This is a genomic window from Variovorax sp. H27-G14, from assembly GCF_046156345.1.
Lineage (GTDB): Bacteria > Pseudomonadota > Gammaproteobacteria > Burkholderiales > Burkholderiaceae_C > Variovorax.
The window spans coordinates 1,009,472-1,122,257 of sequence record NZ_JAYLVN010000001.1; the positions used below are offsets into that span (position 1 = coordinate 1,009,472).

Sequence of the window (112,786 nt, forward strand, 5' to 3'; positions counted from 1 at the left end):
GAGTCGGAGCTGGCCCTTGGCGCCACGGCCCCGGCCTCCGCTGCCGCCGCGGCGCTCGCCCACTGATGGCGAAGCGTCCGTCCATCCGGGGCTCGTTCCAGCAGTTGCTGCTGTTCGCCTTTTTGCTGATCACCGCGCTGCTGGTCGGCGTGGCGTTGCGCTCGGTGCTGCAGTACGACGTGCTCATGACGCAAAGCCGCGACGCGGCCGCGCGCGCGCTGCGCCTGTCGGGCGCGGCGCAGTCGCTGGCCGAACGCAGCGCGGCCATGGAGCGCGCCGGGCGCCAGTCGCTGGTGCTGAACGACGCCGTGCTGCGCCGCCGTTTCGACGACGCCGCGCGCGAAGCGCACCAGGTGCTGGAGCGGCTGGAGAACAACGGCCTGGCGCCCGCCGGCATCGAGATGTGGCGCACCCAGCTCGGCGTGATCGAGGGCCTGATGAGCGGCAACGCCGACAGCGCGCTGGCCCGCGAAAGCACCATGGCCATGCAGTTCCGCGAACTCGACGCGCTGAACACCAACCTGGCGCAGCAGGCGCAGTTCCTCATCGAAACCCAGAACGACGCGCTGGCCAAGCGCATCGAAAACGCACGCCGCCGGCTGATGCGCGAAGTGGTGGCCGCCAGCGTGCTGGCCGTGTCGCTGGCGCTGGCCTTCGGCATCTGGCTGGCGCGGCCGTTCAAGCGGCTGGAGCACGCCATCGTGGGCCTGGGGCAGAACCGGCTGGACGAGCCCATCGACATTCGCGGCCCGGCCGACGTGCGGCGCGTGTCGCAGCAGCTCGAATGGCTGCGCCTGCGGCTCACTGAACTCGACGCCGACAAGGCGCGCTTTCTGCGCCACGTGTCGCACGAGCTGAAGACGCCGCTGGCCGCGCTGCGCGAAGGCGTGTCGCTGCTCGAAGACGGCGTGCCCGGCCCGATGAACCCCGCGCAGCTGGAGGTGGCGCAGATCCTGCAGCAGAACACCATTTCCTTGCAGGGCCAGATCGAGGCGCTGCTGCGCTTCAACGCCGCCGCCTTCGAGGCGCGCGAACTGCGCCGCGAACGCACCGAGCTGCTGCCGCTCATCGAGGAACAGATCGAGGCCCAGCGCCTGCAATGGCAGTCGCATGGCCTGCGCGTGCGCGCCGAGGGCCAGCCCATTGCCATCACGGTGGACCGCACCAAGCTCGGCACCGCCATTGCCAACTTGTTGAGCAACGCCATTCGCTTTTCGGTAACCGGCGGTGTCATCACCCTGGCCGTGTCGGGGACGCCCGAGGCCGTCTACATTGACGTGAACGACGCGGGGCCGGGCATTGCCGAAGGCGACCGCGACCGGATCTTCGAACCGTTCTTTCGCGGCGAGCGCCAGCCAGAGCACACGGTGAAGGGTACCGGCATCGGACTTTCCATCGTGCAGGAGTACATTGCAGCCCACGGGGGCCGCATCACCCTGCAGCCTGACGGTCCCGGTGCACGCTTTCGCATCGAACTGCCGCGCACGGCCTGACAACGCCGCTCCAGTCACCCCGCTTTCTGCTCCCCCATCGCAACACCGCCTCACCGCCTCGCGTCCTTTCTTCGACCCATGCTTTTTTCGTTCGTCCGCCGCCCCTTCCTTGCCGGGGCGATGACCGTGCCTTTCGTCCTGTTGCTGGCCGCCTGCGCCGTTCAGCCCAAGCCGCCCGCGGAAGCCGATGCGCTGCCGCCGCCGGTGGTGGTGCCGCGCGTGATGCCGGTCGAGGCCGAGCCCCGCGCGCCTGCCACGCAGCCCGCCTCGCTGTTCACGCTCATCACGCAGGGGCCGGTGGCGGCCATGCTGTCGTATGCCGACAAGATGCGCTCGCTCAACGGTGGCGACCTGAGTGCCGAAATCTCGCGCCTGGGCGACCCCGGCGATTCGCCCACCACCCAGATGCAGCTGGCGCTGCTGCTCTCGCAGACCCGCGTGCCGGCCGACCTGGCGCGCGCGCTGGGGCTGATGCAGCGCGTCGTTGCCAACCCCTCGCCCGAGGCGCAGCCGCTGCAGCCGCTCGCGCGCGCCCTGGCCGCGCGCTACGTGGAGCAGCGCCGCGTGGAAGACGACCGCGACAAGCAAGTGCAGCAGCTGCGCGACAGCCAGCGCCGCATCGACCAGCTGAACGACCGCATCGAAGCCCTGCGCGCCATCGAGCGCAGCTTTGCCCGGCCCAACATGGCGCCGGCCGCTCCGGCGGCGCCGAACGCAAGCAAACCGACCCCGTGAGCGCAGCGCCGGGCGGCCCCAAGCAACCAAGCGCGCACCGCGGTGCGACGCACGGAGGTTTTTGAATGAGCAACACCGGTGCCCGCCTTCTCGTGGTCGACGACGACCCGGACATGCTGCGGCTGCTCTCCATGCGGCTGAGCTCGGCGGGCTACCAGGTCACGGCCGTGACCTCGGCCGAAACCGCGCTCACGCAGCTTGAAATAGAACATCCGCAACTGGTGCTGAGCGACGTGCGCCTGCCCGGGCGCGACGGGCTGCAGCTTTTCGACGAAATTCGCAAGCGGCATCCGTCGCTGCCGGTCATTCTGCTGACCGCGCACGGCACCATCCCGGACGCGGTCGAGGCCACGGCGCGCGGTGTGTTCACCTACCTCACCAAGCCCTACGACGGGCGCGAGCTGCTCGAAAAGATTGCGCAGGCGCTGGCGCTGGGCGCACCCACCACCACGCCCAGCAAGACCGGCGACGACAGCTGGCGCTCCGAGATCGTGAGCCGCAGCAACCGCATGGCCGAGCTGCTGGCCGAGGCCCGCATGGTCGCCAAGTCGGACGCCTCGGTGCTGCTGCGCGGCGACTCCGGCGCGGGCAAGGAACTGCTGGCGCGCGCCATCCACAAAGCCAGCGCGCGCGCCGACAAGCCCTTCGTGGCGGTCAATTGCGGCGCCATTCCTGAAGCGCTGCTGGAGTCGGAGCTGTTCGGCCACATGAAGGGCGCCTTCACCGACGCCCATGCCAACCACAAGGGCCTGTTCCAGCAGGCCGACGGCGGCACCTTGCTGCTGGACGAAATCGGCGACATGCCGCCCGCCCTGCAGGTCAAGCTGCTGCGCGTGCTGCAGGAGCGCGCGGTGCGCCCGCTGGGGGCGAGCCAGTCGATCGAGGTGGACGTGCGCATCGTCTCGGCCACCCACCGCGACCTGGACGCCGCCATGGAAGCCGGCCAGTTCCGCGAAGACCTCTACTACCGCCTGAACGTGGTCACGCTCACGCTGCCGCCGCTGTCGGCGCGGCGCGAGGACATTCCGCTGCTGGCCAATCACTTTCTGCAGCGCCTGTCGACCAAGTACGGCAAGCGGCTGTCGGGTTTTGCGCCCGAGGCGCTGAAGGCGCTCACCACGGCCGCCTGGCCGGGCAATGTGCGACAGCTGTTCAACGTGGTGGAACAGGTGTGCGCGCTGTCGAGCTCGCCGCTGATTCCGCTGGCGCTGGTGCAGCGGGCGCTGCGCGTGCCCACGGTGGAGGTGCAGACCTATGCCGACGCCAAGCAGCGTTTCGAGCGCGATTACCTGGTCGGCCTGCTGAAACTGACCGACGGCAACGTGGCCGACGCGGCCCGCCTGGCGGACCGCAACCGCACCGAGTTCTACCGCCTGCTGCAAAAGCACGAGCTCACGCCGGGTCACTTCAAGGCCGACGCTGTCGCTAATGGCAGCGAGCCTGTCGCTGAGTAGCGACGTACCTAAGTCGTTGATTTATATAGCCATTCCCTCAGGGCCTCTCAGCCTTGTCGGGATTCGGCGACAAAAACAGGGGTTTGGCGCCCTTCCAGCGGCCTCCAACCCCGAAAAAAGCCTTCGCCTCGACGTAAGTCGTTGACCTGAAAGCGTTTTTCCAGCCTGGCACAGGGTTTGCCCCTGTACTGGCATGACAGCACTCACCAGCCCAACTTTCGCACTGCGCCAGCAGCGCGACGGCCTGCGTCAAAAGCAGTTTTCCCCCTCGCGGCCCCGTGCCGCGGGCTATTCGCTGGCCGCGCTCGCAAGCGCTGGCGGCGCCGAACCGGATTGCGTGATCAAGCGCTTTCCTGCCATTGGCGACACCCCTTCCCTCGACAAGCAACGTTGGTAAATCCCATGAAGCCAAACGACTTTTCGCAATTGAATGTTCTGGCCGACAGCGACTTTTCGCACCGCAGCGCGGTGCGTGAAGAGCGTCACCCCAACGCCGCGACCGCTCCTCCGGTCAACCGCGGCTCCATGACGCCGCGCCCCTGGCGCGGTTTCTGGAACAGCCTGGGCACCGCCGCCTTGGTGAAGCTGGGTGCCGGGCGCAACGCCGAAGCCGGCGTGCAGGCAACCACACCCACCACCCAAGCCAAGCAGCCCTGGCAACGTGCCGCGGCCCAACGCCGCCTGGCCTTCATGCTGCTCACCGTGCTGAGCACCGTGATCGCATCCACGCTGTTTGCCGGCGTGCAACCCGACTACGACAACGTCTGGCTCGAATACGGCCAGATCGGCCTGTACGGCCTGCTCTCGGGCTGGGTTGTCACCGGCTTCGTGACCGCGCTGATGGGCTTCTATGTTTCCGTGCGCGGCGACAAGCACGCCCTGTCGGTCAAGCAGGTGGCCAACCACCCGATGAACCCCGAGGCACGCACGGCCATCATCATGCCGATCTGCAACGAGGACGTGGCCACCGTGTTTGCCGGCCTGCGCGCCACCTGCGAATCGGTTGCGGCCACCGGCCATGCCAAGCAGTTCGACGTGTTCGTGCTGTCCGACAGCTACGCCCCCGCGACCGCCGCCGCCGAGCGCGCCGCCTGGGAAGACCTGCGCGCCGCGCTGGCCGAAAGCCCGAACCAGCCGCAAGTGGAGGTGTACTACCGCCTGCGCACCCGCCGCACGCACCGCAAGGCCGGCAACGTGGCCGACTTCTGCCGCCGCTGGGGCAAGGACTACCGCTACATGGTCGTGCTCGACGCCGACTCGGTGATGAGCGGCGACTGCCTGACCTCCATGGTCAAGCTGATGGAAGCCAACCCCACCGCCGGCATCATCCAGACCGCGACGCAGGCCATCGGCCACGTCACGCTGCATGCACGTGCCCAACAATTCGCCTCCCGCGTGACGGGCCGCCTGTTCACGCTGGGCATGCAGTTCTGGCAACTGGGCGAGTCGCACTACTGGGGCCACAACGCCATCATCCGCGTCGAGCCCTTCATGAAGCATTGCGCGCTGGCCCCCATCAAGGGCACCGGCGGCATGTCGGGCGGCATCATGTCGCACGACTTCGTGGAAGCCGCGCTGATGCGCCGTGCCGGCTACAACGTGTGGCTGGTGTCCGACCTGGTCGGCAGCTACGAACAGCAACCGCCGGACCTGCTGGCCGAGCTGCAACGCGACCGCCGCTGGTGCCAGGGCAACCTGCAGAACGCCCGCCTGATGATGGAGCCCGGCATTCACCCGGTGCACCGCGCCATGTTCGTGACCGGCACCATGGCTTATGTGTCCGCCCCCCTGTGGCTGGCTTTTCTGACGCTGGGCACCGCCCTGTGGCTGAGCGGCTCGAGCATCGGGTCCAGCTGGAATGTGCTGCCCGCCGAACTGGCCGGCCTGTGGGTGTGGACCCTGTGCCTGCTGTTCCTGCCGCGCGTGCTGGGCATCGCCGCCGTGCTGATGCGCGGCGAGCAACGCCAGTACGGTGGCCTGTGGGGCCTGGTGAAGAGCTCGGCGCTCGAAAGCGGCCTGGCCATCGTGCAAGCCCCGGTGCGCATGCTGGCTCACTCGCTGTTCGTGCTGGTCGCCCTCACCGGCATCAAGCTCGACTGGAAGTCGCCCCCGCGTGAAGCCGCTGCCGTGCCATGGAAGATTGCTGCCGCGCAACTGGCCCCCATGACCGTGGTGATCGCCATGCTGGCCGTGGGTGTCGCCATGATCGACCCGAGCGCGCTGATCTGGCTCATGCCTGTCGGCCTGCCGTTGCTGCTGGCGATTCCGCTGACCGTGCTGACCAGCCAGATCGCGCTGGGCACCACGCTGCGCGACCGCGGCTTCCTGCTGATTCCCGAGGAATCGCGCTCGCCGGCGGTGCTGCGCCGCGCCTGGATGCACGCTGTGCGCCTGGCCCGCCCGGCGGCCCTGGCCACCGCCTGAGGCTGCGCGCCGAGAAGGCGCTCCACCCTCCCCAAGAAGCCGGCCATTGCGCCGGCTTTTTTCATGGCGCAGACCTGTCCCCCCGCGTCAAAATAGCTGTGGCCTCCATAGGAGCGGGGCGGGAATAAAGGAGGAAAGTGGCTCAATACGGGACAAGCAACCGAACACAGTACCGTGGCGAGGTTGGCAATGCAGCAAAGCGCAGCGTTGGAATTGGTTGTGCGAGAACTTGCAATGGGCAAGGGACCCCGACTCAGCCACGCGCGATGGTTTTGCCCATCCATGCATACAGGCACAGGCAGGTCGACAGCCGGATCAACTTGAAGCGAACGCTCCACATCAACAACGTTTTGGGGTACCCGCAAGAGTCCCGCACAACGCCCGAGTCGCTGCGCTCCACTCATGACGTGCCTTGACCCCGTCCCTATCGCTGCCGGAGATATCCACCTCTGGTTCAGCTTCCACGGCGAGCATGGGGATGTCGCCTGGAGCAATCGCTGTAGCGCACTGCTCGAAGCACATGAACTTCGCAAACAGGCGGCGTTCCATTTCGCGCGCGACCGCCACCAGTACCTGCTGACACGCGCCTTGGTCCGCACGGTGTTGTCACGCTATGCGCCCGTAGCCCCGCAGGAGTGGCGCTTCACTGCCAATGCCAACGGGCGACCGCAACTGGTTGACCCGGGCACCGTGCAGACACAGGGGCTGGAATTCAACCTGTCGCACACCCGCGGGCTGGTGGTGATGGGGGTTACACGCCACGCCATGCTGGGGGTGGACGCGGAGTACCTGTCACGCCCCGCCCCGCTCAGCATCACTGATCGCGTCTTCTCGGCCGACGAGTCGTGCGCGCTGCAGTCGCTGCCGCCCGCGCGCCAGCCGCAACGCTTCTATGAGTTGTGGACGCTCAAGGAAAGCTACGTGAAGGCACGCGGCTTGGGCATGCAGATCCCGCTCGACCAAGTCGGCTTTTTGCTGGACCAAGAAGACCGCATTGAACTGAATGTGGATGCCGAACTATGCGACGCGCCAGAGCGATGGGACCTGTGGCAGTTGCGCCCCAGCGCAGATCACCTCGTCGCTGTATGTGCCGAAACACCCACATCGACATCTTCTCGCGTCACCTGCCGCGACATCTTTCCTATGCTCTGGGAAAAGGACTTTGCAGTGCCCGTCACACGCCGCACGATGCATGGAGTTGAAACTTGAGCCCGTCGAGGCGCACGACACGCTCTACGACGTGCAGACCTGAAAGCAAGAGGGCCCGCCGGTTCGCACCGGCGGACCCTCTTATATAGAGACGCGGCGTTCGCTCAGAACGGCAGCTTGGGGCCGCCGGGTCCACCCATGCCGCCCATGCCCTTCATGCCGCCCATCTTCTTCATCATCTTCATCAGGCCGCCGCCCTTCATCTTTTTCATCATTCCCTGCATCTGCTCGAACTCGTTGAGCAGGCGGTTCACTTCCTGAACCTGCACGCCCGCGCCGGCCGCAATGCGGCGCTTGCGCGTGGCCTTCAGCAGCTCGGGCTTGCGGCGCTCCAGCGGGGTCATGCTCTGGATGATCCCTTCCTTGCGGCGGATATCGCGCTCGGCGCGGTTCATGTCGACCTCGGTCGCCTTGGCGGCCATCTGCGCGGGCAGCTTGTCCATCAGGCTGGAGAGCCCGCCCATCTGCTTCATCTGCTGCAGCTGGCCCAGGAAGTCGTCCAGGTCGAAGCCCGCGCCGCTCTTGACCTTGGCCGCCAGCTTCTGCGCCGCCGCCACGTCGACACCGGCCGTTACCTGCTCGACCAGCGCCACGATGTCGCCCATGCCCAGGATGCGGCCCGCGTGGCGCTCGGCGTCGAACACCTCCAGGCCGTCGATCTTCTCGCTGGTGCCGGCAAACTTGATGGGCACGCCCGTTACCTGGCGCACCGACAGCGCCGCACCGCCGCGCGAGTCGCCGTCGGTCTTGGTCAGGATGATGCCGGTGAGCGGCAGCGCGTCCTTGAAGGCCTTGGCGGTGTTGATCGCGTCCTGGCCCTGCATGGCGTCGACCACGAACAGGGTTTCGACCGGATTGAGCTCGGCGTGCAGCTCCTTGATTTCGTTCATCAGCACTTCGTCGATGGCCAGGCGGCCGGCCGTGTCGACCAGCAGCACGTCGAAGTAGTGGCGCTTGGCGTGGTCGAGCGCGGCGCGCGCAATGTCCAGCGGCTTCTGGTCGGGCGTGCTCGGGAACCATTCGGCGCCGGCCTGCCTGGTGACGGTCTTCAGCTGCTCGATGGCGGCGGGGCGGTACACGTCGCCCGACACGGTGAGCACCTTCTTCTTGCGCTTCTCGATCAGGTGCTTGGCCAGCTTGGCCGTGGTGGTGGTCTTGCCCGCGCCCTGCAGGCCGGCCATGAGAATCACGGCGGGCGGCTGGGCCACGAGGTTGATGTCCGAGATGCCCTCGCCCATGGTGGCGGCAAGTTCGCGGTTGACGATGCCCACCAGCGCCTGGCCCGGCTTGAGCGAGCCCAGCACTTCCTGGCCGAGCGACTTTTCCTTCACGCGGGCGACAAAGTCGCGCACCACGGGCAGCGCCACGTCGGCTTCGAGCAGCGCCATGCGCACTTCGCGCAGCATGTCCTGCACGTTGCTTTCGGTGATGCGCGCCTGGCCGCTCATCGTCTTGACAAGGCGGGAGAATTTTTCTGTGAGGGCGGTGGCCATGAGCGGAATGCCTTGCTGCCCGCGGGAGCGGGTCATTGGAAAGTCGTGTACCTGAAATCGGCGGCTTGCTGCTCCTTCGCGAGACACCGAGGAACCGGCTTTGCCGGGCCTCGGGTGTCGCCCCCGGTGAGGGGGTTGGCGCTGCAACGCGAAGTGCGCAAGCCTGGGGGAGATAAACTCCAGCCGATGATTTTAGCGATCCCCTCTCCACTCGGCGTGGCGCTGGGCATCGCCACCGCGGTTGCCTATGGTTTTGTTGCCGCCGCCGGCGCCAGACTGAGCCGCCAATCGACCCAATGGGTTCTGGGCATTGCATGGCTTTTGCACGCCGCGGTGCTGGCCCATGGCCTGATCGGCAGCGAACCGCGCTTCGGTTTCGCGCCTGCCCTGTCGGTCACCGCGTGGCTGGTGCTCACTGTCTACGCCATCGAAAGCCGCATGTACCCTCAGCTGAAGGTGCGCCGCGCGCTGGCCTGGCTGGGCGCGGCGGCGGTGCTGCTGGCCATTCTGTTTCCCGGCACGCCGCTGCACGTCACGGCCTCGCCGTGGCTGCCGCTGCACCTGGCGCTGGGCATTGCCTCGTACGGGCTGTTCGGCGCGGCCGTGGTGCACGCCTGGCTGATTACCCGCGCGGAAAAGCAGATTCGCTTGGCCACCGCAGAACCGCAGGGCGGCGTGCCGCTGCTCACGCTGGAACGGCTCACCTTTCGTTTTGTCACCGCCGGCTTCGTGCTGCTGTCGGCCACGCTGCTGGCCGGCCTGCTGTTCAGCGAACAGCTGTACGGCGCCGCCGGTCGCATGTGGAAGTGGGACCACAAGACCACCTTCTCGGTGCTCGCCTGGCTCACCTTCGCGGTGCTGCTGATCGGTCGGGCCCGCTTCGGCTGGCGCGGGCGCACGGCGCGCCGCGTGCTGTATGCCGGCTCGGCGCTATTGCTGCTGGCCTATGTGGGCTCCCGCTTCGTGCTCGAAGTGGTGTTGGCGCGTCCTCCTGTATGAAGTACCTCCTCGTTTTCGCGGTCCTGTGGGTCGCCATCTGGCTCTGGCGCAAGAACCGCCGCGAAGAAATGCGCGACGCCCAGCGCGAACGCGCGGCCAAGGCCCAGGCCCAGCAACGCGCGCCCGCGAAGGTCGGCGCGCCGCAGGCCATGGTGCGCTGCGGCCACTGCGGGCTGCACCTGCCCGCCACCGACGCCATTGCCGGTCCGGCCGGCACGGTCTACTGCAGCACCGCGCACCGCGAAGCCGTCACGGCGAAATGAGCGCCCCCCTCTGGTCGCGCGGCGATCCGGTCACCGACTGGGACGTGCTCGACCTCGGCCCCGGCGAAAGCACCGCGCTCACGCGCCTGTGGCGCGGCTTCATGGGCGCGCGCTGCTTCGTTGCGCTGGTGCTGGTGGTGCTGCAGGGCGTGGCCTTTGCGCTCGGCCAGCCGATGCAGCCGGTGCCCATTGCCATTGCCGCGCTGTACGTGGTGGCCAGCTGGCTGGGCATGCGGTACACGCGCTTTCAGCCGCCGATTCGCGGCTTCACCGCGCTGTGGCTCTTGACCATCGGCATCGACCTGGGCGCCTTCACCGCCTTGCAGGTGATGCAGGGCGGCAGCGTCAACTACACGCCGCTGTTCGCGCTGCCGGTGCTCATGAGCGCGGTGCTCGGCACCATGAGCGTGAGCCTGGGCACCGCGGCCGGCGTCACCCTGCTGCTGCTGGCCGACGCCGGCTGGCACTGGCTGCAGCAGCCGGTCGACTCGTCGGGGCGCTTCGTGCAGGCCGCGCTCACCGGCACGGGCCTGTTCGTGGTGGCGCTGCTGGCGCATGAACTGGCCCGCCGGCTGGCGCGCGAGGAAGCCGTGGCGCAGCGCAGCCGCATCAGCGCGCAGATGCAGGCGCAGGTCAACAACCTGGTGATCGAGACGCTGAGCGAAGGCGTGCTGGTGATCGACACCGACGGCCTGGTGCATGCGGCCAACCCGGCGGCCGACGCCATTCTGGGCCAGGGCCTGGCCAAGCTGGCGCTGCCGTTCCCGCTGCATGCGCAGCCCGCGTGGCATGCGCTGGCCGCGCTGGCGCGCCAGACCTTCGCGCGCCGGGCGCCGCAGACAGAAGAAATTCCGGTGGCGCAGGCCCGCGGCGCGGCGCGCGAAGTGCGCGTGCGCACGCGCCTCACGCCCACCAGCGAGCAGCGCGTGGACAGCCTGTGCGTGATGTTCCTGCAGGACCTGCGCGAGCTAGAGGCGCGCATCCGCACCGAAAAGCTGGCCGCCATGGGCCGCATGTCGGCGGCGGTGGCGCATGAAATCCGCAACCCGCTGGCGGCCATCACGCAGGCCAGCGCGCTGCTCAACGAAGACCTGACCGACCCCGCGCACCGCAAGCTCACGAGCATGGTGCAGCACAACGCGCAGCGGCTCGCGCGCATCGTGGACGACGTGCTCGACGTGTCGCGCGCCCGCCAGCAGCGCGTGCTGTCGCTCGGCGAGCAGGTGGTGCTCGACCCCGCGGTGCAGGTGCTGGCCGAGGAGTGGGTGCGCCAGTCGCAGCGCAAGGGCGTGCGCATTGCGCTCGACGCGCCCGGCAGCGACGTGCGCTTCGACGCCGAGCACCTGCGCCGGCTGATCGTCAACCTGCTGGACAACGCGGCGCGCTATGCCGGGCAGCGCGAAGACTCGGTCCAGGTGCTGACCACGCTGCAGCGCGGCGGTACCGCGCGCCCCAGCCTCATGGTGTGGAGCGACGGTGCGCCGCTGGAGCCGGCGGTGCAGCGCCACCTGTTCGAGCCCTTCTTTTCTTCCGAAAGCCGATCGAGCGGGCTCGGCCTGTTCCTGTGCCGCGAGCTGTGCCGGCGGCATGGCGCCACCATCGGCTACGAGCGGCGCGCGCTGGTGCCGGGCGGCCCCGAGGGCAATGAATTCTTCGTCAGCTTCGCCGTCAGCGAAAACCGGCTGACACAATAGCGCCGTGAGCATTCCCCCCTCTTCCACACAGCGCCCGGCGCAGATCCTGGTCATCGACGACGAACCCGACCTGCGCACGCTCTACGAGCTGACGCTGCTGCGCGAGGGCTACCGCGTGGAGGCCGCGGGCAGCGTGTCGGAAGCCTGGCAGCACCTGGAGGCCGGCCGCTTCGATGCGGTGATCACCGACATGCGGCTGCCCGACGGACAGGGCATGGAGATCATCCACCGCATCCAGAGAGAGCAGCGCAGCGAGCGCTGCGTGGTGATGACGGCCTACGGCTCGGCCGAGAACGCGGTGGAGGCACTGAAGGCCGGCGCCTTCGACTATCTGACCAAGCCGGTCGACCTGAAGCAGTTCCGCGCCGTGGTGGCATCCGCGGTGCAGGCGCGCAACGCCATGCCGGCGGCGGTCAAGCCGGCGCAGGTGGCGTCTGTGGTCGGCAACGCCAACGAGGCTGAGTCCCTTGGTCTTGGTGCGGGAACAGGCACGACAACAGGGATCACCGCGCTCGATCGGCTCGTGGGCGAATCGGAGCCCATGCGCCTCGTCAAGTCGCGCATCGCCAAGGTCGCGCGCGGCATGGCGCCGGTGCTGGTGCGCGGCGAGTCCGGCACCGGCAAGGAACTGGTGGCGCGCGCGGTGCACGCCTGCAGCCAGCGCAGCGACGGCCCGTTCGTGGCGGTGAACTGCGGCGCGATTCCAGAGAACCTGCTGGAGGCCGAATTCTTCGGCGCAAAGAAGGGCTCGTACACCGGCTCGGCGCAAGACCGCGACGGCTACTTTCAGGCTGCGCGTGGCGGCACACTGTTTCTCGACGAAATAGGCGACCTGCCGCTGGCCATGCAATCGAAGCTGCTGCGCGCCATTCAGGAGCGCAGCGTGCGCTCGATCGGCTCGACGCAGGAAGAAGCGGTCGACGTGCGCATCGTCAGCGCCACCCACAAAGACTTGCACGCCGAAGTGCAGGCCGGGCGTTTTCGCCAGGACTTGTTCTACCGCCTCAACGTGATCGAGATCGCGGTGCCCGCGCTGCGCGAGCGCCGCGAAGACCTGCCCGCGCTGTGCGCCGCGCTGCTCGCGCGCATCGCCCAGGACGGCGGGCTGCCGGTGCCGCACCTGTCGCACGACCTGCTGCGCCGGCTGTCGCTGCATCCGCTGGACGGCAACGTGCGCGAACTCGAGAACCTGCTGCACCGCGCGGTGGCGCTGAACGACGGCGACGAACTGCACCTGGACCTGATGGGCGGCTTCACCGCCGCCGCCGAGGCCGCCGCGTCCGCGCCCGCGCCGCTGATGCCGGCCTTCGACATGCCGGCGCCGGGGCCTTCACTGTCGCCCGCGCCGCCAGCATTCGCCAAGGCGGCACCGCCGCCGCTGCCGTCCGACCTGCAGGCCTACCTCGACCAGCAGGAGCGCGAGATTCTGGTGCGCGCGCTGCACGAGAGCGGCTTCAACCGCACCGCGGCGGCCGCGCGCCTGGGCATGAGCCTGCGCCAGATTCGCTACCGCATCGCGCGGCTGGGCATCACCACACCCAACGGCGACGATGGCGCAAGCAGCCATGCCGACGACTGACGCCCCCTTCGAAGCGCCCGCCGACGACGGCCTCTGGCAAGCCGGCTGGTACCGCTTTGCAAAGGCGCTGCGCTCGCCCAACTTCGGCCCCCGCCCCGCCACCGCGCCCACCGACCTGGTGGTGCTGCATTCCATCAGCCTGCCGCCCGGCGTGTATGGCGGCGACGCCGTGCAGCAGCTCTTCACCAACCGCCTCGACTGGGACGCGCACCCCTACTTCGCATCGATCCGCGGGCTGGCGGTGTCCTCGCATTTCTACGTGCGGCGCAACGGCGAGCTCTGGCAGTTCGTGAGCTGCGACGACCGCGCCTGGCATGCCGGCGTGTCGTCTTGGCGCGGGCGCGGCAACTGCAACGACGACTCCATCGGCATCGAACTCGAAGGTCTCGAAGGCCAGCTGTTCGAGGAGCCGCAATACGAAACGCTTGCCAGCCTGTGCGCGGCGCTGGCGCAGCACTACCCGATTGCGTTCATCGCGGGCCACGAGCACATCGCGCCGGGCCGCAAACAGGACCCGGGCGCCGGCTTCGACTGGCGCCTGTTGCGCGAACAACTCGGCTGGAATCCACAGATGTTTCCGGCGCAGGTGGTGCAGCGCTAATTTTTTCAATCGCGTGACGTACCGCGATGCGATGCGCTTGGCGCGCATCCGCACCCGAATTGCAAACGTCACCGCCAGCAACCATGCGGGCTGCAAGCCCAAATCGGCCTGCAAGCCAAGCGCCATGCGGGTTGCGCCAACATAGGCCAGTGTTCACGCGGCATCTCTGGCCTCGGGCCTTGCCGAATGAAGTTTGTCCGGTGTGTGCTCCGGGGCAAAAACACTACCGGTAGTGGCTTGTGGGGTGTCCAGACCCTAGATATAGTGTCCTCCGTCCGGTCATCAGCACCGATGCGACACCCCGGCCCGGCCCAGCCCCGGCGTCGCCAACCAACAAGAATTGCCAACCGAGAGGAAGCGAATGCAAACAGCCCTGAACCCCCAATCGACTTCGCGCGCCATCCCGTCGTCGCCCGTGCAGCAGCAGCGAGACACCGCTGGATCGCCCGCCGGCCAGAACCTCGCGCACTACCAGATCATTCGCCGCAACGGCGCGGTCGTGCCCTTCGAGCCGAACAAGATCGCCATCGCGATGATGAAAGCCTTCCTGGCCGTACACGGCACCCAGGGCGCGGCCTCGGCCAGCGTGCGCGAAACGGTCGACGTGCTCACGCAAGGCGTGATCCGCGCCATGGTGCGTTCGCGTCCGGGCGGTGGCACCTTCCACATCGAAGACGTGCAGGACCAGGTCGAGCTCGGCCTGATGCGCGGCGGCCACCATGAAATTGCACGGGCCTACGTGCTGTACCGCGAACGCCGTACGCAGGAGCGTTCCAAGCAGGGCGAACACGAAATGCCCGCCGTGCAGACGCTGCATGTGCTGGACAACGGCGAGCGCGTGGAGCTCGACCTGAACGAGCTCAAGGGCCTGATCGAGTCGGCTTGCGAAAACCTGGGCGACAGCATCACCTCCGCGCCGATCGTCGCCGAGACCATGCGCAACCTGTACGACGGCGTGCCGCTCGACGAGGTCTACAAGGCGTCCATCCTCGCGGCCCGCACGCTGATCGAGAAAGACCCCGACTACACCTTTGCCACCGCGCGCCTGCTGCTGCACACGATCTTCAAGGAAATCGTCGGCCGCGAAGTGATGCCGGTTGACCGTGCCACCGCCTACGCCGACTACTTCCCGCAGTTCATCAAGAAGGGCGTGGAGAACGAGCTGCTCGACGAGAAGCTGCTGCAGTACGACCTGCCCCGCCTGGGCGCCGCCCTGAAGGCAGAGCGCGACAACCAGTTCGACTACCTGGGTCTGCAGACGCTGTACGACCGCTACTTTTTGCACGTGCGCAAGACCCGCATCGAGCTGCCGCAGGCGTTCTTCATGCGCGTGGCCATGGGCCTGTCGCTGAACGAAATCGACCGCGAAGCGCGCGCCATCGAGTTCTATGAAGTGCTGTCGTCGTTCGACTTCATGTCGAGCACGCCCACCCTGTTCAACGCCGGCACGCTGCGCTCGCAGCTGTCCAGCTGCTACCTGACCACCGTGCCCGACGACCTGGACGGCATCTACGAGTCGATCAAGGAAAACGCGCTGCTCTCCAAGTTCGCGGGCGGCCTGGGCAACGACTGGACCCGCGTGCGCGCACTCGGCAGCCACATCAAGGGCACCAACGGCGAATCGCAGGGCGTGGTGCCGTTCCTGAAGGTGGTGAACGACACGGCCGTGGCCGTGAACCAGGGCGGCAAGCGCAAGGGCGCGGTTTGCACGTACCTGGAAACCTGGCACCTCGACATCGAGGAGTTCCTGGAGCTGCGCAAGAACACCGGCGACGACCGCCGCCGCACGCACGACATGAACACCGCCAACTGGATCCCCGATCTGTTCATGCGCCGCGTGATGGAAAAGGGCACCTGGACGCTGTTCTCGCCCTCCAACGTGCCTGACCTGCACGACCTGTTCGGCGCCGACTTCGAAAAGGCCTACGTCGCCTACGAAGAGAAGGCCGCCCGCGGCGAGATCAAGCCCGCGCGCACCCTGCAGGCCACCGACATGTGGCGCAAGATGCTCACGATGCTGTTCGAGACCGGCCACCCCTGGATCACGTTCAAGGACGCCTGCAACGTGCGCTCGCCGCAGCAGCACGCCGGCGTGGTTCACTCGTCGAACCTGTGCACCGAGATCACGCTGAACACCAGCGACACCGAAACCGCCGTGTGCAACCTGGGTTCCGTGAACCTGCTGCAGCATCTGAAGGACGGCAAGGTCGACCAGGAAAAGCTCAAGCGCACGATTTCCACCGCGATGCGCATGCTCGACAACGTGATCGACATCAACTACTACGCCGTGAAGAAGGCGCGCGACTCCAACCTGCGTCACCGCCCGGTCGGCCTGGGCCTGATGGGCTTTCAGGACTCGCTGTACGAGCTGCGCATTCCGTACGCATCGCAAGAGGCCGTGCAGTTCGCCGACGAATCGATGGAAGCCATCTGCTACCACGCGTACTCGGCGTCGGCCGACCTGGCGCGCGAACGCGGCAAGTACTCGAGCTACAAGGGCTCGCTGTGGGACAAGGGCGTCCTGCCGATCGACACGCTCGACATGCTCGAAAAGGCACGCGGCGGCTACGTGGAGGTCGACCGTTCGTCCACGCTCGACTGGGACGCGCTGCGCTTGAAGATCAAGAACCAGGGCATGCGCAACTCCAACTGCGTGGCCATTGCTCCAACGGCAACCATCTCCAACATCATCGGCGTGGACGCCTCGATCGAACCTTGCTTCGGCAACCTGTCGGTCAAGTCGAACCTGTCGGGCGAATTCACGGTGATCAACCACTACCTGGTGCGCGACCTGAAGCGCCTGGGCCTGTGGGACGACGTGATGGTCATGGACCTGAAGCACTTCGACGGTTCGCTGCGTCCCATCGACCGCGTGCCGCAGGACATCAAGGCGCTCTACGCCACCGCGTTCGAAGTGGAAACCACGTGGCTGGTGGAAGCCGCCTCGCGTCGCCAGAAGTGGATCGACCAGGCGCAGTCGCTGAACATCTACATGGCCGGCGCATCGGGCAAGAAGCTCGACGACACGTACAAGCTCGCATGGCTGCGCGGCCTGAAGACCACCTACTACCTGCGCACGCAGAGCGCGACGCACGCCGAGAAGTCGACGGTGCAATCGGGCCGCCTGAACGCGGTGTCCTCGGGCAACGATGCACCTTCGGGCATGAGCGCACTCGACGTGGCGGCCGCTGCGGCGCAAGCGCAGATGAGTGCAATGCCTGCTACCGACATCGCGTTCTGCGGTGTGGACGATCCGACCTGCGAAGCCTGCCAGTGATGTGCAAATGAAGCGTTGCAGCGCATCCGAAAAATGCGCGCAACGCTTCAGCGAATCAGCGAGGTGCATGCGAAAGTCGCGCGACGTTCATTCAATGACGGCATTGACTGACATCGCGCGATGCATGCGAGCAACATAACAACCACATAAATGGCGTGCGATGTGAACGAGCACTTTGCAACTCACATCGTTACTCCGATAATTTGAGCATTGGATTTTTCTATGTTGACCTGGGACGAAGAAGTCAAGCCCTCCTTACCAAAGGACATGCAACAAGGATTGCAGCACCACAACGCATCGACCGTCGGCTCGCCCGCAGGTCGTTCGGTGGACGCTCCGACTTCGTCGATTGCACAACCCGCACTTCGCACGAACAGCGCGCTCAATGACGGCGCTGCCCCGCTGCGATCGGTTGCTGCCGCAGCAACGCCCGCTGCCGCCCAACGCGTCAAGGCTTCCGACAAGCGCATCATCAACGGCCAGACCGACGTCAACCAGCTGGTGCCGTTCAAGTACAAGTGGGCGTGGGAAAAATACCTCGCCACCTGCGCCAACCACTGGATGCCGCAAGAAGTGAACATGACGCGCGACATCGCGTTGTGGAAAGACCCGAACGGCCTGACCGAAGACGAGCGCCGCATCGTCAAGCGCAACCTCGGCTTCTTCGTGACCGCCGACTCGCTCGCCGCCAACAACATCGTGCTGGGCACCTACCGACACATCACGGCCCCCGAGTGCCGCCAGTTCCTGCTGCGCCAGGCCTTCGAGGAAGCGATCCACACGCACGCGTACCAGTACATCGTCGAGTCGCTCGGCCTGGACGAGAGCGAGATCTTCAACGCCTACAACGAAGTGCAGTCGATCCGCGAGAAGGACCAGTTCCTGCTCCCGTTCATCGACGCCATCAGCGACCCGCACTTCAAGACCGGCACGCACGAAACCGACCAGACGCTGCTCAAGTCGCTCATCGTGTTCGCCTGCCTGATGGAAGGCCTCTTCTTCTACGTCGGCTTCACGCAGATTCTTGCGCTGGGCCGCCAGAACAAGATGACCGGCGCCGCCGAGCAATACCAGTACATCCTGCGCGACGAGTCGATGCACTGCAATTTCGGCATCGACCTGATCAACCAGCTCAAGCTCGAGAACCCCGGCCTCTGGACGCCAGAGTTCAAGGCCGAGATCAAGGACCTTTTCATGAAGGCCGTCGAGCTCGAATACAAGTACGCCGAAGACACGATGCCGCGTGGCGTTCTCGGCATGAACGCCTCCATGTTCAAGGGCTACCTGCGCTACATCGCCAATCGGCGTGCACAGCAGATCGGCCTCGAAACGCTCTTCCCGAACGAGGAAAACCCGTTCCCCTGGATGAGCGAGATGATTGACCTGAAGAAAGAACGCAACTTTTTCGAGACCCGCGTGATCGAGTACCAATCGGGTGGCGCGCTGTCCTGGGACTGAATCTTTCGACACGAAATAATGATTTCAAGAATTGCCCTTGCCACCGACCGCGCCAAAGAGCGCGGCATGGACGAGGGCTCAGGTGTTCATGGTGCTGGAGCTCAGATTCCAACGCCATGAATCACTTCACGCTACCCAACGTGCGTGGAGTGCTTCAATAGGTTGATTTTTTCAACTTGATCAAGGAGAAATAGAAATGGCAACTGCAAAGAAAGCGCCGACCAAGAAGGTCGCTGCAAAGAAGGCTCCGGCAAAGAAGGTCGTGGCTGCTAAGAAGGCTCCGGCCAAGAAGGTAGCTGCAAAGAAGGCCGCTCCCGCCAAGAAGGTCGCTGCCAAGAAGGTAGCCGCCAAGAAGGCAGTGCCGGCAAAGAAGGTAGCCGCCAAGAAGGCAGCACCGGCCAAGAAGGCCGCTGCCAAGAAGGCTCCGGCGAAGAAGGTAGCCGCCAAGAAGGCAGCACCGGCCAAGAAGGCCGCTGCCAAGAAGGCTCCGGCGAAGAAGGCCGCCGCCAAGAAGGCGCCTGCGAAGAAGGCTGCTGCCAAGAAGGCGCCTGCGAAAAAGGCCGCGGCCAAGAAAGCCGCGAAAAAGCCCGCTGCCGCCAAGCCTGCCGCTGCTGCCAAGCCCGCTGCTGCTGCAAAGCCGGCTGCCGCTGCCAAGAAGCCTGCTGCAAAGAAGGCTCCCAAGGCAAAGGCCGCTGCACCTGCAAAGGCTGCCGCCGTAGCGCCCGCTCCCGCGGCGCAAACGACGCTGAACCCTCAGGCAGCCTGGCCGTTCCCCACGGCCAGCAAGCCCTGAGTTTTCTCAGCGGCCTTGAAGGCGCAAAAGCCCGACACCTCACGGTGTCGGGCTTTTTTCATGGGCGCTCGCTGGCCTGCACCAGGCAGATTCACCGGGCCAGTGAACCGCCCCGGTGCGACGACGATCAGAGCCCCAGGGCCTGGCGATCGATCTCGTAGTTCTGCGGACCGCGCTGCGCGATCTTGATGGCGCCGACCTTGTTGCCCAGCGCCGCGCACTGCGCGAGCGACCAGCCCTTTTCCAGACCGAACAACAGCGCACCGCGCCAGGCATCGCCGCAACCCGTAGGCTCGACCACCTCGGTCGCAACAACTCCGGGCACGTGTTCGCGTTCGCCGTCGACCCACACCTCGCAGCCCTCGGCCGCCAGCGTGACCACCAGGCCGCGCACGCGCTTGGAAATCTCGGCCAGGCTCCAGCCGGTGCGCTGCGAGAGCATCTTGCCCTCGTAGTCGTTCACCACCACCCAGCTGGCCAGGTCGACGAAGTGGCGCAGCGCCTCGCCGTCGAACATCGGCAGGCCCTGGCCCGGATCGAACACGAACGGAACGCCCGCGGCGGCAAACTGCTCCGCGTGCTGCAGCATGGCGTCGCGGCCGTCGGGCGCGATGATGCCCAGCTTGATGTCGTCGCGCGCAGCCACCTGGGTGATGTGCGCCTGCTGCATCGCGCCGGGGTGGAAGGCGGTGATCTGGTTGTTGTCGACGTCGCTCATGATCATCGCCTGCGCGGTGAAGGTGTCGTCGAGCTGGCGCACGAACTCGGTGTCGATGCCCAGCGTGCGCATGCGCTCCAGGTACGAGGCGCCGTCGCTGCCAAGGGTGGCCATCGGCAGCGCCGTGCCACCCAGGGCGTTGAGGCTGTACGCGATGTTGCCGGCGCAGCCGCCGAAGTCACGCCGCAGCGTGGGCACCAGGAACGACACATTGAGGATGTGCAACTGATCCGGAAGGATCTGGTCGGCGAACCGGCCCTCGAAAGTCATGATGGTGTCGAACGCGAGGGAACCGCAAATCACTGCTGCCATGGGTGAACCGTTGGTTGAAGGTGGATGAATGAGGAAACGAGAACGGGGCGCGTGCAGGCGCCCCGCTCAGGGATAGAAGGCTTCGACGCGGTAGCCCGCAATGGGCGGCAGCGCCGCGGCTTCCGAGGCCGACAAGGTCAGTGGCAGCGAGGCCGCACGGTCGGCGCGCCCCTGCAGCACAGTCGGCGCGCCGTAGTCGGCAGGCATCAGCACGCGGCGCACCACGGCACGCTCCTGCGTGTCGAGCAAGGAGAGTTCGACCGCCGGCATGGCGAGCGGCACCGTGGCACCGTTGCGCAAGGTGAAGCTCAAGCGGTAGTCGTTGCTCCCCCCCTTTTCGCGCGCGAAGGCCGCGCCCTCGATCACGATGTCGCCGATCTGGCGCAGGGCCGCAAGCTCGCAGCCGGTGTACTGGCACAACATGGCCAGCGCGGGGCGCAGATTGGGCTGCCGTGCGGCGATGCCGTTGCGCTCCTGGCGCAGCACCTGCACGGCGAGCAGCAGCACGGCCAACAGCACGAACAACGCCAGCACCAGGCGCACACCCTTGCGCTGCCAGAAGCTCGGCCGTGCATCGGCTGGCGCCTCTTCATTGGCGAACGGATGGCCCACCGGCGGCTCGAAGGCCGAGGAGAGCGAATAGTCGGGCTCGCTGGCCACCTGCACCACCGATGCACCAGCGGCCTTGGCTGCCGCGGCTTCATCGCGCGCCTTGGCGCCCGCGATCTTGGCCGACTTGGCGCGGGCGCGGCGCAGTGCCTTCTGCATCTGCACCTGGTCGTGGTCTTTGGCTTCCTGCTCTCGCTCCCCTTCCCCGTCGTCGCTCGCACGCTCGATCAATCCACGCGTCTTGATGCGCGAGGCCATCGGCAAGGGCGGCGCAGGCGGGCGCACCGAGGGCGGGGACGACGCCAGATTCAGATCGATGTTGGGGAACGGCGGCAGCGTGCTGGGCGGCGGGCGCCACGCGGGCTCGCTGACGTCGAGGTCGGACCAGGGCTCGTCCGCGGCGATGCCGTGGTCGGGCAGCTTGAGGGAGAAAGCAGGCTCCGCAGGCGCGGGCGCAGATGGCTTGGCAGCAGGAACCCCCAGTTGCGCCTGAAGCGGCAGCGGGCCGGTTTCTTCGTCGAAGAAGTCCGCGTCTTCCGACTGCGGCGCAAGCGGCGCAGCAGGTTCGGCCTGATCAAGCGAAGAAGATGAAGAAGGCGGCGGCAGTGCGATTTCGGGAGCTGTGGGTGCGGGTACCGTGGCCTCGCCCGAAGGCTCGACCAGCCCCGGCATGTAGCCCCCCTGCGTCGGCGATGGCGACGCGCCATCGGGTGCCTCTTGCAGGTCGAGCGTGGCATCGAACACATGGCTGCATCGACCGCAACGCACCCACCCGTCGGAGATGCGAAGCTGGTCGCGCACCACCTTGAAGGTAGTGGTGCAGGCTGGGCAGCGTGTGACGAGGCTCATGAACGGGCGATTGTAGGGTTGGACCCCTCGCCCTCCTCAGCCCTTGCGTGCAGCAGGCTCAGCAGCGCGCGGTCATGAGGATCCAGCCGTCCTCGGTGTCGCTGACTTCGAGCTTGGCATACGGCGCGTAGGCTTCCTTCAGCTCGTCGGCCTGGCGCGCGAGGATGCCGGCCAGCACCAGCGAGCCGCCGGCCTTCACATGGCTGCGCAGCAGCGGTGCAAGCACCTTGAGCGGCGTGGCAAGGATATTGGCCAGCACGGTGTCGTACTCGCCCTTGGCCGCCTCGGGCAGACCGGCCTTCAGTTGCACCGCATTGGCCTCGGCGTTGAGCACGGTCGAGGAGACCGCGGCTTCGTCGATGTCGACCGCGTCGATGTCGGTGGCGCCAAACTTGGCCGCGCCAATCGCGAGAATGCCGGAGCCGCAGCCGTAGTCGAGCACGCGCTGGTTGCCCAGCACGCCCTGCGTCGCAATCCAGCGCAGGCACATGCGCGTGGTGGGATGCGTGCCGGTGCCGAAAGCCAGGCCGGGGTCGAGCCGAATCACCTGCCGGGCCTGCGCGGGCGGCTCGTGCCAGGTGGGCACGATCCAGAACTCGGGCGTGATTTCGACCGGCGCGAACTGCGACTGCGTAAGGCGCACCCAGTCCTGCTCGGGCACCGACGCAATGCCCAGCACCTCACAGCCTTCGAAGAAGTCCTGCAGCGCGAGCACCGACGCGGCCTCTTTCGCAAGCGCCTCGTCGGGGAACAGCGCGATCACGCGCGAGCGCTGCCAGCCCTCCTTGGGCGGCGGCATGCCGGGCTCGCCGAACAGCGCCTGCTCGGCGTCGGTCTGCGCGTCGGCGTCTTCCACCGACACGCTCAGCGCATCGAGGGCGTCGAGCGCATCGCTGAGCGTTTCGACCCGGTCTTCCGGCGCCATCAGGCGAAGTTCAAACATGGCTTTGCGCGTCCGGTCAGCGCTTGTGCGCCGCCAGCCACTCTTCGAGGTAGTGGATGTTGGTGCCGCCGGTCATGAACTTGGAGTCGACCATCAGCTCGCGGTGAAGCGGAATATTGGTCGAGATGCCTTCGATCACCGTCTCGTTCAGCGCCGTGCGCATGCGGGCCATGGCCTGCTCGCGGGTGTCGCCGTACACAATGATCTTGCCGATCATCGAGTCGTAGTTCGGTGGCACGAAGTAGTTGGTGTACGCATGCGAATCCACACGAACACCAGGGCCGCCCGGCGGGTGCCACATGGTGATGCGGCCCGGCGATGGCGTGAACTTCCACGCGTCCTCGGCATTGATGCGCACCTCGATGGCATGGCCGCGCATCTCGATCTGGCGCTGCGTGAACGGCAGCTTCTCGCCGGCCGCAACCATGATCTGCGTCTTGACGATGTCGATGCCCGTGGTGAACTCCGTCACCGGGTGCTCCACCTGCACGCGCGTGTTCATCTCGATGAAATAGAACTCGCCGTTCTCGTAGAGAAACTCGAACGTGCCGGCGCCGCGGTAGCCGATCTTCTTGCAGGCGGCCGCGCAACGCTCGCCGATCTTTTCGATCAGCTTGCGCGGAATGCCGGGGGCCGGTGATTCCTCGATCACCTTCTGGTGGCGCCGCTGCATGGAGCAGTCGCGCTCGCCCAGGTAGACGGCGTTCTTGTGCTTGTCCGCGAGGATCTGGATCTCGATGTGGCGCGGGTTCTGGAGGTACTTCTCCATGTACACGGCCGGATTGCTGAAGGCCGCGCCAGCCTCCGCCTTGGTCATCTGGATCGCGTTGACCAGCGCTGCCTCGGTGTGCACCACGCGCATGCCGCGACCACCGCCGCCGCCAGCGGCCTTGATGATCACCGGGTAGCCGATGGCACGCGCAATGCGCTTGTTGGTGGCGGCGTCGTCCGACAGCTCGCCCTCGGAGCCAGGCACGCAAGGCACGCCGGCCTTGATCATGGCCTGCTTGGCCGCGACCTTGTCACCCATCGTGCGGATGTTGTCGGGCGTCGGGCCGATGAACTGAAAACCGCTCTGCTCCACGCGTTCGGCAAAGTTCGCGTTCTCGCTCAGGAAGCCGTAGCCGGGGTGGATGGCCTCGGCGTCCGTCACTTCGGCCGCCGAGATGATCGCCGGCATGTTGAGATAGCTCAGCGCCGACGGAGCCGGGCCGATGCACACGGCTTCTTCTGCAAGCTTGATGTACTTGGCGTCGCGGTCGGCCTCGGAATACACCATCACGGCCTTGATGCCGAGTTCGCTGCAGGCGCGCTGAATCCGCAGGGCGATTTCGCCGCGATTGGCGATCAGGATCTTCTTAAACATAGGCGCCCTCGCGGTTGCATCGCCCGCACGCTGCCCGTGCCAGTGCAATTTGACGGTCTGCGCCCGTCCGCGCCGAGGCGCGAGCCCCGCGGTTCGCAACCAGAATCTTCTTGAACATGGTCACTCGATGATGAACAGCGGCTGTCCGTATTCGACCGCCTGGCCGTTTTCGCCGAGGATCTGCGTGATGGTGCCGGACTTGTCGGCTTCGATCTCGTTGAGGATCTTCATCGCTTCGATGATGCAGACCGTATCGCCCTCGTTGACTTTGCTGCCGATCTCGACGAATGCGGCGGCGCCCGGGCTGGACGAACGGTAGAAGGTGCCGACCATCGGCGACTTCACGGCATGGCCGGCGGGTGCGGCTTCGACCGCTGGTGCAGCAGGTGCTGCGGCAGCGCCGGCGGGTGCGGCCTGAGGCGCGGCCAGCGTTTGAACATACTGCACGGGGGCGGCACCGCCGCCCTTGACGATGCGGACCTTGCCTTCGGTCTCAGTGATTTCCAGTTCGGAAATATTCGATTCGGACACCAAGTCGATCAGTGTCTTGAGTTTGCGCAGATCCATGGGACTCCAGTGCCGGCTTAGCCGGTCTTCAGGACATAACTTGTTCGAAAATCGTTGATTTTCGGCGTTTGGCGTTTAACGCCAGCGGAAGGGGGCCGATTCTAACCGTGAACAAGTTCACGCCGCCATGTGTCCAGGTCGGCGGGTTCGAGCTTGCCCATTTTACGAGCCGCCACGGAACCGCTCGCATTCAGCACCAGCGTGAAGGGCAACCCGCCCCCGGTGTTGCCCAGATTCTTGACCAGTTCGGTGCCCTGCAGACCGGCCAGGCCGGTCGGGTATGTCACCGGGGTGCGCTGCAGGAACTTGCGCACGGCACTGGGTTGATCGATAGCCAATCCAACCACTTGCCAGCCGTTGGCACCATGTTGCTTGAAAAAAGCGTCGATCATCGGCATTTCTTCGACGCAGGGCGGGCACCATGTGGCCCAGAAGTTCAGCAGCAGCGGCTTGCCGCGCAGACTCGACAGCGCGAGGTCCCCGCCTTCAGGGCGCTCGAAGCTCTGGGCCCAGAAAGCCGCGTCGAGCACCTCGCCGCCTGCTGCATTGCTGCGTTCCGTCCACCAGGCGCGACCGAGCCCGGCGGCCGCAGCCGCTGCCGCCACGCCGGCATAGAGCATGCCGCGACGGGTAGGCGAAGAAGTCATTCACTTGTCCTTTTCTCGTTCAATCAGGCGGCGCAAAGCTGGCAGGTCGCCCCGCGGTGTGCGCCCCTGGGCGTCGGGCCTCAGGGCACCGCGCAGGTCGTCGAGGTCGTACACCAGCAGGTGCACGCCAATTTCTTCGCCAAGCGCTCGGCTCGGGGCATGCACGCTCAAGGCCTCGACGTGCTCGCCATGGAAGCCGGTCACCATGCGCGGCTCGTAGTCCACATGGTGATCGATCAGGGCGATTTCGGCCGACTTGGAATCATCGCAGAACAATTGAATATAAATGTCTGACAAACGGGTGGCCGTTCCATGCCACACGGCGCCGCCAAGATGGGGGCGGAACACCGCCATGCGTTCCATCCATTCGAGCGCCAGCATGCGCAAGGCATGCAGCTCCACGGGCTGGGTGTCGGCGCAGAAGAGCTCGATGTACTCGCGCACCTCGGCCTCGACGTCGTCGTTGTTCGGCAGCGCGGTGCGCGCCGACAACCCCAGGTCGCGCAATGCCCGGCGCTTGGCCGGGCCGTATTCCAGTCCCTCCTCGACCACGAGGCGGGCTGCAGTGGCGGCAATTTCGCGCTTGGGCGTGTCCATCGGCGCATTTTGCCCGCGGAAGCCATCCCTCACATCAACATCAGTACGGCACGCAGGACAAACGCGGGGCCGCGCCCCGGGACGCGTGGGGCGCTTCCCTAGAATCGACCGATGCACATTCATATTCTGGGTATCTGCGGCACGTTCATGGGTGGCGTAGCCGCCCTGGCGCGCGAGGCAGGCCACCGGGTCACGGGCTGCGACGCCGGCGTGTACCCGCCAATGAGCGACCAGTTGCGCGCCCTCGGCATCGAACTGATCGAAGGCTTCGGCGCCGACCAGCTCGCCCTGTCCCCCGACATGTTCGTGGTCGGCAACGTGGTCTCGCGCGGGCGCCTGCCCGACGGCAGCCCCAAGTTCCCGCTGATGGAGGCCATCCTCGACGCGGGCAAGCCCTACACCAGCGGCCCGCAGTGGCTGGCCGAGCACGTGCTGTTCGGGCGCCACGTGTTGGCGGTGGCCGGTACGCACGGCAAGACCACCACCACGTCGATGCTGGCCTGGGCGCTGGAAAAAGGCGGCAAGGCGCCCGGCTTTCTGGTGGGCGGCGTGCCGCTCGACTTCGGTGTGTCGGCGCGACTGGGCGACGGCCCGGCATTCGTCATCGAGGCCGACGAGTACGACACGGCCTTCTTCGACAAGCGCAGCAAGTTCGTGCACTACCGGCCTCGCACCGCCGTGCTGAACAACCTGGAGTTCGATCACGCCGACATCTTCGACGATCTTGCCGCCATCGAGCGGCAATTCCATCACTTGGTGCGCACCGTGCCCAGCAGCGGACGGATTGTGGTCAACGCGACCGAAGACAGCCTGCAGCGCGTGCTGGCGCAAGGCTGCTGGAGCGAGCTGGCCCGCTTCGGCGCCGGCGGCCCGACCATCGAATGGCAGGCGCGCGGCTCGCACGACGCCTTCGACGTGCTCCAGCGCGGCGAGGTGGTTGGCCGGGTCGAATGGGAGCTGTCGGGCCTGCACAACCAGATGAACGCCCTGGCCGCCATCGCCGCGGCCGAGCACGTCGGTGTGCCGCCGGCCAAGGCAGCCCGGGCGCTGGGCAGCTTTCGCAACGTGCGCCGACGCATGGAACTGCGCGGCGCGGTCGAGCGCACGGGCGGCGCCATCACTGTCTATGACGATTTCGCCCACCATCCCACGGCCATCCGCACCACGCTCGACGGGCTGCGCCTCAAGCTGGACGCCGCAGGCAAGAAAAGTGAGCGCATCCTCGCAGCCTTCGAGCCGCGCAGCAACACCATGAAGCTCGGCGTGATGGCGGCCCAGTTGCCATGGAGCCTGGCGTCCGCCGACCTCGCGTTCTGCCACACGGCGGGCCTCGACTGGGACGCCGCCGCGGCGCTCGCGCCGATGGGCGATCGGGCGCAGGTGGCTGGCGCCATCGAACCGCTGTTGCAGCAACTGGTGGCCGCGGCCCGGCCGGGCGATCACATCGTCTGCATGAGCAACGGCGGTTTTGGCGGCGTGCACGACAAACTGCTTGCCGCGCTGCGCGAGACGCCCGCATCATGACCCCCATGGCCGTCCCGCGCGCACGCGAACTGATCGACACACTGAAGCTGCAGCCCCACCCTGAGGGTGGTTGGTACAGCGAGGTGTTTCGCTCGTCCGCGAGCGTCACGCCGGACGACGGCCGCGCGCCACGCAACGCACTGACCAGCATCTACTTCCTGCTGGAAGCCGGCCAGTGCTCGCGCTGGCACCGGGTGCTGTCGGACGAAGTCTGGGTTTACCTGGAAGGCGTGCCGCTGGCGCTGTGGACCTGCGACGCCGCGATGCGCACCGCGCCGGCCCACGCCCGCCTGGGCCCGGTCGACGCCCACGGCACCCGGCCCCAGCATGTGGTGCCCGCCGGCCATTGGCAGGCGGCCCGCCCGGTTCACGGCGACATCTCGGGCGACACCTCGGGCGAATTCACGCTGGTCGCCTGCATGGTCGGGCCGGGCTTTGTTTTTGCCGACTTCTCACTGGTGCCGCCCGACAGCGACGAGGCGGCGTCGATGCGGCACCACTGGCCCGACCTGGCCAGCATGCTCTAGGCCCCTGTCTCGAGGCCCTTTTTTCAGCCCCGGCGCTGCTTGACTGCCTGCGATAGCGTGTCCAGCACCTGCACCGAATCGTCCCAGCCGATGCATGCATCGGTGATGCTCTTGCCGTACTCGAGGTCCGCGAGCTGGTCCTTGCCCGGCGTGAACTTCTGCGCGCCCGGCTGCAGGTGGCTCTCGACCATCACGCCGAACACACGGTTGGAGCCGCCGGCAATCTGCGTGGCGATGTCCTTGGCCACGTCGATCTGCTTCTGGTGCTGCTTTGAGCTGTTGGCATGGCTGCAGTCGACCATCAGCGTGGGCGGCAGCTTGGCGGCCAGCAGGTCATTGCAGGCCGACTCGACACTTGCGGCGTCGTAGTTCGGGGCCTTGCCACCGCGCAGGATCACGTGGCAGTCGGGGTTGCCGTTGGTCTGCACGATCGCAACCTGGCCGTTCTTGTGCACCGACAGAAAGTGGTGGCCGCGCGCCGCCGCCTGGATGGCGTCGGTGGCGATGCGGATGTTGCCGTCGGTGCCGTTCTTGAAGCCGATCGGCGCCGACAGGCCCGAGGCCAGCTCGCGGTGCACCTGGCTTTCGGTGGTGCGCGCACCGATGGCGCCCCAGGAAATCAGGTCGCCGATGTATTGGGGCGAGATCACGTCCAGGAACTCGCTGCCCGCGGGCAGGCCCAGGCGGTTGATGTCGATCAGCAGCTGCCGCGCAATGCGCAGGCCTTCGTCGATGCGAAAGCTCTCGTCCAGGTACGGGTCGTTGATGAGGCCCTTCCAGCCGACCGTGGTGCGCGGCTTCTCGAAGTACACGCGCATCACGATCTCCAGCGTGCCCGCGTACTTTTCGCGCTCCACCTTCAGGCGGCGGGCGTAGTCGAGCGCCGCGGCCGGGTCGTGAATGGAGCACGGTCCCATGATCACCAGCAGCCGATCATCCTTGCCCGCCATGATGTTGTGGATGCTGCGGCGCGTGCCTTCGATCAGCGTTTCCACGGGCGTTCCGCGAATCGGGAAGAAGCGGATCAGATGTTCGGGAGGGGGAAGCACGTTGATGTCCTTGATGCGTTCGTCGTCGGTCTTGCTGGTTTTTTCGACGCTCGCATACCAGCTGTCGCTGGCGGGGGCAGTGTTCGTGCTCATGGGTGCTTCCTTGTTGGAGTGAATATCGTCAGGGCATGAAAAAACCGCCGGGGCTTGAGGCCGTCGGCGGTTCTGGGAGGGTGTTCGTGTGCGTTTTACGCGCTCGCCTCTCGTCCGCCGGAAACCGGGAACCAAAAGTAGGCAAAGAAATAAGCGCGGAGGGCGGACATGTGGGCGGAATGTAGCACGGAAAAAGAAAACCCGGCACAGGGGCCGGGCGTTCGTTGTGTTCAGCGGTAACCCGATTCGTTCGGGTTGTGAATGATCCAGATCAGGTTGCCGCTGGAGAAATCGCCCATGCCGCCACCCGCGAAGATCAGGCGGCCCTGGCCCTTGTAGGTCATCTCGAACCGATGGCGGTCGCTGCCGAAGTAGAAGGGAATGAAGGCCTTGCCCGTCATGTAGGCGCCCTGGTCGGTCGGCTGGCCGGCGAGGTCGGTGACCTGGCGGGTGCTCATGCCGATCTGCAGCCGCGCGAACTTGCTGTTGCGCCCGGGGTTGCCGGTGATCTCGCCTTCGTAGCCATTCAGGCCCTTGACGGTACGTCCGCTGCCGGCCTCGATCTTCGACGAGTCGACCACGTTGCCCTGGGCGTCCATGCCGGCCTTGGCGCCGCCACGGGCGGGCGCCGCCGGAGCGCCGGCGGGCACTGCCGCAGGCTGACCGCCATTGGATGCGCCACGCGACGCGCAACCCACGCTCGCCAGTGCCACGACAGCAGTCACAGCCAGCAAAGCGGCGGACGAATTGATCCTGATCCTCATCAAACGCTCCTAATCGTAAATAGCGAAGGAGCGCAGCTTAACAAGCTCTTACAGGCCTCAGGCCGTGCCGCCTACGGTCAGGCCGTCGATGCGCAACGTCGGCTGGCCCACGCCCACGGGCACGCTCTGGCCTTCCTTGCCGCAGGTGCCCACGCCCGAGTCGAGCGCCATGTCGTTGCCGATCATGGTCACGCGGGTGAGCGCGTCGGGGCCGTTGCCCACGATGGTGGCGCCCTTCACGGGGTACTGGATCTTGCCGTTCTCCACCCAGTAGGCCTCGCTGGCCGAAAACACGAACTTGCCGCTCGTGATATCCACCTGGCCGCCGCCGAAGTTGGTGGCGTACAGGCCCTTCTTGATGCTGGCGACGATTTCCTTGGGGTCCTTGTCGCCGCCAAGCATGTAGGTGTTGGTCATGCGCGGCATCGGCACATGCGCGTAGCTCTCGCGGCGGCCATTGCCAGTGGGCTTGACCTTCATGAGGCGCGCGTTCATCGAGTCCTGGATGTAGCCCTTCAGGATGCCGTCCTCGATCAGCACGTTGCGCTGGCTGGCGTTGCCTTCGTCGTCGACGTTGAGCGAGCCGCGGCGGTCGGCGATGGTGCCGTCGTCGAGCACGGTGACGCCCTTGGCGGCCACGCGCTCGCCGATGCGGCCGGCGAAAGCGCTCGAGCCTTTGCGATTGAAGTCGCCCTCCAAGCCGTGGCCGATGGCTTCGTGCAGCAGGATGCCGGGCCAGCCGGAGCCGAGCACCACGGTCATCTCGCCGGCCGGGGCCGGGCGGGCGTCGAGGTTGGTCAGGGCGGCCTGCACGGCATGGTCGACGTACTCGGCGATCTGCTCGTCGTCGAAATAGGCCAGGCCGAAGCGCCCGCCGCCGCCGCCCGAGCCGACTTCGCGACGACCGTTCTGCTCGGCAATGACGGTGACCGACAGGCGCACCAGCGGGCGCACGTCGGCGGCCAGCGTGCCGTCGGCACGCGCGACCAGCACCACGTCGTACTCACTGGCCAGACCGGCCATGACCTGCGCCACGCGCGGATCACGCGAGCGGGCCAGCTTCTCGACCTTTTCGAGCAGCTTCACCTTGGCGGTGCTGTCCAGCGTGGCAATGGGGTCGATACCGTCATAGAGCGAGCGGCTCGACGCAATCTTGCGGGTGGCCGTCTTCACGCGGGCGGTGCGCCCGGCGGAGGAAATCGAGCGCACGGTGCGCGCCGCGTCGAGCAGCGAGGCCTCCGAAATGTCGTCCGAATAGGCGAAAGCGGTTTTCTCGCCGCTGACGGCACGCACTCCCACACCCTGGTCGATGCTGAAACTGCCGGTCTTGACGATGCCTTCTTCCAGGCTCCAGCCTTCGCTGCGCGTGTACTGGAAGTACAGGTCGGCGTCGTCCACCCGGTATGCGGTGATCTCGGCCAGGGCCTTGCTCAGGTGCGATTCGTCGAGGCCGAAGGGCGTGAGAAGAAGCTGTTGCGCCGTGGCAAGGCGCTCGATGGTGGGTTCGCGAGAGATCATGACGGATTATTGCTCGCCCCCAGTCTCGGCGCACCGCGTGGCGCTTCTCCCCCCCTCTGCCGGGGGCAACACCCTAGGCCCGGCAACGCCGGTTCCTGGGTGTTTCCGGCATCGTCAGTTCTGCGCCAGCTTCCTCGCCCGGGCGATCGACATCAGAATGCCCAGCCCCAGCCCCAGCGTCACCATGGCCGTGCCGCCATAGCTGATGAACGGCAGCGGCACCCCCACCACCGGCAGGATGCCGCTGACCATGCCCATGTTCACGAAGGCGTAGGTGAAGAAGATCATGGTGACCGCCCCCGCCAACAGGCGGGAGAACAGCGTCGTGGCGTTGGCCGCGATGGTCAGACCGCGAAAGATCAGCAGGATGAACGAGGCAATCAGCGCCAGATTGCCCACCAGGCCGAATTCTTCGGAATAGGCGGCAAAGATGAAGTCGGTGGTGCGCTCGGGAATGAATTCAAGGTGCGTCTGCGTGCCCTGCATGAAGCCCTTGCCGCCCACGCCGCCCGAACCGATGGCGATCATCCCCTGGATGATGTGGAAGCCCTTGCCCAGCGGGTCCTTGGTGGGATCGAGCAGCGTGCACACGCGCTGCTTCTGGTAGTCGTGCAGCACGCGCCAGTCGACGCCGTCGGCGCACAGCTGCGACTCGAACCCCACGATCAGCGTGACGGCCACCGCGCCAAGCAGCACCGGCGGCACGATCAGCTTCCACGGCAGCCCGGCAAAGAAGATCACCGCCAGCCCGGCCGCCAGCACCAGCAGCGAAGTGCCCAGGTCGGGCTGTTTCATGATGAGGCCGACCGGCACCGCCAGCAGCACCGTCGCCACCACGAAATCGAGCGGGCGCAACTGGCCTTCACGCCGCTGGAACCACCACGCCAGCATCAGCGGCATGGCGATCTTCAGGATTTCGCTGGGCTGTATCACCAGGCCCACGTTGATCCAGCGCTGGGCGCCCTTCTTGGTGATGCCGAACAGCGCCACCGCCACCAGCAGCGCCACGCCCATCGTGTAGAGCGGCACGGCGGCCACCATCAGCCGCTGGGGCGGCACCTGCGCCACCACGAACATGATGAAGCCCGCCAGCAGCATGTTGCGGCCGTGGTCGATGAAGCGCGAGCCGTGGTCGTACCCCGACGAATACATGGTCAGCAACCCGGCAAAGGCGAGCAGCAGCACGGCGAAGGCCAGAAAGCCGTCGAAGCCCTGGAAGATGGGCGCGATGCGACGCGCCAGGGAGGGCTGATTGAACACGGCAGACATGGGGGCGGATTATCCCCGCCCTGGCGTCCGCCTCAGTCGAAAGAAAGCTGAACGACCGTGCGCCCAGGTCGGCTTTCCACCACCAGGCCCGCGCCGATGGCCCCCGCGCGCTCCGCCAGCGCCCGCGGCGCGCGCGTGGCGTCGAAGCCCTTGCCGTTGTCGATCACGCGCAACAGCAATGTGCCGCCCCGCATGTCGGCCTCCATGCGCAGCACGCTGGCCTGGGCGTGCTGCAGCACGTTGGATATCGCCTCGAACAACAGGAACTGAAGTTGCCGCATGGCCTGCGCGTCGAGCCGCGCCACCGGCGTCACTTCTTCCACCGCCCATTCGAGCGCAATGCCTGCCGCCGCCAGCCGGGGTTCCAGCCGGTAGCGCGCCGCCGCCAGCAAGGCGCCCACGTCGCCTGGCGGCAGGTGGATGGAATCGATCGACAGCTTGAGCTGGTCCAGCGAGTCGCGCAGCGTGCGCAGCAGGTCGCCCGAGCTGGTCTGGCCCGACTGCAGTTGCCGAATCGCCGAGCTGATGTGCGAGCCCACGCCGTCGTGCATGTCGCGCAGGATGCGCTCGCGCTCGTGAGTGCGCGCCTGGTCGCGCGCCGCCGCCTCAAGCTCGGCGTAGGTGGCCGCGAGTTCGCGCTCGCGCTGGGCCACGCGGTCGGCCAGCGCCGTGACCCATCCACGCGACTGCACGGTGGCGGCACGAAAGCGCCGCAGCACGATCAGCAGCAGCGCCACGCCGAAGAACACCGACGAATAGCGCACCCAGGTGGTTTCTCCATAAGCGTCGCTCAGGCGGATCACCAGCCAGTCGCGCACGCCGAATGCCAGCGACACCAGCGCCGCGCCGGCGACCAGCCACTGCTCGGTGCTCGGGCGGCGCACCGTGGCCACGAAGAAAGCACCCACGAAGCCAGCAACGAACACGATCTCCACGGCCAGCCAGCCAGTCAGCCACAGGGGCTGTTCGCGCTGCAGGGCCAGCGTGCTCGCGGCCGCGGTACCGACGACCACGGCGGCCAGCGGCCAGCGCAGCCACTGCAGGCGCGGGTTGCGCGCCCAGCCGGACAGATGAAAGCAGAACATCATGGCCGAGGCCGTCCAGCCCGCGTAACAGGTGGCCATGAGCACGCCCCAGGCGCCCCACGGCAGCGGCGGCTCCGCGAGCACCCCGTCGCCCACGCGCACGGCCCAGCAGAACTCGGCCAGCGCCACCCACAGGTAGATGCCGTCGCGCTGCGGCCCGCCCGCGCCTTGCACGCCGACCTGCGTCAGCCACAGCCCCAGCGCGACGCCGCCCACCACCAGGCTGAAGGCCGTCAGCAGCACCGAGCCGGTGAAGCGCCACGTGTAAGCGCTCTCGAACAGTTCGGTGCGCACCGGCGCCGCCGGCCCGATCACCACGCGCGACAGGCCCGCGCGCCGTGCGGTGTCGGCCCGCAGGCGTATCTGCAGGCGGTTGTCGCCCTGCTTCAGCAGCCGCCCAGGCACCGCCACATAGATGGGTGCCTTGGCATAGTCGGCGTCGTTGCCGCGGCCAAGGTCGCCGTAGACCTGCAGCAACGCGTCGTTGAGCTGCACCTCGAAGACATTGCCCACGCGCGGAATGAAGATGCCCCACGGGGTCTCGGGCGCCGCATCGAGGTGGAACGGCAGGTCGAAGCTCGCGAACCCGGAGCGCCCGTGCTGCTCGCGGTCCCAGTGATAAGAGAGATCGACCGGCGCCGTGCGCGCGACGCCGTCGACAGTGGTCGTCACGGTGCCGTGGCGCAACTCGATCGGCGCCTCCGACGCATGCGCCACCGACATCGCCGGCAGGCCGACCAGACTGGCCAGCAGCATCACCAGCCACAGCAACAGCAGCGACACCCGCCTCGGCCGCATCTGGCGTCAGCCCGGGTGGGACAGCAGGCCGAGCCGCGTCGCTTCAAAAACCGCTTCGCTCTTGGAATGCACCGCGAGCTTTCCGTAGAGGTTCTTGATGTGGGTCTGCACCGTGTGCACGCTCAGTCCCTTGAGCCGGGCAATCTCCGCATAGGAAAAGCCTCGCGCAATGAGCGTGAGCACCTCGTGCTCGCGTGCCGACAGCAGCCCGCGGTCGGACTCCTCGGTGGCCGCTTCGGGCATGGCGCCCGGCGCGAGGCCCGCAGAAATGCCGGCACCCATGCCCGCCGCAATGCCCGGGAGTGCCGCCGATTGCAGGCTGCGGTACTTGGCCAGCACACGCCGCGCGATCATGGGCGAGATCGGCGAGGCGCCGGCCTTCATCTCCACGATGGTCTGCGCAATGTCTTCGGGTGCGGCGTCCTTGTGGATGTAGCCGACGGCGCCGGCCTCGATGCTGGCGAGCACGTTCTCCTCGTCGCCGAACACCGACACCACCAGCGGCTCGCAACCGGGAAAACGCGCCACCGCGTCGCGAATCACGTCAAGCCCGGTGCCGTCGGGCATGCCCAGGTCGACCAGCAGCACGTCGGGAATGGTGGTGGTGCGGGCCAGCCAGGCCAGTGCTTCCTGCACCGTGCCCGCGCTGCCGAGCCAGTAGAGGCGCGGGCTGCGCTGCACGCTGGCCTCGAAGAAGGCGCGCGCGCGGCTGTCGTCCTCTACCACCAGCACGCCCCAGCGGCGTGGCGTCGCATCGTGCTGAGCCTCAGTGTTCATGGACGGAAGCATAAGCCGCGCGGTGTGCCGGAAATCCGGGCATGCCTCCCTCGTTCATGGGATGCACGCAACAGAACCGGGCCCGACACTTGCGCCGCTTTCAGCGGCATGAACAGCGCCATGGCCTACGGTTCATGACTGCCTTCACGCGGATGAAGTAGCCCGAACGTAGGCCATTCAAGCTTCCATGGCCACGCTCTGAATACTTTTGAATTCCTCGCATGCGACAACACCCGACAAGGGTGCATGCGGGAAGCCTCAGCACCCTGTCATCGGTAACTTCCGTCTTTACCGAAGAACCCCGCCCAGAGGGGTTTTTGTACGTTGGAAGCGGCCTCGCGAGAACAGACCTCATGCAAAATTACCTCGCCCCGACACCTGGGGTGCAACGTCAGTACCCGCCGTCTCTTCCTCGCATGGATCCGCAAACCACTCACCTGCTGTACCTGCATGGCTTTCGCTCCTCGCCTCGGTCGACCAAGGCGCGGTTCATGGCGCAGCGCGTGGCGCAACACCATCCGGACCTGCACTGGTGGTGCCCCCAGCTGCCGCCGTCGCCGCACGACGCCATCGACATGGTGATGAAGGGCATTGCGCACTGGCCGCGCAAGTCGATGGCGGTGGTCGGCTCTTCGCTCGGCGGCTTCTACGCCACCTACGTGGCCGGCATGACGCGCTGCCGCGCGGTGCTGCTCAACCCGGCGGTGCATCCGGCGCGCGACCTCACGCGCTACATCGGCGACCAGACCGTGTGGCACGACCCGTCCGAGCATTTCTACTTTCGCCCCGAATACATCCACGAGCTGCGCGCCATGGAAGTGGGCCAGCTCACGCGGCCGGAGCGCGTCTTCGCCATCATCGCCAAGGGCGACGAGGCGCTCGACTGGCACGAAATGTCCGCGCGCTACCCCGACAGCAACATCAAGCTGCTGGAGGGCAGCGACCACGCCCTGTCGGATTTCGAGACAGCGCACCTGGACGACGTCATGTCGTTCATCAACCCGGTCTGAACACGCCCGGGCCGGACGGGCCCCTGCTGCATGGGAGAATCCGGCCCATGTTTGTATTGTTTGAAGAAGCCGGCAAGTACCTCGGCGGCCGCGTGCTGTCGGAGGCCGAATCGTCGGCGCAAGTCGAGCTCGACACGGGCAAGCGCGTCAAGGTGAAGAGCGCTAACATCGTGTTGCGTTTCGAAAAGCCCTCCCCCGCCGACCTGATCGCCGAGGCGCGCACGCTGGCCGCCACCCTCGACCTCGACCTGGCCTGGGAATTCGCAACCGACGGTGAATTCGGCTTTGCCGAACTGGCCGCCGACTATTTCAGCGACAAGCCCTCGCTGGCGCAGCAGGCCGCGGCCTTGTTTGCGCTGTTCGAGGCACCGCACTACTTCCGCCGCGCGGGCAAGGGGCGCTTCAAGAAAGCGCCGGCCGAGATCGTGCAGCAGGCGCTGGCCGCCATCGAGAAGAAGAAAGCCGTGCAGGCGCAGATCACCGAGTGGGCCAGCCAATTGGCAGAGGGCGTGTGCCCCGCGCCCGTGCGCGAGCAGCTCTACAAGATACTGTTCCGCCCCGACAAGAACGCGCCCGAATACAAGGCCGTGGTCGACGCATCGCGCGCCACGCAGCGCGCGCCGCTCGACCTGCTGGAACGCGCCGGCGCCATCGATTCGCCCTACCAGTTCCACTGGCGGCGCTTTCTGTTCGAGAACTTCCCCAAGGGCACCGGCTTCCCGGCGCTCGCGGCACCCGCCATCGTGGACGACCTGCCGGTGGCGTCCGACGTGCAGGCCTTCTCGATCGACGATTCGCAAACGACCGAAATCGACGATGCGCTGTCGGTGCAGGGCCTGGGCACGGGCACCGTCACGGTCGGCATCCACATTGCGGCGCCGGCCCTGGCGCTCACGCCCGGCGGCGCCATCGACACCGTGGCGCGCGCGCGGATGTCCACCGTCTACATGCCCGGCTACAAGATCACGATGCTGCCCGACGAGGTGGTCAACACCTACACGCTGCTCGAAGGCGGCGACCGCCCGGCCGTGTCGCTCTATGCGCGCTTCGACGAAGCCACGCTGGAGCCGCAAGGCACCGAAACCAAACTGGAGCGCGTGCCCATCGTGGCCAACCTGCGCCACGACCAGCTCGACGCCGTCGTCACGCAGCCCTGGCTGGAAGACGCCGCGTTCCAGAGCGACAACACGCCCGACGCCGCGGCGCAACTGCGCGCCCCGCTCTCCTTCCTGTTCCGCCTGGCCAAGCAGCTGAAGGCGCAGCGCGAGGTGGTGCGCGGCAAGCCCGAAAACTTCAACCGGCCCGACTACAACTTTCGCCTCGTCGGCAACGACGGCAACGAGCCCGTAGGCAACGAGCAGGTGCAGATCAGCACGCGCCAACGCGGCGCGCCGCTCGACCTGATCGTGTCCGAGGCCATGATCCTGGCCAACAGCACCTGGGGCAGTTGGCTCGGCGAGCTGGGCGTGCCCGGCCTGTACCGCAGCCAGGCGAGCCTGGCGCCCGGCATCAAGGTGCGCATGGGCACGCGCGCGCTGCCGCACGCGGGCCTGGGCGTGAAAAGCTACGCTTGGAGCACGTCGCCCCTGCGCCGCTACACCGACCTGGTGAACCAGTGGCAAATCATTGCCGCCGCGCGCCACGGCAAGACCGCCGCGCTGGCCGCGCCGTTCAAGCCCAAGGACGCCGACCTGTTCTCCATTCTGTCGGGCTTCGACGCGGCCTATGCCACGTACAACGCCTACCAGGGCGGCATGGAGCGCTTCTGGACGCTGAAGTACCTGCAGCAGCAGGGCATCACCGAGCTGGAAGCCACCGTCATCAAGGACCTGCCCAACGGCGCGCTGGTGCGTGCCGAGACGCTGCCGCTGGTGTTCCCGGTGGCGGGCCAGCAGGAACGCGGCGCACGGCTGCGCGTGAAGCTCGGCGAGGTCGACGAGATTGCGCTCGACGTGACCGGCACGGTGCTCGAACGCCTCGACACGCCCAAGACCGATGCGGCCGATGCCGCCGGTGCGGAAGAAGAGAGCGACGAAGACGACGTGGTGGCCGGCCCGATCGCCATTGCCGTCGACCTGACAGACACCGAGGCCGCGCCCGAAAACACGCCTGCATGAACACCGGCAGGTCGTCCGGCGAAGTGCGCCCCCTGGAGGAATTTCGAGCATGAACTTCAAGGACCTCAGCACGCTGCAGATTGCCCTGGGCGTGTCGGTCATCGCGCATGTCGCGCTGCTTGCGGTGCGCTTTGTCGACCCCGAGTCGTTCAACAAGGTCTTCAGCGAAACGCCGCTCGAAGTGATCCTGGTCAACAGCAAGACCAACGACAAGCCCGATGCCAGCGCGCGCGTGATGGCGCAGACCTCGCTGGCCGGCGGCGGCGACCTCGACAAGGGCCGCGCCACCAGCCCGCTGCCGCCGTCGAGCTTTACCACCATGGGCGACTCTTTCGAGGACTCGCGCCGCCAGCTGGAGGCCATGCAGGCCCAGCAGATGCAGATGCTCGCGCAGCTCAAGCGCGAACTCGCCGCCATGCCGGTGCCCGACCCGCGCGCCGCCGGCGAGCCGACCGAGGTGGTCGCGCGCGAGGAAAAGCGGCGCCAGATGGTCGAGCTGCTCGCCGAAATAGAACGCCGCGTGAACGAAGAAAACGCGCGCCCCAAGAAGCGCTATCTGAGCCCCGCCACGCGCGAGGCCGCGTATGCCATCTACGTGGACACGCTGCGCCGGCGCATCGAGCTGAAGGGCACCGAAAACTTTCCCACGGCCGCCGGCAAGAAGCTGTACGGCGAACTGAAGATGACCATCACCGTCAACTTCGACGGCCGGGTGCTCGACACGTCGGTGGACGAAAGCTCCGGCGACGTCACGCTCGACCGGCGCGCGCAGGCCATCGTGCGCAGCGTGGGCAACTTCGGCAAGTTCACCGACGCCATGCGAAAGCAGACCGACCAGATCGTGCTGCAGTCGCGCTTCAAGTTCACGCGCGACGAGACCATCGAGCTCTCGTCCCAGTAACACCGACCACCAAGACCACGCCACCGGCGGCAGCGGAGACAAGGCCATGGACCTGTACTGTGTAATGGGCAACCCCGTCGAGCACAGCCGCTCGCCGCGCATCCATGCGCGCTTTGCCGAACTCTGCGGCCAGCAGATGGACTACAGCCGCCGGCTGGTGCCGCTGGGCGCCTTCGCCGAAGGCATTGCGGCCTTTCGCCGGGAAGCCGCCGAGCGCGGCGACACGGCACGCGGCTGCAACATCACCGTGCCCTTCAAGTTCGACGCGGCCGCGCTCGCGCAGCACACCACTGAACGCGCCACGCTCGCGCAGGCGGTGAACACGCTGCGCTTTGCCGACGACGGCAGCCTTCATGCGGACAACACCGACGGCATCGGCCTGGTGAACGACATCGTGCGCAACGCCGCGGTGCCGCTCCAGGGCAAGGCGCTGCTGCTGATCGGCGCGGGTGGCGCGGCGGCCGGCGTGCTCGGCCCGCTGCTCGACGCGGGCGCCGCGCGCGTGGTGGTGGCCAACCGCACCGTCGGCAAGGCCGTCGAACTGGTGCGCCGCCATGCGGCCATTGCGCTGCGCCACGGCGCCGCGCTGGAGGCCTGGGCGCTCGACGAAGTGCCGGGCAGCTTCGACGTGGTGGTCAACGCCACGGCCTCCAGCCTGGCGGGCGACGCGGTGCCGGTGCATGCCGCCGTGCTGCGCGAAGGCGGGCTTGCGGTCGACATGATGTACGGCCCCGCGGCCGCGGGCTTCATGGGCTGGGCGCGCGCGCATGGCGCGGTGGCGCGCGACGGGCTCGGCATGCTGGTGGAGCAGGCGGCCGAGGCGTTCGAGGTCTGGCGCGGCGTGCGCCCGCCGTCGGCGCAGGTGCTGGCCGAACTGCGTGACGAGTTGCGCGACCAGCTTCGCGCCGAACTGAAATGAAAGCCGTGCTGCGCCTGATCGCCTGCCTCTTGGTGGCGGGCGTGGCCCTGGAGCTGTTCTTCGTGGCGCGCATCGCGGCCATGGCCGTGGTCGATCCGCAGAGCACCGCGTTCCAGCGCTCAGAGGCCTGGCAGATCGCCATCCACCAGGGCAGCGAAGGCGGCTGGCGGCAGCAATGGGTGCCTTACGGACAGATCAACGACACGCTCAAGCGCGCCGTCATCGCGAGCGAGGACGCGGGCTTCGTCGACCACAACGGCGTGGAGTGGGAAGCCATCGAGCGCGCGCGCCAGCGCAACGCCAAGGCCGAGGAGCTCGCCACCAAACGCGCCGCGCGGGCCGTGGCGCGCGGCAAGCCGGTGCAGCCGGTGCGCCTGCGCGGCGGCTCGACCATCACGCAGCAGCTGGCCAAGAACCTGCTGCTCTCCGGCGAGCGCACCATGCTGCGCAAGGGCCAGGAGCTGGTGCTCGCCACCTTGCTGGAAGTGTTCCTCGACAAGCGGCGCATCCTGGAGCTGTACCTCAACAACGTGGAGTGGGGCGAAGGCGTGTTCGGCGCGGAGGCCGCATCGCAGTACTACTTCAAGAAGCCCGCGGCGCGCCTGAGCGCCAACGAGGCCGCGCGCCTGGCGGTGATGCTGCCCAGCCCCAAGTTCTTCGAGCGCCGGCCCGGCTCACCCTACCTGAGCGGCAGGGCCTCGACGGTCATGGCGCGGATGTCCTCGGCCGAACTGCCCTGAGCGCATCGCGCAGGTTTTCCAGGGTCAGCACGGCCGCGAAGCCGATCACGTAGGCCAGCACGTCCCACCAGTCGGCGGTGCTGCCGAGCACGATGCGCAGCGCGCGGTTCGAAATGCGCAGTTGCCACACCGACGCCAGGTACTGGCCCAGTTCCACCGCGCACCCCACGCCCAGCGCGGCCAGCGCCAGCGGCCACACGCGCGTGCCGATCGCCGTCTTGAACACGAAGTACACCCACACCACGGCCAGCACATCGCCGAAGAAACTGCGCACCCAGCCCCATCGCGCGCCGACGGTGGCCAGCAGCACGAGCAAGATGAAAAGGGCCACCGCCCATGCCAGAGAAAGAGGATCGAAACGCCATCGCATGGCCCGTATCATCGCGCCCATATGCTGGCAAAGCTCACGGGTTGGTTGTTGTTGGGAATCGTACGGTTGCTCACGGGCGCGCAAGCGCGTTGGTATGGCTGTCCGCCGAAAGCCGAGCAGCGCATCTATTTCGCCAACCACCAGAGCCATGCCGACCTGGTGATGATCTGGGCGGCCTTGCCCGAGGAGTTGCGCAGCATCACGCGGCCGATTGCGGCGCGCGATTACTGGGCCAACACACCGTTCAAGCGCTGGATCACCACAGAGGTGTTCAACGCTGTGTACGTGGAGCGTGCAGCCGCGGCGCCTGCGGCAGCGCCGTCCCCAGTTGCTCCCGCGCCGGCCGTACCCAACGTGGTGGTGTCGACACCACCGACCGAGCGCATCGAGCCCTCGATGGAACCCTTGCTGCCGCGAACGCCGGTGCCGCCGTTGATGCAGTTGATGCAGTTGACGCCTGTCGAGTCGACACCCGAGGCGCAAGGCCGGCTCGATCTTCCAGAGCCGCCCGCACCGCCGCCGCTGCCTGAGCCCGAGCCAGAACCTGCGCAGCCCGAAGCACCGGCCGTCGCGGAGGCTCCGCTCTCCGACCCGCTCGCCCCACTCATCGAGGCCCTGCGCAGCGGCGACTCGATCATCATCTTTCCCGAAGGCACGCGGGGTCACACCGGCGAGCCGCAGAAGTTCAAGTCGGGCCTCTATGCGCTGGCCACGATGTTCCCCGACGTGGTGCTGGTGCCGGCCTGGATCGACAACGTGCAGCGCGTGATGCCCAAGGGCGAAATCGTGCCGGTGCCTATTCTTTGCTCGGTGACTTTCGGTGCGCCCATACGTGTCGAAGAAGGCGAGGAACGGCGCACGTTTCTTGATCGCGCGCGTGCTGCGGTTGTCACTTTGCGCGATGTCTGAGATGACACCTGCGTTCTTTGTTCGATGCGCTCGTCATTCAGGGCGCGCACACGCCGACGAGGTACCTTGCTCCGCGAATGTCCCCCGGGGCTTCGCCCCTCCTCCTTTATTTCGCTGCGCAAGGCACCCCATCGGCGTGTGCGTGTTCAGAGCCGGAGTTGATCGGCGAGCACACAGAGCGTGCCCGGTGCACAGGGCGTCGGGTACTCCCCGCAGCGAAATAAAGGAGGAGCGAAGCGGGGGACATTCGCGGAGGGGAGTACCCGGCGGCCTGTGCACGCGCCCTGAACAAGAGCCCCGAACAAGCGCCCAGAACAACAGCACTCGCAAAAGCGCAGTGAAAACCTGAAATGAACCAGTTCCTGCGCAACCTCACCCCGACCCAACAGGTCGCGGCCCTGTTCCTCATCGTGTTCGGCGTGCTGGTCATCGTGAGCACCACAGCCTTCTTCCTGAGCTTCAGGGAACGCCGCAACCCCGTGCACGACGCCACATGGCAGGCCGAACTGGCGCACTTCCGCGGCCTGCTCGGCACCACCTGGGCCATGGTCGTGATCTTCTGGGTCGGCTGGGCGCTGGGCGAAACAGTCGCCATCGTGTTGTTCGCGTTGATCTCCTTCTTTGCGTTGCGCGAGTTCATCACCCTCTCGCCCACACGTCGCGGCGACCACCGCAGCCTGATCCTTGCCTTCTTCGTGGTGCTGCCCATTCAGTTCTGGCTCGTGGCCACCGCGCGCTTCGACCTGTTCACCGTGTTCATTCCGGTCTACGTGTTCCTCGCCATTCCGGTGGTCAGCGCGCTGTCGAACGACGCCAGCCACTTTCTGGAACGCAACGCCAAACTCCAGTGGGGCATCATGGTCTGCGTGTACGGCATGAGCCACGTGCCCGCGCTGCTGCTGCTGACCTTCCCCGGCTACGAAGGCAAGAGCGCCTTCCTCGTGTTCTTCCTGGTGTTCGTCGTGCAGACCTCGGTGCTGGTGCAACACCTCATCTCGCGCCGCATGCAACGCACACCCTTTGCGCCCAACGTGAGCCGCAGCTTCAACTGGACCAGCTGGGGCATCGGCATCGGGGTGGCCAGCCTGGTGGGCGCGCTGTTCTCGTTCATCACGCCGTTCAAATTTGGCCAGGCGCTCGCGGTGTCCGTCATCGCCTGTATCGCGGGGTCGATGGGGCACCTGGTGATGAAGGCGCTCAAGCGCGACCGGGGCATTCCCAACTGGGGCAAGAAGGGCGTGGGCGTGACCGGTGCCAACGGCCTGCTCGACCGCGTCGATGCCCTGTGCTTCGCCGCCCCCATCTTCTTTCACTCCATCCGCTGGTACTTCAACGCCTGAAGCGCCTCAGGCGCCTCAGGCGCCTGAAGCACCGCCAGGCCTTCAGGCCTTGCGGCGCACCACGCGGTCGAACACCTGCTTGGCCATGCGCCCCAGCGCCTTGGCCTTCACGGCCTGCAGCTCGCGCGCCATGCGCGTGCGCTGCGGCGCTGTCAGCGCGGTGCCGAACCGGCCCAGCGCCTGCTCCAGCGCCGCACGCTGCGACGCCACATTGCCCTGCCGGCCTTCGGCCTCGGCCAGCCATTCGCAGGCATTGGCCACACGCTCGCGCAAGGCCGCGTCGCCCGACTCGCCGAAGCGCGCAATGAGCACGCGATACGCCTCGGCCTGCCCGGCCGTGTCGCCGAGCTTTTCGAGCACCTTGGCCTTGTTCACCAGCGACTTGGCGGCCCAGAGCTGAAGCGCGCTTGCTCGGGCGGCGGCGGTGCGCGCAACCACCTCGTCGTAGCAGGCGATGGCCTCGGCCAGCCGCCCGGCCTGGCGCAGCGTGGCGCCCTTGCGGAACAACGCGCCGGCCACGCGCGCACGCAGCTCGGGCAGATCGGAGTTGCCCCAGCGCGCGACGATCTGGTCGTGCACCCGCATCTCTTCCTCGGGCTGGCCCAGGCGGTCGAGCGCGGTGCTCTTGTACTGCAGGCACAGCGCCACCTGCTCCTGCATGGCCGTCGATGCGTCGGCGCCGTAGCTCGCGTCCATCGCGTCGGCCGCCTCGGCAACTTCGGCGAAGCGCGCCAGCGCGATCAGGCAGAAGGCCTTGTGCACCAGCGCTCGCGCGCATTGGCGGCGCAGCTCGGGGTGCGTCGACGCGGCATGCGCGGCGAGCACCTCGTCGAACAGCGCGATGGCCTGCAGCGGCTCGCCCGCATCGCCGTGCTTGCGGCCGTCCCTGAGCTTGTCGCGCACCGCGTCGCGCGTGGCGACGGAGAGTTCGCCCGCATCGGACGGCCCTGCCCTGCGCAGCCGCTTCAGGCAGGCCAGGCGCCCCGACGTCGCCTTGGCCAGGGTCGCCTGCAGCTCGGGTGCCGTGGCATCGTGCAAGGCGGCCGTCAGCCGCTCGTACACCGCGAGTGCATCGTCGGCTCGGCCCAGCAACTCGAGCAGCACAAAGCCCTGGTTGAGCCGCGTGCTCGTCACCGTGCGCTGCACGGCGGCATCGGTGTCATAGGCGAAGGTGGCCAGCAGCCGCTCGCAGGCATCCAGCGCCGCCGTGCCGTCGCCCTGGTCGCGCAGCCCCACGGCCCAGTCATACGCGCGCACGACCGCCATGCGCCGCACCTGCGAGGAGGCATCGCGCCCATACCGCTCGAGCAGCCAGCCCACCAACTCGGCGCGGCGCGCCTGCTCGTCGAGCCCCAGCCCGTCGAAGAACAGCGTGAGCGCGCGCACGCCCTCCACGCGCAGCTCGGGCGCCGCATCTTCCAGGCCGGCCTCGATCTGGTCGGCCACCTGCAGGCACAGCACCTGGGCCTGGGTGTGCTGCGCCAGTTCGCGCAGGTTCAGCACTGAGGCGAGCCGTGCCCGCGCCACGCGCAGCACCACGCCGGGATCGGTGTCGGCATCGAAGCGCTCGATGGCCGCGTCGAGCGTGGCCAGGGCGCTCTGCGGCAGGCCGCGATGGTGTTCGATCTCGGCCTTCAGCAAGCGGGCGTCCATGCGCCATGCATCCAGCGCGGCATCGGCCTGCGCATCGAGCAGCGTGCTCATGAGGTCGCAGGCTGCGCAGCGGGCCTCGGGCTCGTCGATGAGCCAGGTGCGCTGCAACAGCGCGTGGGCCATCTGCGCGCGAATCTCTGGCTCGGCGCGCTGGCCATGCGCCGCCACCAAGCGGTCGAGCGTGGTCAATGCATCGCCGGAGCGGTGCAGCTGGCGCAGCATGTGCGCGATCAGTTGCAGCGCCTGGCAGCACGGCACCACCACGCCGGCCTCGGGCCGGTCCGCAAACGCCTCGAGCAGCCGGCTGCAAGCGGCCAGCGCATCGCCGTGGCGGCCCAGGTCGTTGAGCAACTCCGCATGGCGAAAGCTCGCGGCGGCCCGTTCGGCGGGATGCTGCAGGCGCACCATGTCGGCCTGTGCGTCATCCAGTTGCTGCAGCGCGGAGGACTCGACTACATTCACATTCGCTTCCTTGTGTGGCGCGCCCCGCACACGGAGCGGGGCTGGCTGTACGAAGGGGCGGATTCTGCCCGCGATCGCACGGCTTTTTCGCGGGCTTTCACACCCATTTCGACCCTCTTTACCCGGGCTTAGGCCTTTACGTTTCCTTTCATGCGCATTCTTGGCATCGACCCCGGCTTGCAGACCACCGGCTTCGGCGTGGTCGATGCGGACGGCCATGCGCTGCGCTACGTGGCCAGCGGCACCATCAGCACCCGGCACCTGGGCACAGGCAATCTGCCGGCGCGTCTGAAGGTGCTGTTCGACGGCATCGCGGAGATCACCGCGCGCTACCAGCCCGATGCGTCGGCGGTGGAAATCATCTTCGTCAACGTCAACCCGCAATCGACGCTGTTGCTCGGGCAAGCGCGCGGCGCCTGCGTGACGGCGCTGGTCACGCAGAACCTCTCGGTGGCGGAGTACACCGCGCTGCAGATGAAGAAGGCCGTGGCCGGCCACGGCGCTGCCGCCAAGGCGCAGGTGCAGGAGATGGTGAAGCGGCTGCTCGACCTGCCCGGCCTGCCGGGCGCCGACGCGGCGGACGCGCTGGGCATTGCCATCACGCACGCGCAGGTGGGGCGTTCGATGGCGCGGCTGGCGCAAGCGGCGGAGTTGTCGAAGACGCATGCCGGCACGTACCGGCAGGGACGATCGCGCTGAGGGGCGCGCGTTGAAGCGCCAGCGCGCCTCGTAAAACTCAGGCGACGCGCTCGGCGATCAGCACCGCGAAGAAGCCGAACGCCGCAAGCAGCGTCCACTTCAGCACGATCCAGCCGAAGCGCCGGTACTTGACCTGCCCGGTGCCCGCATAGAACGCGAAAGACACGCCCGCCACCAGCAACAGCAGCAGGATGGCCCAGCGGAACAGAAGCATGAGAGAAGCGCGGCCTTACCAGGCGCGCGCAACTTCGCCGAAACCGCGCGGTGCGCGCTTCTCGTCGTCGAAGGTCACGACTTCGTAGGCGTCGCTGTGCGAGAGCAGCTCGCGCAGCAGCTTGTTGTTAAGCGCATGGCCCGAGCGGAACGCCGTGTACGCGGCCAGCAGCGGCTTGCCGATGATGTACAGATCGCCCATGGCGTCGAGGATCTTGTGCTTCACGAACTCGTCGTCGTAGCGCAGGCCGCCGGCATTGAGCACCTTGGTGTCGTCCATCACGATGGCGTTGTCCAGCCCGCCGCCAAGCGCAAGGCCCTTGCTGCGCATGTACTCGACCTCCTTGGTGAAGCCGAAGGTGCGTGCGCGTGCGATGTCGCGGCTGTACGAGTCGGTGCCCAGGTTGAACTCCACGCGCTGGCCGGTGGAGTTGACGACGCGGTGGTCGAAGTCGATCTCGAAGCTCAGCTTGAAGCCGTGGTACGGCTCCAGGCTCGCCCACTTCTCGTTGGCGCCCTCGCCTTCGCGCACCTCGACCTTGCGGGTCACGCGAATGAAGCGGCGCGGCGCCTTCTGCAGCGCGATGCCCGCGCTTTGCAGCAGGAACACGAAGGACGAAGCCGACCCGTCGAGGATCGGCACTTCGTCCGCCGTGATGTCGATGTAGAGGTTGTCGATGCCCAGGCCAGCGCAGGCGGACATGATGTGCTCGACCGTCTGCACCTTTGCGCCACCTGTGGACACCGTGGACGCCAGGCGCGTGTCGGTGACCGACTCGGCGGTCATGCGGATCTCGACCGGCTCGGGCAGGTCGACACGGCGAAACACGATGCCCGTGTCGGCCGGTGCCGGTCGCAGCGTCAGCTCCACGCGTTGACCGCTGTGCAGCCCCACGCCCACGGCGCGGCTGATCGACTTGAGGGTTCGTTGTTGCAGCACGGCGGCGATTTTAGGCGCCCGATGCCCATGACGCCCTATGCCCTTGGCTATGTCACCGATAGACATGGGTTTTCTGAAAAGCTCCGGCGGTGGACGCAAGGGGCACGAAGCGAACGCAGTGCTCAGAGCCCAGCAGAAGTCCCTTTCAGGTCTTCCCTGTGCCCCTTGCGAACCTTCGTGCCCTCTGCGTTTGGTCAGTCGATTCGCGGAACACCGAGGAACCGGCTTTGCCGGGCCTCTGGTGTTGCCCCCGGTAGGGGGTTGGCGAAGCGACACGAAGTGCGCGAAGCCTGGGGGTGAGCCCAGTTCAGTCTGCCTGGCGACGCAGGAAGGCCGGAATCTCGAAGTCGTCCATGCCGCCCGAAGACAGCGCGTCGACCTTGGCGGCGGCCATCGTGCGGTTGGTGCGCCACACGCTGGGAACGGCCATGCCGTCGTAGTTCGGCTGGCTGCCATGGCCACCGCTGCTGGCGTGGCCCGTGCCGCCGAGCGTCGGCACGGTGAAGCCGATGTTGTCGGTGCCGGTGCGAATCACTTCCAGCGTCGGGGCCTGGCGGCGTGCGTCGACACGCGACAGGCCCGTGGCCACCACGGTCACGCGCATTTCGTCGCCCAGGCTGTCGTCGTAGGCTGCGCCGTAGATCACGTGCGCGTCCGGCGAGGCGTAGGCGCGGATGGTGTTCATCGCCAGCTTCGACTCGTTCAGCTTCAGCGAACCCTTCGATGCCGTCACCAGCACCAGCACGCCCTTGGCGCCCGACAGGTCGATGCCTTCGAGCAGCGGGCAGGCCACGGCCTGTTCGGCGGCGATGCGCGCGCGGTCCGGGCCCGCGGCCGCGGCCGTGCCCATCATGGCCTTGCCGGGTTCGCCCATGACGGTGCGCACGTCTTCGAAGTCGACGTTCACGCCGCCGTACTCGTTGATGATTTCCGAGATGCCGCCCACGGCGTTCTTCAGCACATCGTTGGCCTGCGCGAAGGCTTCGTCCTGCGTGACGTCTTCACCCAGCACGTCGAGCAGCTTCTCGTTGAGCACCACGATCAGCGAGTCGACATTGGCTTCGAGCTCGACCAGGCCGGCGTCGGCGTTGGTCATGCGGCGTCCGCCTTCCCAGTCGAAGGGCTTGGTCACCACACCCACGGTGAGGATGCCCATTTCCTTGGCCACGCGCGCAATCACGGGTGCCGCGCCGGTGCCCGTGCCGCCGCCCATGCCGGCCGTGATGAACAGCATGTGCGCGCCGTCGATGGCCGCGCGAATGTCGTCCACCGCGAGCTCGGCCGCCGCACGGCCCTTGTCGGGCTTGCTGCCCGCGCCCAGGCCGCTGGTGCCGAGCTGGATGATCTTGTGCGCATTGCTGCGTTGCAGTGCCTGTGCGTCGGTGTTCGCGCAGACGAACTGAACGCCCTGCACGCCACGCTCCATCATGTGGGCGACCGCATTGCCGCCGCCACCGCCAACACCGATCACCTTGATCTGCGTGCCCTGATTGAACTCTTCGACTTCGATCATTTCGATGGTCATTTTTAACTCCTTGAATCTTGCAGTTGCCGTTGTGTATCTGTGAATATTCTTCTGCCGTGACGAGATCAACGTTCGAGCGTCATGGCGGTGGACCTGTGCGTCGCCATCGCTCGTTGAAATGCAAGGGGGGGCTGCCGCGGGCAAGCCACAGTGGAGACTTGATCATGGCTAGAAATTCCCCACGATGAAGTCTTTGAAACGTCCGAATGCAGTCTTTACCGACCCATTCTTCTGTGCCACCTTGAAGCCACGCATGCGTGCGAAGCGTGCCTCTTCGAGAAGGCCCATGACTGTAGCTGCGCGAGGCTGCGCAACCATGTCGGACAAGGCGCTCGAATACTTCGGAATGCCGCGTCGCACGGGCTTCAGAAAGATGTCTTCGCCCAGCTCGACCATGCCCGGCATCACCGCGCTGCCGCCCGTGAGCACCACGCCCGACGACAGCACTTCTTCGTAGCCCGACTCGCGCACCACCTGCTGCACCAGCGAGAAAATTTCTTCGATGCGCGGCTCGATCACACCGGCCAGCGCCTGCTTGCTCAGCATGCGCGGACCGCGGTCGCCCAGGCCCGGCACTTCCACCTGCGACTCGGGGTCGGCCAGCAGTTGCTTGGCGTAGCCATGCTCCACCTTGATGTCTTCCGCGTCCTTGGTGGGCGTGCGCAGCGCCATCGCAATGTCGCTGGTGATGAGGTCGCCCGCAATCGGAATCACCGCCGTGTGGCGGATCGCGCCGTTGGTGAAGATCGCCACGTCGGTGGTGCCCGCGCCAATGTCCACCAGCACCACGCCCAGCTCGCGCTCGTCTTCGGTCAGCACCGCCTGGCTCGAGGCCAGCGGGTTCAGCATCAGCTGGTCGACCTCCAGGCCGCAGCGGCGCACGCACTTGATGATGTTCTCGGCCGCGCTCTGCGCGCCGGTCACGATGTGCACCTTGGCTTCAAGGCGCATGCCGCTCATGCCGATCGGCTCCTTCACATCCTGCCCGTCGATCACAAACTCCTGCGGCTCCACCAGCAGCAAGCGCTGGTCGCTGGAGATGTTGATGGCGCGCGCCGTCTCCACCACGCGGGCCACGTCGGCCGGCGTCACTTCCTTGTCCTTCACCGCCACCATGCCGCTGGAGTTGATGCCGCGGATGTGGCTGCCGGTGATGCCGGTGTACACGCGGCTGATCTTGCAGTCGGCCATCAGCTCGGCCTCCTTCAAGGCCTGCTGAATGCTCTGCACCGTGGCGTCGATGTTCACCACCACGCCGCGCTTCAGTCCGTTGCTGGGCGCAATGCCCAGGCCGGCCAGCTTGAGCTCGCCCCCGGGCAGCACCTCGGCCACCACCACCATGACCTTGGCGGTGCCGATGTCGAGTCCTACGACCAGGTCTTTGTATTCTTTGGGCATTGATATGTCCTCGATTCCTCGGTGTTCGCTACTTGATTTTTCTTGGGGTCTCTGGCGAGACCGTGGTGACGCCGCGCAGCCGCAATGCATACGCGTCGTTGTGGCGCAGATCAGCGCCTTCGACATCGGCGACCGAACGCCGGTACTGGGCCGCGACCTGGGTCACGGTCTTCAAAAAGCGCTGCAGCCGGGCCGTCACTTCCTCGCTCTGGCCGCGGCCGAGTTCGATCTGCGCGCCGCTGTCGAGCACCACCTTCCAGCTGCCGCGGCTCGACAGCGTGAGCTCGTCGATGCTCAGCTCGTAAGGCTCGAACTGCGGCTGCAGCACGCGGTACATGCCCAGCACCTGCCCGGCTTGCTCCACCGGGCCGTCCAGGCGCGGCAGGTTGTCGTCCACCTCCGCCACGTTGGCCTCGAACACATCGCCAAAGCCGTTGATGAGCTTGGAGCCCGCGTCGTCGCCCCAGGTGGCCACCGGCACCTGCTCGGTCAGCGTCACATGCAGCTTGTTGGGGAACTCGCGCCGCACCACCGCGCTGCGCACCCACGGCACCGACTCGAAGGCGGCACGCGCGCGCCCCAGGTCGATGGTGAAGAAGTTGCCGTTCAGCTGCGGTGCCACGTTGGCGCGCAGGGTCACCGCGTTGTTGTGCGTCACCTCGCCGTCCACCTTGATGCCGGCCAGCGGAAAGAAGGGTTGGCGCAGCACCCACCAGGCGCCCGCCGCCAGCAGCATGAGCGTGACCATCACGAAGGCGATGTTCGCGACGATGTTCATGAGCTTGACGTCGAAGGGCGCGGGGATGCTGTCGGCCATGGCTATTGCGAGCCTCCCGTAGCGTCCAGCGAAGCCGATGCCAGCACGCGCAGGCACAGGTCTTCGTAGGCAATGCCCGCGGCGCGCGCGGACATCGGCACCAGCGAATGGCTGGTCATGCCGGGCGAGGTGTTCATCTCCAGCAGAAAGGGCTTGCGGTCGCTGGCGCGAATCATCACGTCGGCGCGGCCCCAGCCGCGGCAGCCGAGCGTGCGGTACGCGGCCAGCGTGATGCGCTGGATCTCGTGCTCTTCGGCTTCGGGCAGGCCGCTCGGGCAGTGGTACTTCACGTCGTCGGTGAAGTACTTGTTCTGGTAGTCGTAGGCGCCCTCGGGCGCGGCGATGCGCACCACCGGCAGCGCGCGCGCGTCCAGGCCAAAGCCCAGCACGGCGCAGGTCACCTCTTCGCCTTGGATGAACTCTTCGCAGAGCACATCGGCGTCGTATCTGGCGGACAGCGTCACCGCGTCCTGCATCTGCGAGTAGCCCTCGACCTTGGTCACGCCGATGGACGAGCCCTCGCGCGGCGGCTTCACGATCAGCGGCAGGCCGAGCACGTCGGGCACGGCCATCACCTGCTCGCGGCTTTGCTGGTCGAAGGCCAGGCGCACGTACTTGGGCGTGGGCAGGTTGTCGGCCTGCCAGATGCGCTTGGTCATGACCTTGTCCATGGCCACGCTCGAGGCCATCACGCCAGAGCCGGTGTAGGGAATGCCAAGCAGCTCGAGCGCGCCCTGCACGGTGCCGTCTTCGCCGTGGCGGCCGTGCAGCGCGACGAAGCAGCGCGCGAAGCCTTCGCGCTTCAGGTCGGTGAGCTCGCGCTGCGACGGGTCGAAGGCATGGGCGTCCACGCCGCGCGAACGCAGGGCCTCGAGCACGCCGGTGCCCGACATCAAGGAGACTTCGCGTTCGGCGGAGCTGCCGCCGAACAGCACGGCGACCTTGCCGAAAAGCTGGGGGTTCTGAAGGCTCATTCGGCCCTCCCTGTGAGCGCGTCGCGCTGCGATGTTGAAGATGCGGCGGCCACCGAGCCAAGCTCGACCACCTTGCCCGGCACCGCGCCAATCGATCCGGCGCCCATGGAGAGCACCACGTCGCCCGCGCGGGCGTTGTCCAGAATGGCGCGCGGCATGGCGGCGATGTCGTCGACGAACACCGGCTCCACCTTGCCGGCCACGCGCAGTGCACGCGCCAGCGTGCGGCCGTCTGCCGCCACGATGGGCGACTCGCCGGCGGCATACACCTCGCCCAGCAGCACCGCGTCGGCCGTGCCGATGACCTTCACGAAATCTTCGAAGCAGTCGCGCGTGCGGGTGTAGCGGTGCGGCTGAAACGCCAGCACCAGCCGGCGGCCCGGGAAAGCGCCGCGTGCGGCGGCAATGGTGGCGGCCATTTCGACCGGGTGGTGCCCGTAGTCGTCGATGACGGTGAAGGTGCCCGTGGCACCCTCGCCCTGCACCGCCACTTCTCCATAGCTCTGAAAGCGCCGGCCCACACCCTTGAAACCGGCCAGCCCGCGCTGCACCGCCTCATCGGGAATGCCCAGCTCCACCGCCACGGCAATCACCGAAAGCGCATTCAGCACGTTGTGCTCGCCCGGCAGGTTCAGCACGATGGGCAGGTCGGGCAGCGTCACGCCATTGCGTCGCTGCGCGGTGAAATGCATCTGGGCGCCGACCGGGCGCACGTCGATGGCGCGCACCTGGGCGTCTGCGCCAAAGCCGTAGCTGGTGACGGGGCAGGTCACCTGCGACACGATCTCGCGCACCGCTGCGTCGTCGGTGCACAGAATGGCCACGCCGTAGAACGGCATGCGGTGCAGAAAGTCGACGAAGGCCTTCTTCAGGTTCGCGAAGTCGTGCCCGTAGGTCTCCATGTGGTCGGCGTCGATGTTCGTCACCACCGCCATCACCGGCAGCAGGTTCAAGAACGACGCGTCCGATTCGTCGGCCTCGACCACGATGTAGTCGCCGCTGCCCAGCTGCGCGTTGGCGCCGGCGCTGTTCAGGCGCCCGCCGATCACGAAGGTCGGGTCCAGGCCCGCGGCGTCGAGCACGCTCGCCACCAGGCTGGTGGTGGTGGTCTTGCCGTGCGTGCCGGCAATGGCAATGCCCTGCTTCAGGCGCATTAGCTCGGCCAGCATCACCGCGCGCGGCACCACCGGAATGCGCTTCTCGCGCGCGGCCAGCACCTCGGGGTTGTCCGACTGCACGGCGGTGGAGGTGACGACCGCGTCGGCGCCCTCGATGTTCGCGGCCGCATGGCCCACGAAGGTGCCGATGCCCAGGCCCGCCAGGCGGCGCAGCGTGACGCTGTCGGCCAGGTCGGAGCCGGTGATGCGGTAGCCCAGGTTCAGCAGCACTTCGGCAATGCCGCTCATGCCCGAGCCGCCGACGCCGACGAAATGGATGTGACGAATCGCGTGCTTCATTTGGCAAGCTCCTCGCAGGCGCGAACAACGGCGTCTACTGCTTCGGTCTTCTGCAGGGTCTTGGCCTTGGCGGCCCGTTCGATCAGCGCGGTGCGCCCGGTTTTCTGTAGCAAATCAGCCAGCAATTCAGGAGTGAGGTCGGCCTGCTGCACCAGCCATCCGCCGCCCGCGTCCACAAGGAAGCGTGCGTTGGTGGTCTGGTGGTCGTCGACCGCCGAAGGGAAAGGCACGAACAGCGCTGCTGCGCCGACGGCCGCGATTTCTGTGACGGTGCTGGCGCCGGCGCGCGCGACGATGATGTCGGCGTCCGCATAGGCCTGCGCGGTGTCTTCGATGAAGGGCGTGAGCTCGCCCTGCACGCCGGCCGCCGTGTAGTTGGCACGCAGCTCGTCGATCTGCTTGGCGCCGCTCTGGTGCAGCACCCGCGGGCGCGCCTCGGGCGCAATGCGCGCCAGCGCCTGCGGCACCACGGTGTTGAGGCCGCGCGCACCCAGGCTGCCGCCCACCACCAGCAACTTCAGCGGACCGGTGCGGCCCGCGAAACGCGTGGCCGGATCGGGCTGCGAGGTGAACGCGGCGCGCAACGGATTGCCCACCCACTGCGCCTTCTTCAGCACATCGGGGAACGCTGTGAACACACGGTCGGCCACGCCCGCCAGCACCTTGTTGGCGAGGCCGGCCACCGAATTCTGCTCGTGCAGCACCAGCGGCTTGCCCATGAGCACGCCCATCATGGCGCCCGGAAAGGTGATGTAGCCGCCCAGGCCCACCAGCACGTCGGGCTTCACGCGGCGCACCACGCCCAGGCTCTGCCAGAAGGCGCGCAGCAGGCGCAGCGGCAACAAAAACAGCGTGAGCGGGCCCTTGCCGCGCACGCCGCCGAACTGCACCGGCTCGAACGCGAAGCCGCGCGGCGGCACCAGTTTTTCTTCCATGCTGCCGGGCGCGCCCAGCCAGTGCACGCGCCAGCCGCGCTCGCGCAGGGCCTCCGCCACCGCGAGTCCGGGGAAGATGTGGCCGCCCGTGCCGCCGGCCATGACGAGTGCGGTGCGCCCGGTCATACGCGGCCCCCACGCATCAGCACGCGGTTTTCATAGTCGATGCGCAGCACGATGGCCAGCGCCACCATGTTCATCAAGATGGCCGAGCCGCCGAAGCTCATCAGCGGCAGGGTCAGGCCCTTGGTCGGCAGTGCGCCCAGGTTCACGCCCATGTTGATGAAGGCCTGAAAGCCGATCCACACACCCACGCCCTGGGCCACGAGGCCCGAGAACACGCGGTCGAGTGCAATGGCCTGGCGGCCGATGTGCATGATGCGGCGCGTGAGCCACAGGAACAGGCCGATGATCAGCAGCACGCCGACCAGGCCGAACTCTTCGCCGATCACCGCGAGCAGAAAGTCGGTGTGCGCCTCGGGCAGCCAGTGCAGCTTTTCAACGCTGCCACCCAGGCCCACGCCGAAGATCTCGCCGCGCCCGATGGCGATCAGCGAGTGCGACAGCTGGTAGCCCTTGCCCAGCGCGTGCTCCTCGCTCCACGGATCGAGGTACGCAAAGATGCGCTCACGCCGCCACGGGCTGCTTGCCACGATGCTGCCGAAGGCCACCACCACCAGCGCGGCAATCACGAAGAACATGCGCGCGTTCACGCCGCCCAGAAACAGGATGCCCATGGCGATCACCGCGATCACCATGAACGCGCCCATGTCGGGCTCGGCCATCACCAGCATGCCGACCACCACCACCGCAATGCCCATCGGCAGCACGGCGCGGAAGAAGCGCTCCTTGATCTCCATCTTGCGCACCATGTAGCTGGCGGCGTAGAGCACCATCGCCAGCTTGGCGAGCTCCGATGGCTGAAAGCGCATGAAGCCCATCGGCAGCCAGCGGCGCGCGCCGTTCACGTTGATGCCGACGTGCGGAATGAGCACCGCCACCAGCAGCAGCAGCGACGCCACGAAGAGCCAGGGCGCAATGCGCTCCCAGGTCTTCATGGGAATCTGAAAGGCCAGCAGCGCGGCGACGAACGCAATGGCCACCGACGCGGCATGCCGCGTGAGGAAGAACGAAGCGCTGTAGCCGGCGCGTGCAAAGCGCGGGTTGTCGGGCAGCGCGATGGAGGCCGAATACACCATGATCAGGCCCCAGGTCAGCAGCGCGACCGTGACCCACACCAGCGCCTGGTCGAAGCCGAGCACGCGCATTGGCGTGGCCTTGGTCTGCGCGATGCCAGCGCCGCCCAACCGCACGGGCAGGTGCACCGGCAGCGCGTCGATCCCGCTGCGGGCGCGCCTGAACCAGCCACCGAAGCGGCTGGTGCGGGTGTTGGGCGTGGCGCCCGCGGCGGCAGGGTTCAAAGCGGTTCCTCCGTCGAATCTGAAGCCTGGCCGTCGGCTTCCACCAGGCCGCGCGGGCTGTCCTCGTAGGCCTGCACGGCCCCGCGGAACACCTCGGCGCGGTGCGCGTAGTCCTTGAACATGTCGAAGCTCGCGCACGCGGGCGACAGCAGCACGGCATCGCCCGGGTTGGCGCGCGCGCCGGCCAGCTGCACGGCCTCGTGCATCGAGGCGGCATGCTTGATGGTGACGCCCGTTGGCGCCAGCGCGGCCTCGATGAGCGGCGCGTCGCGCCCGATGAGCACCACGGCGCGTGCGTACTGGCGCACCGGGTCGGCCAGCGGCCCGAAGTCTTGCCCCTTGCCTTCGCCGCCAAGGATCACGACCACGCGGCGCTCTTCACCCAGGCCGACGAGCGCGGCCACGGTGGCGCCCACGTTGGTGCCCTTGCTGTCGTCGAAGAACTCGACCTCGTCCACGATGGTGACGGCTTCCACGCGGTGCGGCTCGCCGCGGTATTCGCGCAGGCCGTAGAGCATGGGGCCGAGCGCACAGTCGGCGGCACTGGCCAGCGCCAGCGCGGCCAGTGCGTTCAGCGCGTTGTGGCGGCCGCGAATGCGCAGCGCGTCGGCGGGCATCAGGCGCTGCAGAAAAATTTCTTCTTCCACCACCGCGCCGCGCTTGCGCTTCTGCGTTTCGTCGGCTTCCAGCGCGCGCACCAGCCAGGTCATGCCGTTGACGCGCTCGATGCCGTAGTCCCCCGGGCGCAGCGGCATGGCCGAGCCGAAGGTGACGTGCGTGCGAATCTGCGGGCGCTGCAGCTTGGCGCGCACCGGCGGGGGCAGCAGGGCCATCACGCCGGCGTCGTCGCGGTTCAGCACCATGAGGCCGCGCGCGCCGAAGACGCGCGCCTTGGCCGCGGCATACGCCTTCATGTCGCCGTGCCAGTCGAGGTGGTCCTGCGTGAGGTTGAGCACGGTGGCGGCGGTGGGCTCGAAGCCCTGCACGCCGTCGAGCTGAAAGCTCGACAGCTCGAGCACCCACACGTCGGGCAGCGTGTGGGCGGCCATGTGTGCCCACAGCGTGTCGAGCAGCGTCGGGCCGATGTTGCCGGCCACGGCCACGCTCTTGCCCGCGCGCTCGACCAGCTGACCGGTGAGCGCGGTGACGGTCGTCTTGCCATTGGTGCCGGTGATGGCGAGCACGGCGGGCTTGTAGCCCTTGGGCGCTTCGGGCTCGACCGGGGGTGCCAGTTCGAGCTGAGGCGTTTCTTCTTCCACCGCGGCAGAAGCCGGGTTAGTGGCGGCGAGTTCGGCGATCTTGGCGACGAACTCCGCGGCTTCCCTGGCGGCCGTGGGCACGTAGGGCTTGCCGGTTGTGGGGAGGCGGGAGATGGTCGCGGGTGCGGGTGTCGCTTCAGGCGCTTCAGGCGCTTCGGGCGCTTCTGCTGCTTCTGCTGCTTCGGCCACTTCAGGCAGTTCACCTGCATCAACCGGCTCGCCCACGGGCACTTCAACCGCAGCCTCTTGCGAGACCACGTCGATGTCGCTCGCTGCGGGCACCGTCGGCTCGGTTGTTGCGTCGGCAGCGACAGGCTCGGCCGGCGCTTCTGGTGGAACGGGCACGGCCACGCTGATCGCCGGATCGCGCGGGATCGCTTCCGCCATGGCGGGAGCGGTCGGCTCTGCCTGGGCTTCAACAGGCTCTGCGGCTGGTGCGGCCTCCACCGGTTCCGCGGCAGGCACCACGGGTTCAACGGCCTCGCTCGCGTCGACCACTTCAGTTGGCTCGGCTTCGCCAGCCACTTCCGCTGCGGCTTGCACACCGGCTTCAGCTTCGGATTCGGGCTCAACCTCGGCCACCGGCACTTCGACCGTCTGCAGATCGAGCAAGGCGCGCGCGAACAGGTCGAGCTCGCCGCCGACCGGCAGGCCCATGGCCCGCGCCGCGTCGGCCACCGGCGCGATGGTCTCGGGCGAGAGGCCCGGCGAGCGGTACACCGCGCGAATCGGCGTGCCTTCGACCAGCGCGGCCGAGAACGGCCCGCCGACGAAGCTCACCTCCGGCAGTTCCGCCTTCAGCGTGGCCAGCGCCGCCGGCGCCTCGCGCGTGTCGGCCACGGTCACGACCGCGCCGTGGCGCGCGCACCAGCGCGCCATCGCCAGCCCGGACGCACCGAGGCCGAGGACGAGAACGGGGAGGTCTTTCAGATGCCGCATGTTGGCGTTACCGCAGCTTCAGCGTGGACAGGCCCACGAGGCACAGCAGCATCGTGATGATCCAGAAGCGCACCACAACCTGCGTCTCGCGCCAGCCGCTCTTCTCGAAGTGGTGGTGCAGCGGCGCCATCTTGAGCACGCGACGGCCTTCGCCGTAGCGCTTCTTGGTGTACTTGAAGTACATCACCTGCGCCATCACCGAGACGGCCTCGACCACAAAGATGCCGCCCATGATGAAGAACACGATTTCCTGGCGCACGATGACCGCGATGGTGCCCAGCGCGCCGCCCAGCGCCAGCGCGCCCACGTCGCCCATGAACACCTGCGCCGGGTGCGTGTTGAACCACAGAAACGCCAGGCCCGCGCCGGCCATGGCCGAGCAGAACACCAGCAGTTCGCCAGAGCCCGGAATGTTGGGGAACAGCAGGTACTTGGAATACACCGCGCTGCCCGCGACATAGGCGAACACGCCCAGCGCCGAGCCCACCATCACCACCGGCATGATCGCCAGGCCGTCCAGGCCGTCGGTCAGGTTCACCGCATTGCTCGAGCCCACGATCACCAGGTACGTGAGGATGACAAAGCCGATGCCGCCCAGCGGGTAGCTCACTTCCTTGAAGAAGGGCACCAGCAGGTTGATCTTGGGCGGAAAGTTGAGGTCGAAGCCCGACTGCACCCAGGCAAAGAACAGCTGCAGCACGCGCCAGTTGGAGCTTTCCGAGATGCTGAACAGCAGGTAGAAGCCCGCCAGCAGGCCCACCACCGATTGCCAGAAATACTTCTCGCGCGAGCGCATGCCTTCCGGGTCCTTGCGCACCACCTTGCGCCAGTCGTCCACCCAGCCAATGGCGCCAAAGCCCATGGTGACCCACAGCACGATCCACACGAACCGGTTCGACATATCGAACCACAGCAGCGTGGCAAAGGCGATGGCAAACAGCACCAGCACGCCGCCCATGGTGGGCGTGCCGCTTTTGGTCAGGTGCGTTTCCATGCCGTAGCCGCGCACCGGCTGACCGATCTTGAGCGCGGTGAGCCGGCGGATCACGAAGGGGCCGGCCACCAGGCCGACCACCAGCGCGGTCAGCGCGGCCATCAGCGCGCGGAAAGTGAGGTACTGAAAAACGCGCAGAAACCCGAATTCGGGCGACAGCGTTTGCAGCCATTGGGCAAGGGTCAGCAGCATGTGTTTTCGCGCGGCTCATGCGTCATGACCGGCCTCCTTTTGTTGTTGTGCCTCGATGGCTTTCACGACGCGCTCCATCTTCATGGAACGCGATCCCTTGACCAGCACGCTGCCGACGTGCGGCAGCCGCGCGAGCACGGCCGCGCCAAGCGCGTCGTACCCGTCGAAATGATGAGCGTCGCCTTCCTTGGCGGCTCCCTGAAAAGCAGCGACGGTGTGCGCCGTGGCGGCGCCCAGCGTGTACACGGACTCGATGCCGCACTGCCGTGCCCGGGCGCCGACTTCGGCGTGGAACTCCGGCGAGCGGTTGCCCACCTCGGCCATTTCGCCGAGCACCAGCAGGCGCGGCCCCGGCAGGGCGGCGAGCACGTCGATGGCGGCGATCACGGAATCGGGGTTGGCGTTGTAGCTGTCGTCGACCAGCGTGAGCGCATGGCCGTCGGCCAGCACGACCTCGTTGGCGCGCGAGCGGCCCTTGACCGGCTCGAAGGCATCCAGGCCCGCGGCAATGGTGTCGATCGACACGCCCGCCGCCAGCGCACAGGCAGTGGCGGCGAGCGCGTTGACGACGTTGTGGCGCCCGGCAATGTGCAGGCGCGTGCCGAAAGCGCCCAGCGGCGTGCGGATGCGCACGGCCCAGGCGCCCTGCGCCCACGTGGCGCTGTCGAGCGAAATGTCGGCCGCCTCGGCCTCGCCGAAGGTGATGCAGCGGCGCGCACCGCCCGCGCGGGCCATGTCGGTCCACAGCGCGGTGAAGGTGTCGCCGAAGGGGAACACGGCGGTGCCGTCGTCGGGCAGCACCGCGAACACGGCCGCGTTCTCCACGGCCACCGCCTCGACGGTGGCCATGAACTCCTGGTGCTCGCGCTGCGCGTTGTTGACCAGCGCGATGGTCGGGCGCGAAATGGCGGCCAGCCGCGCAATTTCGCCGGGGTGGTTCATGCCCAGCTCGATCACCGCGCGCCGGTGCGCCGCGCGCAGGCGCAACAGCGTGAGCGGCACGCCGATCTCGTTGTTGAAGTTGCCGGCCGTGGCCAGCGCCTGATGGGCGCGGTCCGCGAACAGCACGGCCGCAATCATCTGCGTGACCGTGGTCTTGCCGTTGCTGCCGGTGACGGCGATGAGCGGCAGCGCAAACTGCGCGCGCCAGCCGGCGCCCAGCGCACCGAGCGCGGCCAGCGAATCGAGCACCTCCAGACCGGCCAGGCCAGCGGCCTCCAGGCCGTGGTGCGCAATGGCGGCCACGGCGCCCTGGTTCCTGGCGTCGGCCAGGAAGTCGTTGGCGTCGAAGCGCTCGCCCTTGAGCGCGACGAACAGGTCGCCCACCGCGAGCGTGCGCGTGTCGGTGTGCACGCGGGCGATGACAGTGGCGCCGTCGCCGACCAGGCGCGAGCCTGGAATCCATTGCTGCACGTCGGCCAGCGTGAGGTCGAGCGGCGTCATGTCGATGGTGAGGGTGGTGTCGGTCATGCCTGACCTCGTCGGGCCAGCGCGTCCAGCGCGTGGGCCTTGTCTGAAAAGGCGATGCGCTCACCGCCAATGTCCTGCCAGGTCTCGTGGCCCTTGCCGGCGATGAGCACCACGTCCTGCGGGGCCGCCTGCGCCAGCACGTCGGCAATGGCGGCCGCGCGGTCGGGCTGCACCTGCGCGGCCTCGGGGCGCGAGAAGCCGCGCAACACCTGGGCAATGATGGCGTCGGGCTTTTCGCTGCGCGGGTTGTCGCTGGTGACGACCACGCGGTCGGCCTGACGCTCGGCCACGGCGGCCATCATCGGGCGCTTGATCGGGTCGCGGTCGCCGCCACAGCCGAACAGGCACCACAGCGCGCCGCCGCGTTGCTTTGCAAGCATGCGCAGCCCGATGAGGGCCTTGTCGAGTGCGTCTGGCGTGTGGGCATAGTCGACCACGGCCAGCGGCATGCCCTGGCCATTGCTTGAGTTGCTGACGCGGTCCATGCGGCCCGGCACGCTGGTGAGGTTGGCGCATGCCGCCACGGCGCGCGACAGCGTGAGGCCCAGCGCGCGCAGCGTGCCCAGCACGCCCAGCAGATTGGCCACGTTGTACTGGCCGATGAGGCCGGTCGACAGGCGCTCCACCGCTACGCTGCCGTGTTCGGCCACGGAGAACTGCAGGCCCTGCACGCCGTAGCCGATGTCGCGCGCCATCAGGCGAGCCGGCTTGCCGTCGGCAGACACGGTCCACACGTCGAGCGCGCCGATGCCGGCGTCGAGCAGGTTGGCGCACAGGCTGGCGCCGTGCGTGTCGTCGATGTTGATCACCGCCGCGCGCAGGCCGGGCCAGCGGAACAGCTCGGCCTTGGCTTGCCAATAAGCGTCCATGCTGCCGTGGTAGTCGAGGTGGTCCTGCGTGAAGTTGGTGAACACGGCCACCGCGATCCGCGTGCCGTCGAGCCGGCGCTCGGCAATGCCGATGGACGAGGCCTCGATGGCGCAGGCGCCGAAGCCGTTCGATACCAGCGCGCGCAGTTCGCGCTGCAGCATCACGGGGTCGGGCGTGGTGAGACCGGTGTAGGTGAGCGCGGGCGGCACGCCGATGCCCAGCGTGCCCATCACGGCGCAGGGCGACGGCGCATCGCGCTGCACCGTGCCGTCGAGCGTGAGGGCGCGAACGCCGCCCGCCGCGCGCAGCGTGGAAAGCGCCTCGGCCAGCCACCAGGCGGTGGAGGTCTTGCCGTTGGTGCCGGTCACGGCCAGCACGTCGAGCAGGGCCGAGGGGTTGTCGTAGAAGGCGGCGGCAATGGGGCCGGTGGCGGCCTTCAGGCCGGGGTAGCTCACGATGCGCTCGTCACCCTCGAAGCCGAAGGCTTCCACGCCCTCGTGCTCGACCAGGCACGCGGCGGCGCCCTGCGCCAGCGCGGCCCCCACATGCTTGCGCCCGTCGGTGGCGGCGCCGGGCCAGGCGACGAACACGTCGCCCGCACCCACGGCGCGGCTGTCGGCGTGCATGTGCGACTGCGGCGCATGCTCCTTGAGCCAGGCCGCTGCCACGAGGGGGGAAGTGAAGGTCAGCATGTTCAGAAGCTCTCGTCGACGCCCTGCGTCATCACAAGCGGTTTGACTGCCAGATCGGGCGCGACGTTCATCATGCGCAGCGTCTGCTGCACGACTTCGCTGAACACGGGGGCAGCGGCCACGCCGCCGAAGTACTGGCCGTCGCTGGGCTCGTCGATCATCACGGCCACGATGATTCGGGGCTTCTCGATGGGGGCCATGCCGGTGAACCAGGCGCGGTATTTGTTGCTTGCGTAGCCCTTGCCCACCTGCTTGTGCGCCGTGCCCGACTTGCCGCCGACCGAGTAGCCGATGGTTTGCGCGCGCGTGCCCGTGCCGCCGGGGCCGGCAGCCATCTGCAGCATCTTGCGCACGGCCAGCGCGTTGGACGGCGAGAACACCTGCACGCCGACCGGCGGCTCGGTGTTCTTCAGAATGGTGACCGGAATGAGCGCGCCGTCGTGCGCAAACGAGGTGTACGAATGCGCCATCTGGAACAGCGACGCCGACAGGCCGTAGCCGTAGGCCATGGTGGCTTGCTCGACCGGCTTCCAGGTCTTCCAGGGGCGCAGCCGGCCGGTAACGGCGCCGGGGAACTGAATCTGCGGCTTCTGGCCGTAGCCCAGCGCGGTGTAGGTGTCCCACATCTCGTGCGGGGTCATCTTCTGGGCGATCTTGAGCGCGCCGACGTTGCTCGACTTCTGGATCACGCCCTCGACCGTCAGCGTGCCGTAGTTGTGCGTGTCGCTGATGGTGAAGCCGCCGATCTGAAAGCGGCCGGGGCCGGTGTCGATCAGCGTGGAGGGCTTCACGCGGCCGGCTTCCAGCGCCATGGCCACGGTGATGGGCTTCATGGTGGAGCCGGGCTCGAAGGTGTCGGTGAGCGCGCGGTTACGCAGCTGCTCGCCGGTGAGGTTCTGGCGCTTGTCGGGCACGTAGCTCGGGTAGTTGGCCAGTGCCAGCACTTCGCCCGTGATGCTGTCGAGCACCACCACGCTGCCGGCCTTGGCCTTGCGGGCGGTCACGGCGTCGCGCAGCTTCTGGTAGGCGAAGAACTGCACCTTGCTGTCCACGCTGAGCTGAATGTCCTTGCCGTCCAGCGGCGGCACGGTGTCGCCCACGCCTTCGACCACGCGGCCCAGGCGGTCCTTGATGACGCGGCGCGACCCGGCCTTGCCGGCCAGGTCCTTGTTGAAGGCGAGCTCGATGCCCTCCTGCCCGCTGTCTTCCACGTTGGTGAAGCCCACCACATGCGCGGCGGCCTCGCCTTCGGGGTACTGGCGCTTGTATTCACGGCGCTGGTAGATGCCCTTGATGCCCAACGCGGCAATCTGCTTTGCAATGGGCTCGTCGACCTGGCGCTTGACCCACACGAAGGTCTTGTCCTCGTCCTCGAGCTTCTTGTCGAAGTCTTTCTGCGGCATCTCGAGCAGCTTGGCCACCTGCTTGAGCTTGGCGCGCACCTCGGGGTCTTCGCGCTCGATGTCTTCGGGAATGGCCCAGATGCTGGGTGCCACCACGCTGGACGCGAGGATCAGGCCATTGCGGTCCAGGATGCGGCCACGGTTGGCCGGCAGCTCCAGCGTGCGGGCAAAGCGCACTTCGCCCTGACGCTGGAAGAAGCTGTTGTTGAGCACCTGCACGTATGCGGCCCGGCCCGCCAGCATGACAAAGCCCAGCGCGATGCCGGCCACGATGAACTTGCTGCGCCACACCGGCGTCTTGCTCGCGAGCAAGGGGCTGGTGGTGTAGCGCACGCTGCGGCGGCTCATCGCGGGGCCCTCGTTGCGGTGACGGGCCTGGCCGGCTTGGCGCCAGTGGTGGCGGGCACTGTCGGCGCCACCGGGGCCACGGCCGGGATCACCGAGCCGTCGGGGCGCACGTACTGCGTGATGGCCGGCGAGGTGGTGCGCATCTGCAGCTGCTCCTTGGCGAGCTTTTCCACGCGCAGCGGTGTGGCCTGGGCACGCTTTTCAACCTGCAGGCGGTCGCCGTCCAGCTCCAGGCGGCGGGCGTCCTGCTGCACGCGGTCCAGCTCGGTATAGATCTGGCGCGACTGGTACTGCGTGTGCACCAGGAACAATGCCGTCGCAATGACGGCAAGCATCAGCAGCAGGTTCACGCGGGCCATGTCAGTCAGCCTCCGTGCGTTCGGCCACGCGAAGAATGGCGCTGCGCGAGCGCGGGTTGCCGCGCACTTCGTCTTCGGACGGCTTGATGCGCTCCAGCGCGCGCAGCTTCATCACCTTGGGCGCGGCAAAGGGCGCGCGGCGGTCGTAGACCTCCTTGGAGTGCTTGGCGATGAACTGCTTCACGATGCGGTCTTCCAGCGAGTGGAAGCTGATCACCGCGAGCCGCCCACCGGGCTGCAGCACCGACAGGCTGGCCTCTAGCGCCTGTTGCAGCTCTTCAAGCTCGGCGTTGATGAAAATCCGAAAAGCCTGAAATGTGCGCGTTGCAGGGTTCTGGCCCTGCTCGCGGGTTTTGACCGTGCCAGCCACGAGCTCGGCCAGTTCGGTGGTGGTTGAAATTGGGCCCCGTTCTTGTCGGCGAGCAACAATCGCCTTTGCAACCTGAACAGCAAACCGTTCTTCGCCATAGTCACGGATCACCTCTGCAATCTGCTGAAGTTCGGCTGTTGCCAGCCACTCGGCCACGCTCTCGCCGCGCGTGGTGTCCATGCGCATGTCGAGCGGGCCGTCGAAACGAAAACTGAAACCGCGCACCGGGTTGTCGATTTGCGGCGAACTCACGCCCAGGTCCATCAACAGGCCGTTGACGCTCGCGTCGGGCAGCTCGCCCAGCGAGCGGAAGCCTTGGTGCCGGATGGAAAAACGCGCATCGGAGATGCGCGCTGCTTCGGCCACTGCTTCCGCATCCTTGTCGAATGCGATCAGCCTGCCCTGCGGCCCCAGCCTGGAGAGAATTGCGCGCGCATGCCCTCCCCGTCCGAAGGTGGCGTCCACGTAGGTGCCGGCGGCCTCCGTGCTGCCTGAAAGAAGAGCTTCCACCGCTTCGTTCAGCAAGACGGTCGTATGGGTCCATGGGGTGTTCACGTGAGTCCTCAGAACGCGAAGTCCTGAAACACATCCGGCATCTCGCCCTGGGTGGCCTCGGCCTCCTTGGCCTCGTACGTGGCCTTGTCCCAGAGTTCGAAGTGGTTGCCCATGCCCAGGAGCAGTGTCTCGCGCGTGATGCCGGTGGCCGCACGCAGTTCGGGCGACACCAGGATGCGGCCGGTGCCGTCCATCTCGACGTCCATGGCATTGCCCAGGAAAACGCGCTTCCACCACTGTGCCGACATCGGCAGTGCGGCAATGCGCTCGCGAAATTTTTCCCATTCGGGACGGGGGAACACCATCAGGCATCCGTGCGGATGCTTGGTGACCGTGAGTTGGCCGCCTGCCGTGGCGCTCAGGACGTCGCGATGCCTGGTCGGCACTGATAGCCGCCCCTTGGCATCCAGACTGAGCGATGAAGCGCCTTGAAACACGACCACGAAACCCCTGTGTTGGGAGGTGCTGCAACGCCCAGAACAGGCACTACTCGCACTTTTTCCCACTTAACTGCACTTTTTTGCACTGTAGCAGGAAACACTTAGGAAGCAACTGGCCGTTGGTGGTATTTTTTGTAATGGAATCAACGACTTAGCGCCGATTCCAAATGCTTGGAATCGGCGAATGTCGTTGAGAGTGAACTACTTAGCTCACGCAGTGAAAGTGATGCGTGAAGCATTGCCCCGTAACAGAGGCAAGAGAAGCGGCTTCAGAGGATGAAGCGCGAAAGGTCTTCGTCGTGACTTAGTGCCGCAAGGCGCTGGTCGACGTAGGCAGCATCGATGCAGATCGATTGCCCTTCGAGGCGGGTCGCGTCGAAGCTTACCTCATCCAGCAGACGCTCCATCACGGTCGACAAACGGCGCGCGCCGATGTTCTCCGTGCGCTCGTTCACCTCGTACGCAATGGTGGCCAGGCGGTTCACGCCGTCGGGCGTGAATTCGAGCGTCACGCCTTCCGTGGCAAGCAACGCCTGGTACTGCTTCACGAGCGAGGCGCGTGTTTGCGTGAGGATGCTCTCGAAGTCCGACACCGAAAGCGACTGCAGCTCCACGCGAATCGGCATGCGCCCCTGCAGCTCCGGGATCAGGTCGCTCGGCTTGCTCAGGTGGAACGCGCCGCTCGCAATGAACAGCATGTGGTCGGTGCGCACCACGCCGTACTTGGTGGTGACCGCCGTGCCTTCCACCAGCGGCAGCAGGTCGCGCTGCACGCCCTGACGCGACACGTCGGAGCCCTGGGCATCGCTGCGCGTGGCAACCTTGTCGATCTCGTCGATGAAGACGATGCCGTTCTGCTCCGCGTTGTGGATGGCCTGCGCGCGAATCTCGTCTTCGTTGATCAGCTTGCCCGCTTCTTCGTCGATCAGCAGGCGCATGGCTTCGGAGATCTTGAGCTTGCGCGTCTTGCGCTTGCCGCCGCCCATCTGGCCGAACATGCCGCGCAGTTGCTCGGTCATTTCCTCCATGCCGGCCGGGCCCATGATCTCCAGCGGCGTGCGGGTCTCGGCAAGGTCGAGCTCGATCTCCTTGTCGTCGAGCTGGTGCTCGCGCAGCTTCTTGCGAAAGGCCTGGCGGGTGGGGTTGGGCGCGTCCAGGGCAGGCGTGCCGACGGTGCCGCCCGTGTTTTCGCTGCCGCGCGCGGGCGGCAACAGCACGTCGAGAATGCGCTCCTCGGCCGCGTCTTCGGCACGCGCGCGCACCTTGATGCTTTCCGATTCGCGCGTCTGCTTGACGGCAATTTCGGCCAGGTCGCGAATGATCGAATCGACGTCCTTGCCCACGTAGCCCACCTCGGTGAACTTGGTGGCCTCCACCTTGATGAAGGGCGCGTCGGCCAGCCGTGCAAGGCGGCGCGCAATTTCGGTCTTGCCCACGCCCGTGGGGCCGATCATGAGAATGTTCTTGGGCGTGATCTCGTGGCGCAGCGTTTCGTCGACCTGCTGGCGGCGCCAGCGGTTGCGCATGGCGATGGCCACGGCGCGCTTGGCCGCCGGCTGGCCGACGATGTGGTTGTCGAGCTCGGAGACGATTTCCTGGGGGGTCATGGACATGGTCAGAGCGCTTCCACGGTGTGGTTCATGTTCGTGTAAATGCAGATTTCTCCGGCGATCCCCAGCGATTTACGCACGATCTGCTCGGCCGAAAGCTCCGTGTTGTCGATCAGCGCCTTGGCCGCCGCCTGCGCATACGCGCCGCCCGAGCCAATGGCGATCACGCCGTCTTCAGGCTCCAGCACGTCGCCGTTGCCGGTGATGATGAGCGAGGTGGTGGCGTCGGCCACGGCCAGCATGGCCTCGAGCTTGCGCAGCACGCGGTCGGTGCGCCAGTCCTTGGTGAGTTCGACCGCCGCGCGGGTCAGGTGACCCTGGTGCTTTTCCAGCTTGGCCTCGAAACGCTCGAAGAGCGTGAAGGCGTCGGCTGTGGCGCCGGCAAAGCCAGCGAGCACCTTGCCGTGATACAGGCGGCGCACTTTGCGCGCAGTGCCTTTGATGACGATATTGCCGAGAGTGACCTGCCCGTCCCCGCCAATGGCGACCTGATCGCCTTGGGGGGTCTTGCGGCGCACGCTCACGATGGTGGTGCCGTGAAACTGTTCCATCGCAGCCACTTGGGGATGGCCGATGGCAATGCAACCCGCACAAGGGCGGGCCGGGGCTCTAGTTTTTTCTAACCGCCACCGTGGCGTGATCGGCAATGCCTACCAGGTTGAACAGCGCGGCAATCAGCCGGTGGGTGTCCACGAACTGCACCCGCTCGCCGTTGGCGTCGCGGGCGCGCACCCAGCTCAGCAGCGTGCCGGCGGCGGCCAGGTCCATGCGCAGCAGCGCCGCGCACGAAATGACCGGCGCGGTGGTGTGCCGCAGGTCGTGGTCCAGCCGCTGCCAGTTCGACAGCGACTCGCCCCGCAAATCGCCCGCCAGCGCGGCAAAGCCGCTGTCGGTGGACGGAAAGCTCTCGGAGTCGCCCCCGACCGACAGCAGCGACCACACCGAGCTGTTGCGGCTGGCCGGCGGCGCGGCCAGCGCGGTGCATTCGCCGCGCGGGTCTTGCCAAGGCGGCGGCGACACCTCGTAGGTGATGCAGTAGTTCAGCGCCACCAGCTCGAAGTCGTCGGGCAGGTGCATCAGCCGCAGCGCGGCCAGGTGCAGCTGCCACCACACGTCGTTCGTGTCGCGCTCGTTGTTGGGTGCCGCCTCGGACAGCACGGCCAGCAGCTGGGCCGAGCCCATGAAGCGCAGCTGCACCGGCGAGTCGGACCAGTGGTTGAACAGCACGCGCAGCGGCGCGGCGGCCTCCAGTTCGATGCCGCTCAGGCCGCGCCAGTCGAGCGTCCACACCGAGCCGGCCTTCGACAGCGCGCGCGTGAGCTCCACCAGCCCTTCGCGCGCCAGGCGCGACGCGCAGCTCCAGTCGGCCTGGGCACCGGCGTCGGCGGCGGCTTCGGCGGCCTCTTCGCTGGCGGTGACGGCCTTCACGCTGCGGGCCAGGTCTTCGAGCGACACCCAGTCGGGGCCCATGCGCCGCATGCGCTGGGCATAGCGCATGCGGGCGGCCGCGAACTTGGCGGCGGCACCCGTGGCGCGGTACAGGTCGAACAGGGCGCGCCAGCGGTCGTCGTCGCGCTCGGCCGCGGGGCCATGCTCGGCCTCGCCGGGCGGCGCGCTGTCGGAGGCCAGCGCCTGCAGCAGGATGGCCTCGGCGCCCGTGTCGTCGCCGTGCGCGAAGCGGATTACCGCCTCTTCGAGCGCGCCGTCGTGCGACAGGTGCGACGCGGTCAGCGGCGCGGCGGCGGCGGCTGCTGGGGCTGGCGTTGGTTCTGGTGCTTCGACCGGCGCCTGGGCCTGCGGCTCGGTCGGAGCGTGGGCGACGGGAGCGGGCGCGACGGAAGCAGGCGCATGAGCGGCTGCGGCCCGCGCTTCCTCGGGCACGTCGTCGTCCAGCACGGGCGGGAGCGTCTCGGCGCCGGCGTCAGGCGGCGGGCTGGCCAGCGGTTCGCCGTTCGGCCCGCGGCCCTTCCACCACTGCTGCGACATCTGCTCTTCGATCTCGTCGATCTTCTTGAGCGTGAGCGCGCGGCCCTCTTCCTTGCCGGAAGAGCTGTTGACGTTGAAGGACGACGGCGTGACCGTCGGATCGAGGGCGTGCGCGGCGGCCTCGCGCTGGCGCAGCTTGCGCAGCATGTCGAACTCGCGCCGGCGCACGAAGTCGTTGCGCTGGCGCCGCTCGATCATTTCCTTCAGCATCTCGCGGCTGTAGGTTTGATCGGGCAGCGAGGAATCGGACGCGGCCGGCGCGTCGAGCTCCGACCAATCCTTCAGGGGATTGCGAACAAACTTGGCCACCTTCGAAAAAAGGCGGCCCGATTCTTCCTTGGCCATGCGGTGAAGACTATCGAGCGAAAAGTGTCCCGGGCTTGTGCGCGCTCAATCCCCGAACATTTTTTGCTTGAGCTCGCGGCGTTGCTGCGCTTCGAGCGACAGCGTGGCCGTGGGGCGCGCCAGCAGGCGGCCCACGCCAATGGGCTCGCCCGTTTCGTCGCAGTAGCCGTAGTCGCCGGCGTCGATGCGCTGGATCGACTGCTCGATCTTCTTCAGCAGCTTGCGTTCGCGGTCGCGCGTGCGCAGCTCCAGGGCGTGCTCTTCCTCGATGGTGGCGCGGTCGGCCGGGTCGGGCACCACCACGGTGTCTTCACGCAGGTGCTCGGTGGTCTCGCCGGCGTTTTCCAGAATGCCGCGCTTGAGTTCCTGGAGCTTCAGGCGGAAGAACGCCATCTGCTTGTCGTTCATGTACTCCTCGTCGGGCATGGCGATGACTTCGGCATCGAGCAGCTCGGCGGGCGTCTTGGTCTTCCAGTTGTTGACCAGCTTCGGGTCTTTCTTCACGGCCAGGGGCGGCGGCGGCACCAGCGCGGTGGAGGGTGCCTGCGAGAAGCTGGATTTGGCGGCCGTGGATGCCACCGACTGCGGCATCGAGGGAACGGTCAATTGCGACAGCCGGGACACGCGGCCACCACGCGCGGGAGCGGGCGTGGCGGTTTGAGCGGGCATCGAGGGTGTCGCCGGGGCGGAAGTGGAGGCGGCAGCCGTTTTTTTCATGGGACTCGAGGGGACAGAAGGAACGGCAGCAGGGCGGCCGACAGGTTTGGATGACGAGGGACCCGCGCCTGCGGTCTTGGTCGCAGCAGTTGCAGGCTTGGCGGGCTTCTTTGTCACAGCGGTCTCGGCCTTGGCCGGTGGTGCTGCGGGCTTTTTGGATGCGCTTTTCTCCGTCGCGGGGGAGTCATGTGCAGCGGCTGAAACCTTTTTTGCCGCAGGTACAGCCTGCTTCGTCGGCGGCGCCTTCTTGGTGGCGGGCTTGGTTGCTGGCGTGGCCTTGGCGGCGGGTTTCTTCACGGTGACTGGCTCCTTTGACGAACTGGAACGCGCTTTCACTGGGTGTCTCCTCCCATCGAGAGCTCGGTGGCCTGTGGCCGCGCGGGATCTCTGTTGTCGGGGTGCTCGCCAGTGACGAACCCCGGGGTTATACCCCCGAAAGCCCGCCACAAACGTGCGGCGCCCCGTGCCGTAAGTCACATCCTGTCCATGTGGATGGGGTGTGGCTGGCGGAACAGGCGCGCGATTGTATAGAGAACTCGCCAGCGCGTGCGTTGTCCGCGTGTACAGGGCGACGCCCTCGGCAACTCCGTTAGCATCGCGCGGCGTTGTCGGCGAGGGCAGCGCGGGTCCGCGCGCACCTGGCTTTGTCCATTCGGCGGCGGGGGCCTATCCGATCATTCGACATAAAAGAGAGAAAAACCTTGAGCAAGAAAGCAGTTCTGGGAGTTTTGGCCGCGGCCATCGCGGTGGCTTACGGCGGCAGCACCTGGTGGGCCGGCACACAGATCAAGTCGCGCTACGACGCCGCACTAGACGAGTTGCCGAAGCAGACCGCGATGGTGCGCGTGACCGATCGCCAATACGAGCGCGGCTTCTTCGGTGCCGTCAGCACCGTGACGCTGGAAATCGGCTGTGCGCCCGACGCCACCGCCGCTGCCACGCCGGCCCCCGCCAAACCCGCCGAAGGCGAAGAAGCGGATGCCGACGACGAAGAAGAAGCCGCCGCGCCGGCCAAGCCGCTGCGCATCACCATTCGCGACACCATCCACCACGGCCCCATTGCCGGCGGCACGCTGGCGGGCGCCACCATCGACAGCGAGCTGGTGCTCGACGAGAAGACCCAGGCCAACGTGAAGAAGCTGTTCGGCGAGGCCAAGCCCGTGAGCGCGCACACCAAGGTCGGCTTTGGCGGTGCCTTCACCACCGACCTGACGGTGGCCCCGGCCAAGCTGGCCGAGGCCGGCAAGGGCCAGTTCGCCTGGCAAGGCGCGCAGGTGCGCATGGACGTGAACGCGGCGCGCACGCAGGCACGCTACGAGCTGACCATGCCCGGCATGGACTTCGACGACGCGCGCACCGGCGTGAACATGAAGATGGGCAAGCTCACGGCCAAGGCCGACATGGACAGCAGCGCCGGCTGGTTCCTGGCCACCGGCAAGACCGAAGGCAAGCTGGACGCGCTGTCGTTCACCGTCAAGAAGACCGGTGGCCCGCTGGGCGCCGAGGCCGTGCCGGCCGACACCCCGCCAAAAATCGTGACGACCGTGGTGCTGGAGAACATCGACCTGCTGGGCGACGCGAGCATCAAGGACGGCCTGTATGCATCGAGCGGCACGGTCAAGGGCGCCGGCAAGATCGGTGCGACCAAGATCGACAAGTTCGAGCTGACCAGCAGCGCACGCCACATTCACGCCGTCACCTACAAGAAGCTGGCCGATGCATGGATGCAGTCGAGCGCGGCCAATGGCTGCGGCAAGGGTGGCAGCAAGGCGGCGCGCGCCGCAATGCAGGCCATGGCCGACCAGCTGGCGCCTGACCTGAAGGCGATGGCCAAGTACAGCCCGGAGGCGGGCATCGACAAGATGGTGGTGGAGATCGACGGCAAGCGCGGCGAAATCAGCTACATGGCCGGCATGGCCGGTGTGACGGACGAAGACTTGCAGTTGCCGGGCACGGCCTTGCTGATGAAGCGCGGTGTGTTGAAGGCGAATGCGCGGCTGCCGATGAAGTGGCTGGAGAAGGTGGCCGAGACCGGCGCCGCCAGCGGCCAGACGCCACCGCCCGAAATGGTGGCGGGCCTGGTGGAACAAGGCGAGCAGCAGGGTTTCGTCAAGCGCGAAGGCGATGACGTGACGGGCCAGATCGAGTTCAGCGAAGGTACGTTGAAGATCAATGGCAAGCCGATGGGCGGCGGCATGGGCAAGTAAGCCTTACTGCCCTTGCAAAAAACGGCGCTGGCCTTGCGGTCAGCGCCGTTTTTTGCTTTGGGGTTCGGAGGGGTCAAGGGGCATTCAGGGCGTGTGCGAAGGCCACCGGGTGCTCCCCTCCGCGAATGTCCCCCGGCCTGCGGCCTCCTCCTTTATTTCGCTGCGGGGAGCACCCGATGCCCTTCGCACAAGAGGCGCGACTGTTGATCCGCTCGACCAACCTCGGCTCTGAACTCGCTCACGCCGATGGGGTGCCTTGCGCAGCGAAATAAAGGAGGAGCCGAAGGCGGGGGACATTCGCGGAGCAAGGCACCCCGTCGGCGTGAGCGTCGCCCTGAATGACCCCGGCAACTAGCCAACGCCCTAGAGACAACTCAAACCAGGCACTGCTCCAACCCCTGCTCCAGAATCTCGCGCGGCAGCTCGATGCCGATGAACACCATGCGGCTCTGACGCACCTCGTCAGCACCCCATTCCGGGCCCAGGTCGCTGCCCATCAGCTGGTGCACGCCCTGGAAAATGACCTTGCGCTCGGTGCCCTTCATGCTCAGCACGCCCTTGTAACGCAGCATGCGCGGGCCGTAGATGTTGACGATCGCACCCAAGAAGTCTTCCAGCTTGGCCGGGTCGAACGGACGGTCGGACTTGTAGACGAAGCTCTTCACGTCGTCGTCCGTGTGGTGATGGTGACCGTGGCCTTCGTCCTTGTGCGACGGATGGTCGCAGGCCTCGCCGGGGGCGTGGTCATGACCCGCATGGTCATGCCCGTGGTCGTGGTCGTCTTCCTTCAGAAAGTCGGGGTCGATGTCCAGCTTGGCATTCAGGTTGAAGCCGCGCAGGTCGAAGATGTCCTTCAGCGGCACATCGCCAAAGTGCGCCTTCTGCTGCGGCGCGCGCGGGTTCATGTGCTTCAGGCGGTGAATGAGCGCCTCGGTCTCTTCGGCCGACACCAGCTCGCTCTTGCTGATGAAGATCTGGTCGGCAAAACCCACCTGGCGGCGCGCTTCCTGGCGGTCGTTGAGCTGCTGCGGCGCGTGCTTGGCGTCCACCAGCGTCAGGATCGAGTCGAGCAAATAGCTCTCGGCAATCTCGTCGTCCATGAAGAAGGTCTGCGCCACCGGGCCGGGGTCGGCCAGGCCGGTGGTCTCGATCACCACGCGGTCGAAGTCCAGCAGGCCCTGGCGCTTCTTGGCGGCCAGCATCTGCAGCGCCTCGCGCAGGTCTTCACGGATGGTGCAGCACACACAGCCGTTGCTCATCTGCACGATCTGCTCCTTCGACTCCGTCACCAGAATGTCGCTGTCGATGTTCTCCTCGCCGAACTCGTTCTCGATGACCGCAATCTTCTGGCCGTGGGCTTCGGTCAGGATGCGTTTGAGCAAGGTCGTCTTGCCCGAGCCAAGGAAGCCGGTGAGGATGGTCGCGGGAATGAGGGCCATGAGGAAAGTGCTCCGGAAGCGGACAACAGGAAAAAAGGGGCGAAAGAGGCGAAAAAAGACTCGGGCCGAAGTTTAGCCAATGCCACTGAGTTGCGTTGGCGAAGGGGTCAAGGCCCCTGGCCTTCGCACGTTCGGCGGCCTCAGAGCGGCTTGCGCACCACCACCAGCCCCTTGAGGTACTCGCCCTCCGGAAACTCGATGGTCATCGGATGGTCCGGCGCGGCGCCCAGGCGTTCGCTGATGTAGCCGTCGACATGCGCGTCCAGCCCGGCCGAGGCCACGATCTTGTGGAACAGGTCGGCACCGATGCCGCCCGAGCACGAAAAAGTCAGCAGCACGCCGCCCGGCTCCAGCAGCTTGAGCGCCAGGCGGTTGATGTCCTTGTAGGCCCGCGCGGCGCGCTCGGCGTGCGCCACGGTGGGCGCGAACTTGGGCGGGTCGAGCACGATGGCGTCGAAGGTGCGGCCCTGGTCAATGAACTCGCGCAGCACCGTGTTGACGTTGGCGTCCATGTACTCCGTCTTCACGCCGGAGCCCTCGCCGCCGAAACCGTTGAGCGTGACGTTGGCGCGCGCCAGGTTCAGCGCCGGCAGCGACGAGTCGACCGACACCAGCTCCGCCCCCTCCAGCGCATCGGCCGCCTTCAGCCCGGCCAGCGCCGCCACGGTGAAGCCGCCCGTGTAGCAGAAGCAGTTCAGCACCCGCTTGAAGCGGCGTTGCTGCGCCAGCTCGGCAAAGCGCTGGCGGCTGTCGCGCTGGTCGAGGTAGAAGCCGGTCTTGTGGCCGGTGGCCACGTCGAGCGACAGCTTCCAGCCGTGCTCGCGGATGGTGATGGCGGTCGGGCCTTCGCCGCGCAGCCAGCCCGTGACGGGCTTCAGGCCCTCGCGCTCGCGCCCGCTGGCGTCGGAGCGCTCGTAGAGCTTGGTGAGGCCGGTGGCCGCGAGCAGCGCGTCGGCCAGCACGTCTTTCCAGCGCTCCACGCCGGCCGAAAGAAACTGCGCCACCAATGTGTCGCCATAGCGGTCGACGATGAGCCCCGGCAGGCCGTCGGCCTCGCCGTGAATCACGCGCACGCCGTCGCTCTGCAGGTCGAACAGGCCGCGCGCCTTCACCGCGCGCACGCACACCGACGTCAGAAAAGCCGCGTCGATGCGCTGCGTTTCCACAAAGCTCCAGGCCCGCGCGCGGATCTTGGAAATGGGGCTGAACGCCGCCCAGGCCAGAAAGGCGCCGTCGTGGGACTCCACGCGCACCGTTTCGCCGGAGTCGGCGGCACCGCGCGCAATGGCGGATTCGAAGATCCAGGGGTGGCGGCGCTGCAGCGAGCGCTCTTTGCCGGGTTTGAGGCGAAGGATTTTCATGTGTTCACTTGTCTTTGTCTGCCCGGGATTTGGCTCTCGGGTGGGCCTGGTCGTAGACCTTGGCCAAATGCTGGAAATCCAGCCGCGTGTAGACCTGCGTGGTCGAAATATTGGCGTGGCCCAGCAGCTCCTGCACCGCGCGCAGGTCGCTGCTGGACTGCAGCACGTGGCTGGCGAACGAATGGCGCAGCATGTGCGGATGCACCGGCGCGGCCAGGCCGGCCTTCAGGCTGCGCTCGCGCAGCAGCTTCCACACAGCCTGCGACGACATGCGCACGCCCTTGGCGCTGATGAACAGGGCCGCGGCCGCCTGCGGGTCGCGCAGCTGCGCCATGGTGACGGAGGGGCAGTCGCCGCGCACCGCGAGCCAGTCGCGCAGCGACTCCAGCGCCTTGCTGCCCACCGGCACGATGCGCCGCTTGCTGCCCTTGCCCAGCACGTTGGCCTCGGCCGCGTCCAGGTCGATCCAGCCGCGCGCCGTGTTGCTGGCCTGGGCATCGAGCCCCGTGAGCTCGCTCACGCGCAGGCCGCAGCCGTACAGCACCTCCACGATGGCGCCATCGCGCGCCTCGGTCCAGGGGTTGGCCTCGGGGTCGTACAGCTCGGCCAGGCGCACCGCGTCGTCCACGCCCAGGGCCTTGGGCAGCGGCTTGCCCGCCTTGGGGGCGTGCACGTCCTGCACCGGGTTGAAGCCGATCAGGCCTTCATGGCCCAGCCAGCGGTAAAAGCTGCGCCAGCACGACAGCACCAGCGCAATGCCGCGCGGCTCGCGCCCGGCGGAGTGCAACTGAGCCATCCAGCGGCGCACGTGGGCGGTCTGCACTCGGTCCAGAGGCAACTTGGCCTCGGCGGCGTTGTCGGTCAGCGACTGCAGGTGAAAGGCGTAGAGCTCCAGCGTGCGCGCCGCAAGACGGCGCTCCACGCGCACATGCGCGAGGTACTTGTCGATCCAGCCCGAATCGGCCGGAACCGCCAGCTCAGAAGAGGAATCCACGGAAGGCATTGTTCACGATGGCGGCCGGCTCGCGCAACGCGCCCTTCGAGAACGGCCCCAGCGCGGTCCAGCAAGAGGTGGGCGCCGCGGCGTACTGCACGTCGAAACTCTGGTCGAAACCACTCATCTTCACCAGCCGCGCCACGCGCCACAGATGAAAGGGCTCCGACACGATCACCACGCTGCGCACCCCCGCCGCCAGCAGCAGCGGGCGCGACAGCGACAAGTTAAGCCGCGTCGAGGTCGATGCAGGCTCCATCAGCATCGGCCCGGCAAAGCCCGTGGCCACGGCGCGCTCGCGCATCGCCACGGCCTCGGTGCGGCCATCTTCCGAATCGACGCCGCCCGTGAAGGCCAGCTGTTTGACAAGGCCGCTCCGGGCCAGCGCCACCGCCGTGTCGACCCGGCCTGCCAGGCACGGGTGCGGCTTGCCGTCCAGGTAGGCGCGGCTGCCGAGCACCAGGGCGGCATCGGCCGGGCGCTGCGGCGGGTTGGCCAGCAGCGCTTCGGCCTGCCACCACACGAACGCACCGATGCCCGCGTAGGCCAGCACGCCGGCCAGCGCCATGCCCGCCAGCGCGACTTGCCAGGGCCGCCGCAACCAGCGCAAACGGTTCAAGGACGCAGCCGCGACAGCCCGCCCGAGGCCAGCTCGGCGATGCGCTCCAGAAAGTCGGTGCCCATCTCGGCGTTGAAGCGCTGCGCGTCGGGCGACGCCAGCACCAGCATGCCGAAAGCCGGCGACTCAGGGTCGGCACGCAGCGGAATCAGCGCAATCGACATCGCGGCCGCCGGCTCCGGCAGCCACTTGGCCGCCTCGAAGCCCGAATTGAGCCCGCAGTAAGGCGAGCTCAGCGAGGTGGCCAGCGCCTTCACGTCGTCGCTCACCCACTGGGCGTAGGCCTCGTTCAGGTATTCGCTGCTGCAGTCCCACACCTTGATGGCCGTTTGCGGCACCAGAAACAGCGACTGCAGATCGACCGCAATGCGGTACGGCAGGCTGCGCGGGTCGCGCGTGGTCAGCAGGCCCTTGGTCCAGCGCTGCAGGCGGTCGGCAATGACCACGTTTTCGGTGCCGTGGCGCACCATGTCCATCAGGCGGTGCTCCAGCGCCTTGATTTTTTCGCGCAGCATCTCGGCCTGGCGCTCCTGCAGGCTCACGGCGCGGTTGCCGTGCGGGCTGGTGAGCTGAACCTGCGCCAGCAGCTGGGCATGGCGCTCGAAAAAGTCCGGGGTGTTCGCCAGGTAGTTGGCAATGTCGTCCTCGGTGATCGGGTTCATGGCGTGCGCGTCGTTGTTGTTGTTGGAAGAAGTCATGTCAGATCGGGAACCTCGATATCGCCTTCGAAAACCGTGGTGGCCGGGCCGGTCATCAGCACCGGCTGACCCTCGCCCTGCCACTCGATCGTGAGAATGCCGCCGTGCGTCTGCACGTCGACCTTGCGGTCCAGCAGGCCGAGCCTGATGCCCGCCACCACCGCCGCGCAGGCGCCCGTGCCGCACGCCAGCGTTTCGCCGGCGCCGCGCTCGAACACCCTGAGCTTGATGTGCGCGCGGTCCACCACCTGCATGAAGCCCGCGTTCACCCGCTGCGCAAAGCGCGGGTGATGCTCGATCTGCGGGCCCTGCTCGGCCACCGGCGCCGTGTCGACGTTGTCGACCACCTGCACCGCATGCGGGTTGCCCATGGACAGCACAGCCACCGCAACGATGGGGCTGCCCGCATGCGTGCCCAGCGCAAGGTGCCACTTTTCCCAAGCACCGTCGGGCTGCGCATCGAGCCCGGCGGGGTCGAAGGGCACGCGCGCGGGTTCGAACACCGGGGCGCCCATGTCCACCGTGACGCGGCCGTCGGCGCCCATGCGCGGCGCAATGACGCCGGCCAGGGTCTGCACGCGCACCTCGGTCTTGTCGGTGAGCTTGTGTTCGCTGACGAAGCGCATGAAGCAGCGCGCGCCGTTGCCGCACTGCTCCACCTCGCCGCCGTCGGCGTTGTGAATGACGTATTGAAAGTCGATGCCTTCGGCGGGCGAAGGACGCACCGTGAGGATCTGGTCGGCGCCGACGCCGAAATGGCGGTCGGCCAGAAAGCGGTACTGCGCGGCGCTGAGGCCCAGCGTGCCGCGTGTTTCGTCCAGCACGACGAAGTCGTTGCCGGCGCCCTGCATCTTGGTAAAGCGGATTCGCATTGGGCGATTATCCGCCGCGGGCTTGGCGCAGCCGGTCCAAAGCCCTGTCCAGAAACATCAGCCGGTCCTGCCCCCAGAAGCGCTCGCCGTTCAGGATGAAGGTCGGCGCGCCGAACACGCCGGCTTCCACCGCCTGGGCGCTGTAGGCCCGGTAGGCCGCCAGCGTTTCGGCCGACTGCTCCAGCGCCTGCAGCGAGGCGCCGTCGTAGCCGTTCTCGATGGCCACGGCAATGCGCACGTCCGCCTGCGAGGTGTCGCGCTCTTCGGCCCACAGCGCGCGCAGCAGCGCATGCGAGAGCGGTTGCGCGTCCAGCCCCTGAAGCTGCGCGGCAATGACCATCCAGCCGGGGTACTTGTTCCAGTTCGGGTCGCTGGGCGCGCCCTTGGGGTAGTGGGCGGGCGCCAGGTTCATTGGCATGCCCAGGTACTCGCTCCAGCGCGCCAGCTCCAGCGCGTGGTACGTGCGGCGCGGCTCCGGCCGGGTCTTCAGCGGAATGCCGCCGGTCTGCGGTACCACCGCCTGAAAGTCGTAGGGCTTGAGCGTGAGCCGCACCTGATGGCGGCGCACGATGTCTTGCAGTTGCGGGCCGCCAAGGTAGGCCCAGGGCGAGGAGAGGCTGTAGTAGCAGTCGAGGGCGATCATGGGCGGATTATCTGCAGTGCCCGAGGTTTTTGCCTGCCTCCCTCCCCTCCCGGGGGAGGGCCGGTGGGGGCACGACGGCCAGGGCCTCATCACAGCGCTCGTTGGGTGCTTGCCCCCATCCCAGCCTTCCCCCGGGAGGGGAAGGAGCCAGTCAGAACGCAGGAAGGCGTTCTGCTACAGCACCTTCACCGCGCGGCCGATGAACTGAATCGGCCCGGTCGGCCGGTCGGTCGGCGAGCCGTTCTCGGGCTCCAGCGTCAACTCGAACAGCTGGTTGGCCTGCAGCGGGGGCAGCTTGTCGATGGGAATGCGCAGCGACTGGCCCTGCTTGACCAGGCCCAGCGACACCGGCCCGCGCCACTGGTCGGCCTTGGTCCAGAACTGCAGTGTTTTCTGCGGCGGCACCTCGAAGGTGCCCAGCGGCACCAGGCTCAGCTGGCGCGACGAGCTGGTCTGAATGACCCAGCCCGGCGACTTGTCCTGCGGCGCCACCAGCACCACCATGTACTGCGGCGTGGGCAGCGGACGGGTGACCATCACGGCCACCATCAGCGCGGCAGCCGCAAAACCGCCGGCGGCCAGGCCGCGCCAGAGCTGCAGGTTGTTCCACCAGTTCGACAGCGCCGATGCAGGCGCAGCCTTGGAAGCCGAAGCACGAGCGGCACCCGCCACACCAGTCACAGGCCCCAGGCTGCGTTCGATGCGCGACCACAGCGTGGGCGACGGCTCCGCCGGCGCGGCCAGCGTGGTCAGCGGCAGCAGCCGGGCTTCCCAGGCGTGCACGGCATCGCGCAGCGCGGGCTCGGTGCGCATGCGCTCTTGCACCGACGCGCGCGCCACGGCCGACAGCGTGCCCAGCACGTACTCGCCGGCCAGCGCGTCGATGTCTTCGAAACTGTTGTTCGTATTGAAAGGGGTGGTGCTCATGCCATGCACTCCCGCAGCGTGCGCATGCCGCGTTGTATCCAGGACTTCACCGTGCCCAGCGGCGTGTTCAGCCGCTCGGCAATCTCGCCGTGGGAGCAGCCTTCCACGTAGGCATAGAGGATGCAGTCGCGCCGCGCGGGCTCCAGCCCGCCCAGGCAGCCTTCGAGCTTGCCCAGGTCGGCGCGCAGCTCGAACGGGTCGGTCGACGAGGCGTAGGCCGCCAGCGCGGCCTGGTCGTCGATGACGGCCGCTGTGTCTTCGCTCACATCCACCTGGCGCGCGCCGCTGCGCACCATGTTCAGCGCGGCATTGCGCACCACGCTGTAGACCCAGCCACGGCCTTCGCCGCGTGCGGGGTTGAAGGTTTCCGCGCGCTGCCAGATGCTGATGAAGGCGTCGTGCAGCACGTCTTCGGCCTGCTGGCGCTGGCGCACGATGCGCAGCGCCACGCCCATCAGGTAGCGGCTTTCGCGCTGGTACAGCTGCTGAAGAGCCAGGCGGTCGCCGCGGGCGCAGGCCATGAGAGCGGCGTCGTAGTCGAAGGGGTCGGCAGCGGGCAAGGTGGGCGGCGGCGTGTGGAGGGAGGCCCCGATGGTAGTCGGAGCCCGCCGCGCCGCCGCGCATTCACCCGCACATCAACGCGCCTTGGGACTGCTTAGGACGCCTTGTAGAAGATGTAGTCGGCCTGGTACTGCACCACTTGCTTCTGGCCCTTGGTGGCCGGCGTGCAGGGCATGGCCGCCGGAGCCACGCCGCCTTGCAGGGCCACGCGCTGGATGTAGGTAACGCCGGTCATGGCGCCGGAGCCCATGGCGGGGTTGGCCTTGACGAGCTGGTACGGCAGGCTGGTGGGGCCCGAGGGAGCAACGGCCAGTTGGGTGGCGGTCAGCTTGGAGCCGTCCATCGATTCCCAGGTGGCGGGCGGGCCGTAGTACTTGCCGACTTGTTTGCCGCTGCGGTCCATGAGTTTGGCGTCGGGGCCGACGAACACCCATTCGGTCTGGCCGGGCATGTTGGCCTTGTCGCGGCATTCGTAGGTGATGTCGCCCTTGCCGACGGTTTCCATGGCGACCTTGTTGCCGGCGGGCACCTGGATGGTGGGCGGCAGGCTGGACTGGTTGAAGCTGGGCGCCATGGCGCCGGACGACATCGAGCCACAGGCGGTCAGGAAGGCGGCGGCGGACACGGCGCCGAGCACGGCGATAGAGCGGGTGGTGTGCATGAAAGTACTCCTGGGGTTTGTAGAGGGTCAGCAGCTCCTCGCTGCTTTAGGGTCTACACGCAGGGGTGGCGTTTGGATGCAGTCGCGCTGAATAAATTTTCAGGGCGGGTGCACAGGCCGCCGGGTACTCCCCTCCGCGAATGTCCCCCGGCCTGCGGCCTCCTCCTTTATTTCGCTGCGGGGAGTACCCGACGCCCTGTGCACTTGGACGCGCTCTGGGTGCTCGCACGATCAACCCCCGGCTCTGAACTCGCTCACGCCGATGGTGGGCTTCTTTTCGCGAAATAAAGGAGGAGGCCGCAGGCCGGGGGACATTCGAGAAAAGAAGCACACCGTCGGCGTGAGCGTCGCCCTGAACAACGACGGCCCCCAAAATTCACCCCGCCAGATCAACAGGAAACAAAGCCTTCTTGATCACAGCATGCACCCCCCAATTGCCGTCGACAACCTGCGTCACAGCAAAGTCCACAGCCACGGAAATCAGCGACACCGCCTCGTCCTCGTCCAGCGCATGCGCCTGCATCAGATAACGACGCGTCTTGTTGAACGCATCCCGCATCGCTCCCTCAAGTGACGACTTCTTGTAGATCTGCGCCTGCGCATCCGCCCCCAACTCGGCCAAGTGGTTCGCAAAACTGAACCCCTGCACCACCCACTCGGTCTCGGTTTCCAGAAACGGACAGTTCAGCTCCGCCAAAAACCCACCCTCTATCTGCGAACGCTTGTGCAGCACCAGCTGGAACACCCCCGTCAACGAACACTCGATGGCCGTGCCGCACAACTCCGAGTCACCCTGCGACGCATGCGGATCACCGGCAGAGAACAACGCGCCCGGCACCGACACCGGCAAAAACAACTTGCTGCCCTTGCCCGCGCGCCAGTTGTCCAGGTTGCCGCCAAAGTAACCCGGCGGAATGGAGTCGACCAGGCCCGCCTCGCGCGGCGCCACAGCCAACAAGCCGAAGTGCGGACGCAACGGCACACGGGCCTTCTGCAGCACACCAAAGCGCTTGACGATCGTCTGCGGGTCCACCGGCACGCCCGGGTAATCGATGGTGTCGTGCCGCACGCCGAAAGGGTCGGTCTGCGGCGTCCAGCGAAAGTTGTAGACCGCGCGCGCCACCGGCACCTCAGGCACGCCGTGGTCTATCTCGTAGATCGTCACCACCTCGCGCTGCTTTGGCTCCGTGATCTGGTCGCGGTAATGAAAGCCCCACCACGCCGCCGCATTGCTGCCGAAGATGCGCCCATGAAACGCCGCGCTGCAGCTCGGCCGCGGCTGCACGTCGAGGATGCGAATCTCCAGCACGTCGCCCGGCTCCGCGTCGTGCACGTACACCGGGCCGGTGCAGATGTGCACGCCAAAGCCCTCGCCCGCGCCTCGCCCGAAGATCGATGCGTCCATCGGGCCCGCGCCGCGACGGTCGACGGCCTTCTTGTCGGCGGTCCAGTGGAAGACGCTCTCCGCGCCAGGGTCGCCGTCGATCATGCGTTCGCGGTCGTCGCTGGCGTGCTGCGTGAGCGTCTCGATGGTCACCACGTCCCCCGAGCGCACCGAAATCACCGGCTTCAGCGAACGGCTCAGGTAGCCCCAGTGCACCGTCTTGTCGGACACGGGCAGGTAGTAGTGGTTGGGCGCGGCGCCGTCCGCCGTTGAAGCGGAAGACGCCGAGCGCTTGGGCGTCAACGCCAGTGCCACGGCGTAGCGGGCGTGGTCGCGCAGCAGTGCCTGGAACGGGCTGTGCGGCTCGCGCGCCGGTGCTGCATCGGCGGCGGTGACAGCGGGCTTGCCCTCGCGCCCCTTCAACGGCCGGCCGCGCTGATCGTGCAGCGCATCGGCTTGCGACGCCGGCTGCGCGCGGTACGCCTTCGGCGACACGCCATAGCGCGCCGCAAACGCCCGGCTGAAATTGGCCGCATCGCCAAAGCCCCACCTAAAGCACAGCGCCGAAATGGTGAAGTGGTTCAGTGCGCGGTTGGCCAGGTCGAGCTTGCAGCGCTCCAGCCGGCGCTCTCGCAGGTACTCGCTGAAGCTGGTCGCGCCGACCTTGAAGAGCTTCTGCAAGTAGCGCGTAGACAACCCCTCGACGCGCGCGACGCTCTCGATGGACAGCTCCGCATCGCCCAGCCGCGCCTCGATGGTGCGGCAGATGCGGCGCAAGTGGCTCAGCTGCACCGAGGTCGGCTGGTCTGAAGGTTCTTCAACATCAGTGGACGCGTCGGTCTCGCGCGACAGGCAAGTGACCAGCAGATCGGTCAGCGTCGCCTCGACCGACAGCAGGTCGTCGCGCCCCAGGTGGTCGATCTGCTCGGCCAGCGATTCGGCCATCGTCAGGCACATCGCGCCCACACCGTGCGCGGGCGTGATGCGCCTCGCCTCGGCGCTGCAGGTGCGCACCAGCCGCAGCAGAAAGCTCGCGGATTCGAACTTGACCAGCAGCGCGCGGCAGTCGGTGCGCAGGTCGAGCCGCCACGGCTGCGCCGGGTCGAGCAGCACCGCCGCGCTGGCGGCCAGCGCAACCGACGCGCCCTGCTCTTCCAGCACGCCGCTGCCCTTCAGCAGCACGAACAGCAACACCGCGCGCCCCGAGTGCCGCGCGTTGCCGCCGTCAGGCACCAGCACCTGCGGCGACGACGCGAGCCGCACGAACACCGAGTCGAGCGTGGAGCTGCGCGAAGACACATGAGCTTCGATCGGAGGCAGCCCCTGCCCCGCTGCAACACAAGCAGAAGCAGAAGCACAAGCAGCCACAGCCTCGCTGCGCACCAGCGCCCGCGCCAGCACTTCGTCCAGCGCGGACTGGCGCAACGCCTCGGGAAAGGCGTCGGTGGAAAAGCGTCGAAGGTCGTCCAGCATCAGGGTTGCACTATGACTGCGCCGGTCGCGGGCGTGCAAGGCATTCGCCCCTCATTCACCCATTACTCACCCCGCTACAAGTTTTTGTGCGCCTGCCGACAAGGCCCGAACGCCGCACCGCTCGGAGACTGAAGGCGCACATCAACCGCCTTTCAAGGAGCGACCGAATGACCAACCCCAAGTACGACCACATCTGCACATCGACCTGCAGCCACGGCGCCTCGCCCGCTGAGCAAAAGCTCATCAAGGAAGAGTTTCAGGTCGCGCGCCGCTCCTTCCTGCGCGACGCCATGGTGGTCGGCGGCGGGGCCGTGTCGGCCGGCGCGCTCACCGGTGCCATGGCGCCGAGCAGCGCCTTCGCCCAGGGCGCCGCATCCAGCGCCAGGCCCGGCAGCAACATGGCCAGCCACTACTACATTCCGGCCGCGGCCAACACCGTGCTGTGGGGCTACTTCAGCAAGATTGCCAAGCCCGTGGTGGAGGTGGAATCTGGCGACTACGTGACCATCGAGACCCTGACCCACCACGCCAACGACGACGCAGAGCGCATGGTGCAGGGCGACGCGGGCGCGGAGAGCGTGTTCTTCTGGGACCAGCAGCGCAAGGGCGTGAACCGGCGCGGCGCCGGCCCCATGGACGCCAAGAACGGCGCGGGCGGCGGCCAGGGCGTGCACATCTGCACCGGCCCCGTGCGCGTGAAAGACGCCGAGCCGGGCGACATTCTGGAAGTGCGCATCATCGACGTGGTGCCGCGCCCTTCGGGCAACCCCAAGTACAAGGGCCGCGCCTTCGGCAGCAACGCCGCGGCCAATTGGGGCTTTCATTACGGCGACACGCTCACGGAGCCGAAGAAGCGCGAGGTGGTCACCATCTACGAGGTGGACGTGACGGGCGAGCGCAACTGGGCGCGCGCCGTCTACAACTTTCGCTGGACGCCGCAGACCGACCCCTTCGGCGTGGTGCACCCGACCATCGACTACCCCGGCGTGCCGGTGGACCACCGCACCATCAGCAAGAACGAGAACGTGCTGAAGAACATTCGCGTGCCGGTGCGCCCGCACTTCGGCACCATTGGCGTGGCGCCGGCGGAGGCGGACATGGTCAGCTCCATTCCGCCGAGCTACACGGGCGGCAACATCGACAACTGGCGCATCGGCAAGGGGGCGACCATGTACTTTCCGGTGGCGGCGCCGGGCGCGATGTTTACCGTGGGCGACCCGCATGCGTCGCAGGGGGACTCGGAGCTGTGCGGCACGGCCATCGAATGTTCGCTGACGGGCACGTTCCAGCTCATCCTGCACAAGAAGGCCAGCCTGCCGGGCACGCCGCTGGCCGAGCTGCGCTATCCGCTGCTGGAGACGCAGGACGAATGGCTGCTGCACGGTTTCAGCTATGCCAACTATCTGGCGGAGCTGGGGCCGGATGCGCAGAACCAGATCTTCAAGAAGTCGTCGGTCGACCTGGCGCTGAGGGACGCGTATCACAAGATGCGGCACTTTCTCATGACCACGCAAGGGCTGGGGGAGGACGAGGCGATTTCGCTGATGTCGATTGCGGTGGACTTTGGGATCACGCAGGTTGTGGATGGCAACTGGGGGGTGCATGCGCTGGTGAAGAAGAGCATCTTTCCTGCGCGTGGCTGAGTTTTTTTGGGGCGCGTGTTCGGGGCGCGTGTTCAGGGCGTGTGCACAGGCCGCCGGGTACTCCCCTCCGCGAATGTCCCCCGGGCTTCGCCCTCCTCCTTTATTTCGCTGCGGGGAGCACCCGACGCCCTGTGCACTTGGAGGCGCTGCTGGTATGCCGCACGTTTCGGGGCTCTGAGCAATGCTCGTTTCGCTGGAGCCTCTTCTGCGTGGGGAATTTCTGATCGGTTGGCACTGGGCGAGTGCCCATGCCAGATGGGCGACCCGCTCTACAAGCCACCGGCTCCACGCTGACAGAAAATCGACCGCCCCATCGCACGCGCACCCGACCGGACTTTCGCAAAGGCCCAATGACCCCCACACCGCAGCCCGCCAAAACCACCCAGGCCACCCACGCCACCCGGCATGCCACGCGCTTCGCGCTGCCGCCCGCGCTGACCATCGCCTGCGCGCTTGCACTGGCCCTGCTCTGCCCGGCTGCCTTTGCGGCAACTGCCGCGGCGGCACCCAAGGCCGCGCCTAAGTTCAGCGACTACCCGACCACCGCGCGCGACCTCCCCCGCACCGGCCCGCACCCGCCGCTGCGGCTGACGACCCGAACGGCCCGGCGCTTCACCACCGTGATCCACACCGAGTACAACCAGCCGCCGAACTTTGCCGGCCATCTGCGGGTGACGCAGTGGGGCTGCGGCACCGACTGCCGGAACATCGCGGTGCTGGACCAGAACACGGGCCAGGCCTACACGCTCCCCCACGTCGACGTGATCGCGGGCGTGATGGGCAACGACGACGAGCGGGTGGACTTTCGGCTCGACAGCCGCCTGCTGGTTATTTCAGGCAGCTTCAACGACAAGCCTCCGGGCGGCAAGTTTCACTACCTGTGGACCGGCCAGCGCCTGGAGCTGGTCTTCACCGCGCCGTTGGTCGTAGAGCTCGACGTGCCTCCTGTGGAGCCCCCCGCACCTGCGCGCTGAGAGGGCTGGGCGTGGCAGGTCGGCAATGGCTGCTGGGGGGAGAAGGGGCAGACCGGGCACGGGGCACCGGGCAGAAGAAAGCATCGACGATGCGATTTTTCTCGCGCAGCAGATGACACAGGCGTTCGGAACAAGCGTGCGCTTGGTCGAGTTCTGAGCGCAACTGCGTGAACGAAGGCGAAGGCGAAGGCCGCCGACCTTGCCGGCGGCCCCGGTCGTTACGTTGCCGAGGGCACGCTGCCTTGCAGCGCCCGGCGCAAGTCGCCAGCCGCCGCATTGACGGTGTCGATGCGCGCCATCAACGCTTCGTTGAGCAGGCGAAGCAAGGCGCTCAGCTCGGAGCGGTTGGTGGCAAGGTCCTCGCAGTCGTTCAGGGCGGCGGTGTCCACAAGCTTTTCCAGCGCGGTGTAGGCGCGCATGACCTCGTGGAGGTTGTCGGCGTCGTCGCAGGTTTGAAGGGCGAGGTCGTCGAGGGCGGACGACGCGGGTGTGGGACGGGCGCTGGGTTGCGCGGGGGCGGATGCAGATTCAGCCATGTGAGGCCTTTCAGAACTTCGATTTGCAACAACCGCCGCACCCGCTTCCAAACGGTGGCGGCAGCTCGAACGGGTTGGAAGACCGGGAAGCTCTGACGAGAACCGGCAAGGCTCGCGCCTTCCCGTTCGAGCCGCCAAAAACTGGAGGCGCAAACAGAAAAGCCGCAGACCATGTTGCGGTGACTGCGGCTTTCGTCGCAGAACTTCGACGGGCTTCCAAACCCGGTCGCGCTTTTTGCGCGACCCAGCAGTATATCGACGAGAGTGCAGGCTGTCAGACGGGCGCAGCATCGCGTAACAATGGCGGCGACACCCACTGACGCCGAGCCAAAATTAAAAATTAGTTCCTCAAAACTATCGAGGCACATCCCGCTCAGCACTAGATAAGCCAGAGATTTCATGAAAGAAAAAGGAATGCAACACCAAAATGGCCCTAGCGAATTCGTAGCATTTTTATTTGACGCAGATCACTCTTTTTTTGCTGCTCCAGAAGAATCTAATTATGCTCACTCTACCGAACAACGTTTTCTAGAGGCTATTGCCAAAAGTTCAAGCGAAAATGATTGCGCCGCCAAAATCCTTCGCGGTGACGTATTAATGCATGAAATCGCTTCAACGCTTCAACGATTTACCCGAAACATATCCAAGGGCGGCGAATCCAGAACTTATGGAACAAACAGGCGTAGGCTTGCAACTGCGATTGGAGACGTCACCGATTCTTTCACTGAGGCATGGTGTACTTTAGATCTTATCGACCTTCCAGCCCGCATGGGCTCCAGCAATATTTTTTGTCTTAGTGCTTTTCCCATTTCATTCGAGCTTGCAAAATCAATCGACGAATTATTGAATAGTTTTCCTCCTTATCTTGGAGCAATTCAACTCGACCCCGGAAACCCACTACACGTCACTCTTTTTCATGAACTATTAGATTGCGTTTTCTTTTTGGAAGGAACCATTTACACATCCGAGTACAGCACCGGCGAGGGTTACCACCAATTTGGCATTCACCCTGAGGATTTTTTCAAAATCAAAAATTTGAGTTATTTGGAGTTTCAGCGGCAAGCGCCAAAACTCGTCATACCATCTTCATTTTCAGAACGAGGATTCGCCACGGCCCAACGAGTGGGCCAAGTTTTAGCGCCAACTTATTTTGAAAATATCGCGGTGGCGCTCGAGCGCATTAGACCGGAAGGACAGAATCACTCCGATATCGACCTAGTTCTGATCCCTCCAGACGTCGATCAATTATTCATTCCAATAGACAAACTTCTTAAATACTCATTAAGCACGGAGCATGAAACCGGAAAGCACAAGGCACGTTTATTCTCGAATCTTCTTGCGATTTCTTCTGCCGAATGGCGGTATCTAGCCTATCAAATTTCCGCTGGATTGCCTTTCTCAAAAATTGAAAATGTGCGAAATACCGAGCACGGAATCAAGCACAGCGCTAGAATTAATGTTATAGGGTTAAATGGAAATTCATTAACCGTTCAAACGGGTTGGATTATTAGATTCGGCACTCCAACGCAGATGACCACTGCTTATCCAGCGGACAAATCCCAACATATTCCCGGCACTGGAATACCTCCGCCATGGGTCGACACTTCAATTCGTGGTGATTCTCGGTGGAAAGCGATTCACACTCTTGCAAAAATTGCGGGGGAACAGGCTTATAAGGAATGTATTCCAATTCCAATGAAGATTGAAGGTTGCCCGATAATCTTGGAAGGGAAATGCGGGAACTCCCGAGTCACACTTGATGGTCGCTCAGCTTTTGCTCGATGGCTAATTAAAAACAATTGCGCGTCCGCTGGATTCAGATCTGGAGTTCACGTATATGCAACTGGCTTAAGTCAGTCAATCGACCGCTCCACAGCCTATGCGAAAAAATATGCCTCCGTGCTGTGGCTCAATGGCATTGAGACCAAAATCGAATCAAATCTTTCCTAAGATTTAATATTCATGCGCTCCTCGATCCAAAAATTAAACATTTATTTTTGCATCCAGGTCAACTATCTTCTGCCCCACCCCCCTTAATCCGCAAAGGTAACCCCACCACACTCCTCCCATCCCAAGAAGGAGTGCCCCATGCCAATCGCCCTACTAGCGCTGACCCTCAGCGCCTTCGCCATCGGAACGACCGAGTTCGTCATCGTTGGCCTGCTCCCCACCGTCGCTGCCGATCTCGGCATCGGCCTTCCCTCCGCCGGCCTGCTGGTCAGCCTCTACGCACTGGGCGTCGCCATCGGCGCGCCGGTGCTCACCGCCCTCACGGGCAAGCTGCCGCGCAAGGCGCTGCTGCTGGGCTTGATGGCGCTCTTCACGGTCGGCAACTTGCTGGCGTGGAAGGCACCGAGCTATGAATCGCTGATTGCCGCCCGCGTGCTCACGGGCCTGGCGCACGGCGTGTTCTTCTCCATCGGCTCGACCATTGCCACCGGCCTGGTGCCGAAGGAAAAGGCCGCGAGCGCCATCGCCATCATGTTCACCGGCCTCACGGTGGCGCTGGTCACTGGCGTGCCGCTGGGCACATTCATCGGGCAGCACTTTGGCTGGCGCGAGACCTTTTTGGCCGTGTCGGCCCTGGGCGTGGTCGCGTTCATCGGCAGCTGGGTTTTTGTGCCGGGCAACATCCGCCACACGCCGCCGGCCTCGCTGGCGCAGCAAGCCAAGGTGCTGGCAGAGCCGCGCCTGCTGCTGGTGTATGCCAAAACGGCCATCGGCTATGGCGGCTCGTTCATTCCGTTCACGTTTCTGGCGCCGATCCTCACCGACGTGTCTGGCTTCAGCGCGGGCGCCGTGGGCTGGGTGATGCTGGTGTACGGCATCTCGGTGGCGGTGGGCAACATCTGGGGCGGCAAGCTGGCCGACCGGCTGGGCCCCATTCCGGCGCTGAAGATCATCTTTGCGCTGCTGGCCGCGGTGCTGCTGGTCTTCAACTTTGCAGCGCCGCACAAGTGGCTGGCCCTGGTGGCGGTGCTGATGTGGGGCGCGGTCGCTTTCGGCAACGTGCCGGGCCTGCAGGTGTACGTGGTGAAGCAGGCGGAGCGCTTCACGCCGCAGGCGGTGGACGTGGCTTCGGGCCTGAACATCGCGGCTTTCAACATCGGCATTGCCGGTGCAGCCTGGGCCGGCGGCCTGATCGTGACGCACCTGGGCCTGATGCACACGCCATGGATCGGCGCACTGGTGGTGCTGGTGTCGCTTGCCCTCACGCAGTGGAGCGGCGTGCTCGACCGCCGTGCCGGCATTCCGGTGCGCGCCCTGGGGCCGATGCCTGTCGGTCATTGATGCCGCCATTGCGCCCTCTTCTTATTTCCTTCTTTTTCCTTCTTTTCATCTTTCAACGCACAAGGACAACACCATGAACACGAACAACACCAGCAGCCCCATTCCCGCCTTCGGCCTCGGCACCTTTCGCCTGAAGGGCCAGGTGGTCATCGACTCGGTGAAGAACGCGCTGGCCGTGGGCTACCGCGTGATCGACACGGCGCAGATCTACGGCAACGAGGCCGAGGTGGGCCAGGCCATTGCAGAAAGCGGCGTGGCCCGCAAAGACCTGTTCATCACCACCAAGATCTGGACGGACAACTACGCCAAAGACAAGCTGGTGCCCAGCCTGAAAGAAAGCCTGGCCAAGCTGCGCACCGACCATGTGGACCTCACGCTCATCCATTGGCCCTCGCCCGGCAACGCGGTGCCGGTGGCGGAGTTCATGGGCGCGCTGGCCGAGGCCAAGGCGCAGGGGCTCACCAAGCACATTGGCGTGTCCAACTTCAACATCGCGCTCATGAAGGAAGCCATTGCGGCGGTGGGCGCGCAGAACATCGCCACCAACCAGGTCGAGCTGCACCCGTACCTGCAGAACCGCAAGGTGGCGGAGTTTGCGAAGAGCCAGGGCATTCGCATCACGTCTTACATGACGCTGGCGTACGGCAAGGTCATTGCCGACCCGGTGATCGAGGCCATTGCCAAGGCGCACGGCGCGACCACGGCGCAGGTGGTGCTGGCGTGGGCGATGCAGCTGGGCTATGCGGTGATTCCGTCGTCCACGAAGCGCGCGAACCTCGAAGGCAACCTGAAGGCGCAGCAGCTCAAGCTGACGGACGCCGACATGGCGCAGATGGCCGCGCTGGAGCGCAACGAGCGCCTGACCGACCCGGCCGGCCTGTCGCCGGCCTGGGACTGAGCGGCATGGCCATGGAGAACGACATGGCTACCGCCGTGACTGCATCGGCCCTGCCTGCAACAGCTTCGCCCGCGCCTGCATTGCCATTCGTGGGCCGCACATTCGAAGTGCACTACGGCGACAAGATGACCGCGCTGAACATCTACGCGCCCGACGGCCAAACGATGCGCTATCGCGTCACCGCCGGCCCCTTCAAGGGCGCGACGGCCGAGGTGCGCTACCAGGCCGAGGCGCTGGGCGCCGGGCTCTACGCCATCTCCTGGCAAGAGGCCGACAAGGGCACGGTGGTGCACGTCGATCACTTCGACAACGGCCATTCGTGCTCGTACTACACCACCGCCCAGCTCGACTTCGTTTGCATGGCCGGCACCTTGCGTGAAGTGCAAGGGGCGCTGTTATGAACGGCGCATTGCAGGCGCATTCATAGGTGGACATGGCTCTTTGTTCTGCTCGGTGCAAAACACGTGAACCCGCAAAAGCGCAATGCAGGAGTAGGACAGTTGCGCATGTCAGTTTGAAGTCCCGCGGTGTCGCAGGGGTGCAGGCCGGCCGCTTCCTTCGCGCCGGCCGTTACCGATCCAACATATCTGCGGAGACGTTACGTCGCGTGACTCACTCGGCGGTGAGTTCGTCTTGCAGCTCCAGCGGAATGCTGGAGGGTTGCTGCGGCAGCAGTCGCTTGGCATCGCATGCGGCCTGCAGCGCAACGGCCACGTCGTGCGGTGCGTGGCGCAGTTCGTTCACGTCGCGTTCACCCACGCAGTAGCCGTCGAGGCGCACGTAGATGCGGCTGAAGTCGCCGCCCAGGGCCTGGGCCACGTCGCTGAGGCCGTCGGCCAGCGTTTCGAAGCCGCCTGCGTGGTAGGAGCAAGGGGGAATCACGCCCTTGGAGCGCGGCGCCCGAACGGAATACCCATAGCCCGTGGCTTCGTGTCGAAGCTCGATCACGGGCTGCAGGCTGCGTTGAACTTCCCCTGGGCTTTGCATCGCGGCAGTTTAAGTGCCGCCCCAAAAATCACTGCACGCGGTGCAGCCTTCCAGCAACAAGGTCTGTAAGCAGCGCCAGCACCAGCGCCACGCCGCCCACCGCAAACAGCAAGGCGTAGTGCCCGCCCGAGTGCCCCAGCAGCCAAGACATGCCGTAAGCCGCGCTGGCCTGGAACACCGCAAAGCCTGTGGTGGCCCGGCTCCATGCGGCCTTCTGCAACGACGGGTGGTGCGCCAGCAGCTCCTGCACGCGGCCCAGCACCAGCGGCACGATGCCGGGCGTGAACGCACCGATCACCACGCTCGACACGATGAGCCCGCCATGCCCGATGACCCCGAGCGCCGGCAGCGCCAACGCCAGCGCCTGCACGCCGAAGGCAATGCGCAGCGCGGTGCCGAAGCCCAGGCGGTCGGCCATGTAGCCGCTCAACACCGGCCCCACGATGGCACCCAGGCCGAACACCACCCAGTACTGCGCGCCCACAGCCAGCCCCTGCCCCAGCCCATTGGCAACGAACACCACCAGAAAGATCATGTGCGGCACCAACCCCACCGCGTTCAATGCGTACGACACGGTGAGCGCGCGCAATGCGCCCTTGGCCACGGGCCGCGCTGCGGCAGCGTGTGCGTTGCCCGCGGCATGCACCGGTGCGGCACTGGGCCAGCCGTTCCACGCCAGTGCGGTGAGCAGCAGCGACACCACCGCCAGCCCCACCCACGCGGCACCCACGCCCTGGCGCAGCAGCAAAGGCACCAGCGTGCCCGACGCGGCAATGCCCAGGCCAATGCCGGCAAAGATCATTCCGCTGACCAGCCCGCGCTGCTGCGGCGTCACATGCGCCAGCACGGTGGGCGCGGCCAGCACCATGAGCGCGCCACCGGCCACGCCGGAGACCACGCGCCAGCCGAAGAACCACGCAAAGTCGACCGGCCATGCGCAGGCGAGCAGTGATATGGCCGTGGCCAGCATCAGCCCACGCAGCAGCGCGCGCACCGGCCAGCGCGCCGACAGCGGCCCGCCCAGCAAGGCACCCGCCAGATAGCCCACCAGGTTGGCCGCGCCCAGGTAGGTGGCGGCGGAGGCGCTGAACCAGTGCGCATCGATGAGCGCCGGCAGCAGGGGCGTGTACGCAAAGCGCGCCAGGCCAATGCCGACCAGCGTGGCGCACAGCCCCGCGAACACGGCGCGCCAGGGCGGCGCGGCGCGGTGAGAAACAGCCGCCTTGTTGGCGGCAACGCATGAGGTCGCGTGCATTCGAGCTCTCCAACCGTTCAAAGAAACGATGCTACGGATTGCCGCTGCGCGAGTGAATCCCTATGCTTGGGCATTCAGTATTTCGCAACAAGGAAGAATCAATCGTGGACCGCATCGATGCCATGAAGGTTTTTGTGGCGGCCCTGGACGAAGGCAGCCTGGCCGGCGCGGGCCGCAAGCTGGGCAAGTCGCCCGCCGCCGTGAGCCGCGCCATCGCGTTTCTTGAAGCGCATGTGGGCGCGGAGCTGTTGCACCGCACCACGCGCTCCATTCGCCTGAGCGATGCCGGGGAGCGCTATGTGGTGGCGTGCCGGCGCATCCTCACCGACCTGGAAGAAGCCGACATTGCCGCGGCCGGCGAGCGCTCCGCGCCGCGCGGCCGGCTCACGGTGACCGCGGCGGTGGCCGTGGGCGAGAGCCTGCTGAGGCCCATCCTCGACGAGTTCATGAACGCGCACCCCACCGTGTCGGTGCGCCTGCACCTGCTCGACCGGCCTGCCAACCTGATCGACGAAGGCATCGACGTGGCGCTGCGCATTGCGCACCTGCCCGACTCCACGCTGGTGGCGCTGCCGGTGGGCGAGGTGCGCCGCGTGGTGACGGCGTCGCCGCGCTACCTGGCGCGGCACCCGCGCATCGTGCAGCCGGCGGACATTGCGCAGCACCAGGTGGTGGCGATGACGCACTTCGGCATCGACTCGTGGAGCTTTCCGCCGGAGGTGGGGTCGGGTGCATCGGCGATGCCGCGCACCGTGCAGTTCACCCCGCGCTTCGTGGTGAACAGCCTGCGCGCGGCCATTGCGTCGGCGGTCGACGGGCGCGGCGTGCTGCGATCTTTCTCGTACCACGTGGCCGACGAGGTGGCCGACGGGCGGCTGCGCATCATTCTGGCGAGCGACGAGGCCGCGCCACTGCCCGCGCACCTGGTGTCGCCGCACGGGCGGCTGTCGGTGCCGAAGGTGCGGGCGTTTGTCGACTTCGCGTTGCCAAGGTTGCACGCGGGCTTTGCGGCTTGGTCGGAGGCTTGTGCGCCCAAGGCCAAGGGCAGCGCCAAAACCAAGTCGGTAGCCAAGACGGTAGCCAAGCCCAAGCCCAAACCGAAGGCCTCGCGCCGCTGATTCGCTCGCGCCGAGGAAGAGTGTTCGCCTGTTCGCGGCTATTCACTCTTTTGTCGTCGGAATCCACACTTCCTTCCACGACGGCGCTGCATGTTGCGGCCCGCTCAACCCGAAGGAAATCACCATGACCGAGCAGACCCTCCCCAGCGGCAAGACCGCCATCGTCACCGGTGCCAGCAGCGGCATCGGCCTTGCCATCGCACGGCGCTTTCTTGCGCAAGGCTGGAACGTGGTCGGCAACGCGCGCAGCGACGCACGCCTGAAAGAAGCCGCCACCCAGTTCGGCGCCGGCGACCGTTTTGCAGGCGTGGCAGGCGACATTGCCGACCCGCGCGTTGCGCAGGCGCTGGTCGAGCAGGCCGTGTCGCGCTTTGGCGGCGTCGATGCGCTGGTCAACAACGCGGGCATCTTCTTGCCCAAGCCATTCATCGAGTTCACGCCTGAAGAAATCGAGCAGCAGATTGCCACCAACGTGAAGGGCACCATCTTCGCGTCGCAGGCTGCGGCGCGCCACATGATCGGGCGCGGTGCAGGGGCCATCGTGAACATCACCGCATCGATCGCGCTGCAGCCGCGCAGCAATGTGCCGGCGTTCATGGCGGTATTGTTGAAGGGCGGGCTCAATGCGGCCACGCGGGCACTGGCGCTGGAGCTGGCGCCGCTTGGGGTGCGTGTGAACGCGGTGGCGCCCGGCATCATCGACAGCCCGATGCATTCGCCCGAATCTCACGGCTTTTTGAAGACGCTGCAACCGACCGGGCGACTGGGCACGGTCGACGAAGTGGCCGATGCGGTGATCTACCTGGTGGGCGCGGGGTTTACCAGCGGCGTGGTGCTGCCGGTGGACGGCGCGGCTGCGGCTGGCAACTTCTGACGCGAACGGGAGCGGACATGCCTTACGTCAACGTACGCATCACGCGCGACGGCGTCACGCGCGAACAAAAAGCCACCGTCATCGCGGAGATCACCGACACGCTGCAGCGCGTGCTGGGCAAGAAGCCTGGGCTCACGCATGTGGTGATCGATGAGGTGGACACCGACAACTGGGGTGTCGGTGGGGAGACGACGACGACGGCGCGGGCGCGCGAGGCCGCCTCCAAGTCGCTGGCTTAGCCTGCGTTCTTCAGCGACTGCTTGGCCTTGTCAGCCGACGCCTTCGAGCGGTTCTTGTGGTAGCCCGACTTGACGTTGTTCACGGCCTTGCCCACGGGGCCGCTCTTCTTGGCCTTGCTGTCGGCCTGCTTCTCGTCGATCTTGTGCTGCGCGGCGTCGGTTGCCTCGGAGGCAGCCTTGCCGATCTGGGCGCTGGCGGTGCCTGCCGCGAGCAGGGTGAGCGACGTGGCGATGGCGATCAGGGCTTTGTTCATTGAGCGGTCCTCCAATTGTTGAAATCAGCCTTGATGGTTGCACCGCTTGCAGGGCCGCCGTGTCAGCCGTTGCCGCGCATGGCTTGGCGACAAACACTACAGGTGCGACGACTCGCGCCGGCGCGCTGCGAGGGACGAAAGCGCATGCGAAGGTGAGCCCGATGGTGGCTGCATTGGCTCCGCTTTGACACGCACGCAATATATTGCGCCAGCGACAAGGCGATGAGCTGTCGTTTCTCAGCGTTAGACCCGTCATCACGGCGCGTCCCAGTGCACGGCGTATTCCCTATCGGCGGGATTACCCCAAAGAAGTCTCTGCAAGGCGCAGGCAAAGTACTTCATGCATCCAGGTGCAGAGTTGAAATGAAGCACTAAATTGCATGTTTTGAGAAGCAACGCCCGCCCTAATCGGGCCCTCCCCCCTGAAGCCCAACCCGAGATACGTATGACGAGAGAAAACCATTCAAGCCGCTGGATCGGCGCAGCTGGCCTTGTCGCCTGCTCGACGCTGCTTGCTGCATGCGGCGCAGGCGGCTGGGTCGGCAAGCCCGCAACCCTGGCGGTACCGGACAAGACCTCGCTCGCCCGGGCTTGCGCCGGCATGGCCGGCAAAACGGTCTCGTCGGGGCAGATCGGGCTGACGAGCGGCAGAGCCACTGTGTCGTCGGCCGTGCTCGTACCCGCCGTCACTACCGCGCCGGCTTTCGCCGAATATTGCAGGGTGCAGGGCTCGATTGCGCCCCTTGCGGCGGGTGCCGATCCGATACGCTTTCAACTCAATCTGCCGACCACGTGGAACGAAAAGGCCGTCATGGTGGGTGGCGGCGGTTTCAACGGCACGGTCGTCGATGCCGTCGCCGCGCTTCGTGACGCGGCGCCCGGTCAAGCGCAACCAATCACTCAAGGTTTCGCGACCTTCGGCACCGACTCTGGCCACGACGGCACGAGCTACGGCGCTACCGATCCCGCCAAGTTTGCGTTGAACGACGAGATGTTCCTTAACTTCGCGCATCAGTCATACAAGAAGGTCAAGGACGTCGCGCACGTGTTGATGCAGCAGTACTACCTGCGCACGCCGCGCAAACAGTATTTCTATGGCGGGTCCGAGGGCGGGCGCGAAGGCCTCGTCATGGCGCAGCGCTACCCGCAAGATTTCGACGGCATCGTGTCCGTCGTGCCAGTGATCAACTGGACGGGGCTCTTCAATGGCTTCGTCAACTACCAGTTGCCGCAGTTCTCGGGCGGCGCAATCAACGCCAACAAGGTGCGCGTGCTCGCCAACTATGTGAACACCACATGCGACGCGCTGGACAACAGCGCAGATGGCGTGGTGAGCAACTATCTCGCTTGTCCGTCTCGTATCAACCTGCAGAGCCTGCGCTGCGCTGGAGGCAGCGACACGGGGGACACTTGCCTGTCCGACGCGCAACTCGCCGTGCTCAAGGCGTCGTACGGGCCGACAGTGCTGCCTTTCCCGCTTGCCAACGGTCTCACTGCCTACCCAGGCCGCCTGTACGGCGGAGAGATTCAACTGGGGGGTGAAGGCGTGAATCGCTGGGTGACGACGGGCCTTGTTCCCAACCTGCCACCGACTGCGGCAGACGCGCGCGGTGTGATCTACGGCAGCAGCTACGCCCGTTATGTGATCGCGAAGAACGCCGCCTTCGACATCCGCACATGGAGCGCTTTGAACTTTCAGGCGCGCATTCAGGAGGTGTCGGCGCTGATGGACTCGACCAACCCTGATCTTGCGGCCTTCCGCGCGCGGGGCGGCAAGCTTGTCATTCGCGAAAACTCTGGCGACTGGGCGCAAAGCCCGGTGGCTGGCATCCAGTACTACCAGAGCGTTGTCGACAAGCTGACGCAGCCGGTCGTCGACGAGTTTGTGCGCCTCTACGTGTCACCCGCGTCGAATCACGGTGGCACGGCGGCAAGCCTCAAGACAGGTGAAGAAATTCCCACCAATCACGATTTGCTCACGACGCTGGACAAATGGGTGACAAGTGGCGGCGCGCCAGCCGATGCACTCGTGCAGGTGCGCAACTCGCCTGCACCCCCCTTCGGCACTCTTGCGTCGCGCCCCATGTGCCGCTACCCGAACTACCCGGCGTACGCGTCAGGCGATGTGACGAAGGCTGAAAGCTATCGTTGTGTTGCGTCGTTGCCCTGACTCGTTGTGCCCTGCACGTAATCAGGGGTCGGTTGCCGGATGCTGCCCAGCATGGCGCGGCAAGCGGGAATCAATTGATGATCGGTCCCATGCCTGCGCGCACGCGCTCTTTGAGCTGCACTATGTACGCCACATCGAACAGTTCCCAGGTCTCCAGTTCGCCGATGACTCGAAGCGGCTCCAGGCTGCGGTACGAGCGTGTGGGATTGCCCGGAAACTTCTTGTCCGTGACGAGGGAAGGCTCCGCTTGGGAACCCAATGGTGCGTCGACGCAGGTGCAATGACGTTGCGCAGCGGGCGCAAGGCTCAACCCGCGCGTCGCGTGGCGGCCCAGTCCGTCAATATCCCCACCGCCTCGCGGTCCATCTTCTGTTCGGCCGGCAGGCTGCGCTGCGCCAGCGTGGCACCGGCCTCGATGCGCAGCACTTCCACATCGATAGGGTGGCGCGCCACCACACTCACACCGCTGAAAGCCTCACCCGATTGCGCAAGCGTCGCCGCGTAGTACAGCTTCGCAATGCCCGCAATGTGCATGGCCGCCACGCACATGGCGCAGGGCTCGCACGACGTGTATAGCTCGCAGCCCGCGAGGCTCACAGTGCCCAGCTTGCGGCACGCGTCGCGAATGGCTTCGACCTCGCCATGCGACGTCGGGTCCGAATGCGCGACGGAGTGGTTGAAACCTTCGCCGACGACTACGCCGTCTTTCACGACGACGGCGCCAAAGGGCTCGGTGCCGGGCGTGTGCAGCGCTTGCGCCGAAAGGGCCAGCGCACGTTGCATGAATTCTTGTCGGTACATGGGGTCAGGCCTTTCTTGCGGTGTCGGGCATGACGTGAGGTTGCGCGGCGCGAGGCACGGTCGTCGGTGCTGCGAACAGACCCGCCATCGCCTTGCCATAGCGCTTCGGGTCGAAGCACAGCATCAGCGGCAGCAGCACCACGACCACCGCCGCCAGGTAGGCCCACGCGAGCGTGAAGCCGCCAGTGTGCTCGCGCACCCAGCCGGTGACGAAGGGCGCCAGCGCCGCAATCATGAAGCCCACGCCTTGCATGAAGCCGGCCAGCGCGCCGGCCTGGGCGGGGTCGCTCAGGTGGTCGAGCGCCAGCACCATGCACAGCGCAAAGGCACCGCCCAGGCCGAAGCCCAGCACGATGGCCGTGGCCACGGCCGGCACCGGCAGCGCGAAGGTCAGCGTGCCGAAGCCCGCGAGTTGCGCCAGCAGCGTGAGCACCAGCCAGGGCCGCATGTCGCGCCCCCGGCTGCGCGCGAGCGCGGGCATGGCCAGCGCGGCCACCACCTGCGCCAGCGTCATCAGCGCGAGCATCGAGCCGCCCTGCTGCGCGCTCCAGCCCTGCTGCGCATAGAAGTGCGGCAGCCACGCGACCAGGCTGGTGTAGCCGCCGTTGATGAGGCCGAAGCACGCGGCCAGCAACCATGCGCGGCGGTTGCCGAAGCAGCGCCGCCATGAGAGGTTCTGGCGCGGTGCATCCGCGGTGAATGTCATGCGCCGCATGTTCAGCCAGTAGAGCAGCGCGAAGGTGGCCAGCAGCGACCAGATGGCCAGGCCCGCGTGCCAGTCGGGCTGCGCGCCGCCGAGCGCATGCGCCACCCACGGGCTGGCCATGGCGCCCAGGCCGCCGCCGCCCATGATGGCGGCCGAGTACAGCCCCGTCATCACGCCGATGCGCGTGGGGTACGCCTGCTTCACCACGCCGGACATCAGCGCCTGCACCAGGCCTACGCCCGCACCCGCGAGCGCGGCGCTCCACAGCAAGGCCGCCGCGCCACCCGCCACGTAGCGGCTGGCGCACGCGACGGCGATGGCTGCCAGGCCGCAGGCGATGCCGGCGCGCGCACCGATGCGCTGGCCGATGGCGGCGCCGAACAGCGACAGCGCGCCCATCGCAAACATCGGCAGCACGGTGAGCAAGGCCACTGCATGAAAGCCGATGCCCGTGGCCTGCCGGATGGCCGCCAGCAGCGGGCTGCTCGACGTGAGAAAGGCGCGCAGGTTCAGCGCCACCAGCACGATGACGACCGCAAAGGCCATGCCCGCGTCGCGGTGCGGGCGCGGCTGCGCCAGCGTCACAAGGCGGCCACGTCGGCCACGTCGGCCACATCGGCCACATCGGCCTCTAGCACGCCGTTGCGCGCCACGATGCGCCCGCCCGACACCACCAGTTGCCGCACCGGGCGCGACACCACGGCCTGCGCCACGGTCTGCGCGTTCAGCAGCACCAGGTCGGCGCGGTTGCCGGGAACCAGGCCATAGGCCTCGAAGCCGCAGCCGCGTGCGCCGGAGTGGGTGACAGTGTCCAGCGCCACGGCAATTTCGTCGTCGCGGCGCAGGTTGTAGCGCATGCCGATGAGCATGGCGCGCTCCAGCATGTCGGGGTTGCCGTAGGGCGACCAGGTGTCGCGAATGCCGTCGTTGCCGCCCAGCACGGTCACGCCCGCTTGCCGGCAGGCCATGAGCGGCGGCACGCTGCGCGAAGGGGGCGCGCTGGTGATGAGCACCACGCCCAGTTTGGCCATGCGTGCGAGCAGGGCTTCGCGTTCGCGTTCGGTAACACCCGCACCCACATCTCCGAGACAGAAGCCATGGCTGATCGCCACCTTGCCCTGCATGCCCAGCGCCTCGGTGCGCTGCAGGATGAGGTCGAGCGAAAACGCGCCCATCGCGCCGGGCTCGTGCAGGTGAATGTCGAGCGGGCGCTGGTGCTTGTGCGCAATGGCGAAGAGCACGTCGAGCGACTTCACCGGGTCGCCGTCGATGGCGCAGGGGTCGAGGCCGCCGAGCACGTCGGCGCCCATCGCCAGAGATTGGTCGAGCAGCTCGGCCGTGCCGGCGCGGCCCAGCAGGCCCGACTGCGGGAACGCGACGATCTGAATCTGCTGCACCTCGCGCAAGGCTTCGCGCGTGCGCAGCGTGCCTTCGAGGTGGCGCAGCCCGGCCTGGGTGTCGACGTCGACATGCGTGCGCAGGCGCGTGGTGCCCAGCGCGAGAAAGGCCTTGGCCAGCACCAGCGACTGCGCCGCGGCGTCGTGCCCGCTGGCGTGGCGAAAGGCGCGCTCGTTGTCGATCTTGTCGGTAAGGTTGCTGCCGACCTCGTTGCAGTACCAGTCCATGCCCCACATCGTCTTGTCGAGGTGGGTGTGGCCTTCGACCAGGCCGGGCAGCAGCAAGGCGCCCTGCCCGTCTTCGACGAGTGCGCCGGGCGGGGCGGGCAGCGCGGTGCCCAGCTCGGCGATGCGGCCGTCCTGCACGCGCACGTCGGTGGTGGCGCCGCCCATGGGGCGCACGTTGCGGATCAGGAGCGATGAGGACATGGGGTTCCGTTCTTTGAATACATCGAGCAGGTCTCAGGCAGGCTGTGCTGCCAGGTTGCGCGGCACGATGCGCGGCGTGAACAGCGCCACCGCCACGAACACCAGCGCATTGGTCGCCAGCGCCACCAGCCCGGTGTTGAGCGACTTGAACACCACCGGCGCCGCGGGAAACAGCGTACCCAGGTTCGAGCCCGTGGTCATCATGAAACCCAGCACCGCGCCGCCCGCCAGAATGCCCGCGAAGGCCGCATGCTTGTTGCCGAAGGGCTTCTTCATGAGGCTGAACAGCAGCGAGGGCAGCAACTGCGTGAGCAGGCTCGACGCAAAGATGGCCACCGACACAATGGTGCTGCCGCCGCGCAGCACAAAGTACACCGCCACCAGCGCAAACACCGGCAGCACGCCGCGCGCCACGCGCGACACCTGCTTGTCGGTGGCGTGGTGGGCAAAGCCTTCCTTGTAGACGTTCTTGCCGATCACGGTGGAGGCGGTGAGCAAGATCATCGAGCCCGGCACCAGCGCGGTGAGCACGCCCGTGCCGCCGATGACGCCCACGAACCATGGGTCGAAGGTGTGCTTCACCAGGCCGAACAGCGCCAAGTCGACCTCCGCGCCCTTCAGGCCCGGCACCTGCAGGATGGCCGCGAAGCCCACCAGAAACAGAAAGGCGATGACCACCTGGTACAGCGGCATCAGGATGGTGTTGCGCCGCACCGCGCTCGCGCTCTTGGCGGCATACACCGACGTCAGGTTGAACGGGTACAGGTAGTAGCCCAGCGCGGTGAGCAGAATGGTCGAGTTGTACCAGGTGAGGTTCAGGCCCTCTTTCGGGAACTCGAAGAAGGTGGGGTTGGCCGCGTGGATGGCGGTGAACATGGGCGTGACGCCGCCGTAGTAGTGCCACGGCAGGTAGATGCCCAGGAACACGGCCAGCGCCAGGATGAGCACGTCTTTCACAATGGCGATGCTGGCCGAGCCGTGAATGCCCGAGAACAGGATGTAGCTGACCATCAGCACGGTGCCGATCCAGATGGCCACCTGCGGCGCGATGGTGCCGTACGACGCCTCCGACACGATGATGCCCAGGCCGCGCAACTGAATGGTGAGCAGCGCCACCATGCCCATGAGCGCCACCACCGACACCAGCACGCCGAGCGGGCGGCTGTCGTACTTGTGGGCGAAGAAGTCGGAGAACGACACCAGCTTGTGCCTGGTGGCGTAGCGCCAGATGGCCGGCAGCATCCAGAAGGCCATGAGATAGGCCAGCCCGCCGTAGGCCAGGATGTAGAAGGCCGGCGTGCCCTTGCTGTAAGACCAGCCGCTGGCGCCCAGAAACGTGAAGGTGGAAAACGACTCCCCCGCCATCAGCAGGAACACCATGAGCGCGCCCAGCCCGCGCCCGCCCAGTGCCCATTGCTCCAGGCTCATGGTGCGCCCGCGCCGCGCGAGCACCGCCAGGCCCAGCGCGCCGATGACGAACAGCAAGATCACGCCGAGTGCGGCGTTCATCGCGCGGCTCCTTTTGCTGCATTGGCTGCGTTGGCGGCTTCAGCTGCGTCGGCTGCATCGAGGTCGCCTTCGGCGCGGTCGATGACCACCATGATCAGCGAGGTCAGCACCAGCCAGCTGACGTTCCACACCATCAGAAAAGGCATGCCCAGCACGAACGTGGGCGCGACGGACGACAGCCATCCCCCGCTGAAGAAAGCGGCGACCGGCAACGCGGCCAGCCATCTGGCGGATTTCATGGGGAGCCTCGATTCCTGCTTTGGTTGAAATTCAGATCTTATTTTGGTTAACCATGCTTATTTATTTTGGTTAACCAAACGGGGCGAATGGTACGGAGCGAGAGGGGCCGAGTCAATCCGGGGGATTTCCCGGAGGCGGCGGGGCGCGGGCAATAATCCCCACGCTCATTGCCAAGCCCATGCCTTCCACCGCACGCAAACCCCCTGCCCCAGCCACCGCACCCGAACCCACCGACGACGACGCGAACGTCGACGAGCGCGTGTACGCGGCCGTCTCCAAGGCCCTGCTGAGCGGCAAGCTGCGCCCTGGCACGCCGCTGCGCGAGCGCGCGCTGGCCGAGGCGCTGGGCTGCACGCGCGGCGCGGTGCGCAAGGTGCTGTCGCGGCTGGGTTCTGAAAAGCGCCTGGTGCTGGAGCACAACCGCGGCGCCTTCGTGCCCAACCCGTCGATCGACGACATGCGCGGCACCTACCGCGCGCGCCGCATCGTGGAGGCCGGGCTGGTGAGCACGCTGTTCGGCCGGCTGCAACGCGAGCAGGTGGCCGCGCTGCGCAAGCACGTGCAGGCGGAGCAGAAGGCGTTCAAGGAAGGCCGCCGCGAAGACGCGATACGGCTGGCCGGCGAGTTCCACATGCTGCTGGCGCAAATGGCGGGCAGCGACGAACTCATCTCCTACCTGCAGCGGCTGATTTCGCACACCGAGCTCTACAAGGCCCTGTACGACTCCGCCGAGGCCGCAAGCTGCGCGCCGCGCGAGCATGAGCAGATCATCGAAGCGCTGACGGGGAAGTCGCTGAGCGCGGCGCTGGCCGTGGCGCTGGAACACCTCGACGAGCTGGAGCAGCGCGTGATTGCGGGTGCGGCCGCGGAGCAGGAGGTGGATTTGGCGACGCTGCTGAATGGCGGGGCGGCTGCGGCGGCGCAGGGGCACGGGCACAGCCACTGAGGCGGTGCCGCTTTCACACTTCGCCCGCGGGCGAAACTTCCACACTTCGCCCACCAGCGAAGTGTCCGTGTGCCGGTCTCGCGAAGATCGGCGAACCATGCACAACACCCCTCTCGCCGCTTCAGGCCACTCCCGCGCTCTCGTCTTCGAATGGGTGCTGCTCGCGGTGCTCGCCACCTGCTGGGGCGCTTCGTACACCTTCATCAAGATCGGCGTGGAGACCCTTCCGCCGGTCACGCTGATTGCGGCGCGCACCTTCATTGCCGGCCTGCTGTTGCTCGCGGTGCTGCGCATGCGCGGCGTGCGGCTGCCCACGGAGCCGGCGATGTGGCGGCGCTTCTTGCTGCAGGCCTGCCTGAACAGCGTGCTGCCTTTCACGCTCATTGCGTGGGCCGAGCGCAGCGTGAGCGCCGGGCTGGCGACCATCCTGAACTCGACCTCGCCGATCTTCATTTTTTTGCTGGGTCTGCGCCTGGCGGGCGCCGAGAAGCCCACGCTGCGCCGCCTGTTCGGCGTGGGCGCGGGGCTGGCGGGCATCTGCCTGATCGTCGGCTTCGAGGCGCTGCACGAGCTCGGGGCTTCGCTGCTCGCGCAGCTCGCCCTGGTGGCTGCCGCCGTGTGCTACGGGTGCGCCGCGATGTTCGGTCGCGTGTTCAAGGGCCTGGACCCGATGGTGCCCGCGGCCGGCTCGCTGCTGAGCGGCGCGGCCCTGCTGCTGCCCGCGAGCCTGGCCATCGACAGGCCGTGGACGCTCGCGCCGTCCATGGCGTCGATGCTGGCGGTGCTGGCGCTCGCGGTGCTGTCGACCGCGTTGGCCTTCACCATCTACTTCCGCCTCATCAAGACGCTGGGCCCGATGTCGACCGCCGCGCAGGCTTACTTGCGCGTGCCCATCGGCGTGGCGATTGGCGTGGTGTTTCTGGGCGAGGCGCTGGCGCCCACGGCGTGGATGGGGCTGGCGTGCGTGATGGCCGGCGTCATTGCGATGACGATGCCCCAGTCACAACTTTTGCGCCGCGGCCTGCAATTTTTACGCGGCTTTTAGACGCTCGCTTCTACGCTGCCGGCTTCTCCATCCGTTAGCGAATTCCTTCGATGAAACACCTCCTTCGCATTGCCTTGCCGATGCTCGTTCTCCCCACTCTGGCAGCCCTTCCGATGGTTGCGAGCGCGCAGTTGTCGGGCAACGTGGCGCTCACCAGCAACTACAAGTTTCGTGGGCAGGACCAGGACATGCTGGGCAAGAACGACTATGCCAAGACCTCCGCCTTCAAGCCCGCCATTCAGGGCGGCCTGGACTACGCCTTTGGCGACAGCGGCTTCTACGTGGGCAACTGGAATTCGAGCGTCAACTGGCTGAAGGGCAACAGCATCGAGAGCGACCTTTACGGCGGCTACAAGTTCAAGGCAGGTCCGTTCGACATGGACGTGGGCGCGCTCACGTACCTGTACCCGGGCAATTCGTCGGGCAACACGACGGAGCTGTACGGCAGCGCGGGTTACACGAGCGAGGCCATCGGTTCGTTCACGCTGAAGTACTCGCACACGGTGTCGAAGGACTATTTCGGTTATGCGGGCAACAAGGCGGGATCGGGGCTGAAGGGCACGAATACCGGCTATCTGAACCTGGCCTACAGCAAGGAGATTGGTCCCAAGGTCACGTTGAAGGCGGCGGTGGGTTACACGAACATGTCGAGCGACATTCGCAGCCTGGGCTACAAGAGTTATGTGGACTACAACGTGGGCGCGTCTTACGACTTCGGCAATGGGTTGTCGTTGGCGGGGTCTGTGCAGGGTGCCAACAAGCAGAGTGCCTATCTTGCTGTGAGCAATCCGGGTGTCGACTTGGGCTTTGGTAGCTTCGGTCGGCAGACCTACTCGCCCAACAAGGCCCGGTTCATCCTTACGTTGACGAAGACGCTGTAGCGCTTCGTTGTTCAGGGCTGCTGTTCAGGGCGACGCTCACGCCGACGGGGTACCTTGCTCCGCGAATGTCCCCCGGCCTGCGGCCTCCTCCTTTATTTCGCTGCGCAAGGCACCCCGTCGACGTGAGCGTTTTCAGAGCCGGGGTTGATCAGCGGAACACCAGCGGCGTGCACTGGTGCGAAGGGCATCGGGTGCTCCCCGCAGCGAAATAAAGGAGGAGCGAAGCGGGGGACATTCGCGGAGGGGAGCACCCGGTGGCCTTCGCACGCGCCCTGAATGCCCCCGAATTCACTACGGCCACACAAGCCTAGTCAATGCTGATATTCGCAGCCTTGGCAACCTCGGCCCACTTCACGCGGTTCTCATGCACCGTCTTCTTGAACTGTGCCGGCGTCTCGATACGCACCGTATTGCCCTGACTCTCGAAACGCTCACGAATCTCCGGCGTCTCCAACACCGCCTTCACCGCGGCATTGAGCTTGTCGACGATCTGCGGGTCCGTGCCCTTGGGCGCGAAGATGCCGAACCAGATCGAGCTGTCGAAACCCTTCGTGCCCGGCAACCCGCTCGATGCAATCGTCGGCACCTCTTTCACCGCCGGCACCGCCGTGGCCGTCGTCACCCCCAGCAAACGTACCTTGCCCGCCTTGTAGTGCGGCAACACCGTCTGCACCTGATTCATGATGCAGCACGTCTCACCGCGCACCACCGACGTGATCGCCTCCGGCCCGCCCTTGTACGGCACATGCACCATCGTCAAACCCAGGCGCGAATTGAACTCCGCAAACGCCATGTGCGTGCCCGCGCCATTGCCTGTAGACGCATAGTTGTACTTGCCCGGGTTGGCCTTGACCAGCTCCACGAATTCCTTCAAGGTCTTGACGTTGATCACGTCGGGGTTGATGGTCAGCACGTTCGATACATCCAGCACCGGCGCCACCGCAATGAAGTCCGCCTCCACGTCGAACGGCAACTTCTTGTAGAGCGCCGCATTGCTGCCGTGCGTGGCCGCAGTGCCGAAAGCGAGCGTGTAGCCGTCGGGCTTGGCGTGGGCCACGTAGTCGCTGGCGATGTTGCCCGCGGCGCCGGACTTGTAATCGATGATGACCGGGCGGCCCAGCTGCTTGGCCAGCGGCTCCTGGATGGTGCGGGCGACCACGTCGACGCCCGAGCCGGCCGGAAAGCCCATGATCAATGTCACGGGCTGCTGGGGCCAGTCTTGCTGCGCGAAAGCAGCGGGAGCGGCCAGCGATGCGGCGGCCAGAACGAGGGCGCCGAGAGCGGTACGGCGGACAACAAAACGGCAGAGGGGAGAATGGACCATGACAGCCTTTCAGTCTTTCTTCAGGGCAAACAATGCAGGCGAGCGCGAATTGTGGCGCGCGGCTGATGCCCGAATCCATATGAGCTTATGCAACCGGTGCGCCGTGACAAGCACTTACCGCGCCCGCTCCCGATAATCCCCCCATGGTCCGCCCCTCCCAACAACTCCACCCCTACCGCGAACCCGCCGCGGTGCGCGCCGCCGCCACCGTGCTGCTGCTGCGCGACACCCCAGCCGGTTTCGAGGTGCTCATGACGCGCCGCTCGGCCACCGCCAGCTTTGCGCCCGGCGCCTATGTGTTTCCCGGCGGTCACATCGACGCGGCCGACGAAGCCGCCAAGCGCATCGCCACGCGCCGCCCCACGCAAAGCCGCGTGCAACGCACGCAGGCCATCGCGGCCATTCGCGAGGCCTTCGAAGAACTGGGCATTCTGCTGGCGCACCACGCCGACGGCCGCCCGGTGACCGACGCCGACATCGCATCGATGGACCGCAAGGACACCGCAGGCGCCGCCTTTGCCGACCAGTGCGCGGCACGCGGGCTGGTGCTCGACTCCGACCAGGTGTTCACCCTTGCGCACTGGATCACCGACCGCGACCTGCCCAGGCGCTTCGACGTGCCGTTTCTGGTGGCGCGCATGCCGGATGGGCAAACACCCTCGGCCGACGAAAGCGAGCAGTTCGAGCCCAGCTGGGTGCGCCCCGCCGACGCGCTCGCGCGGCATGCGCAGGGCAGCTTCTTCATGATTTTTCCGACCGTGCGCACGCTGCAGCGCATGGCCGCGTACACCACGGTCGACTCTGTGCTCGCGGCCTGCGCACCGGCCGGTGCCGGCGAGGCGCCGCTGTGGACCAGTTGCCCGCGCGGCGGCCTGCTCAAGGGCGAAGACGTGCGCTACATGGAGCACGAGCAGCCCTTCGGCGAGCTGGCGCTGGTGTGCCCCGACGGCCAGATGCTGCATGCGCTCGACTGGCGCAGCGAGCAGCCCGTGGCGCTGCTGAAGAACGTGATGCGCCTGACCGCGCCCAACCCCAGCGCCATGACCGGCCCGGGCACCAACAGCTACATCGTGGGCGACGCGGCCACCGGCTACACCGTGATCGACCCGGGCCCGAACGACTTCGACCACATCGGGCGGCTGTGGCGCCTCACGCAGGGCGACGTGCGCATGATCGTGTGCACGCATTCGCATGCCGACCATTCGCCGGGCGCGGCGCCGCTGCAGGCGCTGTGCAAGGGCACGAAACCGCCGATTCTGGGCCTGTCTTCCGCGCCCACCGCGCGCTCGTCCGCGCGCTTCACGGCCGAGCGCGAGCTGGCCGACGGCGAGCGGCTGGTGCTGAGCGGCACCACTGCCGAGGGCGACGCACTCGCCCACACGCTGCGCGTGATCCACACGCCCGGCCATGCGGCCAACCACCTGTGCCTGGTGCTGGAAGAAGACGGCCTGCTGTTCTCGGGCGACCACATCCTGAACGGCAGCACCACGGTGGTCGACCCGCCCGACGGCGACATGACGGCCTACCTCGACTCGCTGGACGCGCTGGACGCGGCCTGCGAGGCAGGCGGCGTTGAATTCATCCTGCCCGCGCACGGCTACGTGATCGGCTTTGCCCGCACCGCCATCGGCATGCTGAAGGCGCACCGCCTGAAGCGCGAGGCCAAGATTGCCGCCGCCATGCACGCGCTGCCCGACGGCACCCCCGAACAATGGCTGCCCATTGCCTACGACGACGTGCCAGAGCGCATGTGGCCGGTGGCGGCACGCTCGCTGGCCGCGCATGTGGCGCGCATCCGGCAACTGACTGCAACCCGATGAACAAGAACGACAAGAACACCCCTCAAGACGAAGGCATTCGCCTGGCCAAGCGCGTGGCCGCGCTGGCCGGCGTGTCGCGCCGCGAAGCCGAGCTGCTGATTGAAAACGGCTCGGTGCGCGTGGACGGCGTGCAGCAGATGCTGCCGCAGTCGCGCGTGCTGGCGCACCAGCAGGTGGAGATTGCCGCGGGCGCCAAGCCCGAGCCGATCGTGCCCGTCACCCTGCTGCTGTACAAGCCCGCGGGCGTGCCGACCGACAAGGCGCACCGCCTGCTGGTGGCCGCGAACCACCATGAGCCCGAGCGCGCCGGCCAGAAGTTTCTGGCGGTGCATGTGAAGGGCCAGCAGTGCATGACGCCGCTGGAAACCGGCGCCAGCGGCCTGGTCGCGTACACGCAGGAGTTCCGCATCGAACGCAAGCTGCAGGAAGACGCCGGCATCCTCGAGCACGAGGTGATGGTCGACGTGGCCGGCCAGGTGAGCCCCGAGGTGCTTGCGCGGCTGGAGCGCTCGCCCGCGCGCGTGAGCATCGGGCGCCAGAGCGACGAGCAGACCGGCCTGCGCTTTGCGCTGAAGGGCGCGCAGCCGGGGCAGATCGCGCACATTTGCGACCATGTGGAGCTGCGCATTCTTGCGATGCGCCGCATCCGCATCGGCCGCGTGCCGCTGGCGGGGCTGCAGCCCGGCCAGTGGCGCTACCTCGCTCCCCACGAGCGTTTTTGAGGCGCGAGCACAACGACAGGAGCCACCGGCTCCGCACAGCGCCCCCGACGATGCACCGCATGTTCGCGGACTGCAATTTTCAGCCTGCGGCATTCGCATGCCGCCGACAGGAGACTCAGCCATGAAGTTCGGCACACCGAGCAAAGCCCTGGCCTGCACCTTGCCCCTGGCACTGGTGACGGGCTGCAGTTTTTTCACACCCGCACCCTCCGCGCCGTCCGCGGTGCGCCCTGCCCCGCCACCGGCGGTGATCACGCGGGATGGGCTGGCGCCCATCACCGAGGCGCAGGTGGAACGCATCCGCGAGGCACTGGACGCCAAGCCTTCCACGCCAGCCATAGGCAATGTGCTGCGCAGCGCGTCGCCCACCATCGAGTCGTTCGTGCGCACCGAAGGCTGCATCACCGCGCGCAACGGCACGGTGCTCGGCCCCTTCGCGGCGCCGAGCACGCTGTTCGACGGCAAGGGCTTCCAGGGCGGCCCGATGGCCGAGATGCAGTTCCATGACAAGACCGCCTGCGCGACGGTGCAGCGCATGCAGAACTGGAAAATGGTCACGCCGAAGCTGCTGCGCTTCGAGATCGTCTACGTGGGCGACGACGGCGAAGAACGCGCCGTGAAGCGCCACGAGCTCACACGCCAGCCGAAGGGCGGCTGGCTCTTTACGCGTTGAGCCAGCCGAAGGGCGGCTGGCTGTTTACGCGTTGAGCCAGCCCAAAGGCGGCTGGCTGTTCACGCGCTGAGCTTCGCTTCCGCCGTGCGCCGTTGCGCGCGCAGCGCCACCGCAAACGACAGCTGCGCCACGATGCCCGCCCCCGCCAGCACGATGGCCGAGGCCAGCGCGGGGTTGCGGTGCCCCATGCCCGCGAGCGCAGTGCACAGCGCACCCACGGCCATCTGCGTGAAGCCGTACAGGCCCGATGCCGAGCCGATGACCTGCGGGTTCACGCTGATCGCCTGCGTGAGCGCGGCCGGCGAGGCCATGCCGGCGCCCACCGTGTACAGAAACATGCAGCTGACGATGAGCGGCACCGACAGGTGCTCGCTCAGCGCCGCGCCAAGCAGCACGAAGGCCGCGAGCATGCTCAGCAAATTGGCGCGCGTCATGAGCCGGTCGACGCGCACGCGCGAGATCAGGTGGCTGGTGAGAAAGCTGCCGAGCCAAACGCCCGACACCAATATCGCCAGGTAGATGCCCGCCTCGTGCGCGGGCCGGTGCAACTGGTCCACGAAGATGAAAGGCGCCGACGCAATGAAGGCATACATCGACGTGGTGGCGCAACCGCCGCCCACGGAAAAACCCAGAAAGGCCGGCGAGGCCAGCAGCTTCCTGTAGTTGCGCGCCAGGTCGCGCGCGTTCACTGCCGCACCGGGCGCGCCGGTCTCGGGCAGCAGGCGCCAGGTGGCCACGAAGCCGATGGCGCCGAGCGCAAACAGCGCATAGAAGATCGAGCGCCAGCCCAGCGCGGTGGCCAGCGCGCCGCCAATCAGCGGTGCAAGGCTGGGGCCGACGGTGACCATCAGGTTCATCAGCGCAAGGCGCTGCGTGGCCTCCTGCGGCCCGGCGGTGTCGCGCACGATGCTGCGCCCCAGCACCAGCCCGGCGCAGCCGCCCACGGCCTGGAACAGGCGCGCGGCAATCAGCGCATGCACATCGGGCGCCACTGCCGCCGCCAGGCCGGCCACGCAGTACAGGCCGAGCCCCAGCAGCAGCACCGGGCGCCGCCCATAGCGGTCGGCCAGCGGGCCGTACACCAGCTGCCCCACGGCCAGGCCGAAGATGTAGAGGCTCACCGTCATCTGCATGGCGCCCATGCCGGCCCCCAGGCTCTGCGCGGCAATGGGCAGCGCGGGCACGAAGATGTGCATGGCCAGCGTGCCGCTGAAGGTGACCAGCGCAAGCAGCCACAGCGGCGCGTGTGCGCGGCGCTGTGGCTCGGCGGGGGCGGGCTCTGTCATTGCCGGATGGTGGTCGCTTCAGCCGGCACGGCGCCCTGCGCCAGGTTGGCGTCAGCGGGTTCCCAGCCGCCGCCCAGTGCCATGAACAGCACGACC

Annotated in this window: 103 protein-coding genes (2 of these 103 cut by a window edge); 42 read left to right on the forward strand and 61 right to left on the reverse strand. The window is 66.8% G+C overall.

From position 1 onward, the window contains the following. From miaB to VLK31_RS04710, 7 genes are all read left to right on the forward strand, one after another. Window positions 1-66 carry the final stretch of a tRNA (N6-isopentenyl adenosine(37)-C2)-methylthiotransferase MiaB gene (gene miaB, locus VLK31_RS04680; protein WP_409167194.1) on the forward strand. Its footprint begins 1,320 nt before the window's first position, so only the last 66 of its 1,386 coding nucleotides appear in the window; its start codon lies beyond the left edge, outside the window; it ends in the stop codon at window positions 64-66. Beyond that, window positions 66-1,493: a sensor histidine kinase gene (locus VLK31_RS04685; RefSeq protein WP_409167195.1), complete on the forward strand. Its 1,428-nt coding sequence runs from the start codon at window positions 66-68 to the stop codon at window positions 1,491-1,493. The genes miaB and VLK31_RS04685 overlap by 1 nt, the downstream gene beginning before the upstream one ends. Window positions 1,494-1,613: 120 nt before the next feature. Beyond that, window positions 1,614-2,228, forward strand: coding sequence for a hypothetical protein (locus VLK31_RS04690; protein ID WP_409167196.1), 615 nt, complete (start codon window positions 1,614-1,616; stop codon window positions 2,226-2,228). A 65-nt stretch (window positions 2,229-2,293) separates the two neighbouring features. Further along, window positions 2,294-3,682 carry a sigma 54-interacting transcriptional regulator gene (locus VLK31_RS04695; protein ID WP_409167197.1) on the forward strand — a complete coding sequence of 463 codons (1,389 nt, stop codon included), beginning with the start codon at window positions 2,294-2,296 and terminating at the stop codon, window positions 3,680-3,682. Window positions 3,683-3,875: 193 nt separating this feature from the next. Beyond that, on the forward strand, window positions 3,876-4,079 hold the full coding sequence (locus VLK31_RS04700; protein WP_409167198.1) for a hypothetical protein: 204 nt from the start codon (window positions 3,876-3,878) through the stop codon (window positions 4,077-4,079). Window positions 4,080-4,084: 5 nt separating this feature from the next. Beyond that, window positions 4,085-6,106 (forward strand): glucans biosynthesis glucosyltransferase MdoH, encoded by a 2,022-nt coding sequence (gene mdoH, locus VLK31_RS04705; protein WP_409167199.1) that lies wholly within the window; start codon window positions 4,085-4,087, stop codon window positions 6,104-6,106. Between the two features lie 402 nt (window positions 6,107-6,508). Further along, complete coding sequence (locus tag VLK31_RS04710) at window positions 6,509-7,315, forward strand: 4'-phosphopantetheinyl transferase family protein (RefSeq protein WP_409167200.1); 807 nt, start codon at window positions 6,509-6,511, stop codon at window positions 7,313-7,315. A gap of 104 nt (window positions 7,316-7,419) precedes the next feature. Here the strand turns inward: VLK31_RS04710 and ffh are convergent, their stop codons facing one another. Then, window positions 7,420-8,808: a signal recognition particle protein gene (gene ffh, locus VLK31_RS04715; RefSeq protein ID WP_409167366.1), complete on the reverse strand. Its 1,389-nt coding sequence runs from the start codon at window positions 8,806-8,808 to the stop codon at window positions 7,420-7,422. A gap of 186 nt (window positions 8,809-8,994) precedes the next feature. On the opposite strand from ffh, the gene VLK31_RS04720 reads away from it, so the two are divergent. The 8 genes from VLK31_RS04720 (at window position 8,995) to VLK31_RS04755 (ending at window position 19,472) form a co-directional block, all read left to right on the forward strand. Beyond that, window positions 8,995-9,807 (forward strand): inner membrane protein YpjD, encoded by an 813-nt coding sequence (locus VLK31_RS04720; RefSeq protein ID WP_409167201.1) that lies wholly within the window; start codon window positions 8,995-8,997, stop codon window positions 9,805-9,807. Continuing rightward, complete coding sequence (locus VLK31_RS04725) at window positions 9,804-10,070, forward strand: PP0621 family protein (protein WP_409167202.1); 267 nt, start codon at window positions 9,804-9,806, stop codon at window positions 10,068-10,070. The genes VLK31_RS04720 and VLK31_RS04725 overlap by 4 nt, the downstream gene beginning before the upstream one ends. Then, the gene (locus VLK31_RS04730; protein WP_409167203.1) at window positions 10,067-11,764 is read left to right on the forward strand and encodes a two-component system sensor histidine kinase NtrB; all 1,698 of its coding nucleotides are present in this window, start codon (window positions 10,067-10,069) and stop codon (window positions 11,762-11,764) included. Before VLK31_RS04725 ends, VLK31_RS04730 begins: the two co-directional genes overlap by 4 nt. 4 nt (window positions 11,765-11,768) lie before the next feature. After that, window positions 11,769-13,343: a sigma-54-dependent transcriptional regulator gene (locus VLK31_RS04735; protein ID WP_409167204.1), complete on the forward strand. Its 1,575-nt coding sequence runs from the start codon at window positions 11,769-11,771 to the stop codon at window positions 13,341-13,343. Continuing rightward, window positions 13,330-13,944 (forward strand): 1,6-anhydro-N-acetylmuramyl-L-alanine amidase AmpD, encoded by a 615-nt coding sequence (ampD, locus tag VLK31_RS04740; protein ID WP_409167205.1) that lies wholly within the window; start codon window positions 13,330-13,332, stop codon window positions 13,942-13,944. The genes VLK31_RS04735 and ampD overlap by 14 nt, the downstream gene beginning before the upstream one ends. A gap of 361 nt (window positions 13,945-14,305) precedes the next feature. Next, on the forward strand, window positions 14,306-17,221 hold the full coding sequence (locus VLK31_RS04745; protein ID WP_409167206.1) for a ribonucleoside-diphosphate reductase subunit alpha: 2,916 nt from the start codon (window positions 14,306-14,308) through the stop codon (window positions 17,219-17,221). 222 nt (window positions 17,222-17,443) lie between these two features. Next, window positions 17,444-18,679, forward strand: a complete 1,236-nt coding sequence (locus VLK31_RS04750; protein ID WP_409167207.1) for a ribonucleotide-diphosphate reductase subunit beta — start codon at window positions 17,444-17,446, stop codon at window positions 18,677-18,679. Window positions 18,680-18,875: 196 nt separating this feature from the next. After that, window positions 18,876-19,472, forward strand: a complete 597-nt coding sequence (locus VLK31_RS04755) for a histone H1-like DNA-binding protein (protein WP_409167208.1) — start codon at window positions 18,876-18,878, stop codon at window positions 19,470-19,472. 127 nt (window positions 19,473-19,599) lie between these two features. On the opposite strand, the gene VLK31_RS04760 is transcribed toward VLK31_RS04755, so the two are convergent. The 7 genes from VLK31_RS04760 to VLK31_RS04790 form a co-directional block, all read right to left on the reverse strand. Further along, on the reverse strand, window positions 19,600-20,502 hold the full coding sequence (locus VLK31_RS04760; protein ID WP_409167209.1) for a carbohydrate kinase family protein: 903 nt from the start codon (window positions 20,500-20,502) through the stop codon (window positions 19,600-19,602). Window positions 20,503-20,568: 66 nt separating this feature from the next. Beyond that, window positions 20,569-21,960, reverse strand: a complete 1,392-nt coding sequence (locus tag VLK31_RS04765) for a zinc-ribbon and DUF3426 domain-containing protein (RefSeq protein ID WP_409167210.1) — start codon at window positions 21,958-21,960, stop codon at window positions 20,569-20,571. Between the two features lie 58 nt (window positions 21,961-22,018). Beyond that, entirely contained in the window at window positions 22,019-22,903 is an 885-nt protein-coding gene (gene prmA / locus VLK31_RS04770; protein WP_409167211.1) for a 50S ribosomal protein L11 methyltransferase, read from the reverse strand. A gap of 16 nt (window positions 22,904-22,919) precedes the next feature. Then, window positions 22,920-24,269, reverse strand: coding sequence for an acetyl-CoA carboxylase biotin carboxylase subunit (gene accC, locus VLK31_RS04775; RefSeq protein WP_409167212.1), 1,350 nt, complete (start codon window positions 24,267-24,269; stop codon window positions 22,920-22,922). A gap of 120 nt (window positions 24,270-24,389) precedes the next feature. Further along, the gene (gene accB / locus VLK31_RS04780) at window positions 24,390-24,836 is read right to left on the reverse strand and encodes an acetyl-CoA carboxylase biotin carboxyl carrier protein (RefSeq protein ID WP_409167213.1); all 447 of its coding nucleotides are present in this window, start codon (window positions 24,834-24,836) and stop codon (window positions 24,390-24,392) included. Window positions 24,837-24,937: 101 nt separating this feature from the next. Then, complete coding sequence (locus VLK31_RS04785) at window positions 24,938-25,483, reverse strand: TlpA family protein disulfide reductase (protein WP_409167214.1); 546 nt, start codon at window positions 25,481-25,483, stop codon at window positions 24,938-24,940. Next, entirely contained in the window at window positions 25,484-26,080 is a 597-nt protein-coding gene (locus VLK31_RS04790) for a hypothetical protein (RefSeq protein WP_409167215.1), read from the reverse strand. A gap of 111 nt (window positions 26,081-26,191) precedes the next feature. On the opposite strand from VLK31_RS04790, the gene mpl reads away from it, so the two are divergent. Both mpl and VLK31_RS04800 read left to right on the forward strand, forming a co-directional pair. Beyond that, a complete protein-coding gene (gene mpl / locus VLK31_RS04795; protein ID WP_409167216.1) occupies window positions 26,192-27,604 on the forward strand; it encodes a UDP-N-acetylmuramate:L-alanyl-gamma-D-glutamyl-meso-diaminopimelate ligase in 1,413 nt (470 codons plus the stop codon). Between the two features lie 5 nt (window positions 27,605-27,609). Continuing rightward, a complete protein-coding gene (locus VLK31_RS04800) occupies window positions 27,610-28,131 on the forward strand; it encodes a cupin domain-containing protein (protein ID WP_409167367.1) in 522 nt (173 codons plus the stop codon). 23 nt (window positions 28,132-28,154) lie between these two features. Here VLK31_RS04800 and VLK31_RS04805 read toward each other — a convergent pair whose 3' ends face one another. The 6 genes from VLK31_RS04805 to VLK31_RS04830 form a co-directional block, all read right to left on the reverse strand. Next, entirely contained in the window at window positions 28,155-29,273 is a 1,119-nt protein-coding gene (locus VLK31_RS04805) for a 3-deoxy-7-phosphoheptulonate synthase (protein ID WP_409167217.1), read from the reverse strand. A gap of 230 nt (window positions 29,274-29,503) precedes the next feature. Next, window positions 29,504-30,037, reverse strand: coding sequence for a hypothetical protein (locus tag VLK31_RS04810; RefSeq protein ID WP_409167218.1), 534 nt, complete (start codon window positions 30,035-30,037; stop codon window positions 29,504-29,506). 57 nt (window positions 30,038-30,094) lie between these two features. Beyond that, window positions 30,095-31,555, reverse strand: a complete 1,461-nt coding sequence (gene tldD, locus VLK31_RS04815) for a metalloprotease TldD (protein ID WP_409167219.1) — start codon at window positions 31,553-31,555, stop codon at window positions 30,095-30,097. A 114-nt stretch (window positions 31,556-31,669) separates the two neighbouring features. After that, window positions 31,670-32,824 carry a rod shape-determining protein RodA gene (gene rodA, locus VLK31_RS04820; RefSeq protein WP_409167220.1) on the reverse strand — a complete coding sequence of 385 codons (1,155 nt, stop codon included), beginning with the start codon at window positions 32,822-32,824 and terminating at the stop codon, window positions 31,670-31,672. Window positions 32,825-32,856: 32 nt separating this feature from the next. Next, window positions 32,857-34,707, reverse strand: coding sequence for a histidine kinase (locus tag VLK31_RS04825; protein WP_409167221.1), 1,851 nt, complete (start codon window positions 34,705-34,707; stop codon window positions 32,857-32,859). A gap of 6 nt (window positions 34,708-34,713) precedes the next feature. Next, window positions 34,714-35,496: a response regulator gene (locus tag VLK31_RS04830; RefSeq protein WP_409167222.1), complete on the reverse strand. Its 783-nt coding sequence runs from the start codon at window positions 35,494-35,496 to the stop codon at window positions 34,714-34,716. Window positions 35,497-35,900: 404 nt separating this feature from the next. Here VLK31_RS04830 and VLK31_RS04835 point away from each other — a divergent pair, with 404 nt between their 5' ends. Genes VLK31_RS04835 through VLK31_RS04855 form a run of 5 tightly spaced genes read left to right on the forward strand, consistent with a single transcriptional unit; the run spans window position 35,901 to window position 41,171 of the window. Next, window positions 35,901-36,494, forward strand: coding sequence for a YqiA/YcfP family alpha/beta fold hydrolase (locus VLK31_RS04835; protein WP_409167223.1), 594 nt, complete (start codon window positions 35,901-35,903; stop codon window positions 36,492-36,494). 47 nt (window positions 36,495-36,541) lie between these two features. Next, a complete protein-coding gene (locus VLK31_RS04840) occupies window positions 36,542-38,611 on the forward strand; it encodes a ribonuclease catalytic domain-containing protein (protein ID WP_409167224.1) in 2,070 nt (689 codons plus the stop codon). 49 nt (window positions 38,612-38,660) lie between these two features. Then, window positions 38,661-39,512, forward strand: a complete 852-nt coding sequence (locus tag VLK31_RS04845) for an energy transducer TonB (RefSeq protein ID WP_409167225.1) — start codon at window positions 38,661-38,663, stop codon at window positions 39,510-39,512. 46 nt (window positions 39,513-39,558) lie between these two features. After that, on the forward strand, window positions 39,559-40,431 hold the full coding sequence (gene aroE / locus VLK31_RS04850) for a shikimate dehydrogenase (RefSeq protein WP_409167226.1): 873 nt from the start codon (window positions 39,559-39,561) through the stop codon (window positions 40,429-40,431). Next, complete coding sequence (locus tag VLK31_RS04855; protein WP_409167227.1) at window positions 40,428-41,171, forward strand: transglycosylase domain-containing protein; 744 nt, start codon at window positions 40,428-40,430, stop codon at window positions 41,169-41,171. Before aroE ends, VLK31_RS04855 begins: the two co-directional genes overlap by 4 nt. On the opposite strand, the gene VLK31_RS04860 is transcribed toward VLK31_RS04855, so the two are convergent. After that, window positions 41,137-41,553 (reverse strand): DUF2809 domain-containing protein, encoded by a 417-nt coding sequence (locus tag VLK31_RS04860; RefSeq protein WP_409167228.1) that lies wholly within the window; start codon window positions 41,551-41,553, stop codon window positions 41,137-41,139. The genes VLK31_RS04855 and VLK31_RS04860 overlap by 35 nt on opposite strands. Before the next feature lie 9 nt (window positions 41,554-41,562). Between VLK31_RS04860 and VLK31_RS04865 the strand changes: the two genes are divergently transcribed. Then, the gene (locus tag VLK31_RS04865) at window positions 41,563-42,450 is read left to right on the forward strand and encodes a lysophospholipid acyltransferase family protein (protein WP_409167229.1); all 888 of its coding nucleotides are present in this window, start codon (window positions 41,563-41,565) and stop codon (window positions 42,448-42,450) included. Between the two features lie 350 nt (window positions 42,451-42,800). Further along, window positions 42,801-43,790, forward strand: coding sequence for a phosphatidate cytidylyltransferase (locus VLK31_RS04870; RefSeq protein ID WP_409167230.1), 990 nt, complete (start codon window positions 42,801-42,803; stop codon window positions 43,788-43,790). 42 nt (window positions 43,791-43,832) lie between these two features. Here VLK31_RS04870 and VLK31_RS04875 read toward each other — a convergent pair whose 3' ends face one another. Beyond that, window positions 43,833-45,905, reverse strand: coding sequence for a hypothetical protein (locus VLK31_RS04875; protein ID WP_409167231.1), 2,073 nt, complete (start codon window positions 45,903-45,905; stop codon window positions 43,833-43,835). A 150-nt stretch (window positions 45,906-46,055) separates the two neighbouring features. On the opposite strand from VLK31_RS04875, the gene ruvC reads away from it, so the two are divergent. Next, a complete protein-coding gene (gene ruvC, locus VLK31_RS04880; RefSeq protein WP_409167232.1) occupies window positions 46,056-46,604 on the forward strand; it encodes a crossover junction endodeoxyribonuclease RuvC in 549 nt (182 codons plus the stop codon). 37 nt (window positions 46,605-46,641) lie between these two features. Here the strand turns inward: ruvC and VLK31_RS04885 are convergent, their stop codons facing one another. The 21 genes from VLK31_RS04885 to dksA all read right to left on the reverse strand — a co-directional run bounded on the left by VLK31_RS04885 (window position 46,642) and on the right by dksA (window position 70,950). Further along, window positions 46,642-46,818, reverse strand: a complete 177-nt coding sequence (locus VLK31_RS04885; RefSeq protein WP_172839926.1) for a hypothetical protein — start codon at window positions 46,816-46,818, stop codon at window positions 46,642-46,644. 15 nt (window positions 46,819-46,833) lie between these two features. Beyond that, on the reverse strand, window positions 46,834-47,757 hold the full coding sequence (gene lpxC, locus VLK31_RS04890; RefSeq protein WP_409167233.1) for a UDP-3-O-acyl-N-acetylglucosamine deacetylase: 924 nt from the start codon (window positions 47,755-47,757) through the stop codon (window positions 46,834-46,836). Between the two features lie 307 nt (window positions 47,758-48,064). Then, window positions 48,065-49,282 carry a cell division protein FtsZ gene (gene ftsZ, locus VLK31_RS04895; protein ID WP_409167234.1) on the reverse strand — a complete coding sequence of 406 codons (1,218 nt, stop codon included), beginning with the start codon at window positions 49,280-49,282 and terminating at the stop codon, window positions 48,065-48,067. A 168-nt stretch (window positions 49,283-49,450) separates the two neighbouring features. Next, window positions 49,451-50,680: a cell division protein FtsA gene (gene ftsA / locus VLK31_RS04900; RefSeq protein ID WP_093126106.1), complete on the reverse strand. Its 1,230-nt coding sequence runs from the start codon at window positions 50,678-50,680 to the stop codon at window positions 49,451-49,453. Window positions 50,681-50,708: 28 nt separating this feature from the next. Next, the gene (locus VLK31_RS04905; RefSeq protein WP_409167235.1) at window positions 50,709-51,497 is read right to left on the reverse strand and encodes a cell division protein FtsQ/DivIB; all 789 of its coding nucleotides are present in this window, start codon (window positions 51,495-51,497) and stop codon (window positions 50,709-50,711) included. A gap of 2 nt (window positions 51,498-51,499) precedes the next feature. Then, on the reverse strand, window positions 51,500-52,471 hold the full coding sequence (locus tag VLK31_RS04910) for a D-alanine--D-alanine ligase (protein WP_409167236.1): 972 nt from the start codon (window positions 52,469-52,471) through the stop codon (window positions 51,500-51,502). After that, the gene (gene murC / locus VLK31_RS04915) at window positions 52,468-53,928 is read right to left on the reverse strand and encodes a UDP-N-acetylmuramate--L-alanine ligase (RefSeq protein WP_409167237.1); all 1,461 of its coding nucleotides are present in this window, start codon (window positions 53,926-53,928) and stop codon (window positions 52,468-52,470) included. Before murC ends, VLK31_RS04910 begins: the two co-directional genes overlap by 4 nt. After that, window positions 53,925-54,989: an undecaprenyldiphospho-muramoylpentapeptide beta-N-acetylglucosaminyltransferase gene (gene murG / locus VLK31_RS04920; protein WP_409167238.1), complete on the reverse strand. Its 1,065-nt coding sequence runs from the start codon at window positions 54,987-54,989 to the stop codon at window positions 53,925-53,927. Before murG ends, murC begins: the two co-directional genes overlap by 4 nt. Continuing rightward, window positions 54,986-56,284 (reverse strand): putative lipid II flippase FtsW, encoded by a 1,299-nt coding sequence (gene ftsW, locus VLK31_RS04925; RefSeq protein ID WP_409167239.1) that lies wholly within the window; start codon window positions 56,282-56,284, stop codon window positions 54,986-54,988. Before ftsW ends, murG begins: the two co-directional genes overlap by 4 nt. Next, window positions 56,281-58,482 carry a UDP-N-acetylmuramoyl-L-alanine--D-glutamate ligase gene (gene murD / locus VLK31_RS04930; RefSeq protein ID WP_409167240.1) on the reverse strand — a complete coding sequence of 734 codons (2,202 nt, stop codon included), beginning with the start codon at window positions 58,480-58,482 and terminating at the stop codon, window positions 56,281-56,283. The genes ftsW and murD overlap by 4 nt, the downstream gene beginning before the upstream one ends. A gap of 7 nt (window positions 58,483-58,489) precedes the next feature. Beyond that, window positions 58,490-59,668, reverse strand: coding sequence for a phospho-N-acetylmuramoyl-pentapeptide-transferase (gene mraY, locus VLK31_RS04935; protein ID WP_409167241.1), 1,179 nt, complete (start codon window positions 59,666-59,668; stop codon window positions 58,490-58,492). Between the two features lie 15 nt (window positions 59,669-59,683). Further along, entirely contained in the window at window positions 59,684-61,138 is a 1,455-nt protein-coding gene (gene murF, locus VLK31_RS04940; RefSeq protein WP_409167242.1) for a UDP-N-acetylmuramoyl-tripeptide--D-alanyl-D-alanine ligase, read from the reverse strand. Beyond that, window positions 61,135-62,700, reverse strand: a complete 1,566-nt coding sequence (locus VLK31_RS04945; RefSeq protein WP_409167243.1) for a UDP-N-acetylmuramoyl-L-alanyl-D-glutamate--2,6-diaminopimelate ligase — start codon at window positions 62,698-62,700, stop codon at window positions 61,135-61,137. Before VLK31_RS04945 ends, murF begins: the two co-directional genes overlap by 4 nt. Before the next feature lie 2 nt (window positions 62,701-62,702). After that, the gene (locus tag VLK31_RS04950) at window positions 62,703-64,451 is read right to left on the reverse strand and encodes a peptidoglycan D,D-transpeptidase FtsI family protein (RefSeq protein ID WP_409167244.1); all 1,749 of its coding nucleotides are present in this window, start codon (window positions 64,449-64,451) and stop codon (window positions 62,703-62,705) included. Next, the gene (ftsL, locus tag VLK31_RS04955) at window positions 64,448-64,810 is read right to left on the reverse strand and encodes a cell division protein FtsL (RefSeq protein WP_409167245.1); all 363 of its coding nucleotides are present in this window, start codon (window positions 64,808-64,810) and stop codon (window positions 64,448-64,450) included. The genes VLK31_RS04950 and ftsL overlap by 4 nt, the downstream gene beginning before the upstream one ends. A gap of 1 nt (window position 64,811) precedes the next feature. Next, window positions 64,812-65,735, reverse strand: a complete 924-nt coding sequence (rsmH, locus tag VLK31_RS04960; protein WP_409167246.1) for a 16S rRNA (cytosine(1402)-N(4))-methyltransferase RsmH — start codon at window positions 65,733-65,735, stop codon at window positions 64,812-64,814. 8 nt (window positions 65,736-65,743) lie between these two features. Beyond that, on the reverse strand, window positions 65,744-66,172 hold the full coding sequence (gene mraZ, locus VLK31_RS04965) for a division/cell wall cluster transcriptional repressor MraZ (RefSeq protein ID WP_409167368.1): 429 nt from the start codon (window positions 66,170-66,172) through the stop codon (window positions 65,744-65,746). A 272-nt stretch (window positions 66,173-66,444) separates the two neighbouring features. Continuing rightward, the gene (gene hslU / locus VLK31_RS04970) at window positions 66,445-67,788 is read right to left on the reverse strand and encodes an ATP-dependent protease ATPase subunit HslU (RefSeq protein ID WP_409167247.1); all 1,344 of its coding nucleotides are present in this window, start codon (window positions 67,786-67,788) and stop codon (window positions 66,445-66,447) included. Window positions 67,789-67,790: 2 nt separating this feature from the next. Then, on the reverse strand, window positions 67,791-68,336 hold the full coding sequence (hslV, locus tag VLK31_RS04975) for an ATP-dependent protease subunit HslV (RefSeq protein ID WP_409167248.1): 546 nt from the start codon (window positions 68,334-68,336) through the stop codon (window positions 67,791-67,793). 58 nt (window positions 68,337-68,394) lie between these two features. After that, entirely contained in the window at window positions 68,395-70,116 is a 1,722-nt protein-coding gene (locus VLK31_RS04980; protein WP_409167249.1) for an STAS domain-containing protein, read from the reverse strand. Between the two features lie 45 nt (window positions 70,117-70,161). Further along, window positions 70,162-70,950: an RNA polymerase-binding protein DksA gene (gene dksA / locus VLK31_RS04985; protein WP_409167250.1), complete on the reverse strand. Its 789-nt coding sequence runs from the start codon at window positions 70,948-70,950 to the stop codon at window positions 70,162-70,164. Between the two features lie 584 nt (window positions 70,951-71,534). Between dksA and VLK31_RS04990 the strand changes: the two genes are divergently transcribed. Next, window positions 71,535-73,040, forward strand: coding sequence for a YdgA family protein (locus VLK31_RS04990; RefSeq protein WP_409167251.1), 1,506 nt, complete (start codon window positions 71,535-71,537; stop codon window positions 73,038-73,040). Between the two features lie 374 nt (window positions 73,041-73,414). On the opposite strand, the gene VLK31_RS04995 is transcribed toward VLK31_RS04990, so the two are convergent. The 11 genes from VLK31_RS04995 to VLK31_RS05045 all read right to left on the reverse strand — a co-directional run bounded on the left by VLK31_RS04995 (window position 73,415) and on the right by VLK31_RS05045 (window position 84,672). After that, window positions 73,415-74,479 (reverse strand): CobW family GTP-binding protein, encoded by a 1,065-nt coding sequence (locus tag VLK31_RS04995; protein ID WP_409167252.1) that lies wholly within the window; start codon window positions 74,477-74,479, stop codon window positions 73,415-73,417. Between the two features lie 140 nt (window positions 74,480-74,619). After that, the gene (locus tag VLK31_RS05000; protein ID WP_409167253.1) at window positions 74,620-75,840 is read right to left on the reverse strand and encodes a class I SAM-dependent rRNA methyltransferase; all 1,221 of its coding nucleotides are present in this window, start codon (window positions 75,838-75,840) and stop codon (window positions 74,620-74,622) included. A 4-nt stretch (window positions 75,841-75,844) separates the two neighbouring features. After that, window positions 75,845-76,843, reverse strand: a complete 999-nt coding sequence (locus tag VLK31_RS05005; RefSeq protein WP_409167254.1) for a tyrosine recombinase XerC — start codon at window positions 76,841-76,843, stop codon at window positions 75,845-75,847. Then, window positions 76,818-77,453, reverse strand: a complete 636-nt coding sequence (locus tag VLK31_RS05010; protein ID WP_409167255.1) for a YdcF family protein — start codon at window positions 77,451-77,453, stop codon at window positions 76,818-76,820. Before VLK31_RS05010 ends, VLK31_RS05005 begins: the two co-directional genes overlap by 26 nt. Next, window positions 77,450-78,151: a DUF484 family protein gene (locus tag VLK31_RS05015; protein ID WP_409167256.1), complete on the reverse strand. Its 702-nt coding sequence runs from the start codon at window positions 78,149-78,151 to the stop codon at window positions 77,450-77,452. Before VLK31_RS05015 ends, VLK31_RS05010 begins: the two co-directional genes overlap by 4 nt. Continuing rightward, the gene (dapF, locus tag VLK31_RS05020; protein WP_409167257.1) at window positions 78,148-79,023 is read right to left on the reverse strand and encodes a diaminopimelate epimerase; all 876 of its coding nucleotides are present in this window, start codon (window positions 79,021-79,023) and stop codon (window positions 78,148-78,150) included. Before dapF ends, VLK31_RS05015 begins: the two co-directional genes overlap by 4 nt. A gap of 7 nt (window positions 79,024-79,030) precedes the next feature. Continuing rightward, window positions 79,031-79,666: a 2-hydroxychromene-2-carboxylate isomerase gene (locus tag VLK31_RS05025; RefSeq protein ID WP_409167258.1), complete on the reverse strand. Its 636-nt coding sequence runs from the start codon at window positions 79,664-79,666 to the stop codon at window positions 79,031-79,033. A 174-nt stretch (window positions 79,667-79,840) separates the two neighbouring features. Next, window positions 79,841-80,593, reverse strand: coding sequence for an anti-sigma factor domain-containing protein (locus VLK31_RS05030; protein ID WP_409167259.1), 753 nt, complete (start codon window positions 80,591-80,593; stop codon window positions 79,841-79,843). Further along, the gene (locus VLK31_RS05035; RefSeq protein ID WP_409167369.1) at window positions 80,590-81,114 is read right to left on the reverse strand and encodes a sigma-70 family RNA polymerase sigma factor; all 525 of its coding nucleotides are present in this window, start codon (window positions 81,112-81,114) and stop codon (window positions 80,590-80,592) included. The genes VLK31_RS05030 and VLK31_RS05035 overlap by 4 nt, the downstream gene beginning before the upstream one ends. Before the next feature lie 134 nt (window positions 81,115-81,248). Then, entirely contained in the window at window positions 81,249-81,815 is a 567-nt protein-coding gene (locus VLK31_RS05040; protein WP_409167260.1) for a DUF3455 domain-containing protein, read from the reverse strand. 376 nt (window positions 81,816-82,191) lie between these two features. After that, window positions 82,192-84,672 carry an acetamidase/formamidase family protein gene (locus VLK31_RS05045; RefSeq protein ID WP_409167261.1) on the reverse strand — a complete coding sequence of 827 codons (2,481 nt, stop codon included), beginning with the start codon at window positions 84,670-84,672 and terminating at the stop codon, window positions 82,192-82,194. Window positions 84,673-84,839: 167 nt separating this feature from the next. Here VLK31_RS05045 and VLK31_RS05050 point away from each other — a divergent pair, with 167 nt between their 5' ends. Further along, complete coding sequence (locus VLK31_RS05050) at window positions 84,840-86,315, forward strand: acetamidase/formamidase family protein (RefSeq protein WP_409167262.1); 1,476 nt, start codon at window positions 84,840-84,842, stop codon at window positions 86,313-86,315. A gap of 350 nt (window positions 86,316-86,665) precedes the next feature. Then, the gene (locus VLK31_RS05055) at window positions 86,666-87,289 is read left to right on the forward strand and encodes a hypothetical protein (RefSeq protein ID WP_409167263.1); all 624 of its coding nucleotides are present in this window, start codon (window positions 86,666-86,668) and stop codon (window positions 87,287-87,289) included. A 218-nt stretch (window positions 87,290-87,507) separates the two neighbouring features. Here VLK31_RS05055 and VLK31_RS05060 read toward each other — a convergent pair whose 3' ends face one another. Continuing rightward, the gene (locus tag VLK31_RS05060) at window positions 87,508-87,825 is read right to left on the reverse strand and encodes a hypothetical protein (RefSeq protein WP_409167264.1); all 318 of its coding nucleotides are present in this window, start codon (window positions 87,823-87,825) and stop codon (window positions 87,508-87,510) included. A gap of 399 nt (window positions 87,826-88,224) precedes the next feature. Here VLK31_RS05060 and VLK31_RS05065 point away from each other — a divergent pair, with 399 nt between their 5' ends. The 4 genes from VLK31_RS05065 (at window position 88,225) to VLK31_RS05080 (ending at window position 92,415) form a co-directional block, all read left to right on the forward strand. Then, window positions 88,225-89,775 (forward strand): DUF6883 domain-containing protein, encoded by a 1,551-nt coding sequence (locus VLK31_RS05065; protein ID WP_409167265.1) that lies wholly within the window; start codon window positions 88,225-88,227, stop codon window positions 89,773-89,775. A gap of 138 nt (window positions 89,776-89,913) precedes the next feature. After that, on the forward strand, window positions 89,914-91,116 hold the full coding sequence (locus VLK31_RS05070) for an MFS transporter (RefSeq protein ID WP_409167266.1): 1,203 nt from the start codon (window positions 89,914-89,916) through the stop codon (window positions 91,114-91,116). 73 nt (window positions 91,117-91,189) lie between these two features. Then, the gene (gene dkgB / locus VLK31_RS05075; protein ID WP_409167267.1) at window positions 91,190-92,014 is read left to right on the forward strand and encodes a 2,5-didehydrogluconate reductase DkgB; all 825 of its coding nucleotides are present in this window, start codon (window positions 91,190-91,192) and stop codon (window positions 92,012-92,014) included. 23 nt (window positions 92,015-92,037) lie between these two features. Further along, entirely contained in the window at window positions 92,038-92,415 is a 378-nt protein-coding gene (locus tag VLK31_RS05080; RefSeq protein WP_409167268.1) for a MoaF-related domain-containing protein, read from the forward strand. Window positions 92,416-92,626: 211 nt separating this feature from the next. Here the strand turns inward: VLK31_RS05080 and VLK31_RS05085 are convergent, their stop codons facing one another. Further along, window positions 92,627-92,962: a hypothetical protein gene (locus VLK31_RS05085; protein WP_409167269.1), complete on the reverse strand. Its 336-nt coding sequence runs from the start codon at window positions 92,960-92,962 to the stop codon at window positions 92,627-92,629. Between the two features lie 67 nt (window positions 92,963-93,029). Then, entirely contained in the window at window positions 93,030-94,256 is a 1,227-nt protein-coding gene (locus VLK31_RS05090; RefSeq protein ID WP_409167270.1) for a YbfB/YjiJ family MFS transporter, read from the reverse strand. Window positions 94,257-94,360: 104 nt separating this feature from the next. Here VLK31_RS05090 and VLK31_RS05095 point away from each other — a divergent pair, with 104 nt between their 5' ends. From VLK31_RS05095 to VLK31_RS05105, 3 genes are all read left to right on the forward strand, one after another. After that, window positions 94,361-95,374, forward strand: coding sequence for a LysR family transcriptional regulator (locus VLK31_RS05095; protein WP_409167271.1), 1,014 nt, complete (start codon window positions 94,361-94,363; stop codon window positions 95,372-95,374). A 124-nt stretch (window positions 95,375-95,498) separates the two neighbouring features. Next, window positions 95,499-96,248: an SDR family NAD(P)-dependent oxidoreductase gene (locus VLK31_RS05100; protein ID WP_409167272.1), complete on the forward strand. Its 750-nt coding sequence runs from the start codon at window positions 95,499-95,501 to the stop codon at window positions 96,246-96,248. 17 nt (window positions 96,249-96,265) lie between these two features. Next, window positions 96,266-96,487 carry a tautomerase family protein gene (locus VLK31_RS05105; RefSeq protein ID WP_409167273.1) on the forward strand — a complete coding sequence of 74 codons (222 nt, stop codon included), beginning with the start codon at window positions 96,266-96,268 and terminating at the stop codon, window positions 96,485-96,487. Here VLK31_RS05105 and VLK31_RS05110 read toward each other — a convergent pair. Beyond that, on the reverse strand, window positions 96,484-96,741 hold the full coding sequence (locus tag VLK31_RS05110) for a hypothetical protein (protein WP_116910600.1): 258 nt from the start codon (window positions 96,739-96,741) through the stop codon (window positions 96,484-96,486). The two genes, VLK31_RS05105 and VLK31_RS05110, sit on opposite strands and share 4 nt — an antisense overlap. Window positions 96,742-97,186: 445 nt before the next feature. On the opposite strand from VLK31_RS05110, the gene VLK31_RS05115 reads away from it, so the two are divergent. Beyond that, window positions 97,187-98,911, forward strand: coding sequence for a tannase/feruloyl esterase family alpha/beta hydrolase (locus VLK31_RS05115; RefSeq protein WP_409167274.1), 1,725 nt, complete (start codon window positions 97,187-97,189; stop codon window positions 98,909-98,911). Between the two features lie 70 nt (window positions 98,912-98,981). Here the strand turns inward: VLK31_RS05115 and VLK31_RS05120 are convergent, their stop codons facing one another. The 6 genes from VLK31_RS05120 to VLK31_RS05145 are packed head-to-tail and all read right to left on the reverse strand — an operon-like array spanning window position 98,982 to window position 103,992. Continuing rightward, window positions 98,982-99,221 carry an NAD(+)--rifampin ADP-ribosyltransferase gene (locus VLK31_RS05120; RefSeq protein ID WP_409167275.1) on the reverse strand — a complete coding sequence of 80 codons (240 nt, stop codon included), beginning with the start codon at window positions 99,219-99,221 and terminating at the stop codon, window positions 98,982-98,984. Beyond that, on the reverse strand, window positions 99,218-99,712 hold the full coding sequence (locus tag VLK31_RS05125; protein WP_409167276.1) for a nucleoside deaminase: 495 nt from the start codon (window positions 99,710-99,712) through the stop codon (window positions 99,218-99,220). Before VLK31_RS05125 ends, VLK31_RS05120 begins: the two co-directional genes overlap by 4 nt. Window positions 99,713-99,716: 4 nt before the next feature. Next, a complete protein-coding gene (locus tag VLK31_RS05130) occupies window positions 99,717-101,003 on the reverse strand; it encodes a cyanate transporter (RefSeq protein ID WP_409167277.1) in 1,287 nt (428 codons plus the stop codon). Next, window positions 101,000-102,244, reverse strand: a complete 1,245-nt coding sequence (locus VLK31_RS05135; RefSeq protein ID WP_409167278.1) for an amidohydrolase family protein — start codon at window positions 102,242-102,244, stop codon at window positions 101,000-101,002. The genes VLK31_RS05130 and VLK31_RS05135 overlap by 4 nt, the downstream gene beginning before the upstream one ends. A 33-nt stretch (window positions 102,245-102,277) precedes the next feature. After that, window positions 102,278-103,753, reverse strand: coding sequence for a sodium:solute symporter (locus VLK31_RS05140; protein ID WP_409167279.1), 1,476 nt, complete (start codon window positions 103,751-103,753; stop codon window positions 102,278-102,280). After that, window positions 103,750-103,992, reverse strand: coding sequence for a DUF3311 domain-containing protein (locus VLK31_RS05145; RefSeq protein ID WP_409167280.1), 243 nt, complete (start codon window positions 103,990-103,992; stop codon window positions 103,750-103,752). The genes VLK31_RS05140 and VLK31_RS05145 overlap by 4 nt, the downstream gene beginning before the upstream one ends. Window positions 103,993-104,171: 179 nt before the next feature. Between VLK31_RS05145 and VLK31_RS05150 the strand changes: the two genes are divergently transcribed. The 3 genes from VLK31_RS05150 (at window position 104,172) to VLK31_RS05160 (ending at window position 106,865) form a co-directional block, all read left to right on the forward strand. Beyond that, window positions 104,172-104,939, forward strand: coding sequence for a GntR family transcriptional regulator (locus tag VLK31_RS05150; RefSeq protein WP_409167281.1), 768 nt, complete (start codon window positions 104,172-104,174; stop codon window positions 104,937-104,939). Window positions 104,940-105,036: 97 nt separating this feature from the next. Further along, window positions 105,037-105,984 carry a DMT family transporter gene (locus tag VLK31_RS05155; RefSeq protein ID WP_409167282.1) on the forward strand — a complete coding sequence of 316 codons (948 nt, stop codon included), beginning with the start codon at window positions 105,037-105,039 and terminating at the stop codon, window positions 105,982-105,984. 50 nt (window positions 105,985-106,034) lie between these two features. Continuing rightward, window positions 106,035-106,865: a TorF family putative porin gene (locus VLK31_RS05160; protein WP_409167283.1), complete on the forward strand. Its 831-nt coding sequence runs from the start codon at window positions 106,035-106,037 to the stop codon at window positions 106,863-106,865. Between the two features lie 307 nt (window positions 106,866-107,172). Here the strand turns inward: VLK31_RS05160 and VLK31_RS05165 are convergent, their stop codons facing one another. After that, complete coding sequence (locus tag VLK31_RS05165; RefSeq protein ID WP_409167284.1) at window positions 107,173-108,189, reverse strand: Bug family tripartite tricarboxylate transporter substrate binding protein; 1,017 nt, start codon at window positions 108,187-108,189, stop codon at window positions 107,173-107,175. Window positions 108,190-108,332: 143 nt separating this feature from the next. Between VLK31_RS05165 and VLK31_RS05170 the strand changes: the two genes are divergently transcribed. The 3 genes from VLK31_RS05170 (at window position 108,333) to VLK31_RS05180 (ending at window position 111,404) form a co-directional block, all read left to right on the forward strand. Continuing rightward, on the forward strand, window positions 108,333-110,009 hold the full coding sequence (locus tag VLK31_RS05170; protein ID WP_409167285.1) for an MBL fold metallo-hydrolase: 1,677 nt from the start codon (window positions 108,333-108,335) through the stop codon (window positions 110,007-110,009). After that, window positions 110,006-110,731 (forward strand): RNA pseudouridine synthase, encoded by a 726-nt coding sequence (locus VLK31_RS05175; protein WP_409167286.1) that lies wholly within the window; start codon window positions 110,006-110,008, stop codon window positions 110,729-110,731. The genes VLK31_RS05170 and VLK31_RS05175 overlap by 4 nt, the downstream gene beginning before the upstream one ends. Before the next feature lie 121 nt (window positions 110,732-110,852). Next, window positions 110,853-111,404, forward strand: coding sequence for a hypothetical protein (locus tag VLK31_RS05180; RefSeq protein WP_409167287.1), 552 nt, complete (start codon window positions 110,853-110,855; stop codon window positions 111,402-111,404). Window positions 111,405-111,463: 59 nt separating this feature from the next. Here the strand turns inward: VLK31_RS05180 and VLK31_RS05185 are convergent, their stop codons facing one another. Then, window positions 111,464-112,690 carry a multidrug effflux MFS transporter gene (locus VLK31_RS05185; protein WP_409167288.1) on the reverse strand — a complete coding sequence of 409 codons (1,227 nt, stop codon included), beginning with the start codon at window positions 112,688-112,690 and terminating at the stop codon, window positions 111,464-111,466. Beyond that, a protein-coding gene (locus VLK31_RS05190) for a TolC family protein (RefSeq protein WP_409167289.1) crosses the window boundary here: on the reverse strand, window positions 112,687-112,786 show its end. Its footprint extends 1,397 nt past the window's final position; only the last 100 of its 1,497 coding nucleotides appear in the window; the start codon falls outside the window, past its right edge; it ends in the stop codon at window positions 112,687-112,689. The genes VLK31_RS05185 and VLK31_RS05190 overlap by 4 nt, the downstream gene beginning before the upstream one ends.

What these genes read in the sequence shown, in the direction of transcription:
- ffh (WP_409167366.1), bottom strand. Translation starts at nt 8,808, where the DNA reads ATGGCCACCGCCCTCACAGAAAAATTCTCCCGCCTTGTCAAGACGATG.
- VLK31_RS05145 (WP_409167280.1), bottom strand. Translation starts at nt 103,992, where the DNA reads ATGAAATCCGCCAGATGGCTGGCCGCGTTGCCGGTCGCCGCTTTCTTC.
- VLK31_RS04860 (WP_409167228.1), bottom strand. Translation starts at nt 41,553, where the DNA reads ATGATACGGGCCATGCGATGGCGTTTCGATCCTCTTTCTCTGGCATGG.
- VLK31_RS04700 (WP_409167198.1), top strand. Translation starts at nt 3,876, where the DNA reads ATGACAGCACTCACCAGCCCAACTTTCGCACTGCGCCAGCAGCGCGAC.
- VLK31_RS04855 (WP_409167227.1), top strand. Translation starts at nt 40,428, where the DNA reads ATGAAAGCCGTGCTGCGCCTGATCGCCTGCCTCTTGGTGGCGGGCGTG.
- murG (WP_409167238.1), bottom strand. Translation starts at nt 54,989, where the DNA reads ATGACCGGGCGCACCGCACTCGTCATGGCCGGCGGCACGGGCGGCCAC.
- mraY (WP_409167241.1), bottom strand. Translation starts at nt 59,668, where the DNA reads ATGCTGCTGACCCTTGCCCAATGGCTGCAAACGCTGTCGCCCGAATTC.
- VLK31_RS05070 (WP_409167266.1), top strand. Translation starts at nt 89,914, where the DNA reads ATGCCAATCGCCCTACTAGCGCTGACCCTCAGCGCCTTCGCCATCGGA.
- hslV (WP_409167248.1), bottom strand. Translation starts at nt 68,336, where the DNA reads ATGGAACAGTTTCACGGCACCACCATCGTGAGCGTGCGCCGCAAGACC.
- VLK31_RS05105 (WP_409167273.1), top strand. Translation starts at nt 96,266, where the DNA reads ATGCCTTACGTCAACGTACGCATCACGCGCGACGGCGTCACGCGCGAA.
- VLK31_RS04910 (WP_409167236.1), bottom strand. Translation starts at nt 52,471, where the DNA reads ATGAGCCTTCAGAACCCCCAGCTTTTCGGCAAGGTCGCCGTGCTGTTC.
- accB (WP_409167213.1), bottom strand. Translation starts at nt 24,836, where the DNA reads ATGGATCTGCGCAAACTCAAGACACTGATCGACTTGGTGTCCGAATCG.
- VLK31_RS04945 (WP_409167243.1), bottom strand. Translation starts at nt 62,700, where the DNA reads ATGCTGACCTTCACTTCCCCCCTCGTGGCAGCGGCCTGGCTCAAGGAG.
- VLK31_RS04790 (WP_409167215.1), bottom strand. Translation starts at nt 26,080, where the DNA reads ATGGACACGCCCAAGCGCGAAATTGCCGCCACTGCAGCCCGCCTCGTG.
- murF (WP_409167242.1), bottom strand. Translation starts at nt 61,138, where the DNA reads ATGACCGACACCACCCTCACCATCGACATGACGCCGCTCGACCTCACG.
- VLK31_RS04750 (WP_409167207.1), top strand. Translation starts at nt 17,444, where the DNA reads ATGTTGACCTGGGACGAAGAAGTCAAGCCCTCCTTACCAAAGGACATG.
- VLK31_RS04995 (WP_409167252.1), bottom strand. Translation starts at nt 74,479, where the DNA reads ATGGCCCTCATTCCCGCGACCATCCTCACCGGCTTCCTTGGCTCGGGC.
- VLK31_RS05025 (WP_409167258.1), bottom strand. Translation starts at nt 79,666, where the DNA reads ATGATCGCCCTCGACTGCTACTACAGCCTCTCCTCGCCCTGGGCCTAC.
- ruvC (WP_409167232.1), top strand. Translation starts at nt 46,056, where the DNA reads ATGCGCATTCTTGGCATCGACCCCGGCTTGCAGACCACCGGCTTCGGC.
- tldD (WP_409167219.1), bottom strand. Translation starts at nt 31,555, where the DNA reads ATGATCTCTCGCGAACCCACCATCGAGCGCCTTGCCACGGCGCAACAG.
- dkgB (WP_409167267.1), top strand. Translation starts at nt 91,190, where the DNA reads ATGAACACGAACAACACCAGCAGCCCCATTCCCGCCTTCGGCCTCGGC.
- accC (WP_409167212.1), bottom strand. Translation starts at nt 24,269, where the DNA reads ATGTTTAAGAAGATCCTGATCGCCAATCGCGGCGAAATCGCCCTGCGG.
- VLK31_RS05030 (WP_409167259.1), bottom strand. Translation starts at nt 80,593, where the DNA reads ATGAGCACCACCCCTTTCAATACGAACAACAGTTTCGAAGACATCGAC.
- VLK31_RS05000 (WP_409167253.1), bottom strand. Translation starts at nt 75,840, where the DNA reads ATGAAAATCCTTCGCCTCAAACCCGGCAAAGAGCGCTCGCTGCAGCGC.
- VLK31_RS05180 (WP_409167287.1), top strand. Translation starts at nt 110,853, where the DNA reads ATGAAGTTCGGCACACCGAGCAAAGCCCTGGCCTGCACCTTGCCCCTG.
- VLK31_RS05135 (WP_409167278.1), bottom strand. Translation starts at nt 102,244, where the DNA reads ATGTCCTCATCGCTCCTGATCCGCAACGTGCGCCCCATGGGCGGCGCC.
- VLK31_RS04725 (WP_409167202.1), top strand. Translation starts at nt 9,804, where the DNA reads ATGAAGTACCTCCTCGTTTTCGCGGTCCTGTGGGTCGCCATCTGGCTC.
- VLK31_RS05015 (WP_409167256.1), bottom strand. Translation starts at nt 78,151, where the DNA reads ATGACTTCTTCCAACAACAACAACGACGCGCACGCCATGAACCCGATC.
- ftsL (WP_409167245.1), bottom strand. Translation starts at nt 64,810, where the DNA reads ATGGCCCGCGTGAACCTGCTGCTGATGCTTGCCGTCATTGCGACGGCA.
- ampD (WP_409167205.1), top strand. Translation starts at nt 13,330, where the DNA reads ATGCCGACGACTGACGCCCCCTTCGAAGCGCCCGCCGACGACGGCCTC.
- rodA (WP_409167220.1), bottom strand. Translation starts at nt 32,824, where the DNA reads ATGTCTGCCGTGTTCAATCAGCCCTCCCTGGCGCGTCGCATCGCGCCC.
- hslU (WP_409167247.1), bottom strand. Translation starts at nt 67,788, where the DNA reads ATGTCCATGACCCCCCAGGAAATCGTCTCCGAGCTCGACAACCACATC.
- VLK31_RS04690 (WP_409167196.1), top strand. Translation starts at nt 1,614, where the DNA reads ATGACCGTGCCTTTCGTCCTGTTGCTGGCCGCCTGCGCCGTTCAGCCC.
- dapF (WP_409167257.1), bottom strand. Translation starts at nt 79,023, where the DNA reads ATGCGAATCCGCTTTACCAAGATGCAGGGCGCCGGCAACGACTTCGTC.
- VLK31_RS05080 (WP_409167268.1), top strand. Translation starts at nt 92,038, where the DNA reads ATGGCTACCGCCGTGACTGCATCGGCCCTGCCTGCAACAGCTTCGCCC.
- prmA (WP_409167211.1), bottom strand. Translation starts at nt 22,903, where the DNA reads ATGTTTGAACTTCGCCTGATGGCGCCGGAAGACCGGGTCGAAACGCTC.
- murD (WP_409167240.1), bottom strand. Translation starts at nt 58,482, where the DNA reads ATGCGGCATCTGAAAGACCTCCCCGTTCTCGTCCTCGGCCTCGGTGCG.
- VLK31_RS04845 (WP_409167225.1), top strand. Translation starts at nt 38,661, where the DNA reads ATGAACTTCAAGGACCTCAGCACGCTGCAGATTGCCCTGGGCGTGTCG.
- VLK31_RS05165 (WP_409167284.1), bottom strand. Translation starts at nt 108,189, where the DNA reads ATGGTCCATTCTCCCCTCTGCCGTTTTGTTGTCCGCCGTACCGCTCTC.
- VLK31_RS04760 (WP_409167209.1), bottom strand. Translation starts at nt 20,502, where the DNA reads ATGGCAGCAGTGATTTGCGGTTCCCTCGCGTTCGACACCATCATGACT.
- VLK31_RS04695 (WP_409167197.1), top strand. Translation starts at nt 2,294, where the DNA reads ATGAGCAACACCGGTGCCCGCCTTCTCGTGGTCGACGACGACCCGGAC.
- ftsA (WP_093126106.1), bottom strand. Translation starts at nt 50,680, where the DNA reads ATGCCCAAAGAATACAAAGACCTGGTCGTAGGACTCGACATCGGCACC.
- murC (WP_409167237.1), bottom strand. Translation starts at nt 53,928, where the DNA reads ATGAAGCACGCGATTCGTCACATCCATTTCGTCGGCGTCGGCGGCTCG.
- VLK31_RS05100 (WP_409167272.1), top strand. Translation starts at nt 95,499, where the DNA reads ATGACCGAGCAGACCCTCCCCAGCGGCAAGACCGCCATCGTCACCGGT.
- VLK31_RS04950 (WP_409167244.1), bottom strand. Translation starts at nt 64,451, where the DNA reads ATGAGCCGCCGCAGCGTGCGCTACACCACCAGCCCCTTGCTCGCGAGC.
- VLK31_RS05035 (WP_409167369.1), bottom strand. Translation starts at nt 81,114, where the DNA reads ATGGCCTGCGCCCGCGGCGACCGCCTGGCTCTTCAGCAGCTGTACCAG.
- VLK31_RS04685 (WP_409167195.1), top strand. Translation starts at nt 66, where the DNA reads ATGGCGAAGCGTCCGTCCATCCGGGGCTCGTTCCAGCAGTTGCTGCTG.
- VLK31_RS05140 (WP_409167279.1), bottom strand. Translation starts at nt 103,753, where the DNA reads ATGAACGCCGCACTCGGCGTGATCTTGCTGTTCGTCATCGGCGCGCTG.
- VLK31_RS05110 (WP_116910600.1), bottom strand. Translation starts at nt 96,741, where the DNA reads ATGAACAAAGCCCTGATCGCCATCGCCACGTCGCTCACCCTGCTCGCG.
- VLK31_RS05065 (WP_409167265.1), top strand. Translation starts at nt 88,225, where the DNA reads ATGAAAGAAAAAGGAATGCAACACCAAAATGGCCCTAGCGAATTCGTA.
- VLK31_RS05055 (WP_409167263.1), top strand. Translation starts at nt 86,666, where the DNA reads ATGACCCCCACACCGCAGCCCGCCAAAACCACCCAGGCCACCCACGCC.
- mdoH (WP_409167199.1), top strand. Translation starts at nt 4,085, where the DNA reads ATGAAGCCAAACGACTTTTCGCAATTGAATGTTCTGGCCGACAGCGAC.
- aroE (WP_409167226.1), top strand. Translation starts at nt 39,559, where the DNA reads ATGGACCTGTACTGTGTAATGGGCAACCCCGTCGAGCACAGCCGCTCG.
- VLK31_RS04785 (WP_409167214.1), bottom strand. Translation starts at nt 25,483, where the DNA reads ATGACTTCTTCGCCTACCCGTCGCGGCATGCTCTATGCCGGCGTGGCG.
- VLK31_RS04865 (WP_409167229.1), top strand. Translation starts at nt 41,563, where the DNA reads ATGCTGGCAAAGCTCACGGGTTGGTTGTTGTTGGGAATCGTACGGTTG.
- ftsZ (WP_409167234.1), bottom strand. Translation starts at nt 49,282, where the DNA reads ATGACCATCGAAATGATCGAAGTCGAAGAGTTCAATCAGGGCACGCAG.
- VLK31_RS04800 (WP_409167367.1), top strand. Translation starts at nt 27,610, where the DNA reads ATGGCCGTCCCGCGCGCACGCGAACTGATCGACACACTGAAGCTGCAG.
- VLK31_RS05090 (WP_409167270.1), bottom strand. Translation starts at nt 94,256, where the DNA reads ATGCACGCGACCTCATGCGTTGCCGCCAACAAGGCGGCTGTTTCTCAC.
- VLK31_RS04710 (WP_409167200.1), top strand. Translation starts at nt 6,509, where the DNA reads ATGACGTGCCTTGACCCCGTCCCTATCGCTGCCGGAGATATCCACCTC.
- VLK31_RS04745 (WP_409167206.1), top strand. Translation starts at nt 14,306, where the DNA reads ATGCAAACAGCCCTGAACCCCCAATCGACTTCGCGCGCCATCCCGTCG.
- VLK31_RS05170 (WP_409167285.1), top strand. Translation starts at nt 108,333, where the DNA reads ATGGTCCGCCCCTCCCAACAACTCCACCCCTACCGCGAACCCGCCGCG.
- VLK31_RS04885 (WP_172839926.1), bottom strand. Translation starts at nt 46,818, where the DNA reads ATGCTTCTGTTCCGCTGGGCCATCCTGCTGCTGTTGCTGGTGGCGGGC.
- VLK31_RS04905 (WP_409167235.1), bottom strand. Translation starts at nt 51,497, where the DNA reads ATGGCCGACAGCATCCCCGCGCCCTTCGACGTCAAGCTCATGAACATC.
- VLK31_RS05045 (WP_409167261.1), bottom strand. Translation starts at nt 84,672, where the DNA reads ATGCTGGACGACCTTCGACGCTTTTCCACCGACGCCTTTCCCGAGGCG.
- VLK31_RS04840 (WP_409167224.1), top strand. Translation starts at nt 36,542, where the DNA reads ATGTTTGTATTGTTTGAAGAAGCCGGCAAGTACCTCGGCGGCCGCGTG.
- VLK31_RS04730 (WP_409167203.1), top strand. Translation starts at nt 10,067, where the DNA reads ATGAGCGCCCCCCTCTGGTCGCGCGGCGATCCGGTCACCGACTGGGAC.
- VLK31_RS05050 (WP_409167262.1), top strand. Translation starts at nt 84,840, where the DNA reads ATGACCAACCCCAAGTACGACCACATCTGCACATCGACCTGCAGCCAC.
- VLK31_RS04805 (WP_409167217.1), bottom strand. Translation starts at nt 29,273, where the DNA reads ATGAGCACGAACACTGCCCCCGCCAGCGACAGCTGGTATGCGAGCGTC.
- VLK31_RS04765 (WP_409167210.1), bottom strand. Translation starts at nt 21,960, where the DNA reads ATGAGCCTCGTCACACGCTGCCCAGCCTGCACCACTACCTTCAAGGTG.
- VLK31_RS05175 (WP_409167286.1), top strand. Translation starts at nt 110,006, where the DNA reads ATGAACAAGAACGACAAGAACACCCCTCAAGACGAAGGCATTCGCCTG.
- VLK31_RS05160 (WP_409167283.1), top strand. Translation starts at nt 106,035, where the DNA reads ATGAAACACCTCCTTCGCATTGCCTTGCCGATGCTCGTTCTCCCCACT.
- VLK31_RS04810 (WP_409167218.1), bottom strand. Translation starts at nt 30,037, where the DNA reads ATGAGGATCAGGATCAATTCGTCCGCCGCTTTGCTGGCTGTGACTGCT.
- VLK31_RS05150 (WP_409167281.1), top strand. Translation starts at nt 104,172, where the DNA reads ATGCCTTCCACCGCACGCAAACCCCCTGCCCCAGCCACCGCACCCGAA.
- VLK31_RS04830 (WP_409167222.1), bottom strand. Translation starts at nt 35,496, where the DNA reads ATGCTTCCGTCCATGAACACTGAGGCTCAGCACGATGCGACGCCACGC.
- VLK31_RS05060 (WP_409167264.1), bottom strand. Translation starts at nt 87,825, where the DNA reads ATGGCTGAATCTGCATCCGCCCCCGCGCAACCCAGCGCCCGTCCCACA.
- VLK31_RS04870 (WP_409167230.1), top strand. Translation starts at nt 42,801, where the DNA reads ATGAACCAGTTCCTGCGCAACCTCACCCCGACCCAACAGGTCGCGGCC.
- VLK31_RS05040 (WP_409167260.1), bottom strand. Translation starts at nt 81,815, where the DNA reads ATGCACACCACCCGCTCTATCGCCGTGCTCGGCGCCGTGTCCGCCGCC.
- VLK31_RS05185 (WP_409167288.1), bottom strand. Translation starts at nt 112,690, where the DNA reads ATGACAGAGCCCGCCCCCGCCGAGCCACAGCGCCGCGCACACGCGCCG.
- VLK31_RS05125 (WP_409167276.1), bottom strand. Translation starts at nt 99,712, where the DNA reads ATGTACCGACAAGAATTCATGCAACGTGCGCTGGCCCTTTCGGCGCAA.
- VLK31_RS04835 (WP_409167223.1), top strand. Translation starts at nt 35,901, where the DNA reads ATGGATCCGCAAACCACTCACCTGCTGTACCTGCATGGCTTTCGCTCC.
- VLK31_RS04980 (WP_409167249.1), bottom strand. Translation starts at nt 70,116, where the DNA reads ATGGCCAAGGAAGAATCGGGCCGCCTTTTTTCGAAGGTGGCCAAGTTT.
- VLK31_RS04755 (WP_409167208.1), top strand. Translation starts at nt 18,876, where the DNA reads ATGGCAACTGCAAAGAAAGCGCCGACCAAGAAGGTCGCTGCAAAGAAG.
- VLK31_RS05115 (WP_409167274.1), top strand. Translation starts at nt 97,187, where the DNA reads ATGACGAGAGAAAACCATTCAAGCCGCTGGATCGGCGCAGCTGGCCTT.
- VLK31_RS05155 (WP_409167282.1), top strand. Translation starts at nt 105,037, where the DNA reads ATGCACAACACCCCTCTCGCCGCTTCAGGCCACTCCCGCGCTCTCGTC.
- mpl (WP_409167216.1), top strand. Translation starts at nt 26,192, where the DNA reads ATGCACATTCATATTCTGGGTATCTGCGGCACGTTCATGGGTGGCGTA.
- VLK31_RS05005 (WP_409167254.1), bottom strand. Translation starts at nt 76,843, where the DNA reads ATGCCTTCCGTGGATTCCTCTTCTGAGCTGGCGGTTCCGGCCGATTCG.
- VLK31_RS04825 (WP_409167221.1), bottom strand. Translation starts at nt 34,707, where the DNA reads ATGCGGCCGAGGCGGGTGTCGCTGCTGTTGCTGTGGCTGGTGATGCTG.
- VLK31_RS04720 (WP_409167201.1), top strand. Translation starts at nt 8,995, where the DNA reads ATGATTTTAGCGATCCCCTCTCCACTCGGCGTGGCGCTGGGCATCGCC.